Source organism: Hahella ganghwensis DSM 17046, assembly GCF_000376785.1.
GTDB classification, from domain to species: domain Bacteria; phylum Pseudomonadota; class Gammaproteobacteria; order Pseudomonadales; family Oleiphilaceae; genus Hahella; species Hahella ganghwensis.
Genome location: NZ_AQXX01000140.1, coordinates 1 through 115,343, shown reverse-complemented (window position 1 = coordinate 115,343; position 115,343 = coordinate 1). Strand labels below are relative to the sequence as shown.

General features: G+C 50.9%; 95 protein-coding genes and 1 riboswitch. Of the genes, 43 read left to right on the top strand and 52 right to left on the bottom strand.

Annotation, left to right across the window (positions count from 1 at the left end; genetic code table 11):
- Window positions 1-44 precede the first annotated feature (44 nt).
- Window positions 45-764: a substrate-binding periplasmic protein gene (locus tag F566_RS0127215; RefSeq protein WP_157497141.1), complete on the top strand. Its 720-nt coding sequence runs from the start codon at window positions 45-47 to the stop codon at window positions 762-764.
- 11 nt (window positions 765-775) lie between these two features.
- On the opposite strand, the gene F566_RS0127210 is transcribed toward F566_RS0127215, so the two are convergent.
- Genes F566_RS0127210 through F566_RS0127200 form a run of 3 tightly spaced genes read right to left on the bottom strand, consistent with a single transcriptional unit; the run spans window position 776 to window position 4,977 of the window.
- On the bottom strand, window positions 776-3,016 hold the full coding sequence (locus F566_RS0127210; protein ID WP_020410211.1) for an ATPase, T2SS/T4P/T4SS family: 2,241 nt from the start codon (window positions 3,014-3,016) through the stop codon (window positions 776-778).
- A gap of 32 nt (window positions 3,017-3,048) precedes the next feature.
- Window positions 3,049-4,305 (bottom strand): sensor histidine kinase, encoded by a 1,257-nt coding sequence (locus F566_RS0127205; protein WP_020410210.1) that lies wholly within the window; start codon window positions 4,303-4,305, stop codon window positions 3,049-3,051.
- A gap of 21 nt (window positions 4,306-4,326) precedes the next feature.
- Window positions 4,327-4,977 carry a GTP-binding protein gene (locus F566_RS0127200; protein WP_020410209.1) on the bottom strand — a complete coding sequence of 217 codons (651 nt, stop codon included), beginning with the start codon at window positions 4,975-4,977 and terminating at the stop codon, window positions 4,327-4,329.
- A 408-nt stretch (window positions 4,978-5,385) separates the two neighbouring features.
- Between F566_RS0127200 and F566_RS34285 the strand changes: the two genes are divergently transcribed.
- The 3 genes from F566_RS34285 (at window position 5,386) to F566_RS0127185 (ending at window position 9,203) form a co-directional block, all read left to right on the top strand.
- Window positions 5,386-6,333, top strand: coding sequence for a PP2C family protein-serine/threonine phosphatase (locus F566_RS34285; protein ID WP_020410208.1), 948 nt, complete (start codon window positions 5,386-5,388; stop codon window positions 6,331-6,333).
- Window positions 6,326-8,464 carry a protein kinase domain-containing protein gene (locus tag F566_RS35860; RefSeq protein ID WP_020410207.1) on the top strand — a complete coding sequence of 713 codons (2,139 nt, stop codon included), beginning with the start codon at window positions 6,326-6,328 and terminating at the stop codon, window positions 8,462-8,464. The genes F566_RS34285 and F566_RS35860 overlap by 8 nt, the downstream gene beginning before the upstream one ends.
- Window positions 8,465-8,543: 79 nt before the next feature.
- Window positions 8,544-9,203: an OmpA family protein gene (locus F566_RS0127185; protein ID WP_020410206.1), complete on the top strand. Its 660-nt coding sequence runs from the start codon at window positions 8,544-8,546 to the stop codon at window positions 9,201-9,203.
- Here F566_RS0127185 and F566_RS0127180 read toward each other — a convergent pair.
- The 5 genes from F566_RS0127180 to F566_RS0127160 are packed head-to-tail and all read right to left on the bottom strand — an operon-like array spanning window position 9,200 to window position 16,919.
- Window positions 9,200-10,474 (bottom strand): sensor histidine kinase, encoded by a 1,275-nt coding sequence (locus tag F566_RS0127180; RefSeq protein WP_020410205.1) that lies wholly within the window; start codon window positions 10,472-10,474, stop codon window positions 9,200-9,202. The genes F566_RS0127185 and F566_RS0127180 overlap by 4 nt on opposite strands.
- A gap of 7 nt (window positions 10,475-10,481) precedes the next feature.
- Window positions 10,482-11,189: a response regulator transcription factor gene (locus tag F566_RS0127175; protein WP_020410204.1), complete on the bottom strand. Its 708-nt coding sequence runs from the start codon at window positions 11,187-11,189 to the stop codon at window positions 10,482-10,484.
- Complete coding sequence (locus tag F566_RS0127170; protein ID WP_020410203.1) at window positions 11,183-14,365, bottom strand: efflux RND transporter permease subunit; 3,183 nt, start codon at window positions 14,363-14,365, stop codon at window positions 11,183-11,185. Before F566_RS0127170 ends, F566_RS0127175 begins: the two co-directional genes overlap by 7 nt.
- A gap of 5 nt (window positions 14,366-14,370) precedes the next feature.
- Window positions 14,371-15,522: an efflux RND transporter periplasmic adaptor subunit gene (locus F566_RS0127165; RefSeq protein ID WP_020410202.1), complete on the bottom strand. Its 1,152-nt coding sequence runs from the start codon at window positions 15,520-15,522 to the stop codon at window positions 14,371-14,373.
- Complete coding sequence (locus tag F566_RS0127160) at window positions 15,519-16,919, bottom strand: TolC family protein (protein WP_020410201.1); 1,401 nt, start codon at window positions 16,917-16,919, stop codon at window positions 15,519-15,521. Before F566_RS0127160 ends, F566_RS0127165 begins: the two co-directional genes overlap by 4 nt.
- A 253-nt stretch (window positions 16,920-17,172) precedes the next feature.
- On the opposite strand from F566_RS0127160, the gene F566_RS34275 reads away from it, so the two are divergent.
- The 3 genes from F566_RS34275 to F566_RS0127145 all read left to right on the top strand — a co-directional run bounded on the left by F566_RS34275 (window position 17,173) and on the right by F566_RS0127145 (window position 20,388).
- Window positions 17,173-18,288 (top strand): DUF1565 domain-containing protein, encoded by a 1,116-nt coding sequence (locus F566_RS34275; RefSeq protein ID WP_020410200.1) that lies wholly within the window; start codon window positions 17,173-17,175, stop codon window positions 18,286-18,288.
- 206 nt (window positions 18,289-18,494) lie between these two features.
- Window positions 18,495-19,586: an ABC transporter substrate-binding protein gene (locus tag F566_RS0127150; RefSeq protein ID WP_020410199.1), complete on the top strand. Its 1,092-nt coding sequence runs from the start codon at window positions 18,495-18,497 to the stop codon at window positions 19,584-19,586.
- Between the two features lie 106 nt (window positions 19,587-19,692).
- Window positions 19,693-20,388 carry a phospholipase D-like domain-containing protein gene (locus F566_RS0127145; RefSeq protein WP_020410198.1) on the top strand — a complete coding sequence of 232 codons (696 nt, stop codon included), beginning with the start codon at window positions 19,693-19,695 and terminating at the stop codon, window positions 20,386-20,388.
- Between the two features lie 107 nt (window positions 20,389-20,495).
- On the opposite strand, the gene F566_RS0127140 is transcribed toward F566_RS0127145, so the two are convergent.
- Entirely contained in the window at window positions 20,496-20,984 is a 489-nt protein-coding gene (locus F566_RS0127140) for an Hcp family type VI secretion system effector (protein WP_020410197.1), read from the bottom strand.
- Between the two features lie 298 nt (window positions 20,985-21,282).
- On the opposite strand from F566_RS0127140, the gene F566_RS0127135 reads away from it, so the two are divergent.
- A complete protein-coding gene (locus F566_RS0127135; RefSeq protein WP_020410196.1) occupies window positions 21,283-22,269 on the top strand; it encodes a 2-hydroxyacid dehydrogenase in 987 nt (328 codons plus the stop codon).
- A 10-nt stretch (window positions 22,270-22,279) separates the two neighbouring features.
- On the opposite strand, the gene F566_RS34270 is transcribed toward F566_RS0127135, so the two are convergent.
- Window positions 22,280-23,209, bottom strand: a complete 930-nt coding sequence (locus F566_RS34270) for a LysR family transcriptional regulator (protein ID WP_020410195.1) — start codon at window positions 23,207-23,209, stop codon at window positions 22,280-22,282.
- 126 nt (window positions 23,210-23,335) lie between these two features.
- Here F566_RS34270 and F566_RS34265 point away from each other — a divergent pair, with 126 nt between their 5' ends.
- From F566_RS34265 to F566_RS0127115, 4 genes are all read left to right on the top strand, one after another.
- Entirely contained in the window at window positions 23,336-23,830 is a 495-nt protein-coding gene (locus tag F566_RS34265; RefSeq protein WP_020410194.1) for a VOC family protein, read from the top strand.
- Window positions 23,831-23,832: 2 nt separating this feature from the next.
- Complete coding sequence (locus tag F566_RS38090; protein ID WP_342662578.1) at window positions 23,833-24,174, top strand: oxidoreductase; 342 nt, start codon at window positions 23,833-23,835, stop codon at window positions 24,172-24,174.
- Window positions 24,113-24,931: an oxidoreductase gene (locus tag F566_RS35020; protein ID WP_342662577.1), complete on the top strand. Its 819-nt coding sequence runs from the start codon at window positions 24,113-24,115 to the stop codon at window positions 24,929-24,931. The genes F566_RS38090 and F566_RS35020 overlap by 62 nt, the downstream gene beginning before the upstream one ends.
- A gap of 66 nt (window positions 24,932-24,997) precedes the next feature.
- Window positions 24,998-26,044 carry a zinc-binding alcohol dehydrogenase family protein gene (locus F566_RS0127115; RefSeq protein WP_020410193.1) on the top strand — a complete coding sequence of 349 codons (1,047 nt, stop codon included), beginning with the start codon at window positions 24,998-25,000 and terminating at the stop codon, window positions 26,042-26,044.
- Window positions 26,045-26,107: 63 nt separating this feature from the next.
- Here the strand turns inward: F566_RS0127115 and F566_RS0127110 are convergent, their stop codons facing one another.
- The 5 genes from F566_RS0127110 to F566_RS0127090 all read right to left on the bottom strand — a co-directional run bounded on the left by F566_RS0127110 (window position 26,108) and on the right by F566_RS0127090 (window position 31,752).
- Complete coding sequence (locus tag F566_RS0127110) at window positions 26,108-27,154, bottom strand: ABC transporter ATP-binding protein (protein WP_020410192.1); 1,047 nt, start codon at window positions 27,152-27,154, stop codon at window positions 26,108-26,110.
- 1 nt (window position 27,155) lies between these two features.
- On the bottom strand, window positions 27,156-28,121 hold the full coding sequence (locus tag F566_RS0127105) for an ABC transporter ATP-binding protein (protein ID WP_020410191.1): 966 nt from the start codon (window positions 28,119-28,121) through the stop codon (window positions 27,156-27,158).
- A 10-nt stretch (window positions 28,122-28,131) separates the two neighbouring features.
- On the bottom strand, window positions 28,132-29,049 hold the full coding sequence (oppC, locus tag F566_RS0127100; RefSeq protein ID WP_020410190.1) for an oligopeptide ABC transporter permease OppC: 918 nt from the start codon (window positions 29,047-29,049) through the stop codon (window positions 28,132-28,134).
- A gap of 19 nt (window positions 29,050-29,068) precedes the next feature.
- On the bottom strand, window positions 29,069-29,995 hold the full coding sequence (gene oppB / locus F566_RS0127095; RefSeq protein ID WP_020410189.1) for an oligopeptide ABC transporter permease OppB: 927 nt from the start codon (window positions 29,993-29,995) through the stop codon (window positions 29,069-29,071).
- Window positions 29,996-30,162: 167 nt separating this feature from the next.
- Window positions 30,163-31,752, bottom strand: coding sequence for a peptide ABC transporter substrate-binding protein (locus F566_RS0127090; RefSeq protein WP_020410188.1), 1,590 nt, complete (start codon window positions 31,750-31,752; stop codon window positions 30,163-30,165).
- Between the two features lie 415 nt (window positions 31,753-32,167).
- Here F566_RS0127090 and F566_RS34255 point away from each other — a divergent pair, with 415 nt between their 5' ends.
- A complete protein-coding gene (locus F566_RS34255) occupies window positions 32,168-33,175 on the top strand; it encodes a substrate-binding domain-containing protein (protein ID WP_020410187.1) in 1,008 nt (335 codons plus the stop codon).
- A 47-nt stretch (window positions 33,176-33,222) separates the two neighbouring features.
- Here the strand turns inward: F566_RS34255 and pepQ are convergent, their stop codons facing one another.
- Entirely contained in the window at window positions 33,223-34,533 is a 1,311-nt protein-coding gene (gene pepQ / locus F566_RS0127080; RefSeq protein WP_020410186.1) for a Xaa-Pro dipeptidase, read from the bottom strand.
- A 293-nt stretch (window positions 34,534-34,826) separates the two neighbouring features.
- On the opposite strand from pepQ, the gene F566_RS0127075 reads away from it, so the two are divergent.
- From F566_RS0127075 to F566_RS0127050, 5 genes are all read left to right on the top strand, one after another.
- The gene (locus F566_RS0127075; RefSeq protein ID WP_020410185.1) at window positions 34,827-36,164 is read left to right on the top strand and encodes a magnesium transporter; all 1,338 of its coding nucleotides are present in this window, start codon (window positions 34,827-34,829) and stop codon (window positions 36,162-36,164) included.
- Window positions 36,165-36,185: 21 nt separating this feature from the next.
- On the top strand, window positions 36,186-36,722 hold the full coding sequence (locus tag F566_RS0127070; protein WP_020410184.1) for a hypothetical protein: 537 nt from the start codon (window positions 36,186-36,188) through the stop codon (window positions 36,720-36,722).
- Window positions 36,723-36,903: 181 nt separating this feature from the next.
- The gene (locus tag F566_RS0127065; protein ID WP_020410183.1) at window positions 36,904-37,209 is read left to right on the top strand and encodes a hypothetical protein; all 306 of its coding nucleotides are present in this window, start codon (window positions 36,904-36,906) and stop codon (window positions 37,207-37,209) included.
- Window positions 37,210-37,919: 710 nt separating this feature from the next.
- Window positions 37,920-39,767, top strand: coding sequence for a pre-peptidase C-terminal domain-containing protein (locus tag F566_RS34250; RefSeq protein WP_020410181.1), 1,848 nt, complete (start codon window positions 37,920-37,922; stop codon window positions 39,765-39,767).
- 460 nt (window positions 39,768-40,227) lie between these two features.
- Window positions 40,228-40,914 (top strand): hypothetical protein, encoded by a 687-nt coding sequence (locus tag F566_RS0127050; protein ID WP_020410180.1) that lies wholly within the window; start codon window positions 40,228-40,230, stop codon window positions 40,912-40,914.
- A gap of 124 nt (window positions 40,915-41,038) precedes the next feature.
- On the opposite strand, the gene F566_RS0127045 is transcribed toward F566_RS0127050, so the two are convergent.
- Both F566_RS0127045 and F566_RS0127040 read right to left on the bottom strand, forming a co-directional pair.
- Window positions 41,039-41,449 (bottom strand): hypothetical protein, encoded by a 411-nt coding sequence (locus tag F566_RS0127045; RefSeq protein ID WP_157497139.1) that lies wholly within the window; start codon window positions 41,447-41,449, stop codon window positions 41,039-41,041.
- A gap of 257 nt (window positions 41,450-41,706) precedes the next feature.
- Entirely contained in the window at window positions 41,707-43,725 is a 2,019-nt protein-coding gene (locus F566_RS0127040) for a methyl-accepting chemotaxis protein (protein ID WP_020410178.1), read from the bottom strand.
- 371 nt (window positions 43,726-44,096) lie between these two features.
- On the opposite strand from F566_RS0127040, the gene F566_RS0127035 reads away from it, so the two are divergent.
- The gene (locus F566_RS0127035) at window positions 44,097-45,350 is read left to right on the top strand and encodes an ABC transporter substrate-binding protein (RefSeq protein WP_020410177.1); all 1,254 of its coding nucleotides are present in this window, start codon (window positions 44,097-44,099) and stop codon (window positions 45,348-45,350) included.
- A gap of 134 nt (window positions 45,351-45,484) precedes the next feature.
- Window positions 45,485-46,141: a YceH family protein gene (locus F566_RS0127030; protein WP_020410176.1), complete on the top strand. Its 657-nt coding sequence runs from the start codon at window positions 45,485-45,487 to the stop codon at window positions 46,139-46,141.
- Here the strand turns inward: F566_RS0127030 and F566_RS0127025 are convergent, their stop codons facing one another.
- Window positions 46,142-46,369 carry a hypothetical protein gene (locus F566_RS0127025; RefSeq protein ID WP_020410175.1) on the bottom strand — a complete coding sequence of 76 codons (228 nt, stop codon included), beginning with the start codon at window positions 46,367-46,369 and terminating at the stop codon, window positions 46,142-46,144.
- Between the two features lie 133 nt (window positions 46,370-46,502).
- On the bottom strand, window positions 46,503-47,531 hold the full coding sequence (locus F566_RS35855) for an alpha/beta hydrolase (RefSeq protein WP_020410174.1): 1,029 nt from the start codon (window positions 47,529-47,531) through the stop codon (window positions 46,503-46,505).
- A gap of 345 nt (window positions 47,532-47,876) precedes the next feature.
- On the opposite strand from F566_RS35855, the gene F566_RS0127015 reads away from it, so the two are divergent.
- The 3 genes from F566_RS0127015 (at window position 47,877) to F566_RS0127005 (ending at window position 51,145) form a co-directional block, all read left to right on the top strand.
- Window positions 47,877-49,553 carry a methyl-accepting chemotaxis protein gene (locus tag F566_RS0127015; RefSeq protein WP_020410173.1) on the top strand — a complete coding sequence of 559 codons (1,677 nt, stop codon included), beginning with the start codon at window positions 47,877-47,879 and terminating at the stop codon, window positions 49,551-49,553.
- A 106-nt stretch (window positions 49,554-49,659) separates the two neighbouring features.
- On the top strand, window positions 49,660-50,151 hold the full coding sequence (locus tag F566_RS0127010) for an RDD family protein (RefSeq protein WP_020410172.1): 492 nt from the start codon (window positions 49,660-49,662) through the stop codon (window positions 50,149-50,151).
- Between the two features lie 292 nt (window positions 50,152-50,443).
- Window positions 50,444-51,145, top strand: a complete 702-nt coding sequence (locus tag F566_RS0127005) for a GntR family transcriptional regulator (protein ID WP_020410171.1) — start codon at window positions 50,444-50,446, stop codon at window positions 51,143-51,145.
- A gap of 56 nt (window positions 51,146-51,201) precedes the next feature.
- On the opposite strand, the gene F566_RS0127000 is transcribed toward F566_RS0127005, so the two are convergent.
- The 4 genes from F566_RS0127000 to F566_RS0126985 all read right to left on the bottom strand — a co-directional run bounded on the left by F566_RS0127000 (window position 51,202) and on the right by F566_RS0126985 (window position 56,578).
- A complete protein-coding gene (locus tag F566_RS0127000) occupies window positions 51,202-52,332 on the bottom strand; it encodes a mandelate racemase/muconate lactonizing enzyme family protein (protein ID WP_020410170.1) in 1,131 nt (376 codons plus the stop codon).
- A 3-nt stretch (window positions 52,333-52,335) separates the two neighbouring features.
- On the bottom strand, window positions 52,336-53,457 hold the full coding sequence (locus F566_RS0126995; RefSeq protein WP_026180354.1) for a mandelate racemase/muconate lactonizing enzyme family protein: 1,122 nt from the start codon (window positions 53,455-53,457) through the stop codon (window positions 52,336-52,338).
- Window positions 53,458-53,532: 75 nt separating this feature from the next.
- The gene (locus F566_RS0126990; RefSeq protein WP_020410168.1) at window positions 53,533-55,116 is read right to left on the bottom strand and encodes a BCCT family transporter; all 1,584 of its coding nucleotides are present in this window, start codon (window positions 55,114-55,116) and stop codon (window positions 53,533-53,535) included.
- Window positions 55,117-55,498: 382 nt separating this feature from the next.
- Window positions 55,499-56,578, bottom strand: a complete 1,080-nt coding sequence (locus tag F566_RS0126985; protein WP_020410167.1) for a YHYH protein — start codon at window positions 56,576-56,578, stop codon at window positions 55,499-55,501.
- Between the two features lie 275 nt (window positions 56,579-56,853).
- Between F566_RS0126985 and mapR the strand changes: the two genes are divergently transcribed.
- Window positions 56,854-58,266 carry a GntR family transcriptional regulator MpaR gene (gene mapR / locus F566_RS0126980; RefSeq protein WP_020410166.1) on the top strand — a complete coding sequence of 471 codons (1,413 nt, stop codon included), beginning with the start codon at window positions 56,854-56,856 and terminating at the stop codon, window positions 58,264-58,266.
- Window positions 58,267-58,410: 144 nt separating this feature from the next.
- Window positions 58,411-59,829 (top strand): cytochrome c oxidase accessory protein CcoG, encoded by a 1,419-nt coding sequence (gene ccoG, locus F566_RS0126975; RefSeq protein ID WP_026180353.1) that lies wholly within the window; start codon window positions 58,411-58,413, stop codon window positions 59,827-59,829.
- Window positions 59,830-59,858: 29 nt separating this feature from the next.
- Here ccoG and F566_RS0126970 read toward each other — a convergent pair whose 3' ends face one another.
- Window positions 59,859-60,428: a PhnA domain-containing protein gene (locus tag F566_RS0126970; protein ID WP_020410164.1), complete on the bottom strand. Its 570-nt coding sequence runs from the start codon at window positions 60,426-60,428 to the stop codon at window positions 59,859-59,861.
- A 328-nt stretch (window positions 60,429-60,756) separates the two neighbouring features.
- On the opposite strand from F566_RS0126970, the gene F566_RS0126965 reads away from it, so the two are divergent.
- Window positions 60,757-63,246: an acylase gene (locus F566_RS0126965; RefSeq protein WP_020410163.1), complete on the top strand. Its 2,490-nt coding sequence runs from the start codon at window positions 60,757-60,759 to the stop codon at window positions 63,244-63,246.
- Window positions 63,247-63,313: 67 nt separating this feature from the next.
- Here the strand turns inward: F566_RS0126965 and F566_RS0126960 are convergent, their stop codons facing one another.
- The 7 genes from F566_RS0126960 to F566_RS37060 all read right to left on the bottom strand — a co-directional run bounded on the left by F566_RS0126960 (window position 63,314) and on the right by F566_RS37060 (window position 70,949).
- Window positions 63,314-64,105 (bottom strand): heme ABC transporter ATP-binding protein, encoded by a 792-nt coding sequence (locus tag F566_RS0126960; RefSeq protein WP_020410162.1) that lies wholly within the window; start codon window positions 64,103-64,105, stop codon window positions 63,314-63,316.
- Entirely contained in the window at window positions 64,098-65,138 is a 1,041-nt protein-coding gene (locus F566_RS0126955; RefSeq protein ID WP_020410161.1) for a FecCD family ABC transporter permease, read from the bottom strand. Before F566_RS0126955 ends, F566_RS0126960 begins: the two co-directional genes overlap by 8 nt.
- Window positions 65,138-66,025 (bottom strand): heme/hemin ABC transporter substrate-binding protein, encoded by an 888-nt coding sequence (locus F566_RS0126950; protein WP_020410160.1) that lies wholly within the window; start codon window positions 66,023-66,025, stop codon window positions 65,138-65,140. Before F566_RS0126950 ends, F566_RS0126955 begins: the two co-directional genes overlap by 1 nt.
- Window positions 66,022-67,146 (bottom strand): hemin-degrading factor, encoded by a 1,125-nt coding sequence (locus tag F566_RS34240; RefSeq protein ID WP_020410159.1) that lies wholly within the window; start codon window positions 67,144-67,146, stop codon window positions 66,022-66,024. The genes F566_RS0126950 and F566_RS34240 overlap by 4 nt, the downstream gene beginning before the upstream one ends.
- A 15-nt stretch (window positions 67,147-67,161) precedes the next feature.
- Window positions 67,162-68,382: an HmuY family protein gene (locus F566_RS0126940; RefSeq protein WP_020410158.1), complete on the bottom strand. Its 1,221-nt coding sequence runs from the start codon at window positions 68,380-68,382 to the stop codon at window positions 67,162-67,164.
- 50 nt (window positions 68,383-68,432) lie between these two features.
- Window positions 68,433-70,433 carry a TonB-dependent receptor plug domain-containing protein gene (locus tag F566_RS0126935; RefSeq protein ID WP_245555316.1) on the bottom strand — a complete coding sequence of 667 codons (2,001 nt, stop codon included), beginning with the start codon at window positions 70,431-70,433 and terminating at the stop codon, window positions 68,433-68,435.
- A gap of 282 nt (window positions 70,434-70,715) precedes the next feature.
- Window positions 70,716-70,949, bottom strand: a complete 234-nt coding sequence (locus F566_RS37060; protein WP_157497137.1) for a hypothetical protein — start codon at window positions 70,947-70,949, stop codon at window positions 70,716-70,718.
- Window positions 70,950-71,687: 738 nt separating this feature from the next.
- Between F566_RS37060 and F566_RS0126920 the strand changes: the two genes are divergently transcribed.
- Window positions 71,688-72,524 (top strand): siderophore-interacting protein, encoded by an 837-nt coding sequence (locus F566_RS0126920; RefSeq protein ID WP_020410153.1) that lies wholly within the window; start codon window positions 71,688-71,690, stop codon window positions 72,522-72,524.
- A 78-nt stretch (window positions 72,525-72,602) separates the two neighbouring features.
- On the opposite strand, the gene F566_RS0126915 is transcribed toward F566_RS0126920, so the two are convergent.
- The 4 genes from F566_RS0126915 to F566_RS0126900 form a co-directional block, all read right to left on the bottom strand.
- On the bottom strand, window positions 72,603-73,379 hold the full coding sequence (locus F566_RS0126915; protein WP_020410152.1) for an ABC transporter ATP-binding protein: 777 nt from the start codon (window positions 73,377-73,379) through the stop codon (window positions 72,603-72,605).
- Complete coding sequence (locus F566_RS0126910) at window positions 73,376-74,419, bottom strand: FecCD family ABC transporter permease (RefSeq protein ID WP_020410151.1); 1,044 nt, start codon at window positions 74,417-74,419, stop codon at window positions 73,376-73,378. Before F566_RS0126910 ends, F566_RS0126915 begins: the two co-directional genes overlap by 4 nt.
- A gap of 3 nt (window positions 74,420-74,422) precedes the next feature.
- Complete coding sequence (locus tag F566_RS0126905) at window positions 74,423-75,538, bottom strand: ABC transporter substrate-binding protein (protein ID WP_020410150.1); 1,116 nt, start codon at window positions 75,536-75,538, stop codon at window positions 74,423-74,425.
- An 82-nt stretch (window positions 75,539-75,620) separates the two neighbouring features.
- Complete coding sequence (locus F566_RS0126900; RefSeq protein WP_026180351.1) at window positions 75,621-77,714, bottom strand: TonB-dependent receptor domain-containing protein; 2,094 nt, start codon at window positions 77,712-77,714, stop codon at window positions 75,621-75,623.
- Window positions 77,715-77,867: 153 nt separating this feature from the next.
- On the opposite strand from F566_RS0126900, the gene F566_RS0126895 reads away from it, so the two are divergent.
- From F566_RS0126895 to F566_RS0126875, 5 genes are all read left to right on the top strand, one after another.
- Entirely contained in the window at window positions 77,868-78,830 is a 963-nt protein-coding gene (locus tag F566_RS0126895; protein ID WP_020410148.1) for a helix-turn-helix domain-containing protein, read from the top strand.
- 86 nt (window positions 78,831-78,916) lie between these two features.
- The gene (locus tag F566_RS0126890) at window positions 78,917-79,465 is read left to right on the top strand and encodes an iron transporter (protein WP_020410147.1); all 549 of its coding nucleotides are present in this window, start codon (window positions 78,917-78,919) and stop codon (window positions 79,463-79,465) included.
- 5 nt (window positions 79,466-79,470) lie between these two features.
- Window positions 79,471-79,800 carry a cupredoxin domain-containing protein gene (locus F566_RS0126885; protein ID WP_020410146.1) on the top strand — a complete coding sequence of 110 codons (330 nt, stop codon included), beginning with the start codon at window positions 79,471-79,473 and terminating at the stop codon, window positions 79,798-79,800.
- 49 nt (window positions 79,801-79,849) lie between these two features.
- Entirely contained in the window at window positions 79,850-80,662 is an 813-nt protein-coding gene (locus F566_RS0126880) for an FTR1 family iron permease (RefSeq protein WP_020410145.1), read from the top strand.
- A gap of 31 nt (window positions 80,663-80,693) precedes the next feature.
- Window positions 80,694-82,127: a 4Fe-4S binding protein gene (locus F566_RS0126875; protein WP_020410144.1), complete on the top strand. Its 1,434-nt coding sequence runs from the start codon at window positions 80,694-80,696 to the stop codon at window positions 82,125-82,127.
- A gap of 55 nt (window positions 82,128-82,182) precedes the next feature.
- On the opposite strand, the gene F566_RS0126870 is transcribed toward F566_RS0126875, so the two are convergent.
- From F566_RS0126870 to F566_RS0126845, 6 genes are all read right to left on the bottom strand, one after another.
- Window positions 82,183-85,812, bottom strand: a complete 3,630-nt coding sequence (locus F566_RS0126870) for an ATP-binding protein (RefSeq protein WP_020410143.1) — start codon at window positions 85,810-85,812, stop codon at window positions 82,183-82,185.
- 197 nt (window positions 85,813-86,009) lie between these two features.
- Window positions 86,010-86,750 (bottom strand): 2OG-Fe(II) oxygenase, encoded by a 741-nt coding sequence (locus tag F566_RS0126865; RefSeq protein ID WP_020410142.1) that lies wholly within the window; start codon window positions 86,748-86,750, stop codon window positions 86,010-86,012.
- Complete coding sequence (ada, locus tag F566_RS0126860; protein WP_026180348.1) at window positions 86,750-87,850, bottom strand: bifunctional DNA-binding transcriptional regulator/O6-methylguanine-DNA methyltransferase Ada; 1,101 nt, start codon at window positions 87,848-87,850, stop codon at window positions 86,750-86,752. Before ada ends, F566_RS0126865 begins: the two co-directional genes overlap by 1 nt.
- 165 nt (window positions 87,851-88,015) lie before the next feature.
- Entirely contained in the window at window positions 88,016-88,690 is a 675-nt protein-coding gene (locus F566_RS0126855) for a DUF4194 domain-containing protein (RefSeq protein WP_020410140.1), read from the bottom strand.
- Window positions 88,687-90,225: a Wadjet anti-phage system protein JetA family protein gene (locus F566_RS0126850; protein WP_033416971.1), complete on the bottom strand. Its 1,539-nt coding sequence runs from the start codon at window positions 90,223-90,225 to the stop codon at window positions 88,687-88,689. The genes F566_RS0126855 and F566_RS0126850 overlap by 4 nt, the downstream gene beginning before the upstream one ends.
- A 229-nt stretch (window positions 90,226-90,454) precedes the next feature.
- A complete protein-coding gene (locus F566_RS0126845; protein ID WP_157497135.1) occupies window positions 90,455-91,336 on the bottom strand; it encodes an FHA domain-containing protein in 882 nt (293 codons plus the stop codon).
- Between the two features lie 213 nt (window positions 91,337-91,549).
- Between F566_RS0126845 and F566_RS0126840 the strand changes: the two genes are divergently transcribed.
- Window positions 91,550-92,380, top strand: a complete 831-nt coding sequence (locus tag F566_RS0126840) for a PP2C family protein-serine/threonine phosphatase (RefSeq protein ID WP_020410137.1) — start codon at window positions 91,550-91,552, stop codon at window positions 92,378-92,380.
- Between the two features lie 66 nt (window positions 92,381-92,446).
- Window positions 92,447-94,246 (top strand): protein kinase domain-containing protein, encoded by a 1,800-nt coding sequence (locus tag F566_RS0126835; RefSeq protein WP_020410136.1) that lies wholly within the window; start codon window positions 92,447-92,449, stop codon window positions 94,244-94,246.
- A gap of 48 nt (window positions 94,247-94,294) precedes the next feature.
- Here F566_RS0126835 and F566_RS0126830 read toward each other — a convergent pair whose 3' ends face one another.
- Window positions 94,295-94,558: an ACT domain-containing protein gene (locus F566_RS0126830; RefSeq protein WP_020410135.1), complete on the bottom strand. Its 264-nt coding sequence runs from the start codon at window positions 94,556-94,558 to the stop codon at window positions 94,295-94,297.
- A gap of 36 nt (window positions 94,559-94,594) precedes the next feature.
- A complete protein-coding gene (locus tag F566_RS0126825) occupies window positions 94,595-96,388 on the bottom strand; it encodes a thiamine pyrophosphate-dependent enzyme (protein WP_020410134.1) in 1,794 nt (597 codons plus the stop codon).
- A gap of 452 nt (window positions 96,389-96,840) precedes the next feature.
- On the opposite strand from F566_RS0126825, the gene F566_RS0126820 reads away from it, so the two are divergent.
- Window positions 96,841-97,059: a (2Fe-2S)-binding protein gene (locus tag F566_RS0126820; RefSeq protein ID WP_020410133.1), complete on the top strand. Its 219-nt coding sequence runs from the start codon at window positions 96,841-96,843 to the stop codon at window positions 97,057-97,059.
- 175 nt (window positions 97,060-97,234) lie between these two features.
- Window positions 97,235-98,065 carry an SDR family oxidoreductase gene (locus tag F566_RS0126815; protein WP_020410132.1) on the top strand — a complete coding sequence of 277 codons (831 nt, stop codon included), beginning with the start codon at window positions 97,235-97,237 and terminating at the stop codon, window positions 98,063-98,065.
- Between the two features lie 6 nt (window positions 98,066-98,071).
- Here F566_RS0126815 and F566_RS0126810 read toward each other — a convergent pair whose 3' ends face one another.
- A complete protein-coding gene (locus tag F566_RS0126810; RefSeq protein ID WP_020410131.1) occupies window positions 98,072-98,566 on the bottom strand; it encodes a DUF2505 domain-containing protein in 495 nt (164 codons plus the stop codon).
- Window positions 98,567-98,869: 303 nt separating this feature from the next.
- Window positions 98,870-100,840, bottom strand: a complete 1,971-nt coding sequence (locus F566_RS0126805; protein ID WP_020410130.1) for a ribonuclease R family protein — start codon at window positions 100,838-100,840, stop codon at window positions 98,870-98,872.
- A gap of 346 nt (window positions 100,841-101,186) precedes the next feature.
- Between F566_RS0126805 and F566_RS0126800 the strand changes: the two genes are divergently transcribed.
- Window positions 101,187-102,191, top strand: a complete 1,005-nt coding sequence (locus tag F566_RS0126800) for a putative solute-binding protein (RefSeq protein ID WP_020410129.1) — start codon at window positions 101,187-101,189, stop codon at window positions 102,189-102,191.
- 108 nt (window positions 102,192-102,299) lie between these two features.
- Here F566_RS0126800 and F566_RS0126795 read toward each other — a convergent pair whose 3' ends face one another.
- Window positions 102,300-103,169, bottom strand: coding sequence for an aminotransferase class IV (locus tag F566_RS0126795; RefSeq protein ID WP_020410128.1), 870 nt, complete (start codon window positions 103,167-103,169; stop codon window positions 102,300-102,302).
- 167 nt (window positions 103,170-103,336) lie between these two features.
- On the opposite strand from F566_RS0126795, the gene F566_RS0126790 reads away from it, so the two are divergent.
- Window positions 103,337-104,749 carry an aminotransferase-like domain-containing protein gene (locus tag F566_RS0126790; RefSeq protein ID WP_245555315.1) on the top strand — a complete coding sequence of 471 codons (1,413 nt, stop codon included), beginning with the start codon at window positions 103,337-103,339 and terminating at the stop codon, window positions 104,747-104,749.
- Between the two features lie 10 nt (window positions 104,750-104,759).
- Here the strand turns inward: F566_RS0126790 and F566_RS0126785 are convergent, their stop codons facing one another.
- The 3 genes from F566_RS0126785 to F566_RS0126775 all read right to left on the bottom strand — a co-directional run bounded on the left by F566_RS0126785 (window position 104,760) and on the right by F566_RS0126775 (window position 106,854).
- A complete protein-coding gene (locus tag F566_RS0126785) occupies window positions 104,760-105,362 on the bottom strand; it encodes a hypothetical protein (protein WP_020410126.1) in 603 nt (200 codons plus the stop codon).
- 243 nt (window positions 105,363-105,605) lie between these two features.
- Complete coding sequence (locus F566_RS34230; protein ID WP_020410125.1) at window positions 105,606-106,208, bottom strand: DUF7482 domain-containing protein; 603 nt, start codon at window positions 106,206-106,208, stop codon at window positions 105,606-105,608.
- 145 nt (window positions 106,209-106,353) lie between these two features.
- Complete coding sequence (locus tag F566_RS0126775; protein ID WP_020410124.1) at window positions 106,354-106,854, bottom strand: PA2169 family four-helix-bundle protein; 501 nt, start codon at window positions 106,852-106,854, stop codon at window positions 106,354-106,356.
- A 368-nt stretch (window positions 106,855-107,222) separates the two neighbouring features.
- Here F566_RS0126775 and F566_RS35015 point away from each other — a divergent pair, with 368 nt between their 5' ends.
- From F566_RS35015 to F566_RS0126750, 5 genes are all read left to right on the top strand, one after another.
- Complete coding sequence (locus F566_RS35015; RefSeq protein WP_020410122.1) at window positions 107,223-108,437, top strand: sigma-54 interaction domain-containing protein; 1,215 nt, start codon at window positions 107,223-107,225, stop codon at window positions 108,435-108,437.
- 181 nt (window positions 108,438-108,618) lie between these two features.
- Window positions 108,619-108,859, top strand: a riboswitch (cobalamin riboswitch).
- Between the two features lie 174 nt (window positions 108,860-109,033).
- A complete protein-coding gene (locus F566_RS0126765) occupies window positions 109,034-109,822 on the top strand; it encodes an ABC transporter substrate-binding protein (protein WP_157497133.1) in 789 nt (262 codons plus the stop codon).
- Window positions 109,812-110,783: a FecCD family ABC transporter permease gene (locus F566_RS0126760; protein WP_020410120.1), complete on the top strand. Its 972-nt coding sequence runs from the start codon at window positions 109,812-109,814 to the stop codon at window positions 110,781-110,783. Before F566_RS0126765 ends, F566_RS0126760 begins: the two co-directional genes overlap by 11 nt.
- Entirely contained in the window at window positions 110,780-111,556 is a 777-nt protein-coding gene (locus F566_RS0126755) for an ABC transporter ATP-binding protein (RefSeq protein ID WP_020410119.1), read from the top strand. The genes F566_RS0126760 and F566_RS0126755 overlap by 4 nt, the downstream gene beginning before the upstream one ends.
- Window positions 111,556-112,500, top strand: a complete 945-nt coding sequence (locus tag F566_RS0126750; RefSeq protein ID WP_026180344.1) for an energy transducer TonB — start codon at window positions 111,556-111,558, stop codon at window positions 112,498-112,500. Before F566_RS0126755 ends, F566_RS0126750 begins: the two co-directional genes overlap by 1 nt.
- A 12-nt stretch (window positions 112,501-112,512) precedes the next feature.
- Here F566_RS0126750 and F566_RS0126745 read toward each other — a convergent pair whose 3' ends face one another.
- The gene (locus F566_RS0126745) at window positions 112,513-113,538 is read right to left on the bottom strand and encodes a hypothetical protein (RefSeq protein ID WP_020410117.1); all 1,026 of its coding nucleotides are present in this window, start codon (window positions 113,536-113,538) and stop codon (window positions 112,513-112,515) included.
- Between the two features lie 89 nt (window positions 113,539-113,627).
- Entirely contained in the window at window positions 113,628-114,620 is a 993-nt protein-coding gene (locus F566_RS0126740) for a carbohydrate kinase family protein (protein ID WP_020410116.1), read from the bottom strand.
- Window positions 114,621-115,343 lie beyond the last annotated feature (723 nt).

Genomic DNA, 115,343 nt, shown 5'->3' with positions numbered 1-115,343 from the left:
TGTGTCAAGGCTGGCTCCGGAGGCTAGGTATATTTCTTTGCCTGGTGCTTTATTGCGGAACTGCTAGACCGGAGATTGAGATTCGTTTAGTCACAGGAGAGTTTCCCCCTTTTACGGGGGAAAACCTGCCCAATGGCGGCTTTTTTACTGAACTAGTCAGCACTGTTTTCTACGAGCTTGGCTACGCGATTGATATCAGTTTTGCACCATGGAAGCGTGGCTATCAGGATACTCTGGAAGGGAAATATTCTGCTACATTCCCCTACAGCTATAGTCAGGAAAGGGCTAGGCATTTTAAGTATTCAGAACCATTGCGCATAAATACAGTGCATATTTTCGTGCATAGAGATTCGCTTTTGCGTTATCAGGAATTGAAGGATCTTCATGGAGCGAGATTTTGTACTGGGTTGGGCTATAACATTTTTCCGCCGTTAAGAGAGGCGCGGGATATGAAGATAATATCGATTACAACTGTGCCGAAAATTGAGAACTGTTTCCGGATGATTGCTAATCGACGTATGGATGCAACTTTTTTGAATTCTGAAGTAGGCTGGGAAGAGGCTTTCAGAGCGACAGGAGATGCGGATCAGTTTAAAACCCTGGAAAAGCCGATCTATGTGGTTCGGGAGTATTTGATCCTGTCGAAGGAATATCCAGAAAGCGAGATGCTGTTGAATAACTTCAATACTGGCTTGAACAGGTTGATAGAGAATGGCAGGTATCAGGAAATCGCTGATCACCACGGAGTGAAATTAGAGCACTAAGCTGCAAAATGCTATATCTCAATTTGCGTACCCAGGACGCGCAGCACCTCGTAAGTGGTGGTCAGGCCATTCTGTACCCTGGACTTGGCATCTTCTGCCAAAGTCGTCATTCCATTGGCAACGGCAATTTCCTGGAGTTCCTTGCTCGAAGCGCCCGCGGCAATGTAATGGCGAAGTTCTTCAGTGAAGGTCAAAACTTCATAAATACCGATACGTCCTTTGTAGCCATGGTTGCATTTGGGACATCCTTTGCCTTGATAGGTTTTCATTTGAGGATCATCAAATAACGGACCCAGCAGGTAGACCTCTTCTTCATTGGGTGTGATTTCTTCCCGGCAATATTCGCAGATTTTTCGGACCAGTCTTTGGGCGATAATGCATTCCATTGCCTGGGCAACAACAAAAGGTTTAATTCCCAGGTCCAGCAAGCGGGCAATGGTACCTACCGAAGAATTGGTGTGCAGGGTTGAAAAAACGAGGTGTCCGGTGAGTGAGGCATGCAGTGAAACTTCTGCGGTTTCAAAGTCACGGATTTCCCCCAGCAGAATAATATCCGGATCCTGTCTCAGAATTGCCCGGAGTACTGACGCAAAGCTCAGACCTATTTTTTCCCGAACGGAAACCTGACCTGCCATATCCAGATAAAACTCGACCGGATCTTCGATGGTGACGTAGTTTTTTTCTGTTGTGGCGTTATGCTGCAAGAGGGCATAAAGGGAGGTGCTTTTACCGCTTCCTGTGGGGCCGGTAGCCAGAATCATTCCCTGAGGCTTGTTAATGGAAGCTTCCAGACGCTTGGCATTGAACTCCGAGAGTCCAAGGCTACCCAGGTTTTTCACCGAAGAGTTGCGCTCAAGCACACGCATCACCACCTTTTCACCGTTAAGGGTGGGCAGTGTGGAAATTCGGAGGTCGACCACTCGCATGGGGGTTTTGACTGTGATCCTGCCATCCTGGGGACGTCGGCGCTCGCTGATATCAAGCTCTGACATTACTTTGATTCTGGATACCAGGGACATGTGCATATTGTGGGGTATGCGGATTTTATCCTCCAGAACCCCGTCAATACGATAACGCACGACGATTTGATTGGTGCGCGGGTGTATGTGGATGTCGCTGGCGCCCAGACGCAGCGCTTCTACAATGATGGCATTCACCAGTCTTACCGCAGGAGGCTGCTCAGTTTCTCTGAGTAATTCCTCAAGGGATTCGTCGTCCTCATCTTCGATGACTACTTCGATGCCTTCAAAAGGATCGACACCGGAGACAATGCTTTCAAGATCCTTGAACGAAGTTTCGTCTTCGCCATACAGTTCCTGGAGTTTTCCTTCCACTTCTGAAACCGTGCTGATCACGGGATCTATCTGCAGAGCGGTGGTAAAGCCGAGTTCATCAATCAGTTCTACATTCAGCGGATCAGCCATGGCCAGGAGCAATCGTTTGCCGGTGACTCTGAGCGGTATGATCAGTTGTTTTTGGCAGAAGGATTTGGGTATGAGTGACAGGACTGCCGGATCAACCTGAAATTCCGCCAAGGCCACTTCTTCGAAGAACATTTCTTTTTTTAGCAGGCTGAGTAGTTTCTTCTCTTGAATCCATTGCTTTTCCAGAAGCAATTTGACAACCGGTTGCTTGCGGGACTGCTGAAGTTTAAATATTTGCTGTACCTGTTGTTTATTCAATAGATTATGCTTGTGCAACATCAAAGCCAACTGGCTGCGGTTCTGCTGAGCCAGCTTGGAAAATGTTTCCAGGTCTTTTTGTTGTTGCGCTGCAGTTTTTTCCAGCAGTTTGTTTTTCTGGATCAGGTCATACTGTTCCAACGCCAGAGCAACAGTGACGCGGAGGTCATCGTCATTCCAGGGTTTGAGGATAAACCGATAGACAGCACCTTCTTTGATGGCCGACATGACGGCCGTGGTGTCGGCGTGTCCGGTCAGCATGATACGCATGGTGTCCGGCGATTGCTCTTTGACTTTGTGGAGCAGCTCAGCACCGCTCATGCCAGGCATCATGTAGTCTGATATCATCAGGTGAATACGAGTATTTGATATGATCTGCAGACCCTCAACACCATTGCCTGCTGTATAGATGCGGTAGTTTTCCTTCCTGAATACCCGGGTGAGTGCGTTGAGCACAGCCGCATCGTCATCAACCAGTAGCAGGTTGTATTCTGCGATCCCTTTGTCTGTCACCTGAGGGGAATTAGAGTTCTCCTCCTGATTCACGAATAATGATGCGAAACGAGACATATATCACCTGGTGGGTTTGAGGCTTGTGGTGATCAGTTTGTCTCCGGCGGCTCATGGGCCGTTACCGGAAATTCAATCTGAACGCGGCTTCCCTCTCCCGGTTGACTGATAACTTTGATGGTACCCTGGTGAGCCTGAATAATATCTCGGCAGACCGTCAGACCCAGTCCTGTACCCGATCCAACAGGTTTGGTCGTAAAGAAGGGTTCGTATATCCGACCGAGGGTCTTGGTATCCATGCCGCACCCGGAGTCTTCGATATCGATGAAAATTCTATGGTTCTGCTCATGGCAGCGTACCAGAATCTTTCCAGTGTTTTCGATGGACTGGACGGCATTCAGTAGAATCGCGTAAAGCGCCTGACAGACAGCGGCCTTGTCCATCATGATCGGCGACACTTCTGCTAGTTCCCGAGTGAGTTCAATGCGCTCTTCCAACAGCGGATGTGACAGGTAACAGATACTTTCCAGAATCTCATGCATCAAGACCTGTTGCCTGGCACTGGTCTCAGCACCGACAAATCCTTTCAGATCTCTGACGATTCTGGTGACCCGGGCCACCCCGTCAATGGTTTCCTTCATCAGGGTTTGTAGGTCACTGATGACGAAATCCAGGTCGAAGTTCTCCGACACTGCCGTGATATTCTGACCCTGTCTTAATGCCGTGACGGCTTCGTCAATTTCTCGCAGGTAGGATTTACCCGAATTCATGTTGGACTGAATGAACCCCAATGGATTATTGATCTCGTGAGCAACTCCGGCACCCAGCTGAGCCAGGGCACTGAGTTTTTCCGCCTCATAAACCTGTCGCTGGCGTAGTTCGATCTGCCCAACTTGTTCTTGAACCCGATGTTCCAGTTGTACTGCCAGCTCCCGATATTTGGCCTCGGATTCCATTAGCCGCTGGTGCTTGGTTTGTAGATCGTCGAAATCCTGAAGTACAACCGCATGATGCGCGACGGCTGCCAGCCGGTATCTCGAGGCCTGAAACAGTACGGATTCAAACAGATTTGCTGCAGCCTTCGCCGATTCAGAGGGAGCTTCCGTGACCAGATAGGCAACCGGGCAGATCTGGTATCTGATCGGGTAGGAAGTGTTGATGTCGCTTGCCATGTCACAGGCGTCGATAATCTTAGCGGAGGTGTTCAGAAGAACAGACAGTTTATTTTCCAACTGTTCTATCTCTTTGTCGCTGAGCAAATCCTTGAGAGTGAAATCCGGATCAATATCGGAAATGGGTTTACTGAGTTTTTCCGTTGCTGGTGAAGCTTTAAAATCCGAATCTGTCATCGTTGGAACACTCCATGTCGGCTATTGGCCCAGTAGACCTGATACAAAAGCCTCCCGGCTTAATTGGTGTGTCTTTACGAGGGAAAATTCTTCATCCAGCGCCGGGTAGACCCGTTGCAGAAGTAAATCCAGGGTTTCCATAACGCCCTGGTGCTGAAGAGCCGATGCGAATACTACCGGCCACCAGGGAGTATTTTGCCAGCGCTGTTGGACTTCATCTTCCGACAAAATATTGGGTAGATCCCGCTTATTAAACTGGACCACAAGTGGTAACTTGTCAAAGTCCAGCCCCACACGGCCTGCATTGGCCGCCAGATTTTCGAAGGATTCAAGATTCGTATAACTCTGGTTGGAACGTGAGTCAGCAATAAAGGCGACACCATCTGCGCGCGACAATACCGCCTTGCGAGTACTGTCATGTTCGACCTGGCCTGGGACGGTATAGAGTTTTAACTGAATAAGCAGCCCGCCTGATGTGGCAAACCCCATTGGAAACAGATCAAAGAAGAGGGTACGGTCATTACGTGTTTCCAACACCATCATGTCGCCCTTTAGTTCAGGCGCCACCAGTTCATGCAATGCACCGAGATTTGTGGTTTTACCACTCATTGCCGGTCCGTAATACACCAGCTTAAGAGTCAGTCTACCAGTCCGTTCATCCAGTTCAGCCATGGTGTCCGCTTTCCTAAGTCATCCTTTTGCGTGGCCCATTCACTCAGTATAGAAGATATCGGGAAGCCTGTATGATTGTGCCGGAATTTGAATGAAATAGGTTGCCCCAATCTGTTGCCAGGCTTTGAGTATGAGTTTGAAAAATACTGCTTATGCCGGGGCTGGACTAAAGTTATGTAACTGCAAAAAACGAAGGAGCCTCTGAAAAACGACTTGGGTTTTCATTAGGGTGACAAGCAATGACCGCCTCACCAACGTTTTTCAAAGACTCCCCGAGAGTCGCTGAACGATAATTGGCCGGGACAGGAAGTCGTAATGAAAGCGTGATGACAATCAATCTGACACAACAGCCACGTGATGTTTTGTTCGGAGCCGGGAACATCGGTGGCAAGAGGACGTTGACAGTTAATGAACAGCATTGAGTGTTCAGTTGCCCAGATTAACGGTGCCCGATCCTACCAGGAGGACTGCTATCAGGTTGTGGCTGATCTTCCCTCCGGAGAAGGAAGGCGGGGTCATCTCTACGTGCTCTGTGACGGCATGGGGGGACACGCAGACGGTGCAGTGGCCAGCCAACTGATCTGTGATCACTTTGTTGCTAGCTTCCGTGCCCATTCCATCGAAATCAGGGAGCGTCTGGCGACAGCGGTCAACGAGGCAAACCTGGCGTTGGCAGAATATATTGCCCAGCGTCCGGACAAAAAAAGCATGGGATCAACACTGGTGGCGGTGTGGCTGGAGGAAAACCAGATCTGGTGGGTGAGTATCGGCGATTCTCCACTCTGGTTGATTCGGAAAGGGCAGTTAACTCGTTTGAATGAAGATCATTCGATGGCGCCGGTATTTCAGCGCATGGTGGATCTGGGGCAAATGAGCCAGGCGTCGGCGGATAGTGATATCAAGCGACATGTTCTGCGTTCGGCGGTCAATGGGGAAGATATCCGCCTGGTGGATCTTGTGGAGAAGCCTCTGGAGCTTGTTCCCGGAGATTTACTGATGCTGGCCAGTGACGGTGTGGAGTCTTTATCTGATGAATGCATTCGGGATCTTCTCATCAGCAGTCCATCGGACAGTTGCCAGCGGATACTGAATGAATTGATGCAGCAGATAGAAATGATGAATTTCGAGGAACAGGACAATGCCAGTGCTATCCTGATAAGAGTCTCTGCACCTGCGTGGAATACTCTTTCGCCCTATGGGACAGGTCACCGCCAGTTGAAAGAGGTTCCTCAACAGCGAAGTTCTGCTTCCTCAGCTGGATGGAAGCTGCCTGGCCCGAATGGGCTATGGTATGGACTGGGCATAGTGGTGTTATTGGTTTTAATCGCGATCGTCACGGGGGTATTCAGTGACTGAGCATAGCAACCATTTCCTGGCGACCGGTACCAAAATTGCGGAGTACCGGATCGAATCGTTACTGGGAGAAGGTGGATTTGGCCTGACCTATCTGGCGTTCGACGAAAACCTGCAGAAGCGGGTTGCGATCAAGGAATATCTGCCCGTTGACTTTGCTGTTCGGGCAACGGATGCAACAGTTTATCCCCGAACCGAGTCGACGAAAGAGGCTTTCGAGTGGGGACTGAATGCCTTTATCAATGAAGCCCGCACTCTGGCACGTTTCCAGAACCCCTATATCGTTCAGGTATACCGGTATTTCGATGCCAACGGCACAGCCTATATCGTGATGGAGTACGTTGAGGGGAAAACCCTGCGTAAAATGATCAAGGAACAGGGGAGGCTTGACCAGCGCGCGCTAATGCCGCTTTTGTTACCTATTCTGGATGGATTGTCTGATGTTCATAATGCCGAGATTCTTCACCGGGACATTAAGCCTGACAATATCCTGATCCGAAATAACGGCCAACCGGTGCTTATCGACTTTGGTGCCGCGCGTCAGGCCTTGGGGGCCAAAAGCCGTTCAATTACCACCATTATCACGCCTGGTTATGCCCCCATCGAGCAATACAGCAGCAAGAGCAAGGTCGGCCCCTGGTCGGATATCTATGCACTGGGGGCGGTGGCCTATTACTGTCTGACTCAGATAAAGCCGGAAGATGCGTCAGATCGGGTGGTGGGGGATCATCTGAAGCCTCTGGAAGAAGTTGCGCCGAATCAGGGGAGTCCGATTTTTCTGCAGGCGATTGATACTGCCCTGGCCGTCGCGCCAACCGATCGCCCCCAAACGCTTGAGGAATGGGCAGACATGCTGGCGGCGGGGGAAGACTGGGAGCCTTCGCAGAGCAAAACTGCCAGCGACGAAAATGATGATAAGACCCGCAAAGCAGACGCCGATGGCACCCGGTTAATGTCAGCCTCTGCTATACAGGCGGCAGACTCGGATCAGACCGCCACCCTTGCCAGACCTGCGGATAACAAAGGGGCTGTAAAAGCGCAGCCAGGTAAACAATCTCACAAGCAATCCAAACAGGAAAGCGGAAACCAAGGTGATGGAAATGGGCGTTCATTCTGGCCCTGGGCGCTGGGGGTTGTGTGTGTCGCTATTGCGGCGGTGGTTGTTGTGGGATATGGCGGGAGAGCAGTTTTTTTACTTCCGGATTTTATTGCTGGTTTTCTGCAAACTTCCAAACAATCGGATGGAACGGACTCCCTGGTGCCTGATCAGGTTGTGCCAGAAAAATCGGAGCAAGTCCCAGATCCGGTGACAGAGCCTGTGCGAGAGGACGAGCCGGTAAAACCAGATCCTCCGGTGCCTGAGTATGCGTTGACTGTCACCACAGAGCCTGACAATGCAGAGATCATTTTAGCGGATACTCAGGAGCCTTACGTCAGAGGGATGCGCTTACCTGAAGGAGAATATGCGCTGCAGATCAGTAAAAAGGGTTTTAAGTCTGTCAGTACCACGATTCGCATAGTCGATAAAGCCGTGAGCAAACACTTTGCATTGGAGTCCGTCATATCCCGGGAAGAGCAGGTGGCCTATGAGCAAGGGCACAATAGCGGGAAGATTGAAGACTTAAAAGCCTATCTGAGACAGTTCCCGAATGGCAGTTATGTTAGTCAGGTGCAATCCTTGCTGAATGAAGCACTTCGCCAGGAGGCGATACGAGAGGAAGCCCGTAAGGAACAGCAACGCCTTGAGCAGGAACGTCTCCAACAGGAGCGCCTTGAACAGCAGCGTCGAGAAGAGGAGCAAAAACTCCTCGCTCAACAGCAGAAATGGCGTCAGTGTAAGCAATTGTCCAATAGAGCTGCAGCGCTTACCGGGCGGGTTTATGTGGATACTGGCAATACCGGATCAAATTTCAGAATAAAACTGGGACGTTTTACCGTTCAGCCCAATGCGATACGCCGGGTGGGCGCGTCTGATCCATTCCGGAATCTGTGCTCCACATCAAATTGTTATGAAATTCGAGGCAGCTTTGGCTGGCAGGAATATACTTATATAACAAACGGAGCTGTTGCTGATCAGGGAAAGGCGTGTTTCTACTACTTTGAAGAGAAGCCTCATGTCATTCGTATTCAATGAGTCAGAACAGGCCCAGTGTGAACAGATCCTAATGTGAACAGAGGCTAGTGTAACCAGAGATAGATCAAGGAATTATGAGATGTTGAAGAACACTGCATTCAGACTGAAAACACTTATTATTGCGACCACCATGTTGGCCCTGACCGGGTGTGAGACGATGAAAGATAATCCAGGCGGTACTGCTGCCGGTACGGCAGTTATCACTGGTGCATTGTGTAAAGCGATGGGCGGCACGGATAAGGAATGTGTCGGGGCCGCCGTCGTGGCCGGGGGGATCACCTACCTCTATTTGCGCAGCCAGTTGGAGGAGATACAGACGATTGAGAACGTGGAGGCCAGGGAGTGTGTGGCGAATGATCCAAACCGCCAGGCATACTGTGTCACGATGGACAGCAACGCGGTGAATTTCGAATCCGGTAGCGCCAATATTTCCCGGAATTCTGCGAACACCCTGAATCAGGTGGCGGATGTGATCAAGCAGTCACCTGATACGCTGGTCTACATTGAAGGGCATACCGACACCGACGGCAGCGCTTCCTACAACCAATGGTTGTCGGAACAGCGGGCATTAAGCGTTCAGGGAGCTTTCCAGAAACAGGGGATTGATGGAGGGCGTATGCAGTCACTGGGTTACGGCGAAACTCAGCCAGCCTACGATGATGTTGCTGATCCGACCAAAAAGCCCCTGAATCGGCGGGTGGAAATACGGGTCGAAGGTGGTGAAGGCGGCGAAAGCTAGTCGACCGTTTTGGAGGCAATAAAACGCAGCACCACTTCGTGACCGCATGGGGTGCTTTGGTTCTGGTAGTGCCAGTCAAAGCGCTCCGCCAGTTTGCGGGTCAGATCCAGCCCAAGACCGAAACCAAGTTCATTGGTTTCGTCTGTTTCCGCTGATTGGTTGCGATTAATAATCGTGACCAGCTCCCCTTTCTGATCGATCCAGACCTCGCCATTCTGAGTGTGCTGGAAGGCATTGCGGATCAGATTCGCCAACATAATCTGAGCAGCAATCCTGGGAAGAGGGATCACCATGGGGCTTGTCTGGGTGTGTACAAACACTGATTTTCCCTGTAGCAGGTAGGCCAGGTCATGGCTGATCTGTTCCACCAGCGTGTTCAACTCTACAGGTTCTTCCGGTAACGGGCCGTCCACGTCGCGACTCAGCCAGAGCAGGGTTTCGGTGAGATGGCTCATGGTTGAGCTGGCCCGCTCGATACGGTCAATCACTTTGCCCTCTTTCTCCGACGGGGTGGGATTAATCTTTTTCAGCAGCTCAATATTGCTGCGTACAGTCGCAATCGGCGTTCGCAGTTCATGGCTGGCGTGACGCAGGAAGTCGTGCTCTCGTTCCAGGGCCTGCTGGACTGACAATAAGCTGTTTCTGACCAGGTCTGCCAATGAATTGAGCTCGCTGTATCTAAAATCCGGAGCCGGTTGACGCAATCGTTCCGGTGTCAGGGATCTCGCCCAGTGACGTAGGTTCTCCACAGGATTGGCAACCGAGCGCATGATGAAAAACAGAAGTAGTACGAAGACCAGAATCACTGTTACCGCCATGAGAATCGAACCGGTAATCGGGTTGATTCTCATAGGAGGCGGCATGATCCTGGGCATTTCTTCGGTCAGAGCCCTCGACACATAACGCTGTTCATTGTCCATGGTTTCTACCAGCATCAGAAAATAAGCGCCATCCGGCCGGGTGAACAGTGAACTCTGGAGAATTTTTTTCTTGAACTCAAATGGGGCCTGAGGCGCTGTGGGGATATGCTGGAGAATGTCGTCAGGAATATTGTCGACGCTGTTGGTAACATGGAAACCCAGTAATTGGGCATGACCAGCCTCATCCAGCGCAACACTGTTGGCAACTTCCACCATGGTTCGCTGGGTGATGGCATCCAGGCCCTGGATGAAGTATTGAACGGTGAGAACCGAGTATACGGCGGCCAGACTGCTAATCAGGAACAGCAGGGTGCCCAGAACATATAAACGCAGGCTTAATCGGATTTTCATGGAAACTCTATTCACCGGAACTGGATGTGGTCGTCGGGTCTTTCAGCGCAAAGCCCACGCTGCTGATGGTATGAATCAGGTTGGCAGAGGTATTGTCGTCGACCTGTTTTCTCAAGTGATGCATGTGAACTTTCAGGCTGTTACTGTCGGGGGGATCCTCACCCCAGACCGACTGTACCAATTGTTCCCGGCTGACAGGGTTCGGGCTTGATCTGGCCAGGACTTCCAATATGCGAAAGGCGATGGGGGAAAGTTTTAGTGTTCTCTCCCCACGCCGGGCCTGTTTGTGCTGAAGGTCGACTTCAAGGTCTGCCACCTGAAATCTGTTGACCTGACCACTACGGCGCTTTGACAGCGTACGGACCCGGACCACCAGCTCCTCCATGGCAAAGGGTTTCACCAGATAATCGTCCGCCCCGGAACCAAAGCCTTCCAGTTTATCGTCGAGACTGTCTCTGGCAGTGAGCATGATCACCGGTGTATCAATGCCCTCAGTGCGCATGGCTTCGCACACTGAGAGGCCATTCATACGCGGCAGATTGATATCCAGGATAATGGCCTGGTAGCGGTTTTGGCGGATCAGGGAAAGGCCTGCCACACCGTTGGCGGCGTGGTCACAGAGAATCGATTCCAGTTCCAGGTAATCCACAATGGTGGCAGCAAGATCCAGATCATCCTCTACCAGGAGTACATCCAGTTGGCTATCGGTTAACATGTGCTACTCACCTCTTCTTGACCCGTCCGGAATTTTGACCACAGACGTTGGGGTAGTTTTCTCCGGTCTTCCCTGATCATCAATAGAACCGGGATGAGTACCAGTGTAATCAAGGTGGCGAACAGGATGCCATACCCTAATGAGGCGGCAGCCGGTATCAGGAACTGGGCCTGCATGGAAGTTTCTCCCAATAGAGGTGCCAGTCCGGCGAATGTCGTGATAGAGGTTAGCAGAACTGCTCGCAGGCGTCCGCTGCAGGCATCGATAACAATATCCTGTATGTCCGTATTGGTACCCTCAAGCTCATTCTTCCGAGTAAGATTGTTGAAGCTCGATACCAACAGCAAGCTATCGTTGACCACAACACCACTCAGTGCCAGTACCCCATTTAAGGATAGAATACTGATGGTCAGATCATTCAGCCAGTGGCCCAGGATCGCGCCGACAATCCCAAATGGTATGGCGGTCATGATCAGAAGCGGTTGCACATAGGATTTCAATGGAATAGCCAGCAGTGCATAGATGACCAACAGCGTGATAAGGAACATGCTGGTCATGGAACTGGTGGTTTCCGCCTGTTCCTCTGCCTCACCGCCAAAATGAATATCCAGGTCCGGGTATTGTCTCTTCAGTTGTGGAACAAGCTCCGCTTGAAGCTGGCTGACCAGCTCGTTAGAGGAGATCTGATCCTTATCCACGGAGGCGCTGATCGTCACTGCCCGCAAACCATCTATCCGAGTAATCTCCTTTTGTTGATACTCCTGAATCACGTCAGCCACTGCGCTTAACGGCAGCACTTGACCGGAACTGGTTCTGACGCTGGCCTGTTCAATATCCGCATAGGTCTGGCGTTGGGACTCCGGGTACCGGATGCGAACGGTGACTTCGTCTTTGTCACGCTGGAAGCGTTGTACACTTTCTCCTCCGAATGCCTGTAGCAACTGGCGCGAGAGAGTGGCGGTGTCCAGTCCAAGGGCTCGCCCCTGTTCTGTGAGTTGGAAACGGTATTGCGGTTGCCCTGAACTCAGATTGTCATCGATACCGCTAACACCGGATATCTGGCTGAGAGCGGATTTCAGTTGCTCGCCAGCAGCGATGACGGAATCTTCGTTCCAGGCTTTCAGTTCCACTCGCAGGTTATCCACCATGGCCATAGTGGAAAGTATGTTGAGCTTGCGCACGCCTTCAAGTAATCCGGCCTTCTGTTCCCAGAGTTTGCCGGATTCGCTGATGGAATAGGGGGTGTCTTCATGAAGCTGTACTCGTACTCTTCCTTCAAGATCATTGGCAGCGACTACTTGCAGACTCTTGATACCGCTTTCAGTGTCAGCCTGACTGGTGCCACTTTGCAGCAAAAGCTCCTGGTCGATCTTGAGAGCTTGCTGTTCCAGTTGCAGCAGGGCTTTTTCTGTCTGACCAAAGCTGGCATCCGGTTCCATGGCAATATTGGCGGCAACCACATCGCCGGTGATACCCGGGAAGAAGGAAATGCGAACGTTACCGCTTAAAGGCAGCCCCACCACCAGTATCGCCATAGCAAGAAACAGGGGAATCACTGCATAGCGAAAACGCAACGCCAGGCGAATAAAGGGCTGATAGGCATGTTGATTAAACCATTGCAAACCGGCGTCGGCACCATGTTGTATGCGACTCCAAAGACCCTTCCAACCGCGTCCGGGTGTACGATGAGTATCCAGATGTGCCAGGTGAGCAGGCAGAATCAGCTTGGACTCCACAACAGAAAGCAACAGGCAGATAGCCACAATGGTGGCGAACTGGGCATAAATTTTCCCCAGATTACCGGAGACATTAGAGAGGGACATAAAGGCCGCCACCGTGGTGAGAACACCAAAGATGGTGGGAACCGCAACTTTCATAGTACCTTTGACGGTGTTGTTCAGCGTATCTCCCTCGGTTTTACGTGTGGTGTAGATACTTTCGCCCACTACCACTGCATCATCCACGACGATGCCCAGGGCCATGATAAACCCGAACGTGGTCATCTCGTTAATGGTGAGGCCGGTGAAGTTATCCGTCATGAAATAAAGCGTTCCGAAGAACACAAACGGCAGGCCTGCTGCCACCCAGAAAGCTACTCGGAGATTGAGAAACAGGGCGAGAACGATAAACACCATGGCGATGCCGGTCATCGCGTTTTTGGTCAGCAGGGTCAGTCGATCCTTGATCAGCGTACTCTTATCATACCAGGTTTCCAGCGCCACATTCGCTGGCAGAGAGCCACTGGCCTTCCAGGATTCCACGACCTGTTGGGTCTGTTCGACGATGTTGGTAACGTCTCCGTTTTCGTCCATGAGAATCTGGATACCGACCGCATTCTGCTGGTTGTAACGGGACAATACGAAAGTGTCATCCTCAAAGCTGTCCGCGACCATCGCGACATCTCCGATTCTGATGACCGCACCGTCTGCGGTGGTCAGTAGCGGTATATTGGCAAACTCCTGGGTGGATGAAGCCTGCTCGGAAGCTTTCAGACGTACGGTTTTTTCACTGTTGCGAAGACTGGTGCTCAATGCCGACGAGGACTCGTTGTTGATCACGCCTGCAATGTCGCTGATACTTAATCCGTAAGCCTGAAGACGGGCTTCGTCTATTTCGATCGACAGCATGGGGTCGGCTTTTCCTGACACCGCCAGATCGCTGATGGCTGATTTTGCCAACAGATCCGATTTCAGGCGGTCTGCGAGCGCCTGCAATGTGCCTCTGTCAGTGTCCCCATAAAGCTGTACCCAGATGGCATGATCCTGGCGCCGCGATTTTTCAATAACAGGGTTATCCGCCTCAGAGGGAAGGTTGTTGATTGCATCGACCTGAGTTTTGACGTCAGCCAGAAGTTCATCAAGATCCCATTCACTGGTTTTTTCGATACTGATGGTGCTGCCACTGGCATTGGAGGTCGAGGTGATGCGTTTGATGCCCGGCACGGTTTCCAGTGCCTCTTCAACTTTCAGTGCAATACCTTCCTCAGCCTGTTTGGCATCGCCTCCGTCGTAGGAAACGGATACTGAAATCGAGTCAGGATCCATGCTGGGAAAGGCTTCCTTGCGCAGTTCGCTCAGTGACAGCAGACCCAGTACGATCGTCGTAATAAGTAACAGATTGGCCGCCACTGGGTTGGTGGCAAACCATTGAATGATTCCGCGCTCAGTCGATTGCATCAACCTTATCCCTCTGTTGTCGGTTCAACGACCATGCCGGTCAGATAAGTATTCAGGGGGCGAATCACAATATTTGCCTGTTGCAATCCCTGCGGTGGGGTCACGTAGGTATATTGGCCCTGCGAGAACACCGTGTTGGCGGCAAATTTCTGTAATTGATTCTGGTTGTCGACATACCAGACGCTGTTCTCCTGGGTAACGGCAGACGCCGGTATTTGCCATAGATTGTCCTGGCTGGCACCTGTAATCCGAGCTTCCACAAAGGTGCCGGGAAACAGGGCCGGAGTTTGTTGCAGCGGATTCTCCACTGTAATGATCAGAGATCTCTGGCGGTCGCTGCTGGATATATGTTGTTGAACCCGGGTGACCTTGCCTTGCCAGGAGGCCTTGCCGTCTGAACTGGTAAGAGTGACTGGCCAGTTCGGTGATTCAGAGATCTGGCCTAAGGGAAGTTTCCCCCATTGTGAGGCAGACAGGGGAATCTGAACTTCCACCCGGTTCGTGCTGTAGAGCATACCGATCTGCGTGCCCGTCTGGACATAGCTTCCGGGCTGAACGTTCCTACTGACGACAACAGCATCAAATGGGGCCTTGATGCGGGTTTTGTCCAGGTCTCTGCGGGCTACCAGTAACTCTTTCTCTGCCAGGGCGACCGATGCCTCTGCAGCCTGGCGTTGGGGTTCTCTCAGTACCAGAGGAGAATCGGGATCTCCGTTCAGGCCTGACTCCTTCCATTCCAGACGAGCCTGCTCCCCCTGGCGTTCCTCTTCAAGTAAAGCCAGGCGGGCGTCTGCCAGATTGGCTTCTGCACTGGCCACTGCCTGTTCGTAGTTGCTGGTATCCAGGCTGACCAATACATCACCCCGGCTGACGTGTAGTCCGGTGGCAAAATTCTTCGCCATGCTGAGAATATGGCCACTTACTTCTGCCGTCAGGGAAAGTTCATACTGAGGTTTCGCTTCGCCGTAACCTCTGACGTGGGCTTGGTAGTTGTCCTGGTTAACATGGACGACCGCAACCTGGGGATACTGAGTCTGGGTCTCAGCGGGTTGATTGATGGTCGTTTCCTGCATTTGGGTGCTGTTGAAGGCAATAGCCGCCGGAATGCTGATGACGGCAATGGTGGTGATGATGAATGTTGCGGCGGTGGATTTCATGAAGCTACCTCAAGACCCAATGCCAACCCCAGGTCGATGCGGTTGGCCAGGCGGTTAAACGTGTTTTGAATCAACTGTGCCTGCAGATCGAATGTCTGTTGCTGCACGGAAAGAAGATCGATAATGTCGACCAAACCCTGACGATACTTGGACTGATAGTGGTCTGCACTGCGCTGGGCACTCACCAGCGCTTCCCGGATATGTTGCTGCTGTTGCTGTAGAGAACGTTCCTGTCCGAGCGCATCGTTTACCTCCTTCACTGCAGCAAGCAGAGTCTCCTGATAAGACCAGTAGGCCTGTTCTGCTTCCAGCTCAGCGATGTCCGCTTCAGCTCTTAGTTGTCCGCCTTTGTAGAGTGGCGCGGTCACTTGTCCGAGCAGGGTCCAGGCAGGGCTGCCGGTCAGAACATCGTTGATGGAGCTGCCGGAGTTTGTTAGAGAGGCAGACAGGTTGATACTGGGTAGCAGCTCTTTGTAGGCCACTTTGGAACGATACTGGGCCGCCTGGATATTGGCATAAGCCTCCTGAAGGTCCGGACGACGAGCCAGATCCTGTTCCGGTATTGCAGACAGGGGAAGTAATACCTCAGGAAAGTCGTTTGTTGTCGACGTGGCGAGGGCATCGATCATGTCTGTCAGACTTTCATTGTCGTTTGAGGAAAGCAGACCCACTTGCTGTTTCAGGTTACGAATACTCTGGGCGAGCAGTTCCTGGTATTCGGCAATGGTGGCGCGGGTAGAAGCACTGCTGGTACGAGCATTATCCAGTTCTTCCAGATCCCCAAGACCGCTACGGTAACGTTGGGTTACCAACTGTTGGTTGCGTTCTAACGTTTTTAAACGATCAGTTTCGATGGTTACCAGCTGCTTATATAAAGAAATCTGCAGCCAGTTACGCATCAAGCTGGCCGCCAGTGAATCTTCAGCAGCCTGATAAATGGCCTTTGTGGCGACAACATCCATAGCGGCTGCCTGAGTCTGATCCGATAGCTTGTGCCAGAGATCAAGCTCCCAACTAACGCTGAGGCCGGCACTGAATACGTCTTCTGGTTTGTCCTGCCGTGTATCACTGAGTGAGGCTGTCAACGACGGCTGGCGGCTGCCAGAGGTGAGGTCGTACTGGCGTTGGGCGATATCCAGTGCCAGAGCGGTTTGTCGCAGCCCCGGGTTGTTTTCAAGAGCTTTTGACAGCAGAGCGTCCAGCTCTGGAATACTGATCATTTCGTTAAGCTGAGTGACATAGCTTGCGGTTGTTTGCTCATATTCCCACTCAGTCACTGACGCATTGGCCTCAGTGGCCAATTGGCTGCGCTCGTTCGTCGCCATACCGACACAGCCGGTCAATACCAGACAACCTAAAACAATGACTAACGGACTTATGCGACCAGAATGGCCCATCGTTATCTACTCCTTCCAAATCAGGGGACAGAATAGATAAACGGGGGGTTAACAAGGGGTTAAGAAAGCAAACAGCCCGTCATAGAGTTGTACGAATTGTGTACAATTTATTACCCAGAAAAGAATCATATTTCACTAATCTTGCGGCCAATGGATTTCTGAGACCTGGCTGTAATGCGCCGTAGTATCTGACTTTTCCGAATCCCGGATATCCAGTTCTGTTAATGACAGCGATATAGCGAGGGATGTGAAATTGAGAACTCTATCTGTTTTTCTGGTGTTGGTTTTAAGTGTTTTGCAGACGTCTCTGTCTCAGGCGTACTTTGATAATTCCTACGAAAACTTTCCCTATCCGAATGTGCGCACTTACCATGCTTCTCCAGACGGAGATGATGTCAATTCCGGTACTGAAAGCGAACCCATGAAGACCATCAATGTGGCACTGGAACTTGCTCAGCCTGGCGAGCGGATTTTCCTTCATGATGGGCACTATTATCAGGACGTCAGAACGGTTCGTGATGGTGAGGCCGATCGACCCATTCTGATCTACGGTTCCAAAGAGGCCCAGCTGCATGGTGAGTTTGATGCTCATGTTGTTGAGATTCATCACGACTTTATCCACCTGCGCGGCTTTACCATTGATGGTAAGTTTGCAGAAGAAGAGACTCCTGAAAGCTATCGGGGATCACTCATCTGGGTTCAGGGTATGGAACTGATGTCCGGTCCCAGAGGCGTAGTGATCAGGGCCATGCGGTTACGCAATGCCGCCGGAGAGTGCCTCAGAATGCGTTACTTCGTCTCCGAAGCAGAAATATTCGGCAACTCCTTCTACAACTGTGGGGTGCTTGATTTTCAGTTCAATGAGGGCAGCAAGAATGGTGAAGCCATCTACATCGGTACCGCTCCCGATCAATGGGCCAACGGGAAAAACCTGACGTCGGACCCTGATCGCACTCACCACATCTGGATTCACGACAACAGCTTCCTAACCAATGGAAATGAGTGTGTTGATATCAAGGATGGCTCTGTCTATAACCTGGTAGAACATAATATCTGTACTGGACAGAAAGACCCCAATTCAGGGGGATTTAATGTTCAGGGCGATTACAATGTAGTGCGCAATAACATCAGTTTTGCCAACAATGGCGCGGGCATCCGGGTTGGGGGACATATGGTCAACGGGAATCAATATGGTGTCGAGAATGACATCTACGGTAATGTCTTCTTTGACAACGGTCATGCTGCGGTAAAAGTGATGGCCTCTCCCCAGTCCAATGTCTGCGGAAATGATTCCTACGACAATGTGTTGTCGGATTACGCCGGGATCAGTGGGGTTTACTACGAACCGGATACAATTTGTACCTGGTAACTCATTGCCTGTGTGGTAAAGTATTGATAATAATAATCTTTATAGCCTTCTCTGAGGACGCTGTCTAACTTCCTACGAAATTTAAAGGCGTTATGGTCCGGTCCTAACGCCTTTTTACCTGGATGAACCCGATCCAAAAAGTGGACTTATTCGGCATATAGGCTGTAATTAGTAAATAAAAACTTTCCTGGAAGTCTGTTGGAAGAGTGAAATACCGATATCTGCGAATTTGCCTGTTATGGTTGACCTTAGGGATATGCCTTCCCACTAATGCCCATCATGAGACCATTCATGTCACCTTCCTGAATCCAGGGTGGGCCGCTGAATCCTTTTGGGGAGATGTCGATGCCTTCATGATAGCAGCGGCCCGTCAGTTGAATATCAATCTGACGATTATGCATGGAAACCGGGATGTTTTTCGTACACTTGAGATGGGTGAACAAATAGGAAGGTCCAGGGAGTCTCAGGACTTCATCATACTGGTTAACGAGAAAAATACCGGCCCAAGGTTGTTGGAACTGACATCCAGGAAGGAAGTTCCCACCCTGCTGATACTGAATGATTTGTCTGATGATCAGAAAAAGGTTTTTGGTGAGCCCAGACAGCAATTTGTCCATTGGTTGGGGTCACTGGTACCTGACAATCAATGGGTAGGCTATCAGGTTGCCAGGAAGATGCATCACGCGATGCGGACTGCAGATCCGAATAGAAAAGTATTCAAGTGGTTTGCCATATCCGGAGACAGGTTGACATTAGCTTCCATACAACGTGAAAAGGGGATGCGTCTTTATGTCAGCGAGCATCCGGATATCGAACTCGTCAATGTGGTCTATGGTGAATGGAATGAGCTGAAAGCAACAGATCTTGTGCGGGCTTTGCTGAAAAGATCGGTTGATGTCAATGGCATCTGGACGGCCAATGATCACATGGCCTTCGGGTCCATTATTGCTTTGGATGAGTTTGGGTTGGTTCCCGGCAAGGATGTCTTCATCGGGACGGTGAACAGTTCTGAAAAGGTTCTTGATTATCTGGACAAGGGTATAATCGCAGCGCTGGGTGCGGGCCATTTCACGGCAGGAGGCTGGGCACTGCTGCTAGCCCATGATTACCATCACGGATATGACGGACTGGCTGATAATACGGTGTTGCAGCAATCCCTTTTCGATATTATTCAACCCGATACAGAAGCGTTCCGAATTCTCAGAAACCATGAGTGGGATAAGTTTCCTATCGCAAGCTATGGTCGATTCCACCAATCAGACTGGTCCGGATATAATTTCAGCCTGAGCCCCGATTAGAATCTGAGACTTGGCGCGTGGCTGGTGTCTACCTGAAGTTTTAATTCTTGTTGTGGGTATGTGGGAATGTCTCGAAACTCACAGCGTCATGGCATAAGGAACAACGATGCTTCCAACGACCCGTAAGCTGGAAAAACAACTCATTGGGTATGTGGCGGATGACTATCTGAGCAAAGAGGAATCCAAGACTCTACGAACAGCGCTGGGCAATCTGCCAAATGAGGATATCAGTTACCTGAGAAACCGCCTTTTCGACCATGCCAGAGCAAGGTTGGTAGAACAGCCTGCTGGTGCCATGGAGCATCTGCGCTGGCTCGAGCGGTGTGTAAAGCTTTTTGATGCGACGTTCAAAGCCCGGCAATCCACTAGCTCTGCCTGGTTCAGCCCGGGAGAGGACTGCCGCAGGCAAATCATTTCTCATCTGAACGGTGCCCGGCGCCATATCAATATCTGTGTGTTCACCATCTCAGACAATGATATTGCTGAGGCGATACAGAAAGCCCATGATCGGGGTGTGACTGTCAGAATCATCAGTGACAATGACAAAAGAGACGACACCGGCAGTGACATCACCATGCTTCAGCGTCATGGTGTGGCGGTGAGGGTCGATAACACACCGGACCATATGCATCACAAGTTCTGTGTTGTTGACGGGGCCTTTTTGATTAACGGTAGTTTTAACTGGACACGTAGTGCGACGACTCGCAATCAGGAGAACATTGTGGTGACGGACGATCTGAGTCTGATCAATGACTTCATGGAGAGATTTGAGCTTTTATGGAAGGAGTTTGATCGCAGGTGATGAACCTGGAGTGGGGAAGATACCGGAAGGGTTACTGTGTGATGACCAGAATACGAGAAAAAGGGCGCTCCCTAAGGAGCGCAATCGCCAGATGGATAACCTGAAATTTAAAGCTTTTTGCCCGCTTCCAAATCGTAACCAACACGCTCCGGTGAGGCGCCTTTGTTGGCTCGATCTGCAGCTGTGTAACTCATCGTGATTTTTGAATAACTCAAAGATAGTGCTTCAGTGGGAGCAGAGTCTGCGCCAGCGCTGACGGAATAGCTGCTGATAATGACATCTTCAAGTTCGTAGCTGACGAATTTTTCGATTTTATCGGCAGCGGTTCTGACAACATCAATGACGACTTTGACGCCAGCATCTCCAGTCACGGATTCCTTGAACAGGCCGGAAGAAGCAGAATCCATCATTTTCTGGATTGCAACTGTGCTCAATGAAGGCCGAGTAGCCTCCCGGTTAGACATATGACCTGCTTCCATGGTGATATGGCGACCTGAGCCGAAGTTGAAAGTGTCCAGCCGGATCCAGTCCTTATAACCTTCTGCGGTGACATTACCTTTAACTTTCAACTGGTTGTAATTCATGTAGATTGCCATAGGGTGCTCCTTATTTATGGCTGAATCGGCGGTCATATAAGATCGCCGTTATATGCGTATTGATCTTACGGCATTGAGAATTCCGTACAATAAGGGGAAACGATTAAGGTGTTTCGGCTAAACGTTTGGATGACCCCCAAGTACTTGACTGGATATCAATAGCAATGCTAGGCCCAGAAGAATTCCTGGGCGAGACAAACTATGGCGTATAATAGGCCCGACAGGATCTTTATACGCGACAAATGATTATATTGAATGATCAAAGCGTTATACCGGATTATCAGATAAGGGGAGTACCGTGAAAGTCGCTATCTTTTCTGCCAAACCATATGATCAGGAACACCTGAATCCCGCTAATCAGGGACAGCACGAATTGACCTATTTCGAGGCTCATCTGAACCCACAGACGGCTATTCTGGCCAAAGGATTCGATGCAGTATGTTGCTTTGTGAATGATACTCTCAATGCTGAAACCGTTAGGACACTGGGTGAGGCAGGAGTCAGGATGATCGCCATGCGGTGTGCCGGTTATAACAATGTGGATCTTGAGGCGGCCAGAAAATTCGGGATACGAGTGGCAAGAGTCCCTGAGTATTCTCCCTATGCGGTAGCAGAGCATGCCGTTGCATTGATTCTGGATCTGAACCGGAATATTCATCGGGCATACAACCGGGTTCGTGAGAATGATTATTCGCTGAGCGGACTATTGGGGTTTGACCTGCATGGTAAAACGGTCGGTGTTGTCGGTACTGGAAAAATCGGTGTGGCTTTTGCCCGTATCATGTCTGGTTTTGGATGTCAGGTGCTGGCGAGTGATCCTGTTGAAAATCCTGATTTGCAGGGTTTTGCCCGCTACGTGGATCAGGAGCTGCTGCTTCGTGAAGCGGATATCATCAGTCTGCACTGTCCCTTGTTGCCGCAAACACATCATTTGATCAATGCCGAGACGATCCAAATGATGAAGCCGGGGGTCATGATTATCAATACCAGCCGTGGTGGTCTGATTGATACGCCTGCGGTGATTGATGGTCTGAAGTCTGAACAGATCGGCTATCTGGGCCTGGACGTTTATGAAGAAGAGGCAGAATTATTCTTTGAGGACTACTCCAATGTACTGTTACAGGATGATGTCTTCGCCCGTCTGCTCACATTTCCTAACGTTGTAGTTACCGGGCATCAAGCCTTCTTCACTCAGGAAGCTTTATCCGCTATTGCTGAAATAACGATTAACAATCTATGTGCGTTTGAGCAGTCCGAATCAGAAGGCGTGGAATGGGTGGTGTGAGCCGCGTTCATCAGCGGCGGTCCAGGTGTGTCAGGGCATTTTTCCTGTATAACTGGCGGCATTGTTTTATCAATGTCTGATGCAGAGCCCGCACGGCTGGATTTAACTGGCGTCTGTCAGCGCAGATGAGATTCAGGGGAGAGGCTTCGCCGGCCCAGTCCGTGCAAATTGCCACAAGTTTTCCTGAACCAAGATCTCTGGCCACATCCAGAGCGGATTTGTAGGCAATTCCCCGGCCTTCCAATGCCCAGCGCCGGACGACATCGCCATCATCCGATACCCGGTTTCCCTTGACCTCTGCGGTACATTCCCGTCCATCCCTGAAGAATCTCCAGCGGTTGTAGGTGTATTCACTCAGCATATAACACAAACAGTTATGGTCCCGAAGCTCCTCCGGGCTGGATGGGGTCCCGTGTCGTTTCAGGTAACCCGGTGATGCACAGAGTATACGCCGGTTCCCCGGGGCAACGGGTAAGGCCACCAGATTGGACAGGGGCGGCTCGCCATAACGCAATGCCAGATCCACAGGCTGGCTGTATATATCGGCAATACGGTCGGTAAGTCTTAGTCTCACCTGGACATCCTGATGACGTTCCTGAAAGGCATCAAGCCATTCCACCAGCATGTTTCTGCCCAGATCTGAGGGAGCAGATAACTGTAAGGTTCCCCTGACGACAGCAATGCCATGGGTTAATGCCTGAGTACCTTCTTCGAGAATCTGCAGAGCCTCCTGACAGTGTTTGAGAAATATCTCCCCTTCCTGGGTCAGTCTCAGATGTCGGGTAGAGCGGATAAAGAGGGCTACCCCGATCTCGGCTTCCAGTCTTTTGACAGCGGCGCTGGCAGCGGCGGGGGTCAGATCCAGTTGTCTGGCGCACGCCGAAAGACTGCCTAGCTGGGCGGTCTTTCTAAAAATGGTCAGGTCTTGTAGTGCTCTCATAAATAAAAAGCGCTCGCATATTCAAATAATATTTGAAATAGATTCTCTATCTAGGTGGTTTTTCAAAATTTATCAGTGAAATACTCTGATCACAATCTTTAAATCCACTTAATCACTGACTGAGCGATGAATAATCTGACGATGAAAGAGTCTGCCGACCGGCCCGGTAGCCATGCCGCAGAATACTACTCTACCCAGGGGAGTCCCGTGGCATGGGTCTTCGACCATATTAATGTAACGGCCCCCGCCAACCACCCGGTGACAGAAAACCTGGCCGCGGTTTTGGGGTTGCAGCTCGGGTATCGCCCACCGTTTCCCTTCCCGGGCGAGTGGTACTACCAGGGCAACAATGCCGTGCTCCATATGGTGGAAAGTGGTCCATCCGAGTCGGCCCGGCTAAATCATATCGCCTTTCGCTCAGAGGCCCGTCTCGATGATGTGCTTGCCATCGTGAGGGCTCTTGGCCTTCCGCACCAGATTGCGCGTGTTCCCGAACACAGGCAGATACAGATCTTTATCCCCGTGGCGGACAGTCTGCTGATAGAGCTGGATATTCCCATGAACGATACCGCGGAACTTCACGATCCTCTTGAATCTCTGGATCAGCTAAAGGAGCTGTGATCATGACGACAACACTTTTTGAAACCTACCATTTAAACGATGTACACCTCCCCAATCGGATATTGATGGCACCCATGACCCGTTGCCGGACTGCCCAGCCGGGGAATATCCCTACAGCAACCATGGCTGAATACTATGCCCAACGTGCTGGTGCCGGCCTGATCATTACCGAAGCGACCCAGATTTCTCAGCAGGGTCAGGGTTACAGTTTTACGCCGGGTATTTATTCAAGGGAGCAGATTCAGGGCTGGAAACTGGTTACCCGAGCTGTCCATGAGGCCGGTGGAAGAATATTTCTCCAGCTCTGGCACGTGGGGCGGATGTCACACGCTTCTTTCCATTGATGGAGAGCCACCTGTAGCACCTTCTGCGCTCAAAGCCGATGCCCAGGTCTGGGTCGCTGATGAACAGGGTAACGGCCAAATGCTGGATTGTTCCATGCCAAGAGCCTTGACGGTTCCAGAGATCCGGAACGTCGTTGAGGATTATCGCAGGGCCGCTCGCAATGCGTTGGAAGCCGGTTTTGACGGGGTGGAGATTCATGCTGCTAACGGTTATCTCATCGATCAGTTTCTGCGCAGCACTTCCAACCACAGAATAGACGAATACGGCGGTAGTATCGAAAACCGCGTACGGTTTCTGATGGAAGTGGCCGAGGCGGTGCAGTCGGAAGTCGGGGCTGATCGTGTCGGTGTGCGTCTGGCTCCTTATATCACTGCGCGGGGAATGAACTGCCCGGAAATTGTCGACACCATTGAGTATGCCGCCGAGTGTCTGAATCAGCTTTCTGTTGCTTATCTGCATCTCTCTGAGGCGGATTGGGATGACGCACCTCAGGTGCCACTGGAGTTTCGTCATCAACTCCGACAGGTGTTCGACGGCGCCCTGATTGTGGCGGGCCGTTATGATCAGGATAAAGCGCGGGATATTCTCTCAAGTGGACTGGCGGATCTTGTGGCTTTTGGTCGCCCGTTCATCGCCAACCCTGATTTTCCTGCAAGAATTCGCCATGGCTGGCCACTGGCTGAATTTGATGGAAACACCCTGTTCGGAGGCACGGAACAAGGGTACTCGGATTATCCGGCTTATACACCGGTGTAAGCCCAGACATTCGTTTGAAATCATAAACTCTATCGACTATCAGAATATTTACTGACGAGGCTAAAAATGAAAGCGATTGCTTACCAACAGGCTCATCCCGTTGACCATCCGGAGTCATTGCTTGATATTGAATTACCGGAGCCTGAGACCAGCGGGCATGACCTTCTGGTCGAAGTTCGTGCTATCTCTGTGAATCCAGTGGACAGCAAGATCCGCATGGGAGTGTCCCCTGCAGAGGGGGAATGGAAGGTACTGGGGTGGGACGCCAGTGGCGTGGTCAAGGCTGTGGGGCCTGATGTCACGCTGTTTAAGCCCGGAGACAAAGTGTGGTATGCTGGTGACATTTCAAGACCTGGCAGCAATGCGGAGTTCCAGTTGGTGGACGAACGCATTGTGGGAAAAATGCCGGACTCGATCGGTTTTGATGAAGCAGCAGCTCTGCCGCTGACGGCGATTACCGCCTGGGAGATGTTGTTTGACCGACTGCAATTGGGGCAAGACGACAATTGGTCGAATCAGCAGAAGAAGGCCGGTGGAAATTCTGCCGGTGAAAGTCTGTTGATTATCGGTGCGGCAGGTGGTGTGGGGTCCATCATGACACAATTGGCCAGGCAACTTACCTCTGTAACGGTGATCGGCACTGCATCGAGGGAAGAAAGCCGCGACTGGTTGTTGGAATTGGGCGCCCATCATGTGATCGACCATACCCAGCCGTTTGCTCCACAGCTCAAGGCGATCGGACATGAGACGGTTAATTACATCGTGTCGCTGAATCAGACGGATCAGCATTTCGAGGCGATCATTGAGTCCATTGCCCCTCAGGGTAAATTTGGGCTCATTGACGACCCGTCTACATTGAATGCGCTGCCGCTCAAGCGGAAGAGCGTTTCTCTGCACTGGGAATTGATGTTTACCCGCTCTCTATACCAGACTGAGGATATGATCAAACAACACCAGTTATTGTCGACGGTGGCGGAGCTGGTGGATGCCGGGCTCCTACGGACAACGGTGGCCAACCGCTTTGGCAGGATCAATGCGGAGAACCTTAGACGGGCGCATGCCCTGTTGGAGTCGAATCAGTCCCGCGGGAAGATTGTGCTGGAAGGGTTTTGATACAGAGTTAAATCGTCCCAGTTTTGAAAAAGAGGGCGCCGGTAAAGCGCCCTCTGTAACCAGTTAGAGGTTCTGCCATTTAATGCAGGCGACTTCATGGCTGGGTGTGACGTCATCATTGCTGAATGAGACTCCCTCTAATGCCGGAACGATGTCACGGCACTGTTCATCGGCGTACGGACAGCGTGTGCGGAAAACACAGCCGGAGGGAGGATTGATTGGTGAGGGCAGGTCACCCTTCAGTACGATGCTGCTCTTGTTTCGTTCCAGATCCGGGTCAGGAATGGGAACCGCCGAGATCAGCGCCTGTGTGTAAGGGTGTTTGGGAGAGCGGTAGATGTCGTCTTTGTCTGCCAGCTCCATGATTTTCCCCAAATAGAGCACCATAACCCGATGACTGACGTGCCTGACCACTGAGAGGTCATGGCTAATGAACAATAAAGACATCCCAAACTCTTTCTGCAGCTCTGTCAGCAGGTTGATAATCTGGGCCTGGATAGAGACATCCAATGCAGACACCGGTTCGTCACAAACAATGAGCTTGGGTTGCAGGATCATTGCACGGGCAATACCGATACGCTGGCATTGTCCGCCGGAGAACTCATGAGGATAGCGGTTGATCATCTGTGGCAGCAGGCCGACTTTTTCCATGATCTGCTGAACTTTCTTTTTCCGTTCCGTCTTGTTCAAATGGGGGTGAAACGTCATGAGTGGTTCGGCAATGATGTCGCCGATTGTTCTTCGGGGATTCAGGCTCGCCAGTGGGTCCTGGAAGATAATCTGCATATTCTGACGATGCGGCCGCATGGTTTTGGGAGGCAGGCCGGTGATATCGTCACCCAGCCACACCACCTGACCGTCCGAAGGGGTGATCAATTGCAGGACAGCTCTCCCCAAGGTGGATTTCCCACAGCCGGACTCGCCAACAATTCCCAGCGTTTCTCCCGGTTTCAGATCAAAGGAAACGCCGTCGACGGCTTTCACATGCCGGGTAACTTTGTTAAAGAAACCTCCTCCCAGAGCAAAGTGCACTTTCAGATCCTTGACCGAAAGAATGGGTTGATCCGGTGAGACGGCATTGGCCGTCGAGACGTTCATCGCACCTTCCATATTATGCCTCCAGAATACATGCACTGAGTTGCTGATCCGCTACCCGACGTAACGGTGGGTGGGCGCTCTGGCAGCGCTCTTCAGCCTGTGGGCAGCGCGGATGAAACGCGCAGCCCTTGGGCAGGTGCTGCAAATTGGGTGGTTGTCCGGGAATAGAGTTAAGATGGGATTCGCCCAGCTCATCCAGACGCGGCATTGAAGCCAGCAGACCTTTGGTATAGGGATGTCTGGGCGTGTAAAAGATCTCCCTGACCGGACCGGCCTCAACGATACGTCCTCCGTACATGACCAATACCCGGTCGCATAGTCCGGCAACCACGCCAAGGTCATGAGTGATCATGACAATGGACGTGTTCATTTCCTCTTTCAGGTCTCCCATCAGGCGGAGAATCTGAGCCTGAATAGTGACATCCAGAGCTGTAGTCGGTTCATCGGCGATCAGTAATTGCGGCTGGCATAGCAGTGCCATGGCAATCATCACCCGTTGTCGCATGCCTCCTGAAAATTCGTGGGGATACATGTCAAAACGCTTTTCGGGCTCAGGAATTCCCACCTTTGCCAGCATTTCCAGGCTGCGTTTGCGAGCTTCGCCCTGGCTGGCTCCCTTATGCTCCATCAGCACTTCCGTCAACTGACGGGATACTTTGAGATAAGGATTCAGTGATGTCATGGGGTCCTGGAAGATCAGGGAGATCTGATTCCCTCTGAGATTGTTGAGATCATGTGCCGAGCGACCAAGGATTTCCTCGCCGAGGAACTTCACACTGCCCTCTGTTTTGCCATTGTCTGCCAATAGTCCCATCAGTGACATGAAAACCTGGGTTTTCCCGGAGCCTGATTCGCCCACGATTCCGAGGCTCTCACCAGGATAAAGCTGAAAACTTACATCATTGACAGCATTGACCAGACCATCCGGTGTTTTGAAAGTGGTGCTCAGATGGCTGACATCTAATAGTGGTTTTGTCATACAGCGCTCCTTATCGATCCTTGGGGTCCAGGGCGTCACGTAGCCCATCGCCGATGAAGTTAAAACAAAACAGGGTGACGGCCAGAAATATGGCCGGATATATCAGCAACCATGGAGCGACTTCCATCAGTTTGGCGCCCTCTGAAATCAGCACGCCCCAACTGGTCAGTGGTTCCTGTACACCCAAACCTAAGAAGGACAGGAAACTCTCCGTAAGAATGACCTGAGGGACTGTCAGCGTGACGTATACAATAACCGGCCCAAGCACGTTCGGAATGATGTGTCGGACAATGATTTTAAAGTTACTGACCCCGCCGGCATGGGCGGCCTCCACATATTCTTTGCGTTTCACTGAAAGCGTCTGTCCACGGACAATTCTGGCCATGGTCAGCCACTCCACGGCACCCAGAGCGATAAATATCAGAAAGATATTTCTCCCAAACACCACCATCAGAAGAATAACGAAGAACATAAAAGGCAGTGAGTACATGATGTCGACAAAGCGCATCATCAGGTTGTCGATGCGGCCGCCGAAATATCCGGCAATAGCGCCATAGGTGACGCCAATAATCAGGCTGACACCGGTGGCCAGAAAGCCCACCATCAACGATACCCTGGCACCATAAAGTACACGGATAAACAGGTCGCGACCGTTGCTGTCGGTCCCAAACCAGTGGGCATTGTCAAAGTTGGGTGGTGCCTGAATATAGTCCCAGTAGATTTCATCATAGGGGTATGGGCTCAGCCAGGGTGCAAAGATGGCCATGAGCGCAATAATGCCGAGCAATACCATGGAGACGACGGCAGCCTTGTTCTGCAGCAGTCTGCGCCAGGCATCCTGCCACAGGCTGCGGCCTTTGATTTCTCTGTCTGGCTGTGTGATACCCAGGCCGGGCATCATCGCTTCCAGTCTGTCTGTTCTTGTCATGTGTCGATCCCTCTTACGGTTAATCCTGCAGCCTGACTTTCGGGTCCAGCAAGCCATAGATCACATCAACCAGCAGGTTAAGTGTGATAATCAACATGCCGTAAAAAATGACGGTACCCATGACCAGTGGATAATCCCGGTTCAGGGCTCCCTGGACGAAGTAGCGGCCCACGCCGGGGATATCAAAAATGGTTTCAATCACGACCGATCCGGTAATGACAGCGGCTGTGGCCGGACCCAGGTAGGAAACAACCGGCAACATGGCACCTTTCAGTGCGTGACGCAGTAACACCAGGCGCTCTCGTAACCCTTTTGCCCGTGCGGTGCGGATATAGTTGGAATGAAGCACTTCAATCATGCTGCCGCGAGTCAGTCTGGCGATGTAGGCGACCTGTGGTAACGCCAGAGACAGAATGGGCAGGATTTTGTATTTGAAGTCTCCATCCCCCCAGCCGGCGACAGGCAGCCAGGACAGATACACCCCCAGAACCAGGGTCAGAATCGGGGCCATGACAAAGTTGGGGATGGCTATTCCTGTCATGGCCACGGTCATCACGGAATAGTCTGTTGCGCTGTTTTTGCGAAGAGCCGCCACAGAGCCCAGTAGTGTGCCTACCACCAAGGCCAGCAATATGGCGATGCCACCTATCTGCAGGCTGGCAGGGAAACCGCTGAGCAGCAGGTCATTGACACTGAAGTCCTTGAATTTGAATGAAGGTCCGAAATCCCCGGTCAATACGTTGCCGAGGTAGAGAAAATATTGATGCACCAGAGGCTTGTCCATGTCATAAGCCTTGAGGATGTTGGCCTCTATTTCTGGTGGTAGGGCACGCTCCTGGTCCCAGGGACCGCCGGGCGCAATCCGCATCATGAAGAAAGCAATGGTAATAACGATTAAAAGCGTCGGAATTGCAGTCAGCAATCGACGAAAAAAATAATGCCACATAGTCGCATCCGTCAGGTTGGAAAACGGTAGATGTGAAAGTCTGTGCTGTTGTTGGAACGAACGTCAGTACATTGGTTCAGTAGAACGTTTCAGTACAACGATTCAATACAACAACAGAAGCAAAGTGGTTGCGCATCCTGAGACGCACAACCACTTTTTCGGGAAGACTACTTCTCGATGCTCAGCCAACGTGTTCTGTGTTTGTCGTTGACGGCATCCTGCCAGCCTTTGACATAGTTGGCGACGATGTTTTTGGAGACGTAGTAGTAGATAGGGATGATCGGCAGATCTTCCATGGCGATGGATTCCGCCTCTTTCATGGTAGCCGCGCGCTTAGTCAGGTCTGACTCGATGTAAGCCTGTTCCATCAACTGATCATACTTGGCATTTTCATAGTTGCCGTAGTTGAGAGACTTGGAGCGACTTTCCAGTAGAAACAGAAAGTTTTGTGGGTCGTTGTAGTCCGCGACCCAGCCTGCACGGGCAACTTCAAAGTTACCTTGCTTGAGATCGGCATAATGGACTTTGACTTCTGAGTTGAAGAGTTCGGCTCTCACACCAATCTTCTTCCACATTTGCGCCACAGCAATTGCGATACGCTTGTGGTTATCATCAGTGTTGTACTTGAGCTGGAAGGTCAGAGGATTGTTTTCGTCATAACCTGCTTCCTGCAGGAGTCTTTTCGCCAGGTCAATACGGTCCTTCATTGGAATATCTTTCCAACTGACGTAGGCCGGTGTGCCATAGTTACTGGTGCCGGGTGGCACCACGCTGTAAGCGGCAATCTCACCGGTTTTCAGAACTTTATCCATGATCAGTCGACGGTCGATTGCCATGGAAAGTGCTTCACGTACCCGCTTGTCCTGAAATTGCGGCTTCTGGGTATTGATAGGGTAGTAGTAAAGGCCTTGATAAGGGGCGATGCGGGTTTCCTTCGGCATATTGGCCTTCAGCCAGTCGATCTGACCGGAAGGGAACTTGTAAAGAATATCGATTTCACCGGCACGCATACGCTTGATCAGTGCAGGGCCGTCCTCTTGTGGATAGTAAACCACGTTGTCGATTTTCAGGTTTTTAACGTCCCAGAAGTCTTCGTTCTTGGTCAATTTCACATGAGTGTTAGGAATCCACTCAACCAGTTCGTAAGGTCCGTTGGAAACAATGTGATCTTTCTTGATCCACTCCTTGCCGTATTTTTCCACAACGTGTTTGGGGATCGGGAAAGTCGTGTAGTGGGTCAGAAGGCTTAACAGGTAAGGTGCGGGGCCAGTCAGGGTGATTTGCAGGGTTTTATCGTCAATGGCTTTGACACCCAGAGTGTCCAGGGAAGCTTTGCCCGTATTAACCTCTTCCCCATTTTTAATGACATAGAGTAGTGAAGCGTATTCCGCCGCCGTTTCCGGGTTCATGATACGGCGCATGGCATATTCGAAATCGTAGGCAGTTACTGGTTGGCCATCCGACCATTTGCTGTCGCGTAGTTTGAATGTGTATACGGTACCGTCGTCATTGATCTCCCAGCTTTCGGCAATGCCTGGAATGGCATCTCCTTTGGCATCTTCGGTTGTCAGTCCCATGAACATATCACTGATGATACGATCTTCCCAGTCGCCGCTCAGGTAATGCGGGTCCAGAGAGGAAGGCTCGCCCTGGTTGCCGATCCGGATGGTCGTATCAGCCAGAACAATGGGGGAAGCGAGAAGAGAAAAGCTGAGTGTCGTGGCGGTTAAAAGTTTACCAAGTCGGTTAAATATCATAGGAAATCCCCTTTACTAGGTTAATGTCCTTCGCAGCGGTATTTTTGTTTTATCGCTAGCGTTTTTGCTTTTATTTGATGTGAACAGCCCCACATGCCTAGGCAGGCCCGATAATCCGGGTGTGGTGAATGCTCGTATAGTCCTTCGGTGGCCACGCTCATCCACCATGAAATGGCATTTGAGTTTGGAGAGTGGTGCATATTTGGTCAATCGAAATGGTGAATACGGGTATTGAGTTTTTGAATTGCCCCGATACTTTTTAGGGCAAACAGGAATCAAAGTGGGGCATTCAGGCTTATTCGGCTATATCTTAGTCAAAGATGCAGTAAGCGAAACAAAGGTCAAGAGGGTAATCAAAGAACAAAACGCTTTAGACAGCGTAATGTTTCCGGCATGCCTGTAAAGGGAGAATCCAATGCAAGGATTTTGGCCAAGGTCACTGTGGACAAGTAAATTTAAAGGGCTGTTATTGATATTTGTAGGCCTGCTCCTGACAGGAGGAGTCCATGCCGAGGGCAAGTTATTTGCGATCGTCAGCAAGAATCTCAACGATATTAACTTTATCAATGCCTGGCAGGGTTGCCAGGAGGAAGCCGAGAAGAATGGTGATACCTGTAAGCATGTCGGCGAGCCTGAGTTTCCTCATTTCCGGATTCAGGACAGTGTGATCAGTCAGGTCCTGGAAGAGCCTGTGGATGGCATTGCGGTTTCCGTCCTGAATTCCGAATATCTGGCCAGTCATTCCCTGAAGCTTGCTTACGAAAAGAAATTACCTGTTGTCACTTTTGATTCCGACCTGGAGCCCCAACATCAGTACCTGCGAAAAGCCTATATAGGGCCGGATAATAAGGCGTTTGGCCATAACCTGGCACGTGAGGCGAAGCGTTACAGGCCTGAAGGCGGCAATGTGTGCCTGATGAGCGGGGCGGTGTTTGACCCCAATCTCAATAACCGTATTCAGGGCATCCGTGAAGAGTTAAGTGGTGACAGCGCCTGGGACCGGAAGCGCAAACTGGATGGTCAGAACGGCTGGTCAGAGCCAGACCGTTGCCCCTGGTATAACTGGGACAATTATGAACGTGCATTACAGCAAATGTGGGAGGCCATTTACCGTTCGGAAATTAATGTTTTTATTTCCGTCGGTGCCTGGCCGGTGAGCAACCCAACGTTGTACCAGGATGTTATGAGCCCCGCCAGACAGTTGTTTCTTGAGGCCAAAGGGAAAATCGTTGTAGTAGGTATCGGTACGCCGGAAGCTGCCCACGAGGCGTTGCTGGAAAAGCAGTATGTGCATGCCTATGTGGCGATTGATTTCAGGGAAATGGGGCGCCTTACATACGAAAACCTCAAAAAACTCTCCGAGGGGGAGGAAATACCGGAATGGACGTGGACGAATAATCGGGTACATCGCTGGGATGACTGACCTGGGTCTGTTTAATTTCACATTATCAGACCCAGGTATTAATCGACTCAGTCGAAGCTGAACTCACGTGTCAGATTTCGGATGGTGTCCCGGCCTACCAGAATATTGTCTTCGATACGAATGCCACCATAAGGTTTCAGCGTGTCAATCAACTCCAGATCACAACCATGTTGTGGAATATCCTGGATCATCTTTTCCAGCAACATCGGAATAAAGTATAGGCCGGGCTCAATGGTGATAACCATGTTTTCCTGTAATGACCGTGTCAGACGCAGGAAGGGGGCATTAGGGTCAGGTTTGAGCGTTCCTTCCGGGTCTTGCTGATGACCTCCGACGTCATGAACCTGAAGGCCCAGCAAGTGGCCCAGCCCATGAGGGAAAAATACCTGGGGAATCCGTTTTTCCAGTTGGATCTCCATGGAGTGTGTACAAATCCCTGTTTCCTGAAGAATGATGGCAATGCCTTTAAGTGCCTGCTGGTGCAAGTCACTGAACCTGGCACCCGCTGTGGCGCTCTGAACAAGCGTTTGCTGTAATTGGTCCATTGCAGTGATCAGGCTGCCGAAAAGCCCGTTTTCACGGGTATAGGTTCGGGTAATGTCACTGGCATAGCCCAGGTAGTCTGCACCGGCATCGATCAGCAAAGTGCGGGATTCCCCAGGTAACGTTCGGCTTTTCTGTTCATAGTGAAGGGTGGCGGCATTTTCATTCAGAGCGACAATGCCGGGATAAGGTTCATCAATCGAAAGCTGTCGACTTCCCTGCAGAAAGGCCTGATAGACTTCATACTCATCCGCACCGTTCAGGAACGCCTCTTTAGCTGCCTGATGTCCCTGCATTCCCGCTTTATTAGCCTCGACGAGGCAATCGATCTCGTAGTGAGTTATACAGGCTCTCTGGTAATTCAGGTGATGAATCAATGATTGTGGATTCATCTCAACGCCCGTTAATTGGGACGTGAATGGTAAATCCGGACCGACCCAGGCAACTTTGCCGATACCTTGACTGGCAGAGGCAAGTGCTGTCCCGGCATCTTTAACCGTTTGTACGTCCCAGCCGTTTTGCCATTCGCCTTCGGGCACCGTGTGAACGACGTGCCAGAAATCCCGCTGGCCCGGCCAGAACAAGACAGGCTTGTGTTGTGGACGTATTAAAATATGCAGGTAGGGAATCAACTTGAACGGAAGCCACTGCTGGGCCATGGCCGAAGCGTGATAGGGGTGGGCATGATCGTCAGCGTGGTAATAGGTCTGGCCGCCGGAGGGAAGGATGACTGCGTCGTACCCGGTGGCTTCCAATGCCTCCTCATATCGGGCTCTCAAGGTGGTGAGGTGAGCGGCGTAATATGAGTGTGGCATAAATGATTCCTCGATTTGGTGTCGTAACTGGAATTGGTGTCGTCACTGGGTGGGTTATGGTGACAGTAATCCCGTATGAATAAATCCGCGCTTACCCTGATAAACTATTTTCAGGTGAGAGCCAAGCTTCACAAGACGGCTGGGTTGTAAGTTATGACACAGAGTGTGGTGTCAAGACAATAGGGTCTGTTGGCGTTTCATATGACGGACATGTAAAACCTGAAAGCATCGAATAATACGCGATTGTATTGATATATCCCTGCCATGCATACATGGCTAAGAGTTGGTGGTCTATGAATGATGAATTGTCCAACCTGATAGAAGAAGTGGTTGATGCAGAGGCCGATGAGCAAGGTCGCCTGGTCGATAAGATTATCGCGACCCGGGAACCGGAAGAGGTGGCCCTGCTGCTGGAGTCGTTGCCGCTGGAGCAACGTCTGGAAGTCTGGAGCGGTATTCCTCTCAATGAGCGACTACCGATACTGGTGGAAATGCGGAGTGATCCGCGGGAAAGTCTGCTTGATGAAACCAAGCCGGAAGAATGGGACGGTCTGTTCGCTGATATCAGCGCAGAAGATTTGGTGGAACTGTCCGAGTCATTGCCGAATCGCCTGGTGGGCAGAGCATTGGCGGCGATGGACGAGCAACAACGCCGTTACTATGAAGATGCTCAGCAATACGATGAAGATGAAGCCGGGCACTGGGTGGACCATGAACCGCTGGTGCTACCTCAGAATGCCAAGGTGAGAGATGGTTTGAGAATGCTGAGGCGCGGAATCCCACACTATGTGGATACCATTTTTCTGGTGAACCGTACCGGCCAGTTTGCCGAAGCAGTAAAAATTGACAAGATCATCGGATCGCCTGACCATCTTCCTCTGGTAGACCTTTCCCAGGAGGACTTTGCCAGTATTCAGGCCAAGGAGGATTCTGTTGATGCTTCTCTTCGGGTACAAAAATCCGGCTTTGGAGCGTTACCGGTTGTGGATGAGAGTGGCAAGCTGCTCGGTCGCTTGGATATTGGCACCGCCGGGGAACTGGTGAATGAATACTACGAAGGCCAGATGATGGCCAACGCGGGTATGGATGAAGACGAGGATTTGTTCTCTCCCGTGAAAAAAAGTGCCAAAGGGAGAGCTGTATGGCTGGGAATCAACCTGCTGACGGCTTTTCTTGCGTCCTGGTTTATCGGGTTGTTTGAAATGACCTTGCAGCAAGTGGTCGCGCTGGCTGTGTTGATGCCGGTAGTTGCCAGTATGGGTGGTATCGCCGGCAGCCAGACTCTGACGCTGATGATTCGTGGCCTGGCGTTGGGTCAGGTAACCAGTGCCAACCTCAAGGCTCTGTTAAAAAAGGAACTGAGTGTGGGGGCATTGAATGGGGTAATCTGGGCATTGGTTATCGGAATTGTAGCGGGTGTCTGGTTTGAACAGGTCCTGTTGGGTCTCGTCATTGCCATTGCCATACTGGTGAATATTCTGGCGGCGGCATTTTCCGGAGTCGGGATTCCCTTTATTCTGGATAAACTGAAACTGGACCCGGCGCTTTCAGGCTCTGTCATTTTGACGACCGTGACTGATGTGGTGGGGTTTGTAGCCTTTCTCGGATTGGGAACTTTGTTCCTGTTATAGAGATTTCTCTGGTAGATAACGATGTTAATGAAGACTGGTGTGGTGTTGCGAAGATTGCTGGCAGTAGTTGTTTTGGTGCTTGGAGTCGGCGTCTGGCCCACTGTGACTCACGCCTTTGGTATTGTCATCAGCGATCAGCAGGTGGCTGGTTTGATGTCAGCGGTGTTTCCGGTCAAGCAGACGATGGGGGTCTGGCAAGTGACCTTCCTGAACCCTGTGCCAGAGTTCCACCCCGGTCAGCAACAAGTGGCTCTGGCAGTGGATGTACAGCTGGAAGAAGGCCTGAATCAGGCCAGAGGTTGGGGGAAAGTCAGCGGCCAACTGGCGTTCAATAAAGAACTGCAGCAGCTTCATTTGGTTCGTCCGAGACTGGTGGATTTTGAGGTGCGTGAGGGTGATGTTGAAAACGCAGGACCGTTGATTGACGGTCTCAGGCGCTACATCGGGCAGGATTTGCCGGTTATCGTATTATTCGATGTGAAACAGATGAATCTGGGTCTGCCATTGAATCCTAAGGCCATAAACGTCGTGAACAAAGGCATATCCATCGAATTTTAAGCAGGCTCTCCAAGGCAGTTTGCGATAATTTATGGCGGGCTAGGCCAAATGACTGTCGTCTATAAAGCCAGTTGTGCACATGTCGTCAGCTTTATTAAAATTCGCCCTTAGCCCTGTTCCTGGGACCTGATTGAACAGGGCATTTCTCAGCATGCATGTCGTTAAGTAGTCGAGGTGTTGCATGATCTATTACAAATTTGAGGAAGAAAAGCAGATAGTTCTCCACTATGCCCATATGATGAAGGACGAGAAGACCATTGATATCATCAACCTGGGATCTGTTGCCGGTTCGGAAGAGGCAGAGCACCTTTCCCGTTTTTTCTGGGACATGGTCGGCCTGTCTATCATTGACTCCGCCAAAGGCGTTTCCGTATGCGGATTGCAGAACGTAGAAACATGGAATGAATACATCATGGAATCATTTCGCCGCTACTTCCATGAGCATGGATTCTCTGATGAGTGGAATAGGCAAACTGAATTGGCTTAATCCATAAACGCTAGCCGGTCCAATACAACGTTGGAATTCGTTGATGCCGGCCTTTTCTCCAATCTTTTTTGTCCTCCTCCCATCTCTCCATACCATATTTTCCACAGATATTTCATCACGGTGCTGTGGATCAGACTCCTCAAGTCGAGATCAATAAGAAGTAAACGATACAATCGAACTTTATCGAAAGTGATGAATGATAATATTTACTATCTGTTTCGTAATTAATCTACTACTCTGCCTGATATATTATTTAGATGTACTCATATTAAAAATATGAACATGTAAATGATTTTATGTTTTCTTTTTGTATAAAAAGAAAACAGGCTCATTGATTTGGCTCAATTTAATTACTACAAAGACCTAGGAAAAAACTATAGTAAAACTTGGTGGTTTTTGTAAAGTATATAAATATCAAATACTTAAGTGGTTAGTGGATATAGTGTTACAAGTTATAGATATGCTTGACCAAATGGTCTATGCCTGATAGATTTCGCCCCGCTTAACACCGTTAAAAGGAATCATACGGTCCTCACATAAGGATATTCGTTACCAGGGCAGGCATATTTTCTAAAAAAAATTAATATGTCAGTCCAGTCCTTTTATAGATGTTACGCATTTGCGCAATAACAGTGGCTGCGCATTACATCTTACCTATCCAATGGAAAGATCTACCACAGATTTTAATAAAGGTTAAAGGAATTATAACCATGAAAAGCAACGGGCTAAGCAGAGCTATTACGTTTTCCTTATCTGCCCTGGCGTTGGGAGTCTCCAGCGTAACCTGGGCACAGGTTTCGGCACAGGATTCACAGTACGTCCGTGAATATCTTGAACGTTTCCATCAAGACACCGCCGCCGTGATGGACGAAATGCCGATAAAAGAATCCGTTACAGGATCGGAAGTCAGTTCACCATTCTCAGAAGATTCGATTGCAACAGGCGAGTTCATTGAAGATAAAGACCAGCTTCGTAATGAACTTCTCCATCGCTCTGACGAAAATGGCTACAGCATGATTATGCGGGCTGTTGAGTTGAGCAATGACAATGCAGCCAAACTGGTTGATAACGGAGAGCAGTTGCTCACCAATGTCCATGAAATGGATGCCAGTTCGTTGCAAAAAGCAGAACTGTCTGACCAGCCTTGGTCCGATGACTACTGGGCACTGTACAAAGGTGCTCTGGGACATCGTTATGCTGATCCCAAACTTCAGGACGCATGGCCTTCTAACTGGTACGAGCACTGGATTTTTGCTACCAGCACTCATTTGCCTCAGGAATACATCGACAATAACGAAATCGAATATTTGTCTCCGGCAGAAAAATACGACCTGTTGGTTGGCGATCAGGACTACACCCTGACCAAGAACATGTGGGAATCCGGTAAGAGTTACTGGGATCGTTATGGTTCCGTTGAAACCTGGATGGGGCTCTGCCACGGTTGGGCGCCGGCAGCCTATATGCTTCCACGTCCCAAGCATTCTGTCACAGTGACTTCAACCGAAGGTCGGGACATCAAGTTCTATCCTTCAGATATCAAGGCACTGGGAACTTTACTTTGGGCAGAAGCCTCTCCTGGCGTGCGTTTCATCGGTGGTCGTTGTAACACCAAGCGCCCTGAAAAAGACGAGAACGGTCGCATCCTGGACCAGGCCTGTTTTGACAGCAACCCAGGAAGCTGGCACAAGTCTGTGGTTAACCAGATCGGTGTCAACAAGCGTAGTTTTGTGATTGATGCCACCTATGACTATGAAGTATGGAACCAGCCGGTAATCAGCTACGTTTATAATTACTTCAACCCTCAGACGGGTGAATCATACGAATCCGCAGAAGATGCCATCATCGCCATGAGCGATTACACCAACGATAAGTTCTCTGATTATCGTGGCCCTGATGCAACTCACGTTGTTGGTGTGCAGATGCGGATCACCTACATGGTTGAGACCGGTCCAGCGCACCGTGAAATCGATCGTCCAAGCTACGACGGTGTATTCTCCGTTCGTTACATGTACGACCTGGAACTGGATGCCAATGGTGAAATCACCGGTGGCGAATGGTACACCAACCGTCATCCGGACTTCCTGTGGACCCCGGCTCCTGGTGCACACGCGGTTTCCTACTACAACCCACCCGAAACCACCGGTACGACCAAGAACGAACTGGACCAAGGCACCGTTGCTCAGAACAACTGGGATTTCTATGGACCATTTGAGACTCTGGACAACATCAAGGTCACCTTGCTGGGTAACAACGATGCAGATCTTTATGTCAGAAAAGGACAGCAGCCTACATTGCAGGATTACGAATGCCGTCCATACATGACCGGTTCCAACGAAGAGTGTGAACTGGAAGGCGCAGGCACCTACTTTGTTGGTGTTAACGGCTATGACCCTTCATCTGACTACCAGATCCAGATCCGCTATACCAAGCCGGACAGCGGTTGGGCGAAAGACGCACCTATTCCTTCCAACTGGAAAGGTAATGCGAAAAACGCCTCTGAGTACAGCCAGCCTCTGACCAGAATCGTTGAGCAGTTGTTTGACTGGTCTGCCGAATAAGTCAGAGTCTTCCTGAACCCTGATCTATCAGGCCTTTCTTGGGAGGGGAGGCCTGGTAGCTATTCAGGCTGCATTGGGGCGTTTCCTTTGCGCCCCCTTTTTATTTTCTATTCCCTGTCTCTGCCCGAACCTTTCTTGCTTCTCAATAAATAAGCATTCTTTGTCGTCGTATCGTCAGGATCGCTGGCAAGTCCATATATTTACAATTACGCCTATAAAACAAGAAGCTTGTAAAACTTTGATTCCAAAAGTGGGGTTATAAGGCCTCTTCCCATTTACAAAAAATAACGGTCAGATTTAGCGATGGGCAATTCAGATTTATTTAGTATGATGAACAGGGCAACAAGTTCACCGAGTGAGGAATAACGTCCAGGAAGATAATGGGTGATCCCATTGGCGCTATTTTCAGAACACAACTTGGTGAAAGACATTATCGAATCGACAGAAGGAGGGAGTTCTAATGTCTGGAGAATTAGAGGCAAAAAATCACGCGGATGCGATACTAAATGCCTATAAGTCAAGCTATCTGCCTTTGAATAAGAAGGGGTTAACTGTCGAGGGTATCGGGCTGATGTTGCCTGATCCCGACATGCCTCTCGGGGTTATTCTAAAGAAGGAGAGCAGCTTCATCGTCCTGCTTGGTGAGCAGCATAGTACGGAAACCGTCGTGCCGCTCGAACCCAGTGACCAGAGTTTGATGATTGCAGGCGCCAAAGCCGTGGTAACGGCCATCGGCAAAGTTGGTAGCAAGCATACGACCATTGCGGCGATCGAACTTCCCATCAAGAATGGTTTCATCGTTGGATCGGGAGCCGGACTGACGAAGATGGAGAAGCTCACCATTTCCGGTACTGACGATAAAAATCTGGGATCGATCAATCACTCTTTATTTTATTACAAGGCGATGCTCTTGAAAGATGTGGTGATCGCCGAAGGGGAGAATACCGCGGAGGTCGTCGAACAGGAACTGGCAGCCAAGTCAGACGAACGAAATCCGGGAATTGCCAAGCATTTGATACGTGCAGCCTCAAGTGTCAAAGGCGCCAGCGTCACCGTGTTACCAGTTGGACTATCGCACTTGGGCGGGAGCAGCATACAGAAGCAATTGGCCATGAAAGGATGGACCGTCGTGACAAAGATTGTCTAGGGAACTTCTGACAACCACCACTGAAAGCCACTTGCGTTGCCTAGCGTTAAAAGCTGGCTCTGAAGGCCTCGCCAACGTTATTTATGGAGCCTCATTGTGACAATGAGGCTCCAAACCCAGAACATTAACGGGCGAGCTTCAACATTTTCTGCGAAACCGTTTTTGCCTTGAGTATCAGCACGGTGGATAAAATCAGCTCTAAAGCAATGGCGACCATTTGGGCTTTATGCTCAGGGGATATGTGGAAAAAGTCCTGTGCGTATTGGGCCGATCTTGCGTTCATAAACAGGATGGTTAACCAATGCGAGGCGTCAACGGCGGCGTTATAAAAAAAGTACAATCCCATTGCGAGCAGTATTACTGTCAATGTATTTCCCGGTGAGACGGGCTCTATAACCTTATCCAGGTCTGGTTTCAATATGCTCCTTGAGACGGTCATTGGGAAAAACCAAAGCAACATCGCAATGAAAAAAGGGATCAGAGAAGAAGCATAAGCGATCACTCTGGCAAGCGTTGCCGTTTCTTCCGCGTTCATATTTAATACCTGTGAAAGTATTGCGAATTGATTCAGTGAATATAGAAGAAGGGCAACGGCAAATAATCTGACCGCAATCGCTAGATAGTGACTGGATTTCATGGTAAACGCCTTGTAAAAGTTATCGAGATTTCCTGAAGGGAAGATAACCCTATTGACGTTTAAGCATCAATGACATTCGTACACGTAAAAAAAATTTAGAAATTAAAAAGCCGGTGGATGATCCACCGGCTTGTTGACGTGCTGTTTGTCGACGCTTATACCCGGAACCGGGACAAGGCCTGATTCAGCGAACTGGCCATCCCTTCCAACTGCTCTGCAGAGGTGGCGACTTCCTGCACCGCGTGGCTGTTGGTTTCGGTCATGGTGGCAATGCGTTCAACGTTTTCAGCAACGTTGGTACTGGCCTGGGACTGCTCGTTGAGCATCATGGAGATTTCCATAAACATTTCCATGACCCGGTGAGAGCTTGACCGGATTTCTTCGATGGATTCGCCCGCTTTAGTGGCGAGATCTGCGCCCTCGTTGACTTGTTCAACCCCTTTGGTCATGACCGCAACGACAGCACGGGTTCCCTGTTGAATGTCATTGATGGTGGTGGTGATCTCACTGGCGGATTCAGTGGTTCTGCCGGCGAGTCCCCGGACTTCATCCGCCACCACTGCAAACCCTCTGCCTTGCTCGCCTGCTCTTGCTGCTTCAATGGCAGCGTTCAGGGCCAATAGATTGGTTTGTTCGGCAATGCCTGCGATGACTTCCAATATGCCGGAAATGCGTTCTGACAACTGACCGAGTTCACTGATATTATCCGAAGCCGACCGAACTGTCTCGGAGATGGTCATCATGCCGGAACTGGCATGTTCAATTATGGTGGCACCGTGTTCTGAAATCTGGAACGAAGACTCGGACAGCTCCTTGGCTTCCTGGGCATTTTTGGCAAGACTGTCGACACTGACGGTCAGTTCTTCCACCGTGGAGGCTATCTGACTGGCGGCTTCACTCTGTTCGGCGGAACCTTTCGCCACTTCATTACTGGCTTCTGACATGGCTCTTGCCGCGCTACCTAGCTCCTGGGCGGTTGTTGCCAGTTCCTTAAGAATGCTTCTGACCTGTTGCTGCATACGTTTCAGCGCGGCCATGAGTTTGCCGGTTTCGTCATTGCCACGAACTTCAATGTTCTGTGAGTAATCTCCTTCGGCGATGGTTTCCAGGGCGCTGACGGCTGAGGCAAGTGGTTTACCAACTATCATCCTGACGGCAGTCCACAATACCAGGGTGACAACAATGATAGTCAAAGCGGTTTTCAGTAGCATCTGTTGGCCCAACCAGGTGGCAGCTTCGTGGGAATCTGCTTCGGGTTGAGTGACAGCCAGTACCCAATTCAATTCAGGAATCTGTGTGAAATGCGTCTCCCAAGGTACGGCTTCTGATTGTCCCGCGCCTTTCCAGGCGTGGATCATTTCGCCGGATTTCTGTTGCAGCATCTCCCGTACGAACAGCCCTTCCTGACCTTCAATAATGTTGCTCCCAGCAGCCGTGGGGTGCAGGAGGAATTTACCTTGGTCTTGCCCCTCTTTAGCATCGAGGACAAACACAAATCCATTGTTACCTATCGACAGGTCAGCGAGTCCTGACATCAATCTTTCCAGAGACTGACTAAAGCTGATACCAATATAGCGAATACCGATGATCTGCCCTTGTGGGTCTTTGATTGGAGTGTAGTTGGTCACGAATTGCCGACCAAACAAAGTGACCTTTCCGGTAAATGGCTGCCCTTTGATGTTCTCAATGTATGCAGGCGAGTTCTGACTTAACAGGGTGCCGACAGCGCGGGAGCCGTCCTGTTTTTTGACCGATGTAATGACTCTGACAAAGTCGTCACCACGCTTCACGAATATGGTGGCGTTGCCGCCTGTGATTTCGGCAAAGCGATCAACAGTGGAATAGTCTCCGGCAATGTCTTGACCGTTATTGGTCAAAACCGGGACCGTCTGGCCCATGACATCTTGAGTACGGCTTCTGTCGAGGATGAACTTGCCAGGAAAAGCCTCGCCAAATACACCAGAAAGATGTGCAGCTGTGGTTTCCAACTGATCGTTATACGCTTTGATGGTGACAGAAGAAGAGGCGAGCAGGTTATCCATTTCCGCGTCAGATAGTCTGAGGACTTTTTCGCCAATATTCTGAGTAACGATCCAGCCACTCGCAGAAAGAATAATGGTGATAGCCAGGCAGACAGCAATACTTAGCCTTACGGCAATACTTTTCTTGAACATAATCATCCCTCATCCAATATCCGAGGTGTCCCATACCGGTTGATTGATGACAAACCGGGATGGCCTTCCAATGGTTCCGTGAACACATAGCAGGATAGACCAAAAGGATTATCTGTATAGGGGATGGCTACAAAAATGAACAATTATTCCTTTTTTATATCTTCAGGGAATAGCAGCAGGAGCTTTATGACGGCCGGGATATATTCAGATATTTTTCGGTGGTGGTGAGCTGAACATCTCGTAGTTTTTCCTGAAGATCCTAGAAGAATCGATCTGTACATGAGACCTAGCATGAGGGTTTGTCCGCTTTAAATAACAAAGACAACATAACTCTGTCCTGCGGCAATGTGGTTCAGATGAGGAGTATCCCGATGCACAGGTTCATTCTGGTTTTGATATTGGTATGGCAGTCCTTGCCGGTTTATGCAGGTGAACTTGAAGTGTTGCACTATTGGACATCCGGAGGTGAGGCTGAGGCACTGAACGTGCTGAAGTCGATGATGAAAGAGAAGGGGCATGTCTGGCAGGACTTTGTGGTCGTCGGTGGAGGTGGTGAGAGTGCCAATGCCGAGCTTCGCCAAAGGGTCATTCAGGGACTGCCACCGGCGTCAGCGATGGTCAAGGGTCCGGACATTCATCGCTGGGCCCGCCTGGGGTTTCTGCAGGAGCTTGATAAACTGGCTGCCTGGCAGAACTGGGATGACAATCTTCCGGATGTGATCGCTGATGTTACCCGGTTTGATGGTCAGTATGTTTCCACACCTGTGAATATCCACCGCACCAATTGGATGTGGATCAACAAGAAAATTCTCGACGAAGTCGGAGCTGAAGTTCCCTCTACCTGGGATGAGTTTGAACAGGTGGCAAAGAAAATTCAGGCCCGGGGATATGCCGTCATTGCTCATGGCGATCAGGCATGGCAGGACGCTACCATATTTGAGTCCGTTGCATTGGCTGTCGGAGGACCAGAGTTTTATCGCCGCGCTTTTGTAGAGAATGAGTATGCGGTGATCAAGAGTGAGACCATGATGAAGGTGTTTGCTCAGTTTCGGAGATTAAAGCCCTATCTCAAAACAGATCTTTCCAAGCCTGACTGGAACATCGCCACTGAGGCCGTTATTAAGGGAGAAGCTGCTTTTCAGTTTATGGGAGACTGGGCAAAAGGGGAGTTTGAAAAAGCTGGCCTCAAAGCCGGTGAGGATTTTATCTGTGCCGCGATGCCGGGGACACGGAATCAGTTTCTGTATAACGTTGATACGCTTGCCATGTTCAAACTCTCAGACAAAGCTGATCGCAAGGCGCAGGAGGACCTGGCCAGCGCCATCATGAGCGAGGAGTTCCAGGAAGTATTCAATCTCAAGAAGGGTTCAATTCCTGCCCGTACCGATGTGGATTTAAGCAAGTTTGATGAATGTGCGCGGCTCAGTCGCAAAGAATTTCATATTGCCGAACAGAAGGGAGCACTGCTGCCGAGCATCGCGCATGGTATGGCGACTACCGCCCGGGTTCAGGAAGAGTTTTATGGGGCACTGCATGACTTTATGCATGCCCCTGAGATGAATGACCGCAAAGCCATGGTCACACTGGCCAAGCGAATGCGCTATGGTTCGTATGCCATCAACTGAATATCAAAGGGATGAGGGGCAACTGGCTGGTTTTATAAAAGGCTCCTGGTAAGGATTTGGCATATACTCTAGGAAGTGATGATGGTGATTCGTCAACACACCCTAGAAGTAAAAAAACTGAAAGGAGTAGCCAGTTGAAAAAAGATCTTTCGCTTTATGATACCCGGGTTATTGGGGTTCTTTTGGAGAAGGAAATCACGACGCCGGATCAATACCCGCTGTCTCTGAATGCCCTGACTAATGCCTGCAATCAGAAGAGTAATCGCCATCCGGTGTTGGATTTGTCAGAACAGACTGTTGCAGAAACGGTGGAGGATCTGAAGCAAAGAGGGCTGGTGCGTGGTGACAGTTACAAAAGCCGTGTGGAAAAGCTTGCCCACCGTTTCTGTAACAGCGAATTCGGTGAGCTGAAACTATCGCCGCCACAGGTGGCGGTCGTGTGCGAATTATTGTTGAGAGGTCCGCAGACACCGGGCGAATTGCGCTCCCGTGCCAGCCGCATGCATCCATTTGCCAAAGTGGATGAAGTAGAGGGTACCCTTAAGGAGCTGACCGAACATCAAAAGGGCCCTCTGGTCACCATTTTGCCGAGAGAACCCGGTAAACGGGAAAGTCGCTATGCTCATTTGTTTTCCAGCGATATTGAACCAGTGGTGACGGAATCCATGGATGCCGAGAAATTTGGTGCCAACCGGGCTGAGATTGATACTTTGAAGGCACAGATCGCCAGGCTGGAGCAGGAAAATGAAGCCCTCAAGCAACGCCTGCGTCAATTAGGCGAGGTATGCTGATCAGGCGTCCAGATTACGCATGATGTCCAGTTGGAACTCCTGGTCGGCAAGATTGTCAGCCGGCTCGGCGTGAGTCGATGAAGCGGTTGCGTATTTGCCGGAATGTTTTTCGTGGTAGAGAAGCCACTCGTGGAGCGCTTCTGCAGCGGCATCCTCGGTGGGGAATACCCCTTTGGAAACGGCGTTTTTGATCAGTGAATCCACTTTGGTGATGCTGGCTTTGATCATGATCGCGCTCCTGTGCTTGTACAGGCAATGAGTATTGATCTGTTGATTTTAGCATGGATGAAAATGACGCAGGCAGCGGGTTGTTGGACATTCGGGGTCAGACCCGGGCTGGGTCTGACCCCGTAGAAACTGTTTACGGCAAATAAAAGTACTGGGGATGGGCCTCCCAGACTTTGCGCTTGGGAATATCATCCTCGTCGACGCCGGCAAATACCTGGATGATATCGTCGCGGACCGTTTTGCGCTCCAGATAGCCCCAATGGTCGCCGATGCGTTCCCGCAGTGCCACGTCATCCCGTCGGCCGGCGCCGGTCGTATCCATGACCAGTACGTTGGGGGCGAGATCATAAAGATTGGTGGGGCCTTTACGTCCCATTCGCTGTTTTTTGTTTTTGGTTCCCTGAGAGACCAGCAGGGCGTCGTCCTCCTGATTGATATAGACATGGACGCGTTCGCAGAGTTTGTGGAGGTGAGCAAACGCTCTTCCGTGTTCGAACAGGTCGTGATCACAGTCGGCATTAAGCAGGAGGACTTCGCTGAACAGTGGATAAGGGGTTTCCCCCAGTTGGGCGGCAAAATGATGCAGAACCTGGTTACCCATAGAGTGAGCTGCCAGGTGAATTCGTTGCCGACAGGGTTCATGGTCACCGCTGTCGAACATGTCAGCATAGAATTGATGCACCTTGCGAAATGCTCGGCCCAGAATAGCGCCGGTATCAATGGCATCCGGTTGGTCATCGGTATATTTCCACAGGCGTCCCAGTGAGGGCCAGGAAACATAGACCAGGTGATCAACGGTACAACTTGAACGGTCCAGGTAATGCTTCTTCAGCTGTTCAATGTGTTTGAGATTGGAATTGAGGTCGTAGTTGAAACCGTGGATAAACACCAGAACATCAGAGCGCTGGTTAGCACTGGAAAGTTGTTTAAAGAGATCGAAAAACAACTTACCGGTTCCGGTCAGATCATCCTTTTTGGGTTTCGATGCTAATCCAGTGTAATTGCTGGCTGTGCGGTCAGGGAACAGCTCGTAGTCCTTGCGGTCAGGAAAGTATTCCGCGATTCGGAAAGTCGGGGAGGCTTTTTCTTTTCCGTTGGGGTCAAAGCGTTCTTTCTTGTTGATCCGCTGAATGGAACGGTTACTGATAATATAGATGCTCATATCGCTGCCCTTAATACTGTGAAGGCTTAAGTGGTTATGAAGGCGAAGAAGATTCCTTCTCTGACAGCGATACTTCCAGAGGTGATGGTGGCATCCATCATTGGGTGGCACCATTAGCATAATAGCTTGTGATTTTACCGGTAAATGATAGGTGAGAAAATCACTTTTCAAAGCCAGTGTAATATACGTTTCGGGTCAGTCGGTTTCATGCACGTCATTGCTCGCCCGACTGTACAGATGTGGGTTCAGGATCAATACTTTCAAAAGTGAATAAGAAAATCAGCAATCACCCTTAATTAATAACAAGCCAGTTCTATGAGAGGGCGTTAAGCCTGGGAGCGTAGTATGCATTTAACCATCCGCCAGAAGTTATTACTGCTGGCCATTCTCCCCATTTTGGTCATTTCTGTTGGTTTGACGATCGCCAACGGTGTACAGATGGACTCTTTGTCTTCGGCCACCACCCAAAAGCTTTCAGATTCAGTGCAGGACGCTAAGCGTGGGGAATTGAAAACGGTTCTGCAGCTTGTCTATTCCCAGATCAAGGACAACTATGAAGGGGCGATGGGCAGGTCAAAAATGGGACAACAACTAGCCATTGAGCAGCTTAAAAAAATTACCTATCAGGAAGGGAATCATCTGTTTGCTTACCGTTCTGACGGATCGTTGATATTTAAAGGTTCCGAGCTTGAAGGTCTTGGGCAATCGTTTATAGACGCGAAGGATGCCAACGGCAATCTCTGGGTGCAGAACCTGATCCAGGCGGCCAAGAGTGGTGATGGCTATTCGGAGGCCCGGTTTGCCCTGGAAGATGGTGGTGAATCCCAACGTTTGTATTACAGCATCTGGTTGGAACAATGGGATATGGTGCTGGGGACCAGCGTAGATCTGGATGACATGCATCAGGCAATCGGAGAGCTGGCAGCTTTTTCAGAGCAACAGGTGGCCACGGGATTGGCGTCAACGATAACTCTGGTGGTGGTGATCGGCATTATTGTGATCGGCCTTGGTCTGGTACTGACCCGTTCCATCACCAAGCCCCTGTCGACAATTACCGCCTCCATCGAACAAATTGCTGCAGGAGGGGGCGACCTTACTCAGCGGGTCAAAGTTTCAGGTAAAGATGAGTTAACCCGTCTAGCCAGTCAGTTCAACACCTTTCTGGATTCCCTTCAACAGCTGGTCAGGATGATTGCTGAGACCTCCGGCAATATTACAAACGAAACAACGGAGTCATCGCAACGGGCCGGAAAAGTCAGTCAGGCAATCAGTGGCCAGCGTGAATCCACTGAACTGGTGGCGACAGCCGTGAATGAGTTGACAGCGACGGCAGCCAATGTGTCTGAAAATGCGGAACACGCCGCTGAAGCCAGTCTCGAAGCAACTTCCAAGATTCGTTCAGCTTCTTCAACGCTGGAGCAATCCGCCGATAAGGTAAAACTGTTGGCTGAAAAACTGGATCAGGCGAATGCCCAGATTAATTCCCTGGAAAGCAGTGTTGGGGAAATTGGCGGTATTTTGGATGTCATCAGCGGTATTGCCGAGCAAACCAATCTGTTGGCGTTAAATGCGGCGATTGAAGCGGCACGGGCAGGTGAACAGGGACGGGGATTTGCTGTGGTGGCGGATGAAGTTCGTGGGTTGGCCTCCAGAACGGCAGCCAGCACGGAAGAGATCAAAGAGAAAATTGCCCGTTTGACTCAGGAATCACAGGCCGCTGTTAAGCTGTTCGGCGAAGGAAAGCAGGCCAGTGCGGAAGCCGTTACCCTCAGTCAGGAGGCGAATGCGGTGCTGGTCGCAGTAGTGGAAGCCATCGAGAAAATATCCGAACACAATCAGATGATTGCCACGGCAGCGACCGAGCAGAACAGCGTTGCAGAAGATATTAACCAACAGATCCATACCATTGCGGAAGCGGCTAATGATGCTGCTTCGCTGGCCGAGCAGAACAACGCAACGGCGCAAACGGTTGCGGCTGACAGCCAGAGTCTGCAGGATCAGGTTGGTCAGTTCAGGGTATGACAATGCTCCACCACTGAGGTTGGACGATAGATCTTCATATTTTTGGCTGGTGCGTTATTTTCGTAATAAAATGTCTTCCTTTTTTGAAAAATACTGGAGATATGACATGGAAAATAACGTTTATTCTGCGCCTGAATCTGATTTAGTGGGTGCGTCCGGCGAAGATGAACTGGCCTCAAGATGGAAACGGTTGGGAGCGGCGATAGTCGATGGAATCGTAATGTCGCTGATTACATTACCTGTAATGTACCTGACCGGTGGGTTTGACGGGCTTTCAACAGGACAGGAGCCTTCAATCGCATATAGCCTTGGAATGGGGCTGTTCGGTATTGTGGTGTTTATTGCAATCAACGCAAGATGGTTGGTGAAATACGGCCAGACTGTCGGCAAAAAAGTTGCAGGTATCAAAATAGTTGAATTGAGTGGTGACCTTCCTTCACCCAAGACTCTTCTCGTACGTTACGCGGTATACATTATCCCAGGTCAAGTTCCCCTTGTCGGCCAGCTATTCTCCCTGATCAATATCTTGTTTATCTTTGGTAAACAGAAACGCTGTGTTCATGATTATGCTGCGGGCACTAAAGTGATTCTTGGTTAGCCCCCACAAATGAGGCCTTCCAAGCACTAAACTTTACCACTGACACATATGGAGATTTGTTTAGAAATCTGAAAGCTTTATTTGTCATTTGCGATAGTCGTGGCGCACTTTGCTCAAGCTGCGAAAGTGAAGGGGACTGTTCAACAGGTTTGCTACAGCTATTTGTTTTCCGCAAATCTTTTCATGTTGCATTGCTTAGGAGCTGGGGATGCCCGGGTTTATGCCCACCCGGGCGGCTTTTGGTATTGAGTGCTTCTGATGTACCAATTATTTCGTTATTTTGGTACGATTGTTGGCCAATCTACAATCTTTCGAGTATTCCGATAGCGTGAAAAAGTCCGAACTGATCAGTAAACGCAGCCTTGAGGACCAGGCTGCCGACCTTCTCCGAGAAGCCATTATCAATGGTGAACTTCCTCCCGGTATGCGCTTGGTTGAGATGACTCTGGCCAAAGAGTATGGCTTGTCGCGTGGAACGATCCGTATCGTGCTGCATCAACTCGGTGCTGAAGGGCTGGTAACACAGGTTCCTTATGCCGGATGGTCCGTGGTTGAAATGAATGACCAGGATTTGTGGGAGCTATATACCCTCAGAGCCACTCTTGAGGGGCTGGCTGCACGTCTGGCAGCGGAAAAAATCACGGAAGAGGGCGTGTCGGAATTACAAAGCGCCTATCAGGAACTACTGGAGTTGTGTGAGGGTGACGACCTTCATGCCATCACGCGGGGAGATCTGGCTTTACACAAAACCATCATTGCATTGTCCAATCACAAACGGCTCGCGCAGCAGTATCGTATGGTCGAAAATCAGTTTTTAAGTTACATTGCTGCGGCGAACCGGACATTTGACCCCCACTTGGTCGGCCGTAGCCACGAGGCATTGGTGGCGGCTATCTGTGCTGGCGAAGGGAAACGAGCTGAGAAAGAAGCTATCAAAAACATTACGGGTTTTGAAGAGTTGCAGGGTATGAAAGCAAAGCCGTTATTGGCTTAGCTGAAATCCTGTTATTCTTACCGTGAATTTTTGGAATGCTTTGATGACCGTGGTATTTAATCAATTCGGTACTGCCGCAGAATCTCCTCGTTAATGGAGATCCCTAGACCTGGACCATCCGGGACGGGGATCATACCGTTATGATCGATGTTCGGACCATTTTCGGCTAACTGCCAGCGCAGAGGTGAACTGGATGTTGAGAATTCTGCATACTCGGCTGTGGGTTGAACCGCCAGAAAATGCAGGTTGGCAGCCAGGGTAAGGTCGGTATTCCAGCCATGGGGAATCAGGCGACTGCCAAATTCCTGTGCCATCATGGCAATCTCTTGTAACGCCGTGAAGCCCCCAACCCAGCTTATATCCGGTTGTGCAATGTCTATTTGGGCGTCTCTGAAATAAGGCAGCCATTCATCAGGTGCGGTCAACCCGGTATCTCCAGCTGCAATAGGAATACCGGACTCTTTGATGCGACGGTACTGGTCGAGGTGATCAAGCGGAAACGGAGCTTCCAGCCAACGGATATGGCACTCATGCAGAGTTGGTAAAAGAGGTTTAAGTTGATCGCGATGGGTAAAGCTGGCGACAGCATCCAGCATAAGCTCCATGTCCGGCCCTACAAAATCGCGCGCCTTGAGCAGTAATTCTGTCGCCAACTGTGGCGAATCCCGCCAGAAAGGGTCAATTGCCAGTTTAAGGGCTTTTACCGGGTAGCGCAGAGCATTCTCCAATGCCCGATAAAGTTCATCGGCACTTTTGCCCAGAGGGTACACTGTTGTATATGCAGGTAAGGATTGACGTTTAGGTGTGCCAAGAAGTTCGGAAACCGGTTTGTTTTCCAGTTTGCCGAGAAGATCCCATAAAGCGATATCGATACCACTGATTGCATGCATTACGATACCGCGTCGACCGCAATAGCTCGTGTGGTGATGCATCTTCTTCCACAGCTGCGGAATATTGGTGGGGTCTTCCCCGATCAAAATGGACTTAAGCCCCATTAAAGTATTAATGCGAGGTGGTGCGTCGACAATTGCCTTTATGACAGAAGGCAGGCTATCCACCTCAGCGATACCACAATGGCCTGAGTCAGTATGCAGCCGTATAAGACAGCCGTTATTAGTCGGATCGAGATCCAGTGGTCGTGTGTCAGGTACCCGCAGTTCAATGACTTCGATATTGGTGATTTTCATCGCTCATCCACTGAACTGATATTGCCAGAGAGTGTGCCGTTTTACCTGTTGCCAATCCATTTCGATTCCCAGTCCAGGCGCCATAGGAGCATGCACAACGCCGTTATCGGTACGGATTGGTGTACGGCAATAGGCTTCGTGGCTGTTGTAGGGGACGGGTTGCTCAAAGTACATGGCATTCGGTATGGAAAGCATCAGATGAAGGTTGGCCGCCTGGGTGAGTGTATATCCCCAGGATTGAAGCTCCAATGGAAGGCCATGGGCCTGTGCCAGGGAAGCAATTGTCCGAGCGGCGGTAAATCCTCCAGCGTAGGTGACGTCTGTGCGCAAGGCGTCCCAGGCATTTTGCTCAATGCCAGGTAGCATTTGCCCGGGATCCAGCAGAGTGTTCCCGGCAGGAATGATTGGTACAGTGGTTCCTCGTCGCAGTTCGGCATAGCCTCTGAGGTCAGTGTCAGGAAGCGGCGCCTCAAGCCAGATACAGTTCATTTTCTCCAGGCGTTTTGTAATCGCTTTGGCTTCCCTTTGGCAGTAACGTTCTTCGAGGTCAACCATGAAGGCCAGGTCCATGCCGAACTCTTGCTCGATTGCATCCAGTAATGCGAGGTCTTTTTCCAGGTCACACCACACGTGAAATTTGACAGTGTTAAACCCAGATTTCTGAAGTTCATGCACGAAACTTACATACTCTGCCGGGCTGTCGAGCAAGGGGGTGCTGGCGTAGGACTGGATGTGACTTCGACTGCCACCGAGCAGGCGATATAGTGGAAGGTTTACTGACTTTGCCTTCAGATCCCATAGGGCAATATCGATGACAGACTGAGGCTTGGGCGTCATACTGTTGTAGCGTGTCATCATCTGATGCCAGATTGCATCTGATTGCCAGGCGTTTCGTCCAATCAGTTCTGGTAGCAATGGCTTGATTGCTGCTCCGACAGCTTCGTCAAAACAGTGTTCGGAGTAGGTGGTAATACCCGCCACTCCCTCAAGGCCGCAGCGGGTACTGATTCGCAGGATCGTCAGTGTCTCATATACCTCGCTCATATCGGCAGCTAACCGGTAACGGGTAACATCCGGACCCACGACAAACAGTTCAGCGTTGTCAATCACTAGTTCATTCATCATATAAGCTCGTTGGGAACAGGGGTTAAACAATTGTTCGCCGGAAACCTGGAATGGAGGTCTCCGGCGAACGCGCTTTTATAGGCTGGGCGCTACAGCGGCAGCTGGCTCTGTACTGGCTGCACCTTTCTGGGTAACGGTGGAATGGTAGATCTGCACGCCGTTCTTTTCGTCCTGGCGTAACCAACGCACCAGGGAAATTGCCATGAAGGTCGTGATAAACAACTGAGGCAATGCAAGCGTGATGGCTGCGGTCTGAAGAGCTTTCAAGCCACCGACAAACATCAGGCTCAAAGGCAATGCGGCAAGTGCGAATGCCCAGAACAATCTTTGCCAGCGTGCTGGATGCTCGTCTTCTTTAAGTTCTACCGTGGCAACAGCGGCCATAGTGTAGGCAGCAGAATCAAATTGCGTGGCGAGGAAAATCAGCGCCAGTATGCAAAACAATGGCAGAACGATCGATGACATTGGCAGTGAATTGATGACGGCGATAATCGCTGTTGGGGCGTCCTTCTCATTAAGTAACGTCGTCACGGACAAAAGGTCGTTCAATTCCAGGTGCATGGCATAGTTGCCGAGGGCTCCAAAGTAGGCCCAGCATCCCAGGCTTCCGAAAACCAGCATACCGGTAATGACTTGTCGAATGGTACGGCCTCGGGAAATCTTGGCGACGAATAATCCCATAAAAGGTCCATAGGCGATCCACCACGCCCAGTAAAAAATCGTCCAACCTTCAGGAAAACCTGAGTTGGTGACCGGGTCAGTCCAAAAATTCATGTGGATAAAATTCTGGAACATGAGGCCAATGCTGTTGGTCGTGGTTTTGAGGATAAACAGTGTTGGACCGACTGCGACGATAAAAACCAGTAGAGCAACTGCCAACCAGACGTTTATGTCACTGAGGACCTTGATGCCTTTTTTCAGTCCGGAGTATGCGCTGATAGCAAATATGGCGGTGCACAGAAGCATGACAAAGATGCTTAAGCCAAATGAGTTCTCAATACCGAAGAATTCGCTGAAGCCTGCGGCGACCATTGGCGTTCCCAACCCGAGGCTGGTACCGACACCTCCTAAAAGTCCGAACATGAAGAGGATATCAATCACTTTACCAATAGGGCCGTGAACATGTTTCCCCAACACTCCTTCACAGGCAGCACTGAGTTTCAGTTCCGGTTGCTTTCTTACGTGGTAGAGGTAAGCCAGAGGGATTGCCGGGACGCCGTAAAAGGCCCAGGCTGTTATTCCCCAGTGGAACATGCCATAAGTGGCTGCCCACTCCGCTGCCGTATCAGAATTGGGGGTGATACCCATGGGAGGGGCTTGTAAGTAGTAAGCCCATTCAATGGTACCCCAGTAGAGAATGCCGGATCCGATACCTGCACAAAATAGCATTCCAGCCCAGCTGAAAGCAGAGAATTCCTGCTTATCGTCTGGACTTCCCAGTTTTACCTGCCCGAACCGACTCATTGAGAGCCAAAGCAGTAATCCAACGGCTGCAATGCCGCCCCATAAATAGAGAATGCCGAACTGCGAGGTCATGACGCTAAAGGCGGCATTAATAAAATCATTGGCCTGCTCTTGCATGACCAACAAGGGAACACAGATACCGAGTAACACCACTAACGTGGAGCAGAATGTCGGCCAGTCAGTACGAACACCCATTGTATACACCTCTTTTTGTTTTAGTGGGTAGTGGACTTCCAGTGCTGGTTTGGGTCCTTATGACAGCTGGTAAGAGCGTCAATTAACATTGATCCTATCACTATAAATTGTAGATTGTCCATCAATCTACAATTTATAGTTCAATGATGAAGGGGGTAGATCCTGAACTGTAAGCTGGAAGGATGGCTAACCTATTGAATTTTAAGATTGTGGTTCTGGGATGACGGTGTTACTCGGTCACACGCTAGATTTAGCCGTTTGTGACCCAATTTGAAAAACGTGTCTTGGATGTCGCAAGCCCCCTGACACCTTACCAAGGTTTCAGGGGGCTGATCGGCTTTAGAGCGAAGTTGGTGTCTGTTAGTAAATCACAGGTGAGGGTTTACCAGAGAGGAGGAGGGTGCCCGGGCCGGTGCCCATTCGGGCCGTCTTCTGGTCTCTTGCCCGGTTGATGGCGATGCATTCGTTGTTGTTCTCTTCCGTTAAAGGATGAATCCACTTTCCCCTTGAAGCAGTTGTTAACCCAGGGAAAAGCATTCGTAATGTAATAGCCGTATTGGCCATTCACAGTCATTCCATTGCACTCGTCCAGATCACCCGTGCCCGCAACAAACTCATAATCACCACGAAACTGGCCGTCATAGTTGTTGCTGGCGACAACACCGACGCCCTCTCTAGGGGTTGTGTATCCAGAAACCGGCTGACGGGGGCCTCCGCCGTTTTTGAGTCGATAACTCGATTTTGCTTCGCGAACGTCGCCGGTTGCAGGATCTCTGATACAGCTTCCATAAACAGGAAATCCATCTGCTGCATAGCCGATCACAGGCGATGCACTCTCTGCCTTGCTGCACTCGGTATAAAACATGGCTAGCGGATTTCCGTGGTAGTGATATTTTCCATTAGGTTGAGTGTGTGCATTGTGTGCGTCAGTACCGAAATCATTGATGGGCGACATCGGGTCATATCGCCATGGATGATCGGCATAGCGGTGAGTGCATCCCATTTTTTCCCTTCCCAGAGGCTCCCGGCCAACGTCGTAACATGCCGCTGCGAGCAAATCGACAACGACCCCGTTTAACAAAACGGCTTCTGTTGTTCCCAGGCTTAATGCTGTGGGACGGTGAGCATTTGCTGGATACAGGGGGATTCGAAATGACAGATTTTGCTCACTCACATTCGTGGCGAAGTGTGCACTGTGGTCATTAAAGTCGTGATTGGGGATGTCGTTAGAACGGATATAGCAATATCTGCTATCGGCGGTGATGGTAATGTCACCGGAGAACCCCTTGGCTCGCTTGATGTCCCTGACATTGGAAAAATAGGAACCGACATAATGATCACACTGTGCGATTCGATCGGTCAAAATCACATCGGTGATGTCCCTCTTTACCGAATCAGACATCGACAGAGCGGGAAATGCTCCCGTCAGAATCAGAATACTGCTTGAAACGACTGCTCTCATATCACTCTTCGCATTCTTGTTTGCTAGTGGACCATAAGGATTACTAGTTATTACAGCACAGGAATGAGGAGAAAATGTGGAAGATTAAAAAAGGGCAGTTAGTGAATCTGATCGATGCATCGAGTTTTCCGCGTAATAGTACAGGTTTGCGCCGGGCCATATCGCTTTCCACATGACAGCTATCACATCGGGTGTGGCAATGTGCTTTGCACTTTGGGAAGTTGAGAGGCAAACTTTCCGATTCTATTGGTTTTTGCTTCTGAGTTAAGCTGAGTATGAAACGCTACGAACAACTGGCGCACGATATTGCCGAATCCATCAGGTCGGGTGTACTGGTCGCCGGTCAGCGCATTCCCTCGGTCAGACATGCCAGTAAAACCTATGGCGTCAATGCGTCGACGGTTTTTCAGGCCTATTATCTGCTGGAGAATCGGGGATTGATTCGATCGAAGCCCCGATCTGGTTATTTTGTTTGCAGTCAGCCCCGGCAGTCATTACCGGACCGTGAGCACTCACAAATGGAAGTGACATCGACGGCTGTGGATGTCAGTGAACTGGTGTTCTCTGTTCTGGGGTCGGTTCGAGATCCCTCCATTATTCCCCTGGGATCAGCGTTTCCCAGCCCAAAACTGTTTCCCATGCAAAGGCTTGCGCGCTCCATGGCCAAGGCGACAAGGCTGATGGATATGCGCTCTGTTGTTGCTGACCTCCCGCCGGGCAATCATGATTTACGCCGTCAGATTGCGTTGCGGTATGTTGTCGAAAATGTTCCCGTAAATATGGAGGAGGTTGTCGTCACAAGCGGGGCTATGGAGGCTTTGAACCTGTGTCTGCAGGCTGTGACCAGCCCTGGTGATCTGGTGGCGATTGAGTCCCCCGCGTTCTACGGGAGCCTGCAGGTGTTGGAGCGATTAAAGTTGAAAGCTGTTGAGATACCGGTGGACTCAAGAACCGGTATTGATCTGGAAGTATTGGGAAAGGCACTGGAGCACCACCCTATCAAGGCCTGCTGGTTGATGTCGAACTTTCAGAATCCGGTAGGTGTGACAATGGATGACGCCTCAAAAAAATCATTGGTGGCATTATTGCGAAAGCATCAGGTTCCTCTGATCGAAGACGATGTCTATAACGAACTCTACTTTAGCTCGCATCCTCCTAAGCCAGCAAAATCTTTTGATGAAGAGGGGCTGGTCATGCATTGCTGTTCGTTTTCCAAAAGCCTTGCGCCCGGATACCGGGTTGGTTGGGCGGCTGCCGGCCAGTTCGCCAGACAGATTGAGCGCCTCAAACTGATGACCACCATATCCGCATCAATTCCCGCTCAGGCAGCTATTGCCGACTACCTGGAATATGGTGGATATGACCGGCATCTGAGGAAGCTTCGCCATAATTTGGAAGTTCAGCAAAACCAGATGATCGCTGCCATTAACCGTTACTTCCCTGACGGCACCAGAGTGACTAAACCAGGAGGGGGGTATTTTTTATGGCTGGAGCTTCCCGGCAATGTGGATTCTCTGAAGTTATTCAAGCTGGCACTGGCGCAGGGCATCAGTATCGCGCCGGGTCCGATATTTTCGGCAACACGCGGCTTTCGGCAATATGTTCGACTCAATTATGGTCATCCGTGGGAGCAGGAATTTGAGAAAGCGATGGAAGTGCTCGGGCGAATTGCCACATCGCTCAAGTAGATGATGTCACAAGCCTGTTATTGTAGTGATCGATCGTCGAATGACTAACTGATATGGTTTTTTAAACTGTTTCTGCATCTGTTTGGCTATGGTCGAACTCCTCATAATTCGTGAGGATAGAGTCACAAGAAGCAGTGAAAGCCAATGAGTGAACTAATACCCGTCCGGTGTTTGGAGCCTGAAAGTCCCGCGGCAGATTCCGTCGATCTATACGAATCCAGGACAAAGATACACCCACGAAGCTTTACCGGGTTATACAGGCGTCTTCGGATGCAGGGAGGAGCAGCCCTGTTCCTGCTGTTTTTCGGAACGGCCTGGATTAACTGGGGTGGCCGTCAGGCTGTTCTGTGGGATATTACACATCGTCAGTTTTCGATATTCGGGGCAACATTCTGGCCCCAGGATTTTATGCTGTTGTCTGCCTTACTGATGATCGCCGCCTTTGGTCTCTTCTGCCTGACGGTGTTTGCCGGACGAGTATGGTGTGGCTACAGCTGCCCCCAAAGTGTCTGGACCTGGATCTTCATGTGGGCTGAAAAAGTCACTGAGGGTGACCGTAATCAGCGTATCAAGCTGGACAATAGCCCATTTGGGGCCAATAAAGCCCTCAGAAGAATATACAAACACCTGCTTTGGCTCAGTATCAGTCTGGTGACAGCGATCACTTTTGTCGGGTATTTCACGCCTATTCGCGAATTGTTCATGGGGCTTCTCAACCTGGAGGTCGGAGGATGGGCGGCATTCTGGATATTCTTTTTCACTGCGGCCACCTATATTAACGCCGGTTGGCTGCGGGAGCAGGTCTGCTTTCATATGTGCCCCTATGGGCGCTTCCAGTCGTCAATGCTGGATGCCAACTCTCTGGTGATTACCTATGATGCCGCACGCGGAGAGAATCGAGGTCCCCGTAAAAAGAATGCGGAATATCAATCAGCGGGGTTGGGTGACTGCATCGACTGCAAGATGTGTGTACAAGTGTGTCCCACCGGAATCGATATCCGAGACGGTCTGCAAATGCAATGCATCGGTTGTGCCGCATGCATTGATGCCTGTGACTCGATCATGGACAAGATGGGTTATGCTCCCGGTCTTATCCGCTATACAAGTGATAATGCTCTGAACGGTGGCAATACTCGTATTCTGCGGCCGCGTCTGGTGGGGTATACCGCTGTTCTGATAACGCTGATAGGCATCTTTTCCTGGACGGTGGCGACCAGACCGTTGCTGTCAGTTGACGTGGCCCGCGATCGCACGTTATTTCGCTTTAACCAGGAAAATGAAGTAGAAAACAACTACGTTCTGAGTGTATTGAATAAAAGCCGTGAGAGCCGGACCTATTCCATATCAGTCGTGGGCCTTGAGGGATTGAATATACGTGTGGATGACAAGGTGAATGTGGCTCCGGAGTCGATGCTGTCAGTACCTGTTGCTGTGTCGGTCAGCCCCGAAATGCTGTCGGAGAGAAATTACGATATCGTCTTTCAGGTATATGACCCCGAACATCCGGAAGATCAATCTTTCGTTGAAAGCCGCTTTATCGGACCTTCGGTGCCAGTATGGTAGTCAGAGTTCACTGACTACCATTGCTTTCTTTAACTGGATTTTTTTACGTACTGGGTCAGAATCACAATGCGCGTACCATTGACGCGCCCTTCAATGTGCTCGGGGTTATCGGTCAACGAAATCCCCTTCACAACGGTTCCTCGCTTGGCCACGAAGCTGGTGCCTTTGACATCCAGATCTTTGACGATGGTCACATTGTCACCGGCTTGCAATACGTTGCCGTGACAGTCTTTTTGAATAACCTGATCTTCCGAATCTGACTGCACACCAGCGTCAGCCCAGTCTTTGATGTCGTCTTCCAGGTACAGCATGTCCAGCTGGTCCTGTGCCCAGGGTTCGGCGCTTAGTTTTTTCAGCAGGCGATAAGACATGACCTGAACCGCCGGAAACTCACTCCACATGCAGGTAGTCAGGCAGTGCCAGTGGTTGGTATCCAGCTCTCCGCTGGAAATCTGGTCATGGCAGTTGGAGCAGATCATGATCTCCGCATCCGAGCGATCACCTGAATCAGGCAAACTGTAAACTACCAGTGAGTGGTCGGAACCACAAAGTTCGCATTGGCCGTTGCAGCGTGCCTGCAGCTCAGCTTCAGATGTCATGATTCATCTCTCTCTGTCTAAAAAGGCTGCATTATGTTCTTCATTGGGCGACATGAAAAGACCGAGGTATGAAAGTCGTAATAAATTGGTGCGCTAATTGACAGGGTGCTCGAGTCTGTTGACGTTTCAAATCCTGCCCTCAGGACTGGGCCTCATATGAAATGTCTCCAGACCCTAGACCAACCAAAGTGTTCTTGCTGCCAATAAGCCGGGCAATAGATGAGCATTTCTGATGTTTAGGCCTTATGGTAGTCTTAATTGGCACACACAGGAGCAGTAATGATGTGTCTGTTTGAGGCTGGAAAACACAATTGAAAAGGACGCTCCTATGGAATTCTTTCCTTCCCTGTATCGAAAAATCTCGTTGGTTATGCTTGTCATCGGCTCGTGCGTTTTGGCGGGTTGTTATGAAGACCCGATCGCGTTTGACGAAGACGGCATACTCAAGGCCCGAATTACCCGTACGGAATTCGGTGTGCCACATGTTATGGCAGGCAATCTGGAAAGTCTTTCATTTGGTGTCGGTTATGCTTATGCCGAGGATAACCTCTGCTTGCTGGCTGACCAGATCATCAGGTTTAACAGCCAGAGATCCCGGTATTTTGGCCCGGATCAAAATCCAGGTTCGGGTGACTCCCTGAACTTGATCAATGATTTTTCTTATAAAGCACTGGAGATACGCTCAGAAGCTGAGGCAGGTTTTCCCTCATTGAGCGACGGTGTTCGGGCAATGTTATCTGGATATACCAAGGGATATAACCACTATCTGGAAACAGCGCCCACAAAGCAGCAGGATCCACGTTGTGCTGGTCAGGCCTGGTTGAAACCGATTGATGAGCTGGATCTGCTGACCTACTCACTAGGCGTGGCTTTGTTGCCAGGTGCAGGCCAGTTTACAGCACCGATATTTATAGCGGCGCCACCAGGAGAATCCTTTAGTCCTGAAATGGCCGCAACCGGCCCTGGATCTGTAGAAAGGTTCCAGCTTTCGAAACTGGACCCGGACCAGGTCGGGTTACCCGAAAAGAATCCAATGGCGTTGGGTTCAAACGGTTGGGCGCTGGGTAAGGATAAAACTGAGAATCAGCAGGGGATGTTATTGGCGAACCCGCATTTTCCCCATACAGGTAATCTGCGGTTCTGGCAGTTTCACTCCACTATCCCGGGTTCGATGGATGTGATGGGGGCAAGCCTGACCGGTATGCCGGGTATTATCAATATCGGCTTTACCCATGAGATGGCATGGACTCACACCTTCTCGTTTGCAGAGCATTTTATTGTCTATCGCCTGAGCCTTGATGAGGCTGATCCTTCAGGCATGACTTATACGGTTGATGGGGAAAATAAAACGATAGAGCGTCGATCCTTGACCATTGATGTCGCCGTGGAGCCGGGAACAGTACTACCGTTTACCAAGGATGTATTTTTCAGCGATTTCGGCCCCGTTATTGTTGTTCCCGGCAAGTTGCCCTGGGGATCTGATGCCTCTGGGCAGTTTTCTGCATTCAGTATCAAGGATGCGAACAAGAACAATCTGGATATTCTTGAGCATTGGCTGGCATTAAATCTGGCGCGTGATATGGAGGACTTTCAGCAGGCATTTATAGATTTTGACGGGATGATATTTAATAACACGATGGCGGTGGATCGTAACGGGAATACCTTCTATGTCGATGACTCTGCAGTACCCCATTTATCTGACTATGCAGAAATGGCGCTGACAACAGATCCTACCTTGATTGCGCTGAGAGAGCAGGCCGGATTTACCATTTTACCGGGGCATTCTTCGATATTTGATTTCAACGAATCCGTTCCTTATGAAAAAGTGCCCAAGCTGTCGCGCAACGATTTTGTCCAGAACTCCAACGACAGCTATTGGCTGACGAATCCCAGTGAACCATTGACGGGTTATTCCACACTTTATGGCAAGGTAAACAACCCTCAGACACTGCGTTCACGTATGGGGCAAAAGCTGCTGCAGGATGCTGCCGGTGAAAATCAGCGTTTCTCTCTGCAAGAGCTGGAACAAGAGGCTCTGCTCAGTAATCGCAATTATCTTGGTGAAGCAATATTGGAAGACGTGCTGATCCTGTGTGAAAGCCAGGGTTCGACGCCGGTCATCATTGATAGTGGTGCGGTCAATCTGGTTTCCGGGTGTCAGGCCCTTGCCCAATGGGATGGGCTGATGAACCTCGATAGCCGGGGCGCTCATTTGTTCAGGGAATTTGCCGAGGCCTTTGATCGTCAGCCTCAGTGGCTTAATGAGTTTAATCCTGATGACCCGGTGAATACCCCGAGTGGGTTGAAAGCCGGACAGACAGTGCTGGAACACCTGGCTTCCGCAATGGTCAAAATAGAGGCTGCCGGTTTGCCTCTGGATGCAACTTTGGGGGAAGTTCAGTTTGTAGAACGAAGCCAACTGGACGGCTCACCGACAGGTCATAAACTACCTTGGGCCGGTGCGAATAATATCGAAGGTGGATTTAACGTCTTCAGGGCAAATCTCGAAAATGATGGTACGTTGCTCCCCCGTCACCGCTATCCTCCTTTGGAGGGCTCTCAGATAAGTGCTGTCGGTGAGGGGTATCATATTACGTACGGCTCGAGTTGGATGTTGGCAATGGAATACACTCGGAGGGGACCGAAAGCCAGGGGCCTATTGAGTTTTTCCCAGGCGACCAATCCAGCATCACCCTATTACGTTGATCAGACAGAGCATTACTCAGAGCAAGTGAGTCTGCGGCCCATCTGGTTTGAACATCATGAGATTCAGCAGCATGCGCAAAGCCAAAAATGGGTTCTCAGGGATATCCGATAAACGAGCCGGTAGAGTTCGGTAATATCGGGATACAGACTGACCTTGGCAAAAAGTCTCCAGGGGCATGTCAGCCGACGATTGCCAACGGCTTGTCAGTCTCCGGATGACGCAGGATGTGGCTGTTGACCTCATAGATGTTCTTGAGCAGGGTAGGGTTGATTAATTCCTCTGATCGACCCTCCGCTTCAATGTTGCCGCTTTTCATGACCACCAGACGATCTCCGTAAAGGGCGGCCAATTGCAGATCGTGTATAACACAGCAGATGCCGACATCCTGCAGAGCAAGCTCCCGTAGATAATGCAGAACATGAACTTGATACTTGAGGTCCAGCGCCGAGGTGGGTTCATCAAGGAACAGGAATTGGGAGTGGTCCTGATTTCCGGTCCACAGCTGCACCAGAGCCCGGGCGATGTGCACGCGCTGCTGTTCACCGCCGGAGAGTTCCGGGAACATTCTGTCCGCCAGATGCTCGACCTGCATGTCGACAAGGGCACGGGTTGCCAGTGATCTCTGGTCTTGTAAGGAAACGGAGGTTTTTTCTGTCCTGTTCTGCACCTGCACTCCCATCAGTACGACTTCCAGGGCGGTAAACGGAAAGCTGAGGTGGACAGACTGGGAAACAACGGCACGTCGCAGGCTGAGTTGAGACAATGGAATCAGTTGTATAGGTTGCTTATCCAACAGCACTTCACCCTCATCCGGTTCAGTCTGACCGGTCATTGAGCGTAACAAGGTTGTTTTACCCGCACCGTTGGGGCCCAGCAGCATGACCACTTCGCCTGGGGCCAATGAAAAATCTACATTTTGCAGGAGGTATTGTTGCCCCCGCTTAACCGCGAGTTTATGTGCTTCAATCATGTCTCATCCCTGTGTGAGGTTTCATTAACAACCAGAGGAAAAAGGGGCCACCCACCAGACTGGTAACAATGCCAACCGGTATTTCCGCCGGGATGACCAGAGTCCGTGCCAGGGTATCTGCCAACACCATCAGGCTTGCTCCAAGCAGCGCAGAGGCTGGAATTAAGATATGGTGATCGGCTCGCCAAAGCAGTCTGATCAGGTGAGGGACCACCAACCCGACAAATCCGATAATACCGGATACTGCCACTGATGCCCCTACCAGCAGAGCAGATAATGTCACCACCCTGTTTTTGAGGGTTTCCGTATCGGTGCCCAGAAAGCGTGCTTCCTCCTCTCCCAGGAGCAGGCGGTTTAACGCTTTGGACTGACGCCATAGCAGCCAACCGGCTGGCAGGGTGATTGTGAGCTGCATGAGTACAGCGGGCCACAATGCCCCGCCAAAGCTCCCAAGCATCCAGAAATTCAGAGTACGCATCTGTTGGTCGTCGCTGAGAAATGTCATCAGCCCGACGCCGGCCATCGCCAGGGCATTGATCGCCACACCTGCCAGAATCAGGTGGCCGACACTGGTCATGGAGCCTATTTTTCCGATCTTGAAAATCACCATACAAGTCATCAGCCCACCGATAAAAGCGGAGATACTCAGCGCGTAAAGCCCCATGTAACCCATGCTCCAGGGCAACAGAACAATGGTCATGCTGACTGCCAGGGCGGCCCCACCGGAAATGCCGATCAGACCGGGGTCTGCCAGGGGATTGCGAAATAACCCCTGCAGCGCAGAACCGGCCATGGCCAGTGCGGCTCCTACCAAAGCTGACAATAGTATTCTGGGGAGACGTATATGCCAGACAATAATGCCGTCTTGTACTACTGCCTCCCAATGATTCTGGAGGTTCCAGGGAAGCAGCTGTTGCCAGGAGATTGAATACGCCCCCTGGCCCACGGCGACAACAACGGTGACCAGCAGAAGCAACAGCAGGATGAACCATACCTGGGGTGCGGAAAACCGGGACAGGGTGGTGGACGCCATTAGTTAATCCAGTGTTGATGCAACTGTTCAGCGGCTGATACGGTTCTGGGTCCGAATCCGAGCAGTAACAGGCTGTCCATGGCAACGACACGTTGCTGTCTTCCGGCCGGTGTGAGCGCCAGACCCGGAATTCCGAGCATGGCCTCAACACCCCCCACCTGATCAAGTCCCATCCGGGTTGTCAGGATCAGATCCGGACGTGCCTGGACCACCGCTTCCGGTGTCATCGGTTTATAACCTTCTACTTCCTCCAGTGCATTCCGGGCTCCCGCCAGTTCTATAATTCGATGCGCTGAAGTATTGGATCCCGCGACCATAGGAGCGCCTCCCGTATGCTGGAGTACAAAGAGGATTCGAGAGGAACCTTCCTGATGGTTGATATGTTGTTGCAGGACAGATGCCTGCTTTTTGATATCCTCAACCAGGGAATTGGCCTTGTTCCTGGCGCCCAATATTGCACCGAGTTGCTCAATATTCTGGTAAACATCATCCAGAGATTCAGGCGTGGGAAGCGTGACCCAGCGTATTCCCGTGGACTGAATCTGTTGAACGACGGATAAGGGACCGGCTTCTTCACTGGCGAGAATCAAGTCCGGTTTGAGTGAAAGAATTCCCTCGGAGGACAAGGCCCTTTGATAACCTACTTTGGGAAGACTGGCTGCAGCTTCTGGAAAATAACTCGTAATATCACTGGCTATCAGCACCTCTTCACGACCTAGGGCGTAAATCGTTTCTGTCAGCGCTCCGCCAATCGAGATCACTCTGGAGGCGACTGCTTCATTCACCAATGATGCTTCCTCGTCCGCTGCAAAAGCATTCTGGGAGGTATCCAGGAGAAAGAGGGTTGCCAGCAGGAGGCTTAATCCACGCGACAATGCCAAGATCATGCTGAGTCCTCTTGATTGGGTGACTGTTGATCTGATTGTGCATGGGAGTTGTTTGCGCTCACTGTATCGACGAGTTGCCTCCAGGTTTCCAGTTCTTCCAGTCCGGGTTTTCGTTCTCCAAAGAGGGTTAGTACCAGTTGGCGGTCGGCGTTAAAGCATTCTATGGAAGTGACGATACCGTCACTCGTGGGGCGGCGCACCGCCCAGCAACTGACAATTTCATCCGTATTCAGATGCAGATTGAAATCCGGATCAAGAACATTGAACCAAGGGCCTGTCCTTAAAAGCCGATTAACCTGACCGGTATGAATCTGGACAATGCCATGATTGCCGACGAACACCATGAGGGATTGCTTTTGTTCTGAAGCCAGTGTCAATGCATGTTCGATCGTGTTGACGGGGAGTGGCAGAGCATAATCCTCACCAACCAGTGACAGAGCTTCGAGACGATCGATACCGAGTTTGTTGAGCATAGCGTTGAAATGATGCACATCCTGGAGGGCAGACCAGGGTTCGCGAATCTCTTGCTGACTGACCTGGCCGGTACTCGGATACCCGGGAAGTGCTCTTGTTTCGGGTTCAAATCTGACTGGAGACGGCGCCCGGAATCGCTCAACCCATTGTTTCCAGGCTGCCATATCTGTATGGCTGGTTGCATAGACTTTATGAATCGCCTCACCTTCGCAATCAAAGAACTGAATGCTCTGCCGCCCTTCAATGGGTCTGCCTTCATTGTCTAGCGGGTGCTTTGGACGGTCCATTACAGCAACCGCATAGCGCCAGTGTTTGAGGAAAGTCCGCAGATCAATTTCTCCCAGGCAGAGGCCCATTGCGCCACTGCCTCCAACCTTGAAATCTGTGTACACCCCATGGCGCTCATGGACCACTTGGTCATTGCGGGAGAGGGCCATGACCCGACCCACTGACTCCAGCGCAATCAACATGTCGCCAAACTCTGTCGTCAGTGGCGTGACATCCTGTTCCAGTTCGGTGAGTAACAACGCCAGCTCGGAAACACCCAGTTCCCGCGCGGCATTTCTGATTCTCAGTTTGGGCTGTTCCTCGCGTAAGGCTGCCCAGGCGGATTTCAGGTCTGTTGGTTGTTCCAATACCATATTCATTCTCTTTTCTCCGGCTTACTCTTCAGTCTCTTCAATGGCGACAAAACGGATGTTGGGATGTCCGCTTGCGCCACCCTCTGAGTGGTAGTTGGTGATCTGTAGTTTATATTTGGAAGAGGCCTCATTTGTGGCATCTGTATCGATCACGTAAACCCGGAAGTTGGGCCAGATTTTGTGTTGACCGGAGAGGTTATAGGCGTACCAGCTATTTTCTTCAAAAACCCCGGCGCTGGAATCAATGCTGTAATATCCGCGGATATCATGTCCACCTTGGCCGGTAGGTGAAGTCGCATTGTCGTATTGGGCATCATCGAAGAGTTCTGCATAGGTGTATGGGTCACCAAGAGCGCCACCGTTGCCGTTGCCGGATACGCCACTGTTGGTCCACAGATTCCAGTCACGTCCGTCAATTTCCAGTTTAAGATCCCAACTGGTTTGAGTGGCGCAATCCACCTCGGTATCGGTATCAAAGTCAAAACAGGCACTGCCACCACTGACTGGAACCGAGGCATTGAACGTGGCTGTACCGTTAAATGTGGTGTCGCCGTCGCTCTGGACATCGAAGTCGAAGGTAACATCCAGGTTTCCACCGGGAGTATAAGTCAGGTCTGAAGCATGGAAGCGTGCGTAGCTGTCGCCTGAATTGGATCGCAATAGCCAGGCATTATCTGTGTTAACGCTGATGCCATGGGTGACTCTGTTATAGTTATACCAGCCCATGTCCATGGTCGTTCCGCTCACAGTGCCGGAAGTTGCAATGGCACTGCTCTGGGAATCCGCCTGAAAAGTCAGTGTGCCGGTGTCCACATCTGCCAGCAAATGTTCTTCTTCTGAATCGGTTGTCGCATTCAGGAACACATTGGCATTCGGTTCACCATCGTTATAGAAATCATCTTGTGTGGCTGCCAGTGCCCCACGGACATTTCCAGAGCCGGATGAACCTCCATTCAGTTTGACCGATAGGCGTCTGAAAGCGATATGCCAAGCATCAGAAGTCGCAGCCTGAGCGTCGGTGAGGGCAACTGTCTGACCTGTCTCCAGGTTGTAGTAGGTGTAATTTTCATTGGAGCTGGCGTCAATGACCGCTGATGTGTAGAGATCGCTGTCAGAATGACTCTCTTCGGGTGGCGTTGAATTGCCGCTGGAGCAACCGGTCAGTGTGATAATGCTGGCCAAACTACCTGCTGCCAGGTAGTGAGTAAGTTTGGAGGGAAAACGATGATTGATGTTTTCCATTGTTATCTACCTTCTATTCGTTTTTTTGATTGCGGTTTTTGATACATCTCTCAGCCTTCTATGCGAAGGCCGAGGTAGAAAAAGCGACCCTCTTCAGGCCTCATATCCCTGTCTGCCTGAGAAAAGTCCCTCTGTGTGTCGGTAATATTGTCGATACCACCGAACACGGTGAGTTGGCTATAAATGGGTTGGTTCAACTTGATATCCATAGTGGTCCAGTCAGGAGATTCCAGGGTATTGGCTTCGTCAGTGAACTCTTCGCTCTGGTAGACCGCATTAAGGACAAGTTCCGTTCCCCATTCCTGGTGGCGGTATTTCACGCCTGCTTTGAGTTGGTGTTTCGGACGTTTGATTAGTGCGAGACCCGTTCGCTTGTCTTCACTTTCCATATAGGTGTAGCCCCCATGAACCCGCCAGGTGGGGTTGAAAGGATAGGCCGCACTTAGCTCCACACCACGGGTTTCGGCTTCAGCGACATTGATGTAGCTGTATACTGCGACGCCGTCACCCCGGCTATCTTTTCGTTCCTGACTGAAGGCGGTTTCAATCAGGTCAGTAATGTCGTTGTAGAAAAAGTTGAGGTCGACGTAGGCTCCCTTGCCGTTATTGGCGCCGAAACCCAACTGGAAGCTGTTGGAGGATTCCGGCTCCAGGTCAGGATTTCCCAGTACCACATAACCGATGTGGCTGTGATCGAAGGTGTAGTGTCGTTCCTTAAGGTTGGGGACCCGATACCCCCGACCGACACCGCCGCGTACGAACAGGCCCCACTCGTCCACTTTTGAGATTTCCTGACGCAGGTTGAGTTTGGGGGCTGCGTAGTTGCCGAAGTCACTGTCATGCTGTAATCGTAGTCCCGGCACTATTTCCAGATTTTCGGTGAGAAAAACATCGTCCTGAATAAGCCACTCAAAGCTCTGACGATCAGTACCCGGGGAGACTTCGGCTGTATCCTCTTTGTATTGCTCCAGTGTCTCGCGAAAATATTCCAACCCGCTGGTCAGGTAATGTGCTTCCCATACCTGATGCGACCAATTCAGCGTGGCGCGCTGGGTTTCAATTTCCGCTGATCGCCGATCCTCTTTCTCTGGCGTGGCTATGACATCCTGATAGGTTTCGTCTTCAAACTTTTCGTGGAACAGGCTGCCACTCCATTCACCGCTGGTGCTGTCAATATTGAAACGACTGCCAAGCCGGATTCGATCTGCCTCTTCCTCTTTAAGTTTGAAGATCGCCTTGCCGCCCGTATAGGCGGTGATCTGATTAGTCAGATCTTCCCGGTAGTAATCTGCATAGACCTCGTAACGTTGTTGCTGATCAGGCGTCCACCCGAAGCTTCCTTTCAAGGCGAATCGTTCACCCTCAGCCCCTTGTGTGGTCCAGGTTCCGGGTGTGGCATCAAATCCCTCGCTGGTGCGGGCATCGATATTAAGAGCGCTATACCACTGAGGATTGCCGATACTGATACGGCCGCTGGCGCGACCGGTGGCGATCTCTGCGGATCTTTCGCCAGGATTGTCTTCCCCAAAACTTCCGGCTTCCGCCAGGGCTTCATAATGAACTCCCTGTTCTGCCGGACGGGTAATAATGTTGATCACACCACCCATGGCAGAGCTGCCGTACAGGGCAGAAGTGGCACCTTTCACCACTTCGATGCGTTCTATGTTCAGACTGCTGATCTGGGTCACATCGACGGTTGAACCTGTACTGGCGGCGACGGGTTCACCATCAATAAGAACTTTGACCCGGTTGCTGTCCAGCCCCTGCATCCAGACTTCGTATCCGCTTTTACGGTGAATGCGCTTAAGCAGCAGACCAGGAACATCTTCCAGAGCTTCTTTGACGTCTCTGGCATGATTGGACTGGATGTCCTGACGTGAGACGACTTCTGTTTTCACTGGAGAATCAGACAAGAGTTTTTCTGATCGGGTGCCAGTTACCACCACAGGGTTCATTGCCTGAGGGTCTGTTGTAGGTAGATTATCTGCCATCAGACCTGGGCTGGTCATTGTGGCCAGGGAGAACATCAGCAAGGAGATTTGCTTCTTCACGGGTTCACTCGACGGTTAATTAGCGAAAGAAAGGTTGTTGGCAAATGAGAATCGTTATCATCAAACTAAAATTAAATGATGTCAATAATCATTATCAAATGAGAATGTCTGTTATTAGTCGTCAAAGTGCGTCTGGATCAGCCTCAATGCGCAAGCCAAAGTCTCATGGCCTGCCAGGGAATACAGGAACTACAGGGAGTCAAGCTATGGAGGAAAAAACCAGAGTATGAAAATGGATGTGAGAAGACTGGCAGCAGGAGAGAAGTATGATCAGTGCCCTGGTCAGGAATTTGAAGCGCAGCAAGCCATCGCTCTCCACTGCAACAACATTTTGTGATAGCCACAGACCTCCTGGTAAGGGTCCAGGTTGTCTGGATGGGTCAGTATTGATTCGAGCAATAGGACAATACGCCTTGCGGTAAGGTCGGTGTGCTGGCGAAGGTAGCTGCGCAACTGAAAGCTTAGCTGCATCTTAAGTACCTCTATCGGAGGAGGAGTAACCGAGTTATGAGGCATGAGCATTCCTCTGCGTGAGCGACGATGATTTTCTTGTTGAGAATAATTATCATTAGCGTATGTGGGTGTCAAGGTCGGATCATGGCAGAAATTGCGTTATATCAATGGAGAAATATTTTTCATTTAAAGTATTGCAAATGAGAATGATTATCAATAAGATCTATTCACATCGTCCCTGATACAGAATTTTTACCCGTGCGAGAAGGTATTACCTACGTAAGAGGGACGACTGACGAACTGCAGGGATGGACGTCTAGGCAAGGATGCCGCTTTATTTTTTCACAGGAAAACTTAGGGAATAGGATGAAATATAAAATGGAACAGAATAACTATACATGGATGAGGCCTGCTCCGTTGGAATCGACATCATATAGACATGGCAATCGATTCCTGCGTAAGTGCAAGAATATTCGTCCTGGTCTGCCGGAAATTTCGGCGTTGGCTGTGTTACTGGTTTTCATGGTTTTGAGTGTTTCCACGTCCGCTGCAGGATAGGCATAAATGATGGGCATGAATACAGGTATGCAGTTTTCCTGTTCTGAAAATCTGCCGTGTAGTTTTTTTGCCAAGTCCCGGAATTCTCGATAGCTCCCAGAATTCACGATAGATCGTATTTCTCTCGATCGATAGTCGTGCATCCAATAGAAAATGCCTTTACGGCGTTGTTTCTCATTAAATTGATAATAATTATCATTTATAATTCCTGTCAGTATTATGTGACTTAAGACTGGATTTTAAATGGCCGCTGCACCCCGTCGTTCGCCCCCTAGATTATTGCAAGTCAAAGCGACTCAAATGTTGTCTCCTACTCTGAAACGGGTGACGCTTCATGGCGATGCCTTATCCGGGTTTCCTGACCATTCCGATGGGGCCCATATCAAGTTGATGTTTCCCCAGCCTCACCAGAAGATACCTGTATTACCGACGCTCTCTGAAAACGGGATTGTGTGGCCGGCCGATGGTGAGAGGCCGATTGTTCGCACATATTCTGTTGCCCGGTATTACGCGGATATCGGGCAGCTTGATGTTGACTTTGTGATTCACGAGGCGCCTGGTCCGGGGTCGGATTGGGCCAGAAGTGCCAGGCCGGGAGATACGGTAGGGTTAGCCGGCCCGGGTGGTCCGGACAGGGTTAAGTCTGGTGCGGACTGGTATTTACTTGTCGCAGATCCCAGTGCCTTTGCGGCCCTGGCTGCAGCGCTGGCAAACCTGCCTGATGATGCGAGGGGGCATGCGTTGCTGGAGGTGGCCAACCAGGAGGAGATTCTGGATTTTCAGCATCCTGCTGGAATCGAGCTGCATTGGTTAATCAGAGGGAATATGACTCCGGGTGAGAGTGATTGTCTGATCCGGACGGTCAGCCAGATTGACTGGTTGCCGGGGATTCCTTCGATCATGCTCGCGGGTGAAAATTCCCAGGTTGTGGCGATTCGTGACTTCGCGCTTAACCAGAAGAAGGTTCCCCGTCACATGATTTACGCTGTGCCCTACTGGAAAGACACTTTTGATGAAGAAGCCTACCATGCTGAGCGTCACCGAATCATGGACGAGATGGACACTCCAGATTCAAAGTGATGGGAATCATTCATGATGTTCCGAATGATAGCCGAGCAAGATCCGGCATTGCGCCGAATCGATTGCAGTGGCAACTGATCACAGCATCGGTTCCAATACCTGGATAATCGGGTAACCCAGTTCACCAGGCTCAACCTTGGCCTTGACCTTGAAGACGGCTGCAATGTTGTCTGCTGTGAGCACGTCGCTAACCGGGCCGGAAGCGACCACTTTTCCATGAGCTAAAAGCACCAACTTATTACAGTATCTGGCGGCCAGTTCCAGATCGTGCAGCGCAGCGATTGCGATACCGTCCTGCCGGTTAACCCTTTCGTGAACAAGATCCAGTACGATCATACGCCAATGCAGATCCAGGGCCGATGTGGGTTCATCCAGTAATAGCATGTAGGGGTTGCGGATCAATGCCAGTGCCAGTCCCACCAGTTGTCTTTTACCACCGGATAATGAATACATGGGTGACATCGCGGACTCCGCCAGTCCGAGTCGTTTGAATAGCAGCTCTATCTTTTTTGCGAGCTTCTGATCTGATGTGGTCAGGTTCAGTGCCCTGGCAGCACTCCAAAGCAACTCAAAGGGGAGTAAGGATGATTCCTGTGGCGGAGTCTGTGGCATATAAGCCACTTCCCGATGCCAGTCTGAGAGGGGAATGTCACCTTGGTGATTGTCTTTATAAATGATTTGCCCCTGATGTTTCTGTACACCGGACAATGCCCGCATCAACGTGGACTTGCCAGCAGCGTTAGGACCAAGCAGGCCCAATATGTCCCCATCCTCCAGGTCTGGAAGTTGAACATCGAAGAGCCGCTGAGTTTTGCCATAGAAGACATTCAGATTTTTGACGCGCAAACGATTCATGGTCGTCTCCTCTTGCCAGCGATCAGCAGGACAAAAACCGGAACGCCGATAATTGCTGTCAGAATGCCCACCGGAATAATGACACCAGGCATCAGGGCTTTTGACAAAAAGCTGGCCAACGAAAGTAGCAGGGCACCGCACAGAGCTGCGCCGGATACCAGCAGACGGTGATCTTCACCCAGCAACAGCCTGGCAATATGAGGTCCGACCAGTCCCACGAAAGCGATCACACCAACGAAGCAGATGGCGAAGGCGCACAGAATAGAGACCCGCAGGATCACAAAGAACCGTATACGGCGAATATTCAGGCCCAGGCTTTGTGCTTGTGCTTCGCCTGCGCGTAACAGCGTCATCACCCATACATGACGCATACTGAAAGGCAGGATCAGGAAAAAGCAAAGAGTTACCACGATCACTTCCGTCCACCCGGCTTTGGTCAGGTTGCCGATGCTCCAGAAGACGATTTCCTGGACGGCCTCGGCGTTGCCTACATACTGCATGGCAGAGGTGAGGGCTTCACCCAGAAAAAATAGGGCGATCCCAATTAATACAATATTCTCTCGATTCCCCCCCAGCATTTGTGAAAAAGTGAGCACGAGCCCGCCACATAACAAGGCAAAAAGCAGAGCAAATAAGGGAAGCATGGCGGTGTGACCGAGCCATGGCAGGCTGGGGGCGAATATGATGGCAATGCTGGCGCCAAAAGCTGCGAAGGATGATATCCCCAGTGTGAAAGGGCTGGCCAGAGGGTTATTCAGAACCGTCTGAGTTTCAATTCCCGACAGACCCAGTGCTGCGCCGACGGCAAGGGCAATCAGGGCGTCAGGTAAACGCACTTCAAACAGGATGATTCGGTGTCGCAGCTCAAGGTTTTCAGGGTTAAGCAAGCCGCTCAGGATATCCGATATTGAGAGGCTGGCCGGACCGGCAGAAAGATCCAGCATCAGGGTGAGCACCAGTGCGACAGCCAGCGCTATCAGTATCAGTGCCCGCCGGCGAAAAACATGATGATAGTGGGTTTGCAGAGTAACGGTATGCATGATTTACAGACTGTTCCCAATAATTGCTGTTCCTTTCCATTCAAAGGGAAGGTAGTGCTGAAAGATATACTGCAGGCTCTGATTGGGGTCTGTGTCCTGAAACTCCCCGGGATGGAGCCATTTGGCAAAAGCCTGCAGAGCGACGATATTCAGAGGGGAGTTGTAAAAGTCATGCCAGATCGCGTAGGCATGTTGCTGCTTTACGGCATCCAACGCCTGAAACGAGGCATCAGACAGGAAACGGTTTAGGCTCTGCCGGGCCTGATCCCGGGAAAGTCCGGCTCCCAGGGCCACGATATTCTTGCCACTGCTGACATCCTCAGGTGTGCCGGAGGCGGTGCCGATCCAGATATCCGGGTTCTCGATCAATAAGAACTCCATGGTATGTCGTGACGTCGGACCCGGAGCCACGGCATCGGCAATGTTGATCCCTCCGGCAAATTCAACGAAAGGACCCAGCATACCGTCAGCCATTCCCACGCAGCACTCAAATCGACCGGGGTGGGCCTGGATAAAGACTCTGGGGCGCTGCTCGACTTTGCTGACACGTTGCTGTATCAGTGCTTTTTGCTGGCGGTAGTATTCGAGATATCCGGATAACTGGGATTCTGCATTGAATAATTTGCCCAGAATCTCCAGTGAGGGAATGGTGTTCTGTAAAGGGTCCATTCGGAAATCGATGAAAACTACTTTGATGCCTGCGGCTTCCAGTTGGTTGAGCAGTTCTGCATTTTTCGCACCCGGACCATGATCCTGGATGCCGAATATCGCAACCTCAGGTTTCAGGTCGATGATTTTTTCCACAGACACACTAGACTGATCCTGTCCCCCGAAAATGGCGACTTCCGAGAACTCCGGGTATCGGGCCTTTAGTTGTTTCTCCAGATCCGGATAGGTCCATGAAACCGGTTGCATCATTCCCACCAGGCCCTGAATGGGATGATCCGGCAGTAACAGGCCCAAGGTCAGAACATAGCGTCCTTCACTGACAACGAACCGCTCCACCGGCTTTTCGAGTGTGACACTACGCCCGCTGATATCAGTAATATCCACTTGGCTGGCCAGTGTTGGCTGTGCCAATTGCCAGGCCGCCAGAAATATAAAAGTACGAAGCAACATCTGCTTGAGTCTCCAACGACAAAAGGCTCACCCTGAGGGTGAGCCGTTTAATTAATTCGTTATAGTGAATTGTTTTTGGGCCTCAAAGTTGATAGCCCACAGTCACTTTGAAATTGCGGCCGGGTTCGTAATCCTGGAGATACAGGTCGCCAAACCTTGGATGGAAGGACAAGCCGGTTCTGGAAGATTGAGATGCATAGTACTCGTCAAACAAGTTGTCGATTCCCAGTGTCAGGGTAAGACCTTCCACTTCTGCGGGAGTCCAGCGTGCGGCGATATTATGAACCATATAGGCATCCTTGCTGTTGTCCTTGGTCGCACCATCCAGGTCCAGGGCAGCTTCTACTTTGGCAACTCTTAGCATATCCCAATGCAATGTCAGGCCGGATTCCGGGATGGCATAGTCTGCCAGAATGCTGATGGTATCACCTTGTTGTCTGTCCAGTCTGGCGCCTTCAAGCGATGAATATTCATCGAATGCGGAAAGATCGCTACGGGCTCTGGAGTAGGTGAAAAGGACGTTCAACTGATTCACGTCAAAGCCGAAGTAGGCCTCAAACCCGCGGATCTGCATGTCTCCAATATTGTCCTTGCCAGTAAAAGTGGCTGTGGATGCGTAGTCGTAAATGTAATCATTGATATCGGTCTGGAATAACGTGATGCCGGTATGAAAGCGATCACGACCTACCACCTTTTGATAGGCTGCGGATAACTCATGGTTAAACCCTGTTTCTGCCTCGATATCCGGATTTGGGGTATCTCCAAGTCCCGCGCCGGTAAATACCTCTCCGATTTCAGGACCTTTGAACAACTGGGTTGAACTGGCTCTCAGTAGCACTTCCTGTGTTGGTTCATATTCAATAGCCAGGGCACCTGTGACTTTTGTAAAAGTATCATCGACGACTGTCGAATCAATGTCGTAATGGTTGTATCGAACCCCGGGTATGACCGAGACATTGTTGTCAAAACCGATACGGTCCTCAATAAAGACAGCGGCATTAACGGCCTCCTCACTGGAGTCGTCGGAATTGCCGTTAGTGTATCGGGCGGAGTAGTCGGTATCGTATTGAATATATTCCACGCCGTAGGTGAGCTCGTGCGTGTTATTACTCTCTATCGGGGTATTGGCGAGAACACTCAGACCGGTGTTGCTGGCTTCGCCTTCCACGATTCCTGCGAATGCTGAGAAAACCGGAGACGACGAGAACCCGGTTTCATCCCGCCGCAGATAACTTTCGTTACGGAAAAGTGTGGTTTTCACCAGGGTGGTTTCGCCGAGTTCAATGTCGTGATTCAGCGTGAGGGTGTCGCGGGTAAACTCCGTCGGGTAGGTGAGTGGAACCATCAGGCTGTTGGCAATCGCGAGATCTGTGGCTATGCCCATATCCGGCCGATAGCTGTAATCACCCTCGTCCTTGTAGGTTTCGTACCCCAGTGTAATACGCTGTCCCGGAGTGATGTCCCAGCCGAACTTTAGCAGGGCATCATCAAGCTCGCCTTCCAGTCCCCGGACTTCTCCATCAGTTCCATCGACAGAGTTGCCGTCAGCATCGAGAATTTCGCCACGCCCGACTTTGTAATTATCTCGCTGGATCAGATTGTAGTAGCCAAGTACATCAACGCTTTCTGTGATTTGCCCATAACCTGTGACGGAATAACTTTCTGAGGCATTGGTGGCGTAAGTCGCCTGTACATGAGCGCCAAATTGTTGCCCTGGGCGCAACAATTCACTTGCCGATTTGGTTTCAAATCGTATCGTTCCGCCGAGTCCTCCGTTGACAACAGAGTTGTTACCCACCTCAATCTCTGCAGATTTAAGGATGTTCGCGTTGATCTGCAGATTTCCCATATGGTGGTACATATAGGTGTTCTGGTTGGCTCCGTCGATGCTGATTTTAAGATCTTTATCGTCCATGCTGCGGATCGTAATCCGCTGATTCAATGAGTGAGCTCCCCCGACATCAACACCGGGAATCGTCCGTAGCAGATCGCTGATATGATCGGCCTGCTTGCTATCGATGGCTTCGCCATCAAGGTGTACGGAACTGGCCTGGACTTCGGTCGCCCATACTGCCACGGGATCAAGCGTAATGGTGTCGTCTGCCTGAACCCCCAGACAGATACCAGAACCCAGAAGGCCGGCACTGACAACTCGTTTCATGTTCGTTTGTTTCATAACTGCCTCAAAACTGACACGCAAAAGAAAGGATACTTTCAGGGGGGGGGCAAATCTTAATGAGATTGATTTACATTTATGATATAAAAAGTGGACAATTCGTGCTGAAGTAACTGTTATGAGAAATCGTCAAACTGCTATGAGAGATCGCCAATGGTGATGGGGGCTGATGTTGTCTGTGATTCAGGAAACTCAGCAGCACAGAATGCCGTATACCCAAGTGTTCAGACCCGGGATCTTCCCCCAACCAGTCAGATGATGGATGGGAAATACATCATGGCGAGGTACGCCTCCGGCATGCTGGTACACGCCAATGATGTAATGGAACTGACCAGCCTGGACACGGTTTTTGAGAAACCTCCGGGGTTAACTGTCTCGATCATCCTGGGAGGCGAGATTGAGTTCTGGTTGAACTCTCGACATCAGTATATCCACACTGAAACCCGGCCAAAGACCTACGGCTTTGCCATTGCGGCGCAAGAGCCATATCAAATCAGGCGTTGTCTGCGTCAGGGGCGTTATCTACGCAAAGTGAATATATCCGTGGATCAGGGCTGGTTGGAACGACAGTTTGGAGACTGTCTATTGTCACAGAAAGAAGTCTCCTGCCTGTTTACAGAACCTCACCGGTACTGGCAGTGGCAGGCCTCAGCGCGATTGGCAGAGTTGTCCGAGCAAATTCTTTATCCACAACCAACCACTCCCTTGTTGCAGAACCTGTTTGTGGAGAGCCGTGCCCTGGATATTCTAGGGAGTGCGATCGCGCAAATTGTCGATCAATCATACAGGGGGCCGGGTTGCGGTCGAGTTGAGAGTGCGAAGGAATACATTGACGCGAACCTTCAGAGTATCGTCAGTCTTGATGATGTGGCGACCCAGGCTGGCATGAGTGTGAGCACGCTGCAACGTCAGTTTAAGCAGCGATACGGCCAGACGGTCGTCAATTATATGCGGCAGAGAAAACTGGAGCTGGCTCGTACGGCCCTGAATCGGGAGGAGCTGAGCATTGGCGAGGCCGCTTTCCTTGCCGGTTATCGTCACACCTCGAATTTTGTAACGGCCTACAAGCGTGCCTACGGTCACACTCCCGGTATGTATGTAAAACAGGATAGCTGAAACTCTCTCACTTGATGTAAGTCAATCTCCTAAGAATGCAAATAAGTATGATTCTCATTAATTGAAATGTGATGAGAGGTACTGACATGCGTTCGAACTTGAATAGGTTCTACTTTGCCCTGACTCCAGCTGCCTTGCTGATGTTATCCCCTTCAGTATCGGCGCTGGAATATCCCATCGGCGAGCCGCAGGAAGCCCATGGACTGGAGATCGCAGCAGTTTATCTGCAGCCTGTGGTGATGGAGCCAGCCATGGGATTACTGGCCAAGGATGCGGATATCCACCTTGAAGCTGACATCCAGGCACTGGAAGACAACCCCAATGGACTGGTCATTGGAAGTTGGGTGCCTTATCTGGAAATTGAGTTCGAACTACGTAAACAGGGTGAAGATAAGGCGATTTCTGGCGAATTCCATCCGATGGTTGCCAGCGACGGCCCCCACTACGGTGCTAACGTAAAATTGAACGGGCCGGGGAAGTATCATCTGACCTACACCATCAAGCCACCTGTGACCCATGGAATGAGTTTTATGCGGCACATAGATCGGGAAACCGGTGTGATGGAGTGGTTTGCACCCTTTAAGGTGGAATATGACTTTGTCTATGCGGGGATCGGCAAGAAAGGGGGGTACTGATCATCATGATACGCCCTCTATTGGTGCTGATCATTCTGTTGGCTGGTTTATGTGGCCAGGCATCTGCCGCCTTGCCTGAAATTGAACTGGAAATGCGGGATGGACAGCTGATTCCGGATCGATTGGAAGTTCCGGCCCGGACTCGCGTCAAAGTGGTGATCCGCAATACAGGTCAGTCCGCTGCGGAGTTCGAGAGCCTGCGGCTTCGCCTCGAAAAAGTTCTGGGGCCGGGGGTGACTTCGTTTGTTGTCATTAATCCCTTGAAGCCGGGTGAGTATGAGTTTTTTGATGAGTTCCATTTGCCTGATGCCAAGGGTGTGATTGTCGTCAAGTAGTAAATGCGAGTCTTGAAATCATAAACACGAGTGAAACCGGGAGACGATTGTGGAACAGGCTGTATTTATTGTCTGGCGGGAAAGTGTCGAAGCGTTGCTGGTGATTGGAATCCTTTATGCTTGGCTTAACCGTCATCATCAGGCAGGGTTGCGTTACCTTTATGCCGGTGTTGCTGCCGGGATAGGGCTGGCGTTTGTCCTGGGAGGGCTGTTGCTGGGCGTACAACAGGTCGTTGACGGGATTTGGCAGGATCTTTTTGGTGTCGGCATGGTGTTTGTGGCAGCCGGATTGATCGTCCATATGGTGTTCTGGATGCGCCGCTACGGTGCCGGGTTAGGGCGTCAACTGCATGACCAGGCACTGGCGGCCGGGAACGGGTGGGCATTGGCGCTGCTGGCCTGTCTGGCGGTAGGCCGTGAAGGGGCGGAAACCGCTATCTTCCTCTATGGCATGAGCCATATGCAGAGCAGCCTGGGGGACTGGATGCAGTTTCTGTTTGCGGTTGGTCTGGGGATTGGTCTGGCAGTCATCACCTGGCTACTTCTGCAACAGGGGACTCGGTTGTCCTGGCGCCGCTTTTTTCGTTTAAGTGAAATTCTGCTGTTGCTTCTAGCCGGTTCATTGTTGATTTCGGGGACTGACCGCTTGATAGGGCTGGGTCTGGTCCCAGCGATCATTGATCCACTTTGGGACACTTCCAGTTGGCTGGACGACACTGGCCGCATTGGTGGGATTCTGTCGGCCCTGACAGGCTATCGTGCCTATCCTGCACTGACCACTGTGCTGGTCTTTGCCGGGTTCTGGTTGCTGGTGGTCTGGCGTCTGAGGCGTACCTCTGAGTCTACGTTGGTCCGGACATGATTGGTCTGTTTATCTCTGGAATGGTTTGAATATGACGATGGAGCCTATTCCTGTCACCTGTCTTGACTCTCAGGAAACCGGTTTATTGATGCGAATCGGATTATGGTTACGAGATCACCGGGGAATGGTCCAGAAAATCCAGTGGGGCGTTGTAATTTTGTATGTGGGGCTGGTGGTGACACCGGCATTTCTACCTTTACCGGATCACTACGCCCACTTGTGGGATAACCTGACGCTGTTTGCCCAGTTTCTGTTCTGGGGAATCTGGTGGCCGTTTGTGCTCATCAGTATGGTGTTGTTCGGGCGGCTATGGTGCGGTGTATTCTGCCCGGAAGGGACCCTGAGTGAGTGGGCCAGCCGCCATGGGCAGGGAAGAAGTATTCCCCGCTGGCTGCGATGGCCGGGATGGCCGCTGGTCGCTTTTATCATGACGACAGTGTATGGCCAGATGATCAGCGTGTATCAGTACCCCAAGGCGGCGTTGTTGATACTGGGTGGTTCTACCATCGCGGCGATGGCAATAGGCTATTTCTTTGGGCGGAATCAGCGGGTCTGGTGTCGCTATCTCTGTCCGGTCAGCGGCGTGTTTTCTCTCCTGGCAAAATTGTCTCCGCTGCATTTTGTGTCGGATGCAGACCAGTGGGCGCTTTACCGGAAACAGTTTCGTCAGGAGTATCGTCAATATCAGAACCACGGTTTACCCAAAGTTCAATGCCCCACCTTTTTGCCACTGAAACAATTGAACAGTGCCAGTCCCTGTCATATGTGTGGCCGTTGTGCCGGGCACAGGGATGCCATCAGGCTCGAAGCCCGTGCCCCCGGTTCAGAAATCACCAGTGGCGCCACGGAGGCTACCCGTTGGGATTTTCTACTGATTGTGTTTGGTTTATTGGGAGTGGCCGTGGGAGCATTCCATTGGAGTGCCAGTCCCTGGTTCGTGACGCTGAAACAGGCGCTGGCGCTGAACCTGATAGAATCCAACTGGTTCTGGCCGTTGGAGTCCTATGCCCCTTGGTGGCTGCTGACCTATTATCCTGAGCAAAATGATGTCTTCAACCTCGTGGATGGTGTGGCTTTATTGGCTTATATCGCCGTAACGGCATTGGTTTCCGGATTGGTTCTGAGTGCGACTCTGGCACTTTCCGGCCGAGCTCTGGGACGTTGGTCCACACAGCGAATGTATCATCTGAGCCTTGGCCTGATTCCCATCGCAGGTGCCGGTGTCTTTCTGGGATTGTCTGCGCTGACGATCAGTTTGTTGCGTGCGGAGCAAGTGCCGGTGTTCTGGGCCGAGAGTGTCCGGGGCCTGATATTGGCAGGTACCGGAGGTTGGAGTCTGTGGTTGGGATGGCGTATAACAGAACGCTATGCGGGGCTCAGAAAGAGGGTCACAGCGATGCTGGGGTATGCACTCGCTGTGGCCTGGTCAGTGGGAGTATGGTGGTGCCTGTTTTTCTATTGGTAAAAAACAGTTCCATTGGTAAGGACAAACATCCTCAAGGGCAGGCACCACTGCGCGATTAGTTGAACTCTTCCATAAAGTCGAGATTGAACTGGTGCCTGACCAGATTACGATGGTTGGCCCAAAGTTCCGCAATTTTTTCCTGATTGCACTTCTGCCGATCGACTAGCACGCGAGTCTTCAATTCGCCGACCGGCTGAGTGGTCGGGCATTTGCTGAACACGAACTGGTTGCTGATCAGATCCATGAAAGGGCCTGATTTGCTGGTTGGCATAATGAAGATCAGTTGCAGCCCCAGAGTTTTGGTCAGGTAGTTGATCACCTCGCGGGAGCGGGACTCATCCATTTTTGAGAATGCTTCATCCACCAGCACCATACGCAGATGGCTGTCTCCCTCACCAAAGCGGAATGCCGAGGTGATGGCCGCTGAGCGAATAATGTAGGCCGGTGTTTCCAGCTGTCCGCCACTGCCGGTGCCGTATTGGGATAACGGGATACGTTGTTTGCCGGCGGGTTCTTTGTAGATTTCATAGTTGCGATAATTACGATAATCGGAGATGCGTTCCAATTCCCGCATTGCCTTTTGTTCGTCATCGGAAAGCAACATGCCCATCAGGCGATCGCGAACCTTGCTGGCCTTTTTCGTCAGCTCCGCATCAAACAAGGTCGAACTTTCTCCCAGATTGGGCAGACTGATGACTTCCTTGAAGAAGTCCCAATACTCTTTGAATTCCGGTACCCAGGTCCAGTCAAAGCTGAAGGATTCCCGGTCGGCACCAAAGCGATGATGCTCCAGCTCCCGGTTCATATCCTCCAGAATTTTTTTGCCGTCGTTGATGGCTTGATAGATCGCGTGGCACAGGTGAGTGACAAAGGTGTTGTTGAAGGTGGCTTTCAACGCTGTCAGTTTTTCCTGTTTTTCCACCAGAATATTATTTTTCAGGCGGTTCCGGATCATTTCCGCTTCCCGGCAGACTTCGCAGATGCGGGTAAAGAAGTCCCGGTTATGTAGATGGTCATAGTCGGGCATATAGGCGATCTGATCACCAAGCTGACTGCTCTGGTTGTGCTCGATCAACTTGGATTCGAACTGCCTTGCCAATGATTCAATGTTGCCCTGGGTTAACTGCAGTTCCAGATGGAGCTGGTCGCTACGGATATTTTCTGCCTGTTCGTCAGCCTGTTTCAGGCGTTGTTCGAAATCAAAGCCCGGCCACAAGGCCACCAGAGAACGCAGGTTTTCCTCTTTATCATCCTGTGCGGATTCTGACGCTTCCTTGGCGTCACTGAGTTTCTGGCATTCAACGGCGACCTGTTTGAGTTCGGCCAGCAAACCGCCTTCTCGTTTGATCAGGCTTTCGATTTTTTGACGCAAGGCTTTATCCTGTGCCCGCAGGTCAGTCAGTTCTACTTCCAGTTTTTCGAAGTCACCGAGATCCAGTTGGGATAAACGCTCTTCCGCCTCACGCAGTTCACGGTGCAGGCTGAGCATGTCCTTGAGACGATCCGCGTAGTTGAGAGGCTTGATCTGATCGATGGCTGCCAGCAATTGTTGCAGTTGACGGTAGTGGTCTGCTGCCTGCTGGTGCTCCTCGCGAATCAGCTCAAGCTCGCGTTGTTTCGCCTCGAGGGCACGTTCCCGGGCTTCCTGTCCAAAGACCAGTTCGCTGTCGTCAATATCGCTGCGGAACATGCTGTAGGCCCCGGAGCCCAGACCGTTGGCGGTGATACCCCGCCGGGTCATGCGCAGTTCCTCTTCCGATTTGACCCGCAACACATTGCCGTAACTGGCGGTCAGGAAGTACTTGGCGGTGGCGTGGGAGAATTCCATGACGTTGATGACAGATGCCTGGTCGAGCTTCATGCGCTCACAGTCGCGACGTGCTTTCTCGCCCTGGATCACTCGCGCATTGTTGCCGCCTTTCATATAACGCACGATACGGATCGCTTCGGCTTCCCAGTCGGGGTCCACAATGATGGAGTAACGTGCTCCGCCGATGTAACCTTCAATGGCTTTCTGCCATTTCGGGTCTTTGATTTCCACAAAGTCACAAAGGACACAGGCGTCGGCTTGCGGACATTCGCGGCGAATGGCTTCCAGTGCCATTTTGACGTGATACGGGTAGGTGACCTGGCGGGTTTCCAGGCCGTCGATTTCTGATTGCTTTTGCAATCTTTGTTGTTCCAGCTTCTGATTCAGACTCTCCCGGCGATGCAGAAGTTTGCCGACCTGATCCCGCAAACTGCTACCATCTGGCCGCAGGTCACTGTCATGCCATAGCCGTTGCCATTGATTGGCTTTCTGCTGAATCTGATAAGCCTGATCCAGATGATTTTCCAAAGGGGCGATGTCCACCCAGTCTTTGCCGAGTAAAGTCGCCAGATCGATCTTGGCGGTTTGACGCATTTGAATGAACTGCTGGGCACTGCCTTGCAGCTCTTTCTGACCCAGTGCAGGCAATTCATTGAGGATTTTCAGATCTCTCAACAAGGCCTGGATCTGCGCGGTGGCCTCGAAGGATTTGTCCAACTGGTGGTTTTGTGCCAGCAGTTGTGGAGCCTGTTCGTGTAACTGTCTATGATGCTGGTTGATCAGCTTTTCCAGCTCATCCTTCTGCTGTAGAGGCTTGTGTCCCATGCGGGTGGCGGTCAGCTCCAGCAATCGGGATTCTACCTGCTGGTGTCGCCCCTCCAGCGTCGCCCGTTCGTCGAGATTGGATTGCTTTTCGTCTTCCAGGGTTTTCTGCTTTTTCTTCGCCCCCAGATAGGCCTGTTGATCCATCAGGTATTGATGCCGGGCTGTGATGTACTGCCAGACATTCAGGTCTATCCAGGTATGGATATAGCTCTGTCCATAGGCATTGGCATCAGACAGTATCTGAATGGCGCTTTTCAGCCGGTTGGCTTCGCTTTCCATGCCATGAATGGTTTTCAGAAGATCGGAGACGGATCGAATGGCTTCGCCAAGGTCTTTTTTCTCCAGAATCTCTTGGGCAACAAAATCATTAATGCTCTTCACCGGTTTGTAGGCCATAAACCGTGAAAATGCTTTGGCTGCGTTGAGTGCTTCCCGCTCGGAGATTTCGCCGGGTTTGCCACGGACAATGGCGTAAAGGCGTTTCAGGTAGGCTTTTTTCGTGTCGTATTGTTCCACATCGTGGTTCTTACGCAGTCTGGCGACAATTTTATCCAGAGGCACCACATGGAGCTTGCCGTTTTCGTCTTCAATCTGGAAATCGCTGAGACTCAGTTCCGTGTTGGGAATGATCAGGAAGCTTAGTTCCATCTGCCTTGCCACAGGTTGATGGCCGGCTTTATCCAATTGTGCACGGGTGCAGATCACGGCTGTGAAGGGGGAGGCCGATTCCCCTTGGGTGGGATGAAAGCAAACCGCAATATAACCGTCGGTTACACCCAGACGCGCATAGCTGCCGTCGTCGCATCCCAGAACATATGAGGCCAGTGTCCGTACCTGTTTACCTCCGCGTCCCCGTTGGGTGGTCTCGTCCTGACCCGGGTTATAGGTGAAGAGGTAATCGTGTGCTGCTGTCAGGGCCGTCTGTATGGCATCTGCCGCCGTGGTTTTACCGGAGCCGTTGCCACCGGAGAGCAGATTGACCGGGCCAAACTCAAATTCATTGTTTGGAATATTGCCCCAGTTCACGAGGATCGATTTTTTAAGAAACATAGAGACCGTTCACAGGTAATTGGTATGCCACGGAATCGTGGCCCGATGCGATATTGCGGGTATTCGGGCTGAGTCGAAATTTCATCGCGCTATTGTAGTCGTATTGGCGGGTGTGACCAAGTGGTGATTGGATTACACCTTTGTGATTGGCAGGTCGAGCCCCTTTGCATTGATCCCATGGGAGTAGATTCAAGGCTCTATCTGGCGTCATGAAAGATGATACCCATGGCATATCGCTCCCCTGATCGCACACGACTGACGCCATGTCGCATATTGACCCGGTAAATGCCTCGGGTGCCTTGAACCGGCCGCTGGTGCACCGCAAAGACGACGGCATCTCCCTGTTTCAGAGGGACGACTTCCGGCCGGGATTGCATTCGCGGGCGTTGTTCCGTCATGACAAACTCACCGCCAGTAAAGTCCCGGTCTGGTTCGGACAGCAGAACTGCCACCTGCAGGGGAAATACCTGATCGCCGTAAAGATCTTGATGCAGGCAGTTGTAGTCCCCGGGCCCGTACTTCAGTAGCAGAGGTGTGGGGCGGCACTGGCCGGCCTCATGGCATCTGGCGAGGAAGTCCGGCAGTTGTTGCGGATAGGATGGCTCCAGGTTCATTAACTGATTCCAGCGATTGGCAATAGGGACCAGCTTGGGATACAGAAAATGTCTTAATTTGTTGATAACGTCGGGCAACGGATAGGAAAAATACTGGTACTCCCCGGACCCGAAGCCATGCCGTTTCATGATCACTTTGCTGCGGAAGCGACTCTGGTCAGGATACAGATCTTTCAGTCCCTGGCACTCCTCTGTGCTCAGCAGATTCTTGATGATGCTGTGGCCCTGAAGACTGAGCTCTTCGGCAATACAGTGCCAGGTTGTGTCAGTCTTTTGCTCGGTGCCCATCAAAGGCAAGCTGGTTTGGGCATGTAAGCTGTTCATCAGAGTGTTTCTCCCTCAGCCTCTTTATTCAATAGTGCCTGCTTTCGTTCCACACCCCAGCGATAGCCGGATAATGCGCCATCGTGGTGCACGACCCGATGACAGGGAATGGCCACTGCCAACTTGTTGGCGGCGCAAGCCTGGGCGACCGCGCGTGCAGATTTGGGAGCACCAATATGACGAGCGATATCGGCGTAGCTCAGGGTTTCTCCTGGCGGGATTGACCGCAGTGCCTGCCAAACCTTTTTCTGAAAGGCTGTGCCCCGGATATCCAAGGGCAGATCCAGCCCGACTTCCGGGGCTTCAACAAAGCCAATCACCTGGGCAATGGTGTCTTCAAAGCTTTTGTCTCCGCCGATCAGTGTTGCCTTGGGGAACAGGTCCTGTAGTTCCTGTATCAGAGGTTCCGGGTCATCTCCCAGCAAGATGGCGCATAGCCCCTGCCGACTTTGTGCGACCAGAATTGCCCCAAGATGACATTCTCCGATCGCGAAACGGATTTCCGCCTGTTCGCCTCCCTGCCGGTAATGTTCAGGGCGCATGCCGAGTATGTCCCCGGACTGCTCATAGAAACGGCTATTGGCGTTATAGCCGGCGGCGTATATGGCGTCTGTGATGGACCCCTGTTGGTGGATGCTCTCCCGCAGTCGCTGCTCGCGTTTTGCCATGGCGTAGGCTTTGGGCGTCAAGCCGGTTTTCTGTCTGAACAGCCGGTGAAAGTGGTATTTGCTCAGGCCAACCTGGTTGGCCAGTTCCGCCAGGGTAAATGATGTTGCCGAGGATTCGATCAGACGGCAGGCGAGGGTGATTTTTTCAGCTTGTCGTTCTGCTAATGATGGCTGTTTGGGGCAGCAGCGTTTGCAGGGAATGTAGCCTGCCTGTTCTGCTTCCTCACAGGTGGAGAAATAGCGAACGTTTTCTGGCTTGGGGGTTCTGGAAGGGCAGGTCGGGCGGCAATAAATCCCGGTAGTAATCACAGCGTAGAAAAAGGCACCGTCTGAAGAGGGGTCGCGGCTTGATAGTGCCTGCCAGCGACGGTCTTGATCTGCCCAACTTGGAGGCTGTGCAAAAGGGGCTTCTGGGTTCGGTTGTTTTGTCATGGCCGGGCTCATCATGATCTCCTGCTGATTGAATACTACCTCAAACAATAAGCAGAAGGAGAGATGAGGACTCTCCGAACCTTGCTTTTAAATTCCAGAAAGTTTGTTCATCGGCCATCTATGGTGGTTTTGTAGGCTGCTCGTGGGGCCGTTCGCTTGTGGAGCTTACTCGGCCTCTGACAGTTCTTCCTCTGATTCAGGGGCGTTGGGGTCTTCTCCCCGCAATACGGCCAGAGCTTCATCACTGACAAAATTGACGATTTGCGGACGAATCCTGATCCAGCCTTCTCCCGCATCCAGGTTGTCCTCCTGGTTATACTGAATCAGACGTAATTGACGGATACGTTTGAGCAGATTTCGCCGCTCGGTGAGGTTTTCCGGCAGGTTACGCTGCAACAGGTTCTTCATGGCGATGGCCAGAGTCTCAAAGCTGAGTGTCACGGCGCCGTCATCGTCCACCTGTCCCTCTCGCAGAGCTTTGTCGTACTGGCTGCGCAGAACCAATACGAGCGCCACTTCCTGTTGATTCAGGCGTGCCCGCAAGCCGCTGTTAAACGGTTGGTTGACCTCATCCCCAAGGCCTGGCACTTCTGCACCGGGAGGATAGGCTCTCACATAGTGAAACTGGCGATCATGCAATACGCGAATAGCCATGACACTGAGAAAGTCATCCACTAGTGTGTCAATGCGCAGGTAGCGGTCGTAAAGCCCTTGCTCCACCTGACTTTCATCCCGGCAAATGATGCTGTAATCCAGTAGCCTCAATACCAGTTCGGTAAATTCACTGAGCTGCAGACCGCGGCGGTCAAGTTCCTGTTCAAGTGTTTGGCTGATAATCATGGTGTCTGGTTTTCGCCGGATAGGTTTTCTGGGGTTTTTGAACGGACTTCAATAATGAAGTCATCTGCCTGATGTAGATAGTCATTGCTCAGGGTATGACCCGTCGGTTCAATGATAAATTCATAGTCGCTGGAGTTGCCGTTGACTGATGCCAGTTCGATGGCATGAGTAACCGCCAGCAGGTCCGGGGCAGCCTCTATTTTGAGATGCTTGCTATGCAGTCTCTGGCCTCCGGAAAGTGCTCGGAGCATATAGGCACGGGTATTGTCGTCATGGATAACAAATGCCTGATCCAGAGCGTTCTGTATGAACAGGCTTTTTCTGGCTCCCTGATCCAGCTCTTCCATTTCGGCGACTCTGGTGTCCACTTCCAGCTTGCGACGGCCTTCGCGGATAACGATCTGGCGAGGGTCGATCAGGCCAACCTGCAAATTGGCCATCATGTCACCTGCCAACTGCAGGCGGCGATTCTGTTCTTCCGGGGCGGCGCTGGAAAGATCCTGGCACACCTGAACCATGTCATTGTGGCGCTGGCTGGCAAGATAGCTCATCTGGCGAATAATTATGTCGGCTCGGCGCGTAAAGTTTCGCAGTGCGCCACGCAATGCCGGCAACATGATTTCGCAGGCGTTGGCGAGGCGGGTTTCAATGCCATCAAGGAGGCTCCAGAGCAGAGACTGGCCTGGTTTGACCTGTCCTGGAAGCAATTGACGAAGTTTTCCTTCAGCCTCGGCCTTGGTTGTCTTGGGCAGAGCGCGGATATCCTGGATCAAACCGGTGATTTCATCCCGGTGTTTTTCCACGGAATCGGCCGACAGGCGCACCGAGAGATCCGGTTGGAAGCGCTTGTCCATGAAATCGAAAAACTCGTCACTGGCTTTCTGAATCAGGGCTGTGACTTCAATTTCCCGGACCAACTGACGTTTGCGCTCTTCCAGTTCGGTGATAATGTCGGTGAAATCGCTGATGATTCTCTCTGAGTATTCGTAAGCGTCCAACAGGTCATGAACTTCGCCTTCATCCACGAAGGCACGCAAAGCGTTGCGTGTATTTCGGGTGTTACGGTGCCGGGTGCGAAGTGAGGAGCCGCTCAGCTCAACGAAGGGCTGGGTAAAAAGTCTTCCGGCACGGGTAAAGTGATAGCGAGCCTGGAGACTGACTTCGTCGACCTGAACTTCGAGCCAGCCGTTTTCAACCAGATTGTTGAGTATCCACAAAGCCTTGTCACGGTCACTGCGGAAACGACTTTTTGCCTGCGATCCATCGTCAAAATTCGGTGAAAATTCGCTATCTTCGGCGAAAAGTCCTGATTCGTTCTCAAAATCCAGTTCTGGAGCCCTGGCTAGAGCAGTTTGAAACAGTTCCAGCATCTGTTCTTTGCGTAAAGCGTGGCCGTAGTCCGCCATACTGGTGTAAAAGCGCAGATATAACAGCTTCAGGCATTCAACCGCCATTTCACGGTACTTGCTGGTCAGTGGGCGAAAGAACTGGCTCCGCTCAGGCTGGAAAAAGGCATTATCATTCGGCTCTGTCATGCCGAGAGGTGCTGAGCGATCGGAAGAGGGCGTTTGAGGCATTCAGATGAATAGAAAAGTCGATGAATCAAGGCGCCTATTATAGGCACTTTGTCAGGAATTTATACTGCTAGTTGATGCTGGACGCAAATAGTGAATCTCCCGCTTAACCACTGTGGTCTTTATTGTAATGAACCGCAGGCATAAAAAGCGCTGTGATCTGGCCGGTATCCGGATTTGACTCTTCAGCTCATTTCAGAAAAAAGAAAGCGGATAGAGCAGCAAACACGACGACGAATCCAATCACGGTGTACAGCAGCACTCCGCCGCCACTTCCGGTTTTTTTGCTGGCATCAGGAGAAGGTTCCTGATCGGTCTGGGTCTGCTTTGGCTTGGTTGCCGGTTTGGGGCGCGATGAGGCTTTGGCGGCTGCTTTTGCCGCAGCGGGTTGAGATGCCGCTGCTGCTGGCGCTCCGACAGAACCGGGTCTGACAATAGTAAGGTCTGCATCGTCGGGGGGGCCGGTCACTGTGAAATTCACCACATCGAAGCGCAGTTTGTCTCCGGGTTTGGCTCTGCCCTGGGTGATTCGCTCGCCATTGAGATAGGTGCCGTTGGTTGAGCCCAGGTCTTTCACCAGCAGGTAATTGCCGGCGACTGTCAGTTGAGCGTGTTGCCGCGACAAGTGAGAAACAGGCACGGTGATGTCACATTGCTCATCACGGCCGATAATGACGGACTCCTCAATCGGATAAAAAGACTGTGTTGCCCAACTCGCAGTTGCCTGCAGGCCCCACTCATCGCTTTCCTGAACCTGCTGATTTTCCGGTTTTTGTTTGTGATCGGCGGAAGGTTGGACTACCTTCATCTTGGTCTGGCCCAACTGGATCACATCACTTTCTTTGATTTTGACTGCTTTGTTTACCCGCTTACCGTTGACTCCGACCAGGAATTCCGGTTTCAGATTGAGTAAATAAAGTTCTTCATCCTTCAGACGAATTTCGGCATGAAAGTCTTCGATGTTTGGCTGATTGATGACCACATTATTGTCGGCGTGCTTGCCGAACCGCAGACGAGGTTCGACCAACCAGATGCTTTCCCGGCTACCGTCAACAAATTGAAGTTTTAACATTTGGCCATCTGCCTCTTGTACCAGTCCAGATATAGGGAGGGCGAGTAACTTTATCCCGGTAATACTTTGATAACAACAGGATAAATCCTTCAGTAAAACAGTATAGACCAGGATCGAAATCTGAAAACCCATCTATACTGAAGTAATTGGTGTTTACCGACTATAGTTTAAATCAATTAGTTTTTTATTCCCAAGATCAGGGACTTGGAAAGAATGCAGTCAGCTTTTGCCACCCACAAGGGGCAACGTCGTCAAAATCAGGATAACGGGCTGCTGGACCCGTCGCTGGGGTTATATGCTGTCGCCGATGGAGTCGGAGGCGGTGACAGTGGAGAGGTTGCCAGTGCTACCGTATGTACGCAATTGTATCAACAGGTCAGGCAGGGCAATGACCTGGATAAAGCGATTCACAGTTGCCATGAACAGTTAATGAGGGACCATAGCGGCGGAGAGCGAGGCTATGCTGCCTCCACGATTGTCGCATTGAAGGAGGATGGCAGGCATCTGATCCTGGCCTGGGTAGGTGACAGCAGGATCTACCTGTTGCGTGATGGTAAACTTGAGCAGCTCAGTGAAGACCACTCACTGGTCGTCCAGCAAAGTAATCATCTGACCAAGGAAGAAAGTGTCCGAATGCGACATGTCCTGACGCAGGCCGTGGGAGCCGCCGGTGAGGGTGGACTTCAGGTCGAGGTCATGGAAGTCGACAGACTGCCGGGTGACCGTTGGCTCCTGTGCAGTGACGGATTGCATGGAGTGGTCAATGATAAGGGGTTGTTAGAGTTTATGGCCGCAGATGTTACAGTGCAGGAAATCGCTGATCGATTGGTAGAGAAAGCACTCAATAATGGGGCGGACGACAATGTGACGGTCGTTGTGCTGGAAGACGAATCCGCCGGAGAACAGAATATCGACACCGGCCCACAGTCAATTCAAGCTCGCCAGGAAGGCGAAAATACTACTCCACAAAGGCCCTGGCATTACATGGTACTGGGAGGTGTGCTGGCATTGTTGCTCTTCCTGGCAATGATCTGGGGACTGTGAATCAAGATTCTAAAAAATACAGTTGGAGTATGAGTTGAAACTGTTAGGGAAAGGCGATATCTGATTATGGCTTGGCAGGGGTATAAGGTTGTCGGCAAGTTGGGTGAAGGCGGAATGGCCACGGTATACAAGGCCATCCAGGAGTCCCTGCAGCGTCCTGTGGCCATCAAGATCATGGCGGCCAATTTAAAAGATCATCCGGAAATCCAACAGAGGTTCGATAAAGAATCTCTTATCATTGCCCAGTTGGCGCATCCTCATATTATTCATGTGATCGATAAGGGGGTCACAGGGAAAGGTCGTCCCTATTTCGTTATGGAATATGTGGAAGGCATGTCCCTGGAAGACGCCATCAATCGGGGCAAACTGGATTTCGCAGGTAAGATCGATACCCTGGTTCAGGTATGCAAGGCACTGGCCTACGCCCATAAGAACGGCGTTATTCACAGGGATATCAAACCCGGTAATATTCTGATCGACAAAGAGTGGCAGGTGCGCATGGCCGACTTTGGTATCGCGCATTTTCACAATCCAGAGTCCGGTGGCGCACTGCATACCCAGGCTGAAAGTATTGTGGGAACCACCGCCTACATGGCACCGGAAATTCGCGAAAACCCCGAAGCCGCGTCAATTGCGAGTGATGTCTATGCTTTGGGGATCACCATGTATGAGCTGTATACAGGTGTCTGTCCACAGAACAATATTCCCCCTCCACGCAAATTTGAACCGGAAATACCGCCGGGCCTTAATGACCTTATCATGAGATGCCTGGAAGCGGACCCCAAAGAGAGGCCGGCATCGGCAAATGAAGTAAAAGACAGTCTGCTGCACCTGTCTCAGGGCGGTCACCTGAGTCGCGCTCAGAAAGAGCGGGCAGCTTCTCACTCCAAGGGGCTGGAATTACAGTTTTCCCTTCTGGATGTCCTGAAAGAAGATAAATATTGTTCAGTTTATCTTTACGAAGATCTGGCCAAGAAGAAATTGATGGTGGTTAAGAAATTACCGCCGGACGCCGATGGACTGAAAGAGCATAAACTACTCAGTCGACTGGCTCATCCCTCTATTGTGCCGATTCTGGGCGTATCACATAGTGTGGAAGGGGTTACTCTGATCACTGAGTACCTCAATGGCGGATCTCTGGCAGAACAAATGCTATCACCGGTAGAAGAGCTGGCAATGATGGATTGGGCGTACCAGATTTCCGAAGGCCTGGCTTTTGCTCATCGTAACCGGGTCTACCATGGCAACCTGCGTCCAAGTAATGTGCTGTTTGATCATGAGCGACGAGTGCAACTGGCAGATTTTGGTTTAAAGGCACACTATGACGACTCGGAAGAAGCGAATTGGTATGAAGATCCCAAGGCAAAGGGAGCGGTCAAGGATCTCTACAGCTTGGGCGCCATCTGCTACCACGCACTGACGGGGCACCCGCCGTCGGTGCGTGGAAACCGACTGGTGCGCAGTAAGCGCTTCACTGAATTATCTCCCAGAGTCCAGGAAGTGGTTACCCGCCTGCTCGATCCCCAGGAAGAAAAGCGCTATCCCAACAGTGATATCGTGGTGGCGGACCTTAAGGGGATCGTTAAAAAGCTTAAAGAAGAAAAAGCAGAACAGCAGACACGGGAGATCCAAAAAAAGGTTAACAGGGCGGCTGCCGAGGTTCGTCGGCGGGAACGTCCTCCCATTCGCTGGAAAGTCTGGCTATTCTGGCTGCTGGTCGTGGCACTGGCGGCAGAGGAGTTTGCTTATGGCCATGGCTATCGCTTTCTTAAGCCACATGTCATGCCCTACCTGGAAAAACTAAAGGGCTCCGAGGTCTACCTGGAGTGGAGCAAAGGGAGTGATGACAATAAACTGAGCTGGTGATCAGCCCCTGGGTGGATTGGGACTGATCAGGCGTAAGTTACCAGATTGTCAGGCACACTTCTCCAGCGCCTGCTCAGGCATCTGGCTGACAGTAACTACTTCGATTAACTTGTCCAATTGGCTGAGCAGGTTGGCAATACATCTTTGGCCGGTCACCGTGAATGTTGCCTGGTAATATCCGTCCATCATCTCCAGACGTAAGTCCTGTACGGTGAAGCCCCTGACTCTGATCATGCGGAGTAGACGTTCAATTGCGCCTGTCTGGGTGCTGAACTGGCACTGCAAATTATAGGAATTCGATTGACTGTTCATTGGTTGCTACCTTTCTCTGTTTTCCGCTCAGCTAATTCAGTTGAAGGCCGCACTATGGCCAGGGTTGGTTGAGGTCGGTTCAATCATCTCGTGGTTACCGGCGCCGGGTTTTACGATGGGCCAGACATTGGTATTTGATTCGATGCATACATGCAGCAGCATGGGTCCCTGATAGGCGAGCAGGGTTTCTATGCCTCTGCGCATCTGATGGCGCTGTTCTATTTTCAATGAGTGCAGGCCGAAGGCGCTGGCGATATTCGTGAACTCAGGGTTGTCTGACATATCGATTTCGCTGTATCGCTGGCCATAAAACAATTCCTGTTGTTGGCGAACCATTCCCAGTCTCTGATTATCCAGAATGACAATTTTCACTGGCAGGTTGTATCGCATGATGGTGGCCATTTCCTGAAGGTTCATCATGAAGGATCCATCTCCTGAAATATTGATTACCTTCGCCTCCGGTTGGGCAAATTGTGCCCCCATGGCGGCAGGCAGACCGAATCCCATGGTGCCCAGCCCGCCACTGCTGAGATGCTGGCGCGGATGATCGAAGTCCACATACTGTGCTACCCACATCTGATGTTGTCCGACGTCGCAGGCGATGATGGTGTCCCGGGAGGATAGTTTTGACAGTAAATCGAGAAACTCCGGTCCATCGATCGGCGCTTGCTCGTCCGCATCGGGAGCTGGGATGAAGCCCTTAAGCTGTTTGATCCGGCGACAGTGCTGGCGCCAGTCCTCTATTGGCAGTGTGGTGCCGAAGCTGCTTTGCAGTTGCTGAAGTAAGGGGATCATATCACCGTGAAGCGAGCAGTCGACCCGTTTGACTTTATTGAACTCACTTTGATCGATGTCGATGTGAATAATGCGTGCATTGGGGGCGAAAGTGGTGGCTTTACCGGTGGCTCTGTCATCAAATCTTGCTCCAATCGCAATCGCAATCGCAATCGCAATCGCAATCGCAATCGCAATCGCAATCGCAATCGCAATCGCAATCGCAATCGCAATCGCAATCGCAATCAGCAGATCACAGTCATTCACGGCTTCGTTGGCGGCCCGTGAGCCGTGCATTCCCAGCATGCCCATATTCAGACGGTGATCTTTACCGGGATTGCCGATGCCTTTCAGGGTAACGACCTGAGGGATCTGCAGCCTGTCAGCAAAATCACGAAATGCATCAATGGCATCTGCTGCGATTACGCCTCCGCCAGAATAGATTAACGGTTTTTTGGCGGCGGCGATCATGGCGATAGCTGTCTCAATTGAGCCGATTTTCTCTGATCGAGCCGGAGCCTGGGTGGAGGAATTCTGCGCCGGGAGGATAGATTCAGCCAGGGTCTGCAGCAGAACGTCTTTGGGAATATCAATCCAGACCGGTCCCGGACGCCCGCTGGTTGCCAGCGCTATGGCCTGTTCCATAATGTCCGGCAACTCGTCTGCGGATTCCACCAGATAGGAGTGTTTTACGATTCCCAGGGTCATGCCGAGAATATCGGTTTCTTGGAAGGCATCAGTGCCGATCAATGCAGCCGGAACCTGGCCGGTAATGACCAGCAGAGGAATGGAGTCCATAAAGGCATTGGCGACGCCTGTGACCAGGTTGGTGGCGCCGGGACCGGAAGTGGCCACGCAAACGCCCAATTTTCCTGAAGCTCTGGCAAAGCCATCTGCCGCCAGTGCCGCTGCTTGTTCGTGACGGCAGAGGATATGTTCGAGCGAGGAGTCGATCAGGGCATCGTACAGAGGCATGATGCAACCGCCCGGATAACCAAATATCGTTTTGGTGCCGTGTGCCTCCAGGGCTTTGATGATGGTTTGTGCGCCGTTCATGGGTCTACCTGCTTATTCACGTTGTATCGTCAATCTCCGTTTCCGCTGACCCGGGGCATAAAAAAACCCCCGGTTCTTTCGAAGCGGGGGTTTTTCTGAAGTCTTACTTTAGGTTTGATTCAGCAACGACAACCCCCGCAATGGTACGACGACCACCACGACGACTAGGTTGACGATTAGAATCAGGTTTTGCTTCATATGAAAACTGTTGGTTCCGTAAATTAATAAAGTTGTGGGTGAAATATAGTCGCATTTTTAGGCCGTTGACAACCCTAAAGTGTAAAAAATGTTCATAAGCTGTGACGGCGGTACAGGGTGCTGAGATCTGTTATAAGAACGTGAATAAACTAACAAAAATATTATTGATAAACATTCTCATTTAGATTAAGATTTTTTCCAGGTTAGGTATTGGTTGATTTGTGCCAATAAATCTTTTGAGAGGATTGTTATTCATGTACGTGTGCCTGTGTAAAGGTATTACTGACCGGGATATCCAGCGGGAAGTCGAGAACGGTGCCCGCCGTCTGAAAGATGTGGTAAACAAACTCGGTCTGGCTAAGGATTGTGCTCAGTGTGTGACCGTCGCGCGTGACGTATTCCAGTCACTGCAGACAACAATGCGTGAAGACATGTTTTACGCCGCAGCGGTACCAGAGACAACTGCCGCCTGAACATACTGCCATTCTGCTTGACGCCATTCAGCAACTGGTTGGCGTTTAATCCTTTGTATTTTCTTTCCCTTTCTTCCTGATTCTGCTGTTACCCTTAGCTTGTCATTGAGGCTCAATTTTGACCTGAGCATCATTCGCACATTTCTGCCATTAACAATAATAATTTGGGGATACTATGGCTTCTTCCGACTTGCCCGTGATCTGGATTACTGGTTGTGCCAATGGCGTGGGGGCGCAGTTGGTGACTGAAGGTCTTCATCGAAACTTCCTGATTATCGCTACGGATATTGATCTGAAGACCCTGGAAATGAGAGCGGGGCAAATGATGTGGCCGGAAGATAAAGTCTTGTTGTGCCGGTTGGATGTCAGGTCAGAAAATGATTGGCAGCGGGTTTATGATCAAATGATGCAGCGTTGGTGCCGGCTTGACGTATTGATTAATAACGCTGGAGTGATTCAGCCGGGATTTCTCAGAGATATTTCAGGCAACGATCTGGATTTGCATCTGGATGTGAATTTGAAAGGGGTGATCCACGGAAGTCAGTTGGCTATGCGCCATATGTTAAAGATTGATAGTGGTCATATCATCAACATCGCCTCCCTTGCTGGTATTGCACCGGTTCCCGGCCTTGGTCTATACAGTGTCAGCAAGTTTGGTGTTCGGGCATACAGTCTGGTCCTGGCGCAGGAACTGGCAGAGACCGGGATCAATGTCACCGTGCTCTGTCCCGACCTGATCAAGACATCCATGTATGATCTTCAATTGGACTACCCCGAGGAAGCTGCATTGACTTTTTCCGGTGGCGAACCCTTGTCTGTGGAACAGATTGCACTGACTGTGTATCAGCGCATTTTGACTCATGCCCCGATGGAAGTGACCATGCCAGCCTGCAGGGGATGGTTGGCCAAACTGGCTAATCTGATTCCGCAAGTGACGAAACTGATTTCCCGGCCATTGCGAAATAAAGGCCGGGAAAGGATTCTGATGTCGCGGGAGCGAAATTGATCGGAATCAGTGATTGGCCTGGAGATAATCCGCCACAAAGGCAAATTCGTTCTCCATGGCTTCTTCGGTTTTTCCTGCGACGAATTCAGCCAGCTTTTTTCCGACCAGTGGAATTTTACACTCAAAATGCAGGGCAACGTGATGGACACAGCCATCTCCTTCGGGGACCAGGGAGATATCTCCGCTGATGGTTACAGGAACGCCTTCGATGGCAACATGCATTTTGGCGTCATAACCATCCGAACCATTACTTTTCCAGGTTTCCAGCTGAGTCAGGGAGTTCCAGTCAGCGATGAATTTCTTCAGCATGGCGGGAGCCTCTGCGGGAACTTCCCTGACGACTTTCAGCTCAAAATGGTCATCTGATTGACGGCATTGCTGGATATCTATATTGCGGGAACCGAGGAATCTTTGTTTTTCCTCGATATGCTTTGGGTTTCCGTAGGTCTGATAAACGGTCTCGACACTATAGGGAAAATGATATTGTCCCTTGATGTTCATCCAACACCTCTTCTTGTTTCATATTTATTCGTTGTTATGCTCAGGCAAATGCCTTCGGGATAGGGAATCACTGAGGGCGGTATACGACAGGTTTCCACAATGATCCGGCACCATACCAGTACTCTGTGAGTTCTGACAATGAGATATGGCTGGCTTTGTTAGTTGGGTCGCAAGCCTATGTGTTACAGCTTGACCATCATACGGGAGTTTGAAGGCTCCCACTGGACCAGGTCCAGTGGGAGGGAGTATTGCTGGCGGAACGGAAATTTGTTCTGTAGCGCAATTACAGCGCTTTAAACAAAATCAAGCGTTCTGCTCAGTGGCTTCAGGCGACGCAGTTTCAGTGGGAGACTGCATTTCTGTCAGCTCCATGGTGATCTGCTTTTTCTCCATGTCCACTTGGGTAATGACCACTTCCACAGGCTGTTCCAGGCGATACTGATGCTGGTCACCGATATGCTGGAAGTAAGTGCCGTCAAAACGGAACTTCTCTTTCAGTTCTCCCAGATTAATCAGGCCTTCGATTCCGGTATCGTTCAGGCGAACCTGGAACCCGGCGCCATTGGTATGTTGAACAGTACCTGGTAGTGCTTTGCCGATGAGCGTTTGAGCAAATTCACACTTAAGCCAGCTTTCCGCACCATTCACTGCGTGACGTCCATTGCGCTGGGCTTCCTGTAAACGCTCTACCATACGGTCATTGATGCCAGGAGCCTTGCCGTTATTCAGCGACGCTTTAATCAGACGATGTACGGTAAGGTCGAGGTATTTACGGATCGGGCTGGTAAAAGTGGTATAAGACTCCAGTCCCATGCCGGCATGAGGAGCCGGTTTCTGGCTAAGGGTACCACGTGCCAGGAGTCGACTGGCGATGGCCGCCAGAGGCAGCTCACTCTGTTGAACTTCTTCGCTGTGCATGAGCGTTTTGAGACCGTACCACTCTGCCAGAGAACTGGTGTCAAAGCCGGGACATTGTTCACTCATGATTTGTTGAATCTGTTCGATACGTTCCGCCCGAAAACCGCTGTGAGCCATGTACAGCGCCGGTTTGCAGTGCTCGGCAAGATAGGCCGCGGCACAGCGGTTGGCTGCCACCATGGCTTCTTCCACGACACCGTGTGCGGAGTTGCTGACCTTGGGTTCTATGGAAGCGATTTTCTTGTTGTCGTCCAGAATCAAGCGATACTCCGGACGGTCCGGAGTAATCAGACAATCCTGCTGGCGGCGTTGGCGCAATGCGTCAGTGACTGCCTTCAGGGTCGCCAACTGAGCAGAAAACTCGTGACTATTGTCCTGACTGTCCAAAGCGGCAGCCACGTCTTCATAGCTGAGCTTGGCTTTGCTGTTCATCACCGCTTCTTCTATGCGGCTGCTTTCAATTTGCCCTTCAGCAGAAATTTCGATGGTACACATCAGCACCAATCGATCTTCACCAGCCAGCAGTGAGCAATAGTGATTGGCCAGTTTGGGCGGCAGCATGGGGATGATGCGATCAGGAAAATAATGAGTTGCGCCCAGCCGACGGGCGTACTTGTCAATATCCCCACCTTCTTCTATCAGGCTGGCAGGATCTGCGATTGCCACCTGAAGTGTCCAGCCGCCGTTGTCTTTGGCGGTGGCGTGCAGAGCATCATCCATGTCCTGAGTGGTGGCTGCATCAATGGTCAGAAATGGCAGTTCTCTGTAGTCAGTACGGGACTTGGCTTGCTCCTCCAGTACCTTCTGGGCCTGTTTTTCGTCAAAGCGGGCGTTATTTTTCCCGTTGAGGTTGAACTTGGCCAGCATGTAGTCGACAGGAAGGCCGGGCTGTCCGTCCTTACCGATGATTTTGACGACTTCCGCCTGTGGTTTGCCTTCCTTGAAAGGATGCTGCATCACCCGGCACAGTATGTAGTCGCCAACTTCTGAATGCTTGCGTTTTTTGGGCGGGATAAATATCCAGCGGCTCAATCCGTTAAGATCCGGATCGACAAAATGACCATTGCCCCTGGTCAGATAGCGGCCGACGAAGTATTTCAGCTCGCTGCTCAGGCACTCGACGACTTTTGCGACGTCTCGTCCTTTGTCATCCTGGGTGATTTCTGCCAGGACTTTATCACCGGGGAAAACTCTCTGCATTTCGTCAGGATTGAGAAATGCTTCCCGTCCGTCTTCCAGAGTGACAAATCCAAAGCGGCCGGGACTACCTTTGACAACACCTTCGAAACGGTTATTGGCTTCACGCAGGTCCTGTTTGAATTGCTTGAGTTGTGACAATACGTCGGATTTTAACATGGGGAAATGGACACTCTGAATCTATTGACGAGAATTGAAAATCGCTCTGGCCTTTCAAGGTTTATGAAATGCCGGGGTCTCAAATACTCAGGTATTTGCCGGCGCAAATCGATGTAAGGCGCTCATGTTACTCTGAAAGAAGCGGAGGATAAAGTCTCTGACGCCTTTAATGGCCTGCATACCCTGCCAATGAAAGCTTCAAAATGTGCACTTTGCGGCATTAAAAGCCCTGGGGTTACTCTATATTAAACGGGTGTTTGAATTTCACCATCTTCGGAACAGACGCTGAAATTCGAGATAAAACAACCTCAAAACATAATGATAAAAGAATAACTGGAGAACTCTCATGACAGCTGGCATCCGTCGTGTGCTTTTGGGCCTGGCATTGTGTGTGACAGCAATTTCTGCGCAGGCTGCGGAAAAGCGCACATTTTGTATATTTGATCCTCTCGGGGCCACGGGGCCCATATTCAACCTGATCAAAGCAACGAAAGTGAAAGCGCTGGGTTGGGGGTACGACCTGGAGATGAGTGCCTACACCGACGAAAAAATTGCCTCTGATGATTTTAAGGCCGGGCAGTGTGACGCAGTTCTGCTGACTGACGTGAGAGCGCGTGAGTACAACCAGTTCACTGGTACGCTTGTGGCGGTAGGGGCCATTCCCGGATATCGTGAGCTGGAGACCGTCATGCAGACATTGGCCAGTGTGAAAGCCGGAAAGTTGATGCTGGAAGGCAAGTACGAGATCGCCGGTATTGCCCCGGCTGGTGCAGTATACGTTTTCCTGCGAGACCGCAATATTGACAAGGTTGAGAAAATTCAGGGCAAGAAGATTGCGACGCTGGACTATGATCCGGCTGCTGTGACGATGGTCCGTCAGGTCGGCGCTTCAGTAGTCAGTGCTACCACCTCCAGTTTTGCCGGTAAGTTCAATAACGGCAGCGTTGATGTTGCCTATGCACCGGCAGTCGCCTATACGCCGCTTGAGTTGTATAAAGGGCTGGAACCGGATGGTGGGATCTTCCATTACAATTTCGCCCAGATGACTTTCCAGGTCGTTGTTCATGCGGATAAGTTCTCCAGAGAATTCGCCCAGAATATGCGTGAGTACTATCACAGCCGTTTTGGGGAGTTCATGGAAATTGTGAAAAAAGCTGAAGCGGAAATCCCGGATGCCACTTGGGTTCGTCCCAGCCGCCAGGATGCCGAAGGCTTTGACAAAATGCTCAAGGAAGTCCGGATATCACTGAAAGATGACGGTATCTATAATCCCAAGGCATTAAAGTTGATGCTGAAAGTCCGGTGCCATGCGGACCCGACCAAAGCCGAATGTGTTGACGGACGCGAGTAACTTGGAAAAGAACCGGCTTGAGCCGGTTCTTTTTTGGGAAGCCTGACGATAGCTTGCCAGGCGGGAGCTACTATTTTCGGATACACCTATTTTCGTGATGACATCGATTCACTGGCATTGAGCTTCAATATACTGCTCAAAAGCCTGTTTCAACTTCTTGAACAGCTCTCCGTTGGGAGAAGCCAGGACCCTTCCATCCAACTCCGCTACAGGCAGAAGGCCTGCTCCACTGCCTGTTAAAAAGCAGGCATCTGCGTTATAGACGTCGTATGGGGTGAGCGAACGTTCCTGAACATCAATCCCCAATTGCCTGGCCAGTCTGATAACGGTCAGGCGGGTGATGCCTCCTAATGCGCCATCACTGCAGGGTGGTGTCTGAAGTGCCCCATCAATTTCGATAAACAGGTTTTCTGCTGTGCCTTCGGCAATATAACCGCGTTCATTGAGTAGGATGGCCTCATCTGCATCAGCCGCATTGGCTTCAATTCGGGCCAGGACTGAGTGCAGGTAATTGAGGCTTTTCACTCTAGCGTCCAGCCCGGTGCCGGTGGTACGGCGAATGGATGATGTAACAAGCTTCAATCCTCCCAGTTGTGCTTGGCTGCTGGCCAGGCTCAACTGATCGACAATGATGAACAAGTTGGCCTGGGGACAATGGCGAGGATTCAATCCCAGGTTTCCTTTACCTCGGGTCACGACCAAGCGGAGGTACCCCGATGGCTCACCATATTGGTTAATGAGTGTCTCAATGGCCGCTCCAATTTCTGCCAGGGAAAAGGGCAGAGTCAGTTGCAGTGCATGTGCAGAGTTCTGTAACCGCTGTAGATGTTGTTCAAGGTGAAGAACATGACGGTGATAGAACCTCAATCCTTCGAAGATGCCATCACCATAGAGGAGTCCATGATCCAGCACAGAGATAGAACATTCATCTGTTGGTTTGATTTCATGGTTCATCCAACACAGGCTGGTCGCGGTCATGATTGTGCTCTCCGGGTATGCGGTTAGTGAGTTTTGGGTATTTTGTTGCGAAATCGCATTGTGGTGAAAAGTATGCAGACAGGACAAAATTCGGTATAGATAAAGAAAAAATTAAAAAAAGCGGTACAGTTTGGGCGGGTTTGAAATCTGACAAAGGGGAAACAGGTTTGAAGCGGTATGAAAAAGTGGCGGGGCAGATACGGGACCTGATTCGGGAAGGGGTTTATTCCGCCGGACAGCGAATTCCCGGGACACGAGACCTGGTGCAGCATTTTTCAGTCAGTGTCTCCACGGTGATGTCTGCGCAGCGTCTGCTGGAGCGGGAAGGGTGGGTGGAAGCCCGGTCCCGCTCTGGATATTACGTTTGTCCTCGTGCAGATGCCTCCCGGCAGCCTGATGTTCAGAAGTTTTCGCCAAAGCCGATCCTGGTGGCTGATCAACGGATGGTGATGAAACTGGTGCAGACAGTGCAGGAACCCTCGATTACCGCACTGGGGGCGGCAGTTCCGGATGCAGATTATTTTCCCCGAAAAGCGCTTCAAAGGGCATTTCGCAGCGCGCTAAGACTGCATGGCAGGCGTCTGGATCAATACAGCTTCCCACCAGGTCTCCCTGAATTGCGTGAAGCCTTGATACAGCAGATGGCAGATGCCGGGTGCGCACTGAGCCCTGAGCAACTGACCATTACCGATGGTTGTCATGAGGCGTTACGTTTGGCGTTGCGCTCAGTGACAAAAGCTGGTGATGTGATCGCTGTAGAATCTCCCACCTATTACGGCGTACTTCAGCTCATCAATGCCCTGGGTCTGCAGGCTCTGGAAATCCCTTCTGATCCTCAGAAGGGTATCAGTCTCAGTGCTTTGCAGTTGGCGATGGATCAGTGGCCAGTGAAGGCCATATTGATCATGGCAAACTTCAGCAACCCTACCGGGGCCACTATGTCAGACGAAGACAAGATGTCTCTGGCAGCATTATGTCGTGAACGGGATATACCGCTGATCGAAAATGATGTGTACGGTGAATTGGGATACAGTGCGCTGCGACCTAGGGCGCTGAAGAGTTTTGATGATGAAGGCCAGGTGCTTTACTGTGCTTCTTTTTCAAAGACGGTCTCACCAGGATTGCGAGTTGGCTGGGTTGCCCCGGGGAAGTGGTTGGAACAGGCAAATTATCTGAAATTTACCAGTAGTCTGGCGACGGCCACTCTACCTCAGATGGCTTTGGTCAGTTATCTGGCGGACAGTGATCACAAGCGACATTTGCGGCAACTGACCGGACAATTTCAGATTCAGATGGAGAAAGCCAGGCAATGGGTCCAGGAATTCTTCCCTGCTTCAACGCGAATTACTCATCCGTCAGGAGGCTTTGTTCTGTGGGTGGAATTACCCATCAATTGTGATAGTGATGATCTTTATTACAAGGCTTTACAGTGCGGAATCAGCATTGCGCCGGGAAGCCTGTTCAGTCCTTCTGGTAAATATCGAAACTGTCTGCGTCTGAACTGTGCAATACCGCAGGACCGCCTGTATAGAGCTATAAAGCAGATTGGGGCAGTCCTTGCCCAGACAGATTCCGGATGAAAGAGGGCTTTCACCATCCGTATCCAAATGTCGGGTCGACAAAAAACATCAGACCGGTAAAGCAGGCCAGCATTAGAAAACTGCTGATAAATGCATGAAAGCCCGTCTTGTAGGCCCCTTCTTCATCCCTTTTTACCACAAAACGATAAATTGCCATGCCACATAATCCCAGAATAAACAGGGATACCACGGCAAAGCCTCCGTTGATGACCTGCATCTTCAGAATAAAGTCCTCGCGAGCGGTTTTGGCTTCATCTGATTCATCCTTGAATTCAATGAAGGCTCCCGGAATCAGTGGGTGAGCGTTGATTTCGATCGTGTGGTAGTAAAAGGGCCAGAAGCGTCCGCAGCGGGCCAGGATCGGTTGATCAACGGATTCTGTGGTCACGGCATTGGCTGCGAATAAGGGGGAGCCGCATTGCCGGAACTCCAGGTCGATGTCATCCGGTGTCGTAACCTGGACGCTTCGGGCGACACTGACTGGTGACCAGCCGGTAAGATTAAACAGGGTATATTCCAGAAGGCTCAGTCCATAGGCAATGCCTGCGTACATAAAGACCAGAAACAGCAGTCGGCGCAATACGTTGGCATGTTGGGAAGTGGCTTCAGTCATGATGATGTGTTCTCGTTGTTATTGTCGTTGTGGTAAGTGCATTTTGAAATTTATACGTTCGCCTGCGTCAAGCCAATGCGGCTTTGGTTGGTATCATAAATTGGATTTACAGATAAGGAGCGCAGTAAAAGCTACAGGAAGCAAAAATACACAGACAATCCATGGTGTCGACATTTATCAATAACCTGGGGTCTGGACGTTTTTGAGAGCCCTCTGAGAACTTCAATTCTATTGAAGACAGGGTCAATATCTACCTGAGGATGCTTCAATGCCCAGGCTGGCCCCGGTTTCATCCATGACAATCGGGCAATTGACGATGATGTCTGTTCGGGTAATCGACACCAGACCTTTCTCCTCTGCCTGTAAGATGGCCTCTTCTGAGGTAAGTTGCCGGGGCTTGGCAGCAGGATTCCAGCGCACTTCATAAAGTAACCATATAGGGCTGTAATGCTGATCTTTGTTCTCAGGTCCCAGGGGCCAGGGGGCAGATGGGAATACACTTTGGTATTGAGTTTCCGGGAATACATAAACCCGCTCCAACACCGTTTTTAAACCCGGTGGCTTGGGGTAATTGGGTAATGCATCCTGCAATCTGGGGGCATAAATGGCATTCATCCTGGCCGCCATTTTCTGATCTGAGGCTTCGGTCGTGATATAGAATACCTTGCGGTTCTCATACCAACCGGGAATCAGGGGCAGTTGGATACTGTCAGGTTGCATAGGTGATTTCGCCGACATCTGGCAACCAAGAAGAAATACGGACATCCCCGTAAAGAACAGGATGCGCAGGATGGTTGCTGTTTTCGTGGCAGATTCGGCTTTGAAGTCAGGTCCATAGAGCAACATGGCAGGAATCCCTTGATTGTTTGAAAAAAGAGTATCAGTTATTCACCTAACAACACAGGTGTTCAGACCCTATTTTGACGGAAGGGTCTCAAGTGCTCAAAGTCGCTGACTGACGGTTCTCTTGCGGAGTTCTCTGTTGGCTACGCTATCGATGCTCTCTCACCGACCTCATTCTATCGTGTGTGATTTGTACCGTCGCAGCCTGCACGGAGAGATCTTTGGCCAATTCTCTATCCTGAATTTTCTTAACCGAAGTCTTGAACAGGTGCAGTGTACTCTCTTCGATGGATTCCAATTGTTCAATGGTTTCCCCTGGCGAGCTCTCGGGGAGCATATGTCGAACCTCAAAGTACCGACTCTCAAAGAGTTCAGCTATCGGTGATTGGCTCTTTGGGACTGCTTGCCCGGAATTCTTCGTCATATCACTCAGATCCGAAGCAATAGCCTTACGGGTGTTAGCCATCAGTCTGAACAAACTGCGGAGGTTGTAATCTTCAACGCGTGTCGCCATGTCTTGATAAAACGCGACACCATTGCGACATAGGCTGATAAGTTGTTGAATGATCGCTCCATCGTGTTTCGGTATCTTATTTTCGAGAGCGATCTTCTCAAGGGCTATTTGTTTGAGAGTTGCTTTATCTTTCATCCTCATCTTCTCTCTCTAGCATTACTATAAACAGGCTGTTGATAAACGACCTGTTAAGTGCCTTGTCATGTTATTCCGGATGTTAAAACTTTATTCACAAAACTCATGCCATTATTTAACTATATGATATTTAAAAGAATGGTAAATGTTGGTAGATGCGTGGCAAGAAAGTTTTACACCCTGGCATTGTCAAAGTTACATCGGCGTCTTAGATTAAACTTTTGCATGCAAGGAAACTGCTATGGCGCAGCCCGTTTTGTTTCTCCGCCTGTGTAATCCAGAGCTGGAGAGAGCAGTACTGTCCCTGACAGGCGTCAGTCAATACAGTATCAGAACCAGCCAGGGTAGAAAATAACTGGATCTCTCAATTGGTCGAGGCTTCCAGTGATGTCGCCATTATCGAAGTGACTGATTTCGATGAAGGTGATCATCTGAAGTTGTTGGACACCAATCTTGCAACAGAAATTGACTTCATTTTTATCAGCGATGGAGAACCTAACCCGAGTCTGGATAAGACGATGCTGCGCTGCGCGGGATATCACTATCGTCAACCCGTAGATTTAGAGCGGGTGAACGAAACACTGCTGGATATCCACGAATATATGGCTGATTCGAAAAGTCATGCTGAACCTTGTGTCACCAGTGATCTGGATCAATTTGGCTTATTGGTTGGATCGTCAGGGACGATGCGAAAACTTTATCGTAGTATCCGTCGTGTCGCCCAGACGGAGGCGAATATCTTTATCGAAGGAGAGAGTGGCTCTGGTAAGGAGCTTGCGGCTCATACCCTTCACCTGGCCTCACCCAGAGCGGATAAACCCTTTATCGCCATTAACTGTGGTGCCCTGAGTCCGGAATTGATTGATAGTGAGCTGTTCGGCCACCGTAAGGGAGCGTTTACCGGAGCGCACAGAGATCACCGTGGTGTGTTCGAACAGGCTGCGGAAGGAACTTTGTTTCTTGATGAGGTGACTGAAATGCCATTGGATCACCAGGTAAAACTCCTGCGTGTTCTAGAGACAGGGGAATTCAGGCCCGTCGGAGATTCGAGTACCAAATTGGCTGATGTACGTGTTATTGCGGCAACCAATCGGAATCCATTACAGGCCATTGCCGATGACGTTTTCCGTGAGGACCTTTATTTCCGGCTAGCCCACTTTCCTCTGAAAATTCCCCCTTTGAGACACCGCGAAGATGATATCGTCGGTCTTGCCAATCATTTCCTGGCATATCGAAATGCTCAGGAAGAGCAACATAAATCCCTTTCGCCCGAAGCCCTTGAATTAATCAGACGTCACCCCTGGCCGGGTAACGTCAGGGAGTTAAAGCACGCCATTGAACGGGCGTACATTCTGGCTGACGATAGGTTGTTGCCGGAGCATTTGAGTCTTGAAGCTGCGACCGATGCCAACGCTTCGGATATTCCCTTTGGCGTGCCTCTGGAAGAGATTGAGAAAACTGCCATCCTGAAGACACTGGAGCAAACTGACGGTAATAAGACCGAATGTGCTCAACTGCTGGGCATCAGTGTCAAGACGCTTTATAACAAGCTGGAGAAGTATCAGCAGCCAAAGCAGGAGTGATCCTGGTATCAGGCGTTGACGCCTTCCTTAACGTTCTAATAAATAAACTTTTTATACGGTTTCCAAGTTGGGTTAACGAAGTCTTTACTGTCATGCGGGTAAACAGATTCACAGGTGGATTCTGGACTTCATTGAGACATTTCAAGATAATGGCGGCGTCGTCGGTTCGGCGCTCAAAAAACACTCAAACCCTTGAGGTGGTGAGTTGTTTTGAGGGCTGATGAAGGGAATCCGGTAAAGCCGGAGCTGTCCCCGCAACTGTATGCGAAGAATCAGGTTCATTTCTCACATGGTCTTGCCTGGATTATCCCTGTACACCATGTGGATAAGGTCACTGTCGTAATGAGGATTCTCATTGATGGGAAGACTGAACCAGGTAATGACTCGCCAGCCAGGAAACCGGCCGCCGACCCATCTTCGAGTCCGGGAACGGGGTATTTCCGGGTCATTAAAATATCAACAGGTAGTGTTGGCCGTCTGATCTACAGGATGGTCGGCCCGTGGGTCATATGTCCCGTTTCATTTCAGAATACATCCTGAGAGCCTCTCTGCTCTGGTGCCTTACCGGTTATATATCGGCTCAGGCGGCGGGCGTCATGTCTGTTAATCAATGCGTCGACCAGATGTTGGGATATCTGGCGCCCGAACAGTTGAGTTCTGTTTCCTGGCTAAGTCATCAATCCAATGATCTGGCAGTTACGCCCGTTTTGAAGAACATTCCAGCAAATCACGGGGAGATTGAGGAGGTCATTGCGCTTCAGCCGGACATGATCATTGGCGGACAATATGGTGCCCCCGGCCTGAAAGCGTTGGCTACCAAGTTCGGCTTTATCTGGCACGAGCTACCATTACCTTTGGATTTTCCTGCGCTTCATCGCAACTGGAACCAACTCGGAGAATGGCTGCAGGCTGAGGATCAGGCGCAGCAAATGATTAGGGTTCTGGAAGAGGAATTGCAATCTATTCGGCAAGAGCTTGGGCCAATGGGAATCAGGGCGGTGGTGGTCAATGCCAATGGCTGGGTGGCTGGTGCTAATAATTTCCAGGATGCCTACCTGTCCGCCATGGGTCTCCATAATGTTGCCATTGATGCCGGAGTTCAGGGGTGGGGACAGGTTAGTTTGGAGCAACTGATCTATTGGCAGCCGGATCTGATTATCATCCCTGAAAGCCACTATGGAGGAGAGGCCAGGGCAACACAGTGGATGAACCATCCGGTACTTAAAAAAGTGCCCGGTCAGTATCCGGTCCTGAAGGTGGATGCTGCATGGTTAAGTTGTGGGACACCCGCAATGCTGCGTGCGGCCAGAGCCATTTGGCAACATATTCGCGAGCATGCCGGTGGTGGAAATAGTGAGAAAAGAGAGCCCGGAAATGTCACGTAATCTGTTGTTGTCAGCGTTGACGCTGGGTCTGTTAGTGGCTGTGATGGTATCCCTGCTGACCGGAAGAGGAGCGGGGATTTCGATACCGGCCTGGGATTGGCAGACACAACTGATCCTATGGGAAATTCGTTTGCCCAGGACCCTGCTGGCGGCGATCTGTGGGGCGGTTTTGGGAATGGCCGGGGCAGTATTACAGGGGTGGTTGCGTAATCCTCTGGCCGATCCAGGTGTGCTGGGGATATCTTCCATGGCAGCTCTGGGTGCTGTGATTGCCATGTATTTTGGTTTGTTTGCCATGAGTTGGATGCTACCGGTAGCCGGCATTGTTGGTGCAATACTCGGGTTTTGGATATTGATCACAATGATTGGCCGCGAGAGTGGCATCCTGTTGATTGTGTTGGCAGGTGCCGCTTTGAATGCTTTCAGCGCCGCGTTTACTGCATTGTTGCTGAATCTGGCTCCCAACCCTTTTGCGGTTCAGGATATGCTGTTCTGGCTGATGGGATCTTTTGAACATCGCAGTCACGAACATCTTATGCTGGTGGCACTGCCGGTTGTGGTGGGAGGGGTCATGCTCTACAGAGTTGCACCTGCGCTGGATGTGATGGCTCTGGGTGAAAAAACCGCCCATTCCCTGGGAGTCAGTGAGCGGCGCATGTTATGGTCCATCGGGCTGGGGACTGCCCTGGCTGTCGGAGCCTGTGTCTCCGTGGCCGGTGTGATCGGTTTTGCCGGACTGGTGGTTCCTCATCTGCTGAGGCCGCTGACCCAATGGCAACCCAGGCTGCTGGTACTGCCAAGTGCCATCGCTGGAGCCTTGCTGCTGGTCTCGGCAGATATTCTGGTTCGCCTGTTACCGCCGGGTCAGGAGTTGCGTATCGGGGTGGTAACCGCATTGCTTGGTGGTCCGTTCTTTCTGTGGTTGTTGAAACATGTACGCAGGGCGGAGGTGGAGCTATGAGTTTTGGACAGGCGCTCCTTCTTGACCAGGTGAGTTTCGGATACCGGGACACCGCGATTGTTCGTGAGGCAAACCTTCGCTTTCGTCCCGGTTGTGTTACCGCCATTCTTGGCAGTAATGGCTCGGGTAAATCCACGTTGTTGAAAGGCATTCTGGGTCTGGCGAATTGTCTGCAGGGACGGGTTTTGCTGGGAGACAGGGATCTGTTGCAACTGGCAGACGCGGAACGTGCCCGCACCATCGCTTATCTTGAACAACAGGCAGACTGTCATTGGCCGATGCCAGTCGCAAAGGTCGTGGAGCTGGGGCGTTTTCCCTATCGTCATCATCGAATACCTGAAGAAGATCAGCAGGCGATATCCCGGGCAATGGAGATTGCTGATGTGACAGCCATGTCCGGGCGGCCGGTTTCCCAACTGTCCGGAGGAGAGCGCACCAGAGTGATGCTGGCGCGGGCATTGGCGGTGGATGCACCGGTGTTATTGGCAGATGAGCCTGTGGCAGGCCTGGATCCACAGCATCAACTATCCGTCATGCAGCATTTGCAGGCCTGGTCAGCAGATCAACGGATAGTGCTGGTGGTGCTGCATGATCTCAATCTGGCGTTAAAGTACTGTGCAGACTCGGTGTTGATTACGCCTGAAGGACAAATACTGAGTGGCCCGACCGCGGAGGTGGTAACGGCGGAAAATGTCCGTAAAGCCTTTGGTGTCAGCTCTCTGCTCGGTCACCACCAAGGCCAGCCCTATATTCTTCCATGGGAAGTGGATTAATGACTCCCGGGTCGCAACCCTGGAGCAGGCAGATCACGTTAGTGGTTTGCCTGATGTTGTCCTTTGCTGCACATGCCTTGTTCATCTACTGGTTGGACAGCACCCGTCCGGCGATCAGGTCAGAGGGAAGTGAACAGGCGGCGATCGAAGTGGCGATTGCCTCTCCTTCTACCCAGCGCGCCGGACCCCTTTCTGACAGCGAAGCTGCCCGTTCTGCAGCCGATCGCAAGTCTGCCAGTGAAAGTGATCACAAGGCAGAAATCGAATCCGATAATCGTGCAGAGCCCCCTGAAGAGCCTGCTGAAAGGGATATTGATGAGGAAATCCCTGCAGTTCAGTCGCAAGCATTGGTTGAGAAAATGGCAAAAACTGAAAGAATGACCGCCAAGTCTATCCTCAAGGCTCCGTCCAGGGCCGTTGATACAGTCAAGCCGGAAGTTTCTGAAAAAAATTTAGCACCCGAGAAAAAGCCGTTGCAGGAAGTGGAACCGACGGCTTTGCCTGTGATTGAGAAACAGCTTCCAGAAGTTGCATCGGAATCGGGATCGCCAGCGCTGTCTTCAGTGGTAAATAAGACCGCGGCGTCAGTGTCCGGGCCTCACTTGTTTGCCGAGCCTCCCGGTGCTGAGATTGAGTCGAAGGCCGATTTGGATCGCCCCATCGAGTCCGCTGAGACATCAGAGCCACGCTATGTCATGGGCTCATCAAAAACGCCGCACCCGGATTACCCTCGTATTGCCAGAAAGCGGGGCTGGGAAGGTGAAGTGATTATTGCACTGACTATTGCGGAAACCGGCAGCGTGGTCGAAGCCCGGATTCATGAGTCCAGCGGACATGGAATACTTGACCGTCGAGCCCTTGAGACGCTGAAGCAATGGCGGTTGTCAGCTGCCCCAAGAGCACGCGAGGAAATTCTGGTTCCGGTCAGGTTTGAACTGCGTTAGGCCGGCTGGATTTCAATCCTGGCCTTTTCGCTGCATGTGTTCGCTGAACTGATAGCCATCGGCATCGTTTTGAACCAGATCCTGCAACAGAGACAATACCACGGCGAGTGCTTTTTCAACGCCGGAGTTATGTTGTGCCAGTTGTTGCATGATTTCTTCATCCGCATTGTGATAAACCAATGCCGGGCGCCGGACGGGATGCTCGCCTTTAAACAAGGCTTCCCGAAGACGATAAAGTTCTTTGAAGCAATCGGCGGATTCCGGCGGTCTGCCGAGAATCAGGCTGACTCTTTCCCGCAGGTGTTGCATGTCCGCATCGTCACTGGTGCCGACGAGCATTTCCAACTGGTTACCCACCAGCATGGCTGTGCGCGCACCATAGCGATAACGCTGCTGGGCAATTTTAAGCATATCGATCAGAACTTTATTGATCGTGGTGATCGCAGTATTGCGTTCGCTGGTTCCGGCTCTTTCAAACCACCCCCAAACAGTCTCAAATGACAGCTCGTGCAGTTTCGGCCAACCATGTTCTGTGGCGCTGAGCATCGCATCGGAGAAGGCTTTGGAATCAAAGTCCTGAGCCTCAAACCGATGTGCATGGGGGCCGGCAAATCGGGTATCCAGGAACTGGCAGGAGCCAGGTAGGGCCAGGTTCATCCCCAACAGCAATTGCTGGATGAATACGCTGGCTGCGTGATACATCGAATAAGGTTCAGTGCGGGAGTTCAGTGCTTCGACGGTCATGTGCAGTTCGCTATTGATGGCGACGCTGCTGTCTGCAGCATGCATCTGCCTGTAAATATCGAAACTTTCATTGTTGTCTCTGGCGGTCTGCATCAGGTTGATCAGGGCTTTGGCATCCAGGCTTATGCGATACTCTCCCAGTTGTCCCCGATAGGGATCTTCCACCACAAATTTACGGTCTGTGAAGTACCCGTCCACGAGTTGCCACAATGAGATGATTTTGCCTGTGGCGTCAATGCCACCGTTGGGAATGGCGTTGTGGATCTCAATGGTGATGGTTTCGGTGGTCTGCATTGATTGAACTCCGGATCAATCTGAATTTTCTTATACAGCCCGGCTGCCTATAAAGCCGGGATCTCGCTGCTGCACATGTTAGTGTCTGATCAGCAGGAAGCAAGCGGAATGCTTTCTATCTCGCGTTCATTTTGGGCCGTGATCTGGCTGATCTCCTCCCAGGTAAGAAGTTTCTCCTTTGCTCCTTTGTACTGCAACACAGACTCAGAGTTGGTCATGGCCAGATTCAGGGCTGTTTGAATATCCAATTCCCGGATAATGCCCGCCGTAAAGGTGGCAGCAAAGGCGTCACCGGCACCTGTGGTTTCACAGATGTTCAGGTTTTTTCCGGGAACGCCGTGATAGCAATGTTCCCGGTCATAAACCCAGGCACCACGAGAGCCGTCGGTAATGACGAAATAGCGGCAGGGCAGCTTTGACATGGCCTGCATCAGCTCTGGCATTTCGGGTGGTGCTGTCGGGTCCAGGCCCAGAAATTTACAGGCTTCCTCCCGATTCATGACCAGCAGGGTGACCTTGTCGATCAGAGGCTTTAGCTTGTCGTAGCCCAAAGCAGCCTGATAGTTACTGGGATTAAACGCCACATTGAACTGGTTGCTGGAAACAATATGGATCACGGTATCAAAGCTGTCTTCCAGCATACTGGAAATATACAGCCACTGAGTATTCAGTTGAGGAACATCATCTTTGTAGAGCTGGTCATTAGCCCCTTTGTAGGCCAGTATTGAGCGGTCATCCTCAATACTGTTCAGGATGACAGAAAAACCGGTTTGCCCGCCACGGGGCCCGATAAACTCCACCTGTTCCCGCGCCAGTTTTTCCAGCACAAAGTCCCCTGCAGCATCAGCTCCGATCTTGCCCAGAAAACCGGTTTTAAGGCCCAGGCGTGAAAAGGCGACCGCTGTATTGGTGCCACCGCCACCTGTCGTCGTATTCAGCTCTTTAATCAGTAACTTGCTACCCAAGGGGAAGGCGATAAGTTCTTCATGGCTGGTGCGGGTATCAATCTTGATAAGTTCCGAGTCTGTGTCGGCAAAGTGATCGACTGTTGCACTACCAATGGTGACCACATCAAAGGACATATTGGAATTCCCTATATTTTTGGTTGGGGAACCTATGAAAAACTACCTGCGCTGCCATCGCAGCGTCAAAAGTGGGCGGCCTCGCCAAAGTTTTTCAGAGGGTCCTTAGATCATGTCGAAAGAAGAACAAAGTTGCATCTATACTTTTCTATCATTCCGAGTCTCCTAAAACCAGTGCTAACTTGTAAGTATTTAAAGACAAACTTCCTGAGATTTCATTTACCTGTCCTTATGGGAAATAGTGGCCTCCCGGTCAAATGAAATCTCAGAAAGTTCAGCCGCAGGCGCTTATTTAGGGCATCCTGGTGAGCATAGTCCAAGTGAGATGCGGGGTTGTGATATGAATCAATCCCAGTTTGATTAGACTTTTGGTAGCCTGCGGGTTGATAAATGTCTGGGGAGGGGCTTAGCCTATATCGATGAAAGAACACTTGCGTGTTTGAAGAATATGTTAAATATTTGTACCTAAGGAGAGTCTGAATAACCCCAAGGTTCTGAGGTAATTCAAACTCTCGACGATATATGGCCGAATATTCAGAGTGTTTTTCCGGCCATTTTGGATCTTCCCCCCCTGTGGGGCGTCATCTGGGCTCACTGCCCCTATACCTGCAGCTCTTTCCTTGCCATCAGCAGATTGCTGAAGGCCGCCAACAGATAGAGCCGGCTCTTGTTCTTGGCCAAGCCTCGATAGCGGACTTTGTCGTAACCAAACACCTGCTTGAT

Bases quoted from the DNA above. Each gene is read 5' to 3' on its own strand.
- F566_RS0127040 (WP_020410178.1), bottom strand. From the start codon at position 43,725: ATGTTCAAGAAAAGTATTGCCGTAAGGCTAAGTATTGCTGTCTGCCTG.
- F566_RS0127180 (WP_020410205.1), bottom strand. From the start codon at position 10,474: ATGAAAATCCGATTAAGCCTGCGTTTATATGTTCTGGGCACCCTGCTG.
- F566_RS0126920 (WP_020410153.1), top strand. From the start codon at position 71,688: ATGGCCGCTGCACCCCGTCGTTCGCCCCCTAGATTATTGCAAGTCAAA.
- F566_RS0126905 (WP_020410150.1), bottom strand. From the start codon at position 75,538: ATGTTGCTTCGTACTTTTATATTTCTGGCGGCCTGGCAATTGGCACAG.
- pepQ (WP_020410186.1), bottom strand. From the start codon at position 34,533: ATGCCACACTCATATTACGCCGCTCACCTCACCACCTTGAGAGCCCGA.
- F566_RS0127070 (WP_020410184.1), top strand. From the start codon at position 36,186: ATGTTAATGAAGACTGGTGTGGTGTTGCGAAGATTGCTGGCAGTAGTT.
- F566_RS0127205 (WP_020410210.1), bottom strand. From the start codon at position 4,305: ATGACAGATTCGGATTTTAAAGCTTCACCAGCAACGGAAAAACTCAGT.
- F566_RS0126960 (WP_020410162.1), bottom strand. From the start codon at position 64,105: ATGATTGAAGCACATAAACTCGCGGTTAAGCGGGGGCAACAATACCTC.
- F566_RS0127075 (WP_020410185.1), top strand. From the start codon at position 34,827: ATGAATGATGAATTGTCCAACCTGATAGAAGAAGTGGTTGATGCAGAG.
- F566_RS0126910 (WP_020410151.1), bottom strand. From the start codon at position 74,419: ATGCATACCGTTACTCTGCAAACCCACTATCATCATGTTTTTCGCCGG.
- F566_RS0126785 (WP_020410126.1), bottom strand. From the start codon at position 105,362: ATGACTGAAGCCACTTCCCAACATGCCAACGTATTGCGCCGACTGCTG.
- F566_RS0126750 (WP_026180344.1), top strand. From the start codon at position 111,556: ATGACTCCCGGGTCGCAACCCTGGAGCAGGCAGATCACGTTAGTGGTT.
- F566_RS0126755 (WP_020410119.1), top strand. From the start codon at position 110,780: ATGAGTTTTGGACAGGCGCTCCTTCTTGACCAGGTGAGTTTCGGATAC.
- F566_RS0127210 (WP_020410211.1), bottom strand. From the start codon at position 3,016: ATGTCTCGTTTCGCATCATTATTCGTGAATCAGGAGGAGAACTCTAAT.
- F566_RS0126765 (WP_157497133.1), top strand. From the start codon at position 109,034: ATGTCTGTTAATCAATGCGTCGACCAGATGTTGGGATATCTGGCGCCC.
- F566_RS0126965 (WP_020410163.1), top strand. From the start codon at position 60,757: ATGGAATTCTTTCCTTCCCTGTATCGAAAAATCTCGTTGGTTATGCTT.
- F566_RS0127165 (WP_020410202.1), bottom strand. From the start codon at position 15,522: ATGAAATCCACCGCCGCAACATTCATCATCACCACCATTGCCGTCATC.
- F566_RS0126990 (WP_020410168.1), bottom strand. From the start codon at position 55,116: ATGGGTGTTCGTACTGACTGGCCGACATTCTGCTCCACGTTAGTGGTG.
- ccoG (WP_026180353.1), top strand. From the start codon at position 58,411: ATGAGTGAACTAATACCCGTCCGGTGTTTGGAGCCTGAAAGTCCCGCG.
- F566_RS0126855 (WP_020410140.1), bottom strand. From the start codon at position 88,690: ATGATTATCAGCCAAACACTTGAACAGGAACTTGACCGCCGCGGTCTG.
- F566_RS0126795 (WP_020410128.1), bottom strand. From the start codon at position 103,169: ATGACCGCGACCAGCCTGTGTTGGATGAACCATGAAATCAAACCAACA.
- F566_RS0126810 (WP_020410131.1), bottom strand. From the start codon at position 98,566: ATGAACATCAAGGGACAATATCATTTTCCCTATAGTGTCGAGACCGTT.
- F566_RS0126835 (WP_020410136.1), top strand. From the start codon at position 92,447: ATGGCTTGGCAGGGGTATAAGGTTGTCGGCAAGTTGGGTGAAGGCGGA.
- F566_RS34255 (WP_020410187.1), top strand. From the start codon at position 32,168: ATGCAAGGATTTTGGCCAAGGTCACTGTGGACAAGTAAATTTAAAGGG.
- F566_RS0127090 (WP_020410188.1), bottom strand. From the start codon at position 31,752: ATGATATTTAACCGACTTGGTAAACTTTTAACCGCCACGACACTCAGC.
- F566_RS0126875 (WP_020410144.1), top strand. From the start codon at position 80,694: ATGACGATGGAGCCTATTCCTGTCACCTGTCTTGACTCTCAGGAAACC.
- oppB (WP_020410189.1), bottom strand. From the start codon at position 29,995: ATGTGGCATTATTTTTTTCGTCGATTGCTGACTGCAATTCCGACGCTT.
- F566_RS35855 (WP_020410174.1), bottom strand. From the start codon at position 47,531: ATGAGCATCTATATTATCAGTAACCGTTCCATTCAGCGGATCAACAAG.
- F566_RS34240 (WP_020410159.1), bottom strand. From the start codon at position 67,146: ATGAATATGGTATTGGAACAACCAACAGACCTGAAATCCGCCTGGGCA.
- F566_RS37060 (WP_157497137.1), bottom strand. From the start codon at position 70,949: ATGCCTCATAACTCGGTTACTCCTCCTCCGATAGAGGTACTTAAGATG.
- F566_RS0127145 (WP_020410198.1), top strand. From the start codon at position 19,693: ATGCTTCCAACGACCCGTAAGCTGGAAAAACAACTCATTGGGTATGTG.
- F566_RS0127065 (WP_020410183.1), top strand. From the start codon at position 36,904: ATGATCTATTACAAATTTGAGGAAGAAAAGCAGATAGTTCTCCACTAT.
- F566_RS0126740 (WP_020410116.1), bottom strand. From the start codon at position 114,620: ATGTCCTTTGATGTGGTCACCATTGGTAGTGCAACAGTCGATCACTTT.
- F566_RS0127050 (WP_020410180.1), top strand. From the start codon at position 40,228: ATGTCTGGAGAATTAGAGGCAAAAAATCACGCGGATGCGATACTAAAT.
- F566_RS0126870 (WP_020410143.1), bottom strand. From the start codon at position 85,812: ATGTTTCTTAAAAAATCGATCCTCGTGAACTGGGGCAATATTCCAAAC.
- F566_RS0127035 (WP_020410177.1), top strand. From the start codon at position 44,097: ATGCACAGGTTCATTCTGGTTTTGATATTGGTATGGCAGTCCTTGCCG.
- F566_RS0126820 (WP_020410133.1), top strand. From the start codon at position 96,841: ATGTACGTGTGCCTGTGTAAAGGTATTACTGACCGGGATATCCAGCGG.
- F566_RS0127200 (WP_020410209.1), bottom strand. From the start codon at position 4,977: ATGGCTGAACTGGATGAACGGACTGGTAGACTGACTCTTAAGCTGGTG.
- F566_RS0126800 (WP_020410129.1), top strand. From the start codon at position 101,187: ATGACAGCTGGCATCCGTCGTGTGCTTTTGGGCCTGGCATTGTGTGTG.
- F566_RS34285 (WP_020410208.1), top strand. From the start codon at position 5,386: ATGAACAGCATTGAGTGTTCAGTTGCCCAGATTAACGGTGCCCGATCC.
- F566_RS0127170 (WP_020410203.1), bottom strand. From the start codon at position 14,365: ATGCAATCGACTGAGCGCGGAATCATTCAATGGTTTGCCACCAACCCA.
- F566_RS0126745 (WP_020410117.1), bottom strand. From the start codon at position 113,538: ATGCAGACCACCGAAACCATCACCATTGAGATCCACAACGCCATTCCC.
- F566_RS0126865 (WP_020410142.1), bottom strand. From the start codon at position 86,750: ATGAACAGCTTACATGCCCAAACCAGCTTGCCTTTGATGGGCACCGAG.
- F566_RS34270 (WP_020410195.1), bottom strand. From the start codon at position 23,209: ATGAGAGCACTACAAGACCTGACCATTTTTAGAAAGACCGCCCAGCTA.
- F566_RS0127175 (WP_020410204.1), bottom strand. From the start codon at position 11,189: ATGTTAACCGATAGCCAACTGGATGTACTCCTGGTAGAGGATGATCTG.
- F566_RS0127010 (WP_020410172.1), top strand. From the start codon at position 49,660: ATGGAAAATAACGTTTATTCTGCGCCTGAATCTGATTTAGTGGGTGCG.
- F566_RS0126940 (WP_020410158.1), bottom strand. From the start codon at position 68,382: ATGGAAAACATCAATCATCGTTTTCCCTCCAAACTTACTCACTACCTG.
- F566_RS0126995 (WP_026180354.1), bottom strand. From the start codon at position 53,457: ATGATGAATGAACTAGTGATTGACAACGCTGAACTGTTTGTCGTGGGT.
- F566_RS0126970 (WP_020410164.1), bottom strand. From the start codon at position 60,428: ATGACATCTGAAGCTGAGCTGCAGGCACGCTGCAACGGCCAATGCGAA.
- F566_RS0126775 (WP_020410124.1), bottom strand. From the start codon at position 106,854: ATGAAAGATAAAGCAACTCTCAAACAAATAGCCCTTGAGAAGATCGCT.
- F566_RS0126840 (WP_020410137.1), top strand. From the start codon at position 91,550: ATGCAGTCAGCTTTTGCCACCCACAAGGGGCAACGTCGTCAAAATCAG.
- F566_RS0127105 (WP_020410191.1), bottom strand. From the start codon at position 28,121: ATGACAAAACCACTATTAGATGTCAGCCATCTGAGCACCACTTTCAAA.
- F566_RS0127110 (WP_020410192.1), bottom strand. From the start codon at position 27,154: ATGGAAGGTGCGATGAACGTCTCGACGGCCAATGCCGTCTCACCGGAT.
- F566_RS0126915 (WP_020410152.1), bottom strand. From the start codon at position 73,379: ATGAATCGTTTGCGCGTCAAAAATCTGAATGTCTTCTATGGCAAAACT.
- F566_RS0126815 (WP_020410132.1), top strand. From the start codon at position 97,235: ATGGCTTCTTCCGACTTGCCCGTGATCTGGATTACTGGTTGTGCCAAT.
- F566_RS0127000 (WP_020410170.1), bottom strand. From the start codon at position 52,332: ATGAAAATCACCAATATCGAAGTCATTGAACTGCGGGTACCTGACACA.
- F566_RS0126830 (WP_020410135.1), bottom strand. From the start codon at position 94,558: ATGAACAGTCAATCGAATTCCTATAATTTGCAGTGCCAGTTCAGCACC.
- F566_RS0127140 (WP_020410197.1), bottom strand. From the start codon at position 20,984: ATGGCAATCTACATGAATTACAACCAGTTGAAAGTTAAAGGTAATGTC.
- F566_RS0126885 (WP_020410146.1), top strand. From the start codon at position 79,471: ATGATACGCCCTCTATTGGTGCTGATCATTCTGTTGGCTGGTTTATGT.
- F566_RS0127025 (WP_020410175.1), bottom strand. From the start codon at position 46,369: ATGATCAAAGCCAGCATCACCAAAGTGGATTCACTGATCAAAAACGCC.
- F566_RS34265 (WP_020410194.1), top strand. From the start codon at position 23,336: ATGAATAATCTGACGATGAAAGAGTCTGCCGACCGGCCCGGTAGCCAT.
- F566_RS0126900 (WP_026180351.1), bottom strand. From the start codon at position 77,714: ATGAAACAAACGAACATGAAACGAGTTGTCAGTGCCGGCCTTCTGGGT.
- F566_RS0126825 (WP_020410134.1), bottom strand. From the start codon at position 96,388: ATGAACGGCGCACAAACCATCATCAAAGCCCTGGAGGCACACGGCACC.
- F566_RS0126760 (WP_020410120.1), top strand. From the start codon at position 109,812: ATGTCACGTAATCTGTTGTTGTCAGCGTTGACGCTGGGTCTGTTAGTG.
- F566_RS0126850 (WP_033416971.1), bottom strand. From the start codon at position 90,225: ATGACAGAGCCGAATGATAATGCCTTTTTCCAGCCTGAGCGGAGCCAG.
- F566_RS0126805 (WP_020410130.1), bottom strand. From the start codon at position 100,840: ATGTTAAAATCCGACGTATTGTCACAACTCAAGCAATTCAAACAGGAC.
- F566_RS34230 (WP_020410125.1), bottom strand. From the start codon at position 106,208: ATGTTGCTCTATGGACCTGACTTCAAAGCCGAATCTGCCACGAAAACA.
- F566_RS0126950 (WP_020410160.1), bottom strand. From the start codon at position 66,025: ATGATCTTGGCATTGTCGCGTGGATTAAGCCTCCTGCTGGCAACCCTC.
- F566_RS0127160 (WP_020410201.1), bottom strand. From the start codon at position 16,919: ATGGGCCATTCTGGTCGCATAAGTCCGTTAGTCATTGTTTTAGGTTGT.
- F566_RS0126985 (WP_020410167.1), bottom strand. From the start codon at position 56,578: ATGAGAGCAGTCGTTTCAAGCAGTATTCTGATTCTGACGGGAGCATTT.
- F566_RS0126895 (WP_020410148.1), top strand. From the start codon at position 77,868: ATGGTGATGGGGGCTGATGTTGTCTGTGATTCAGGAAACTCAGCAGCA.
- ada (WP_026180348.1), bottom strand. From the start codon at position 87,850: ATGACAAAACAACCGAACCCAGAAGCCCCTTTTGCACAGCCTCCAAGT.
- F566_RS0127115 (WP_020410193.1), top strand. From the start codon at position 24,998: ATGAAAGCGATTGCTTACCAACAGGCTCATCCCGTTGACCATCCGGAG.
- F566_RS0126890 (WP_020410147.1), top strand. From the start codon at position 78,917: ATGCGTTCGAACTTGAATAGGTTCTACTTTGCCCTGACTCCAGCTGCC.
- mapR (WP_020410166.1), top strand. From the start codon at position 56,854: ATGAAACGCTACGAACAACTGGCGCACGATATTGCCGAATCCATCAGG.
- F566_RS0127015 (WP_020410173.1), top strand. From the start codon at position 47,877: ATGCATTTAACCATCCGCCAGAAGTTATTACTGCTGGCCATTCTCCCC.
- oppC (WP_020410190.1), bottom strand. From the start codon at position 29,049: ATGACAAGAACAGACAGACTGGAAGCGATGATGCCCGGCCTGGGTATC.
- F566_RS0127045 (WP_157497139.1), bottom strand. From the start codon at position 41,449: ATGAACGCGGAAGAAACGGCAACGCTTGCCAGAGTGATCGCTTATGCT.
- F566_RS0126845 (WP_157497135.1), bottom strand. From the start codon at position 91,336: ATGTTAAAACTTCAATTTGTTGACGGTAGCCGGGAAAGCATCTGGTTG.
- F566_RS38090 (WP_342662578.1), top strand. From the start codon at position 23,833: ATGACGACAACACTTTTTGAAACCTACCATTTAAACGATGTACACCTC.
- F566_RS34250 (WP_020410181.1), top strand. From the start codon at position 37,920: ATGAAAAGCAACGGGCTAAGCAGAGCTATTACGTTTTCCTTATCTGCC.
- F566_RS0126955 (WP_020410161.1), bottom strand. From the start codon at position 65,138: ATGGCGTCCACCACCCTGTCCCGGTTTTCCGCACCCCAGGTATGGTTC.
- F566_RS0127185 (WP_020410206.1), top strand. From the start codon at position 8,544: ATGTTGAAGAACACTGCATTCAGACTGAAAACACTTATTATTGCGACC.